Raw genomic sequence first — 113,135 nt, forward strand, 5'->3', positions numbered from 1 at the left:
AGCAGGACGAGTTGGAAGGGGCGGCGGCAGCGGCGCAGCAGCCCCCACAGCGGGGTCTCGTAGTGGCGGGCGTCGGCGCGGCGCAGCAGGAGGTCCAGCAGCCACCCGGCGAGCAGGGTGAGCACGACCGAGCCGCCGATCACGGTCAACGGGCGCAGCACGTTCTCCATGTCCCGACCGTAGCCGACCGCCGCGCACCGGAGCTGGCACGATGGACACATGAACATCGTGCTCTTCCACTCGACGTACGGACTGCGGCCCGCGGTCCACGCCGCGGCCGACCGGCTGCGTGCGGCCGGCCACGAGGTCCACGTGCCCGACCTCTTCGAGGGCCGGGTCTTCGACACCGCCGAGGAGGGCATGGCGTTCCGCGACGAGACCGGCCGGGACGAGCTGCTCAAGCGGGCCGTCCTGGCGGTCGCCCCCCACTCGGACAAGGGCCTGGTGTACGCGGGCTTCTCCTTCGGCGGCTCCGTGGCCCAGCAACTGGCCCTGGCCGACGAGAAGGCGCGCGGGCTGCTGCTCCTGCACGGCACTGCGGACATCGCGGACGACGCCGCGGTGGACGACCTGCCGGTGCAGCTGCACATCGCCGACCCCGACCCGTTCGAGACGGCGGACTGGCTGAACGCCTGGTACCTGCGGATGCGGCGGGCCGGCGCGGACGTGGAGGTCCACGGCTACCCCGGCGCGGGGCACCTGTTCACCGACCCCGGGCTGCCGGACTACGACGCGGAGGCCGCGGAGCGCATGTGGGGGACGGTGCTGGCGTTCCTGGAGAGCATCTAGCCCCGGACTTCGCGGGTCGTTGATTCGTTCGGTGTGACCGGTTCGGTGGTGTCCCGGCCCTCCGCGACCGCCGGAACTGACGGAGCGGCGCACCCCACGGGCCGGTGCTCCGGCGGTTGTAGCGTGGCCCGGTGAGAAGCGACGTATACCGGGATGTGGGCGAGGCCGCGTGGTCGTGGGTGCTGGACCACGTGCGCGAGGACGAGGGCCCGTGGCTGGTGCAGGCCGTGGTGGAGGGCGGTCCTGAGGCCACGTCACCTGCCCAGGACCGCGACTCGCTGTACGCGGGGATCGCCGGCCTGGCCCCGGTGCTGGCCGAGATCGCGCAGTACCGGGAGCTGGGCGTGCGGGAAACGGCGCTGGCGACCGGCATCGTGAGCAGACTGTCGGCACAGGCCGGGCAGCGAACGGAACCCTCGCTGTACGACGGCCTCGCGGGCGACGCGACGGCGCTCAGACTGCTCGCCCCGGGCGAGGAAGCGGTGGCGCTGCGGCGGCTGGCCGCCCTGGCGACCGGCGACGGCTGGAAGACAACGCTCGACTTCGAGCCGGGCTCCGACGCGCCCCTCACCGACGTCATCATGGGCACCGCGGGCGTGGTGATGACGGCGGTCTGGGCGAAGAGCGAGTTCACAGACGCCATCGCGACGACGGGAGGCGAGGCCCTGCTGCGGGCGGCGGACCGCACGGAGGCGGGCCTCGACTGGGGCATGACGCCGGGGGCGGCGTCGAGGGCGCCGAACTACTCGCACGGAACCGCTGGGGTCGCGGCCGCCTTGGCGGTCGCGGGCGCCGCCCTGGACCGCGAGGACTTCGTCGAGGCAGCGGTCGCGGGCGCCCGGCACGTCCTCTCGGTGGGGTCCTTGAAGGATGCGGGCTTCGTCGTCCCGCACACGATCCCGCCGTCGCGCCGGGAGGTGGAACCGGTGACGTACACGTGGTGCCACGGGCCGGCGGGCACCTCGCACCTGTTCACCGCGCTGGCGCACGCAGGGGTCACCGAGGTGGCCGGCCACGACGTCGACGAACTGCGGCACCGCTGTATGACCTCGATCCTCACCTCGGGTGTGCCGGAACGCCTCCGTCCCGGCTTCTGGGACAACGACGGCCGCTGCTGCGGAACGGCGGGCGTCGGCGACGTCCTGCTGGACGCGGCCCAGGACTGCCGGGCGCCGGAGAGGAGACGGACCCTGCTGCGGGCCGCGCACAGGATGGGTGACGCGTTGGTCGACCGGGTCATCAGGGATGACGCGGGCGCCCGTTGGCGCTTTCTGGAACACCGCGAGGACCCGCCGCTGCTGCCGCCCGGCACGACGTGGATGCAGGGCGCGGCAGGCATCGCGGCCTACCTGCTGCGCCTCGCCCGGTACGGCGAGACCGGCCCCGACGCTCCGGTCGTCGACCGCCCGGACCAGTGGTGGGCCGTGCCGGCACACCTGCGCACTACACGTACGGGCGAAGTACGGGTCTAGCCGGGGTGCCGGCGGGCCGTTCCTCCCCGGCTCGCCGCCGTCGGCTCAGTCCCGACGGCAGCGGCCGCCCGGGGAACTCGCGGGCGGGATGCACTTGTAGACGGCGTCGGCCGGGTCGGCGCTGAGCCAGCGCCCGATGCAGGCGTTGGCGCTCGTACGGCCGCGCTCGGCGCAGAAGGCGAGTACGGCCCGGCCGTCCTCGAAGGGCCCCGGGGCGTAGACCACCCAGTAACCGGCGCGCAGGGAGGCGTAGTCGGCGCTGAGCAGCAGTTCGGCCTCGGGGACGGCGGCCCGGACGGCCGTCAGGCGGCGGTCGCGGGCGGCGGTGCCCGAGGAGACCGGCTCGGAGTACAGCTGGGCGATCCAGCGGCCAGCCAGGCTGCCGTCGCCGGAGCCCCCGCCGGTGCCGTCCGCGCCGCCGTCGGTGCCGGTGCCCGCGCTGCCGCCGCCGGTCCCGCCGTCGTACGAGTGGTCGCCGCCCGGGGACGTGGCGGGTTCGGTTCCGGGCTCTGTGGCCGGGCTGCTCGCGGGGGTCGTGGGCGGGGCGGTGGAGGGTCCGGTGGTGGTGGCGGGCGCGGACGTGCCCGACCGGGTGCCGCCCTTGGCGTCGCCGCCGGGGTCCCGGCCGCCGCGGTCGGCCAGCGCGTAGGCGCCGAGGCCCAGCAGCGCGAGGGCGACCACGGCTGCGGCCGCGGCCAGCGGGGTGCGCGCCCCGCTCCGGGCCGGGCGGCCGGGCTCCTCGCGCCGGGTGGTGCCGGGGTGGCCCGGACCCAGCGTCAGCTCCTGGCCGGTGTCGACGGCCGGGCCGGGGGTGCCGCCCCCGTGTCCCGGGCGGGCGGCCGGTCCGGGGCCGGGCCGGGGCGCGGGGGTCCGGGGTGCCGGTGGCGGGGGGAGGGGCGCGGCGATCCGGGGGCCGGGCAGCTCGTGTACCGGGACCGGGGTGTCGACCTGGGTCGGCGGCGGTGGTGGCGGAGCAGCGGGCGGACCGCCGGGTCCGGGTGCCGCGACCGCGGCCAGCAGCGCGTCGAGCGCCTCGGCGTCGGGCCGCGCGTCGGGGTCGCGTACGAGCACGGCCGCCAGTACGGGGGCCAGCGCGCCCGCGCGGCGCGGCGCCGGCACCGGCTCGTCCAGGACGGCGGCCAGCGTGGCCAGGGTGGTGGTGCGGCGCATGGGGCTGACGCCCTCGACGCACACGTACAGGGTGATCGCCAGCGACCAGAGGTCGCAGGCCGGCAGGTCGGCGCCCCGGATCCGCTCGGGGGCGAGGTACTCGGGGGTGCCGATGACCTCCCCGGTGACCGTCAGCGACGAGGCGTCCTGGAGGGCGGCGATGCCGAAGTCGGTGAGCACCGCGGAACCGTCCGCGCGCAGCAGGACGTTGGCGGGCTTCACGTCCCGGTGGTGGATGCCGGCCGCGTGCGCGGCGCGGAGCCCGGCCAGCACCTCGCGGCCGGTCCGCGCGGCCTCGGCCGGCGTCAGCGGCCCGCGCTCGGCCCGGCTCTGCAGGGTGTCGCCGGGCAGCAGCTCCATCACCAGCCAGGGGTGCGGTCCCCGGTCCACGATGTGATGGATCGTCACCACGTGGGGGTGGTTGATCCGGGCCAGCGCGCGGGCCTCGCGCAGCACCCGCTCACGCAGCAGCCCGGACCCCTCCTCGGGGCCCGGGCCGTGGACGGGCCGCACCTCCTTGAGGGCGACCTCGCGGTGCAGGGCACGGTCCAGCGCTCGCCAGACCGTACCCATGCCCCCGCTGCCGAGCCGCTCGAGCAGCTCGAACCGTTCGTCGATCACGTCCCCCGGCGCGCTCATGGCGCTCAGGGTAGAGCAGTGACCGGTCAGCCTGCGCGGTAAGCGCTCCAGCTGCTCTGCATGCGGCTCACCTGACCGGCGGTGAACTGGTACATGCACGCGTCGTACGTGTAGTCCATGAAGTTGTGGATCGGGTCCGCGCCGGGCTTGCTGGCGCAGGTGTCACGGCCCGTCGGGCACTGGTACGCGGCGCTCTTCTCGGCGGGGGTGTCGGAGACGTAGTCGCCGTTGCCGTTACAGCCGCCCTGGAAGGTGTGGTACAGGCCCATCCAGTGGCCGACCTCGTGGGTGGCGGTGTCACCCTCGTCGTAGTTGGTGGACGAGCCGCCCGGCAGGGAGGCGTCGAGGACGACGACACCGTCCATCTTCGGGCTGGAGGTGTACGAGCTCGGGAAGGTCGCCCAGCCGAGCAGGCCGCCGCCCAGGTTGGCCGTGTAGAAGTTCAGCGCGCCGGCGCCGCCCTTCCGCAGGGTGTTCTTCATGTCCTTCTCGGCCTGGGAGCCGGAGGTCAGGTTGTACCAGGAGGCGTTGTCGGTGTAGTCCGTGCCCGCCAGGGTGAACTGGAAGCCGGAGTCGACGTTGCCCGTGCCCTGGCCGGCGTACGCGGCGTTCAGGACGGCCATCTGGTTGTTGATCTGCGTCGACGTCAGCTTGCCGGTGGTCCCGGAGTGGATGACGTGGAAGTAGACCGGGATGCTGGCACCGGCGGCGGCCAGCTGCTGCGGGCGCGACTTCGCGATCTTGCTCAGCTTCGCCTTCAGGTCGGCGTCCATGGCCTTGGCCTGGGCGTCGGTCACCGCGTTGGGCTCGGCGGCGTGGCTGTCCTTCGGGCGCGCCACGCGGGCGTTGGCCGAAGTCGCGTCCTCCACACACTTCTCGGCGCCGGTCTTCGGGGCGGCGGCGATGACGGTGGGGGCGGAAAGCGGGGAGAGGGCCAAGGCTCCAGCGAGTACGGCGGTACCCATGATGCGTCGGCGCAGAGTGGGGGATATGCGGGCAGAAGCGCGCACGTGTGCTCCTCGCGAACAAAGTTAACGGAGGGATCTCCTCACGATGGCGTGAAGCTTACGTGTCCATGTCAGTGATCCGTCAAGGATTTCTTGCCGAAACACGCTTGAGAGGCCCGCTTAACGTCAGGACGCCCCTCTGGCCGGAAATGTTCGACGGACCGTCAGCTTCCCTTGAGAGAGGCTCGACGGTCCGTCGGGTTCATCGGCGGGGCGGTCAGCGCACCGGGGTGCTCACCCGCTCGACCTTCTGCGTGCCGTTCAGCGTCCGGTAGGAGCGCGCCCAGGTGGCGGTCGCGTCCTGGCGGGTGCGGTCGGACAGCACGTAGTAGTCCATCTGCGAGCGCTCGGCGGTCACGTCCAGGACCCCGAAGCCGTGGGAGTCCATGTCCACCCACTTCACGTGCCGGTTGGCGGCCTTGATGGCCGTCGCGGCGGCCAGCGAGACCGTCTGCGGGGCGACGTGCAGCATGTCGTCGATGTTGTCCGAGGTCACCGACGTGACGACGAACTCCGTGGCGGCAGACTTCGAGAACGGGTACGTCGCGGCCGTGACCGGCACGTCGTTGGCCCAGGCCATGTGGATGTCACCGGTCAGGAAGACGGTGTTCCGGATGTTCTTCTGGGTCAGGTGCGCCAGCAGCTCCTTCCGGTCGTCCGTGTAGCCGTCCCACTGGTCGACGTTGACGGCCAGGCCGCCCTGCGGCAGTCCCAGCAACTCGGCCAGCGGGCCCAGCAGGTGGGACGGCAGCGAGCCGAAGGCCACCGGCGAGATCATCACCGAGGTGCCCACGAGCTTCCAGGCCGCGGTGGAGGAGGCGAGGCCGGACTTCAGCCAGTCCAGCTGGGCGCGCCCGGTGATGGTGCGCTCCGGGTCGTCGACCGTGCCGCTGCCCGTCTTGGCCTGCTGCGAGCGGAACGAGCGCAGGTCGAGCAGGTGCAGGTCGGCCAGGGAGCCGAAGCGCAGGCGGCGGTAGACCGTGCCGGCGGTGGAGGTGCGTACCGGCATCCACTCGAAGTAGGCCTGCTTGGCGGCCGCGGCGCGGGCCGCCCAGTCGCCCTCGGTGCCGGGGGTGTGGTTCTCGGCGCCGCCGGACCAGGCGTCGTTGGCGATCTCGTGGTCGTCCCATATCGCGACGAGCGGGTGCGCGGCGTGCAGGGCCTGCAGGTCGGGGTCCGTCTTGTACTTGCCGTGCCGGGTCCGGTAGTCGGAGAGCGAGACGATCTCGTGCTTCGGCTCGTGCTGCCGCACCACGTACTTGGGCTCGGGGTAGCCGCCGGAGCCGTACTCGTAGATGTAGTCGCCGAGGTGCAGCACCGCGTCGAGGTCGGTACGGGCGGCCAGGTGGCGGTACGCGGAGAAGTAGCCGGACTCCCAGTTGGCGCAGGACACCACGCCGAACCGGACGCCGGGGGTGGTCGCGTCGTGCGCGGCCGTGGTGCGGGTGCGGCCCACGGCGGAGGTGACGCCGCCGGTCGCGAAGCGGAAGAAGTAGGAGGTCTCCGGGCGGAGTCCGCGGACGTCGGCCTTGACCGTGTGGTCGGCGGCGGCCGTGGCCGTGGTGGTGCCGGAGGCGACGACCCGGGCGAACCCCCGGTCCTCGGCCACCTCCCAGGTCACGTCCGTGTCCGGGCCGAGGCCGGAGCCGGGCACGGCCTCGGGGGAGGGGGTGACGCGGGTCCAGAGCAGGACCCCGTCGGGCAGCGGGTCGCCCGAGGCGACGCCGTGCAGGAAGGCGGCGGTGCCCTCGGCCGCGTACGCGGCCGACGTCCCCAGGGCGGCCTGCGCGGTGATCGGGGCGAGCGCGGCGGTGGCGGCGGCGGCCAGGACGACCGTGCGGCGGCGCGGCGCTGCGGCAGAAGAAGGGAGAAGACTGGTCACGGATGATCATATTACTGACCGGTATCCGTGCCCGTATAGACAACGGACGGGCCAACTCCTAGAGTTCGCCCGCCCGTTGCCGGAGTGTGTTCCGGTGTCAGCCCTTGAGGGCCTTGTCGATCGCCGCGGTGAACGCCTCGGGCGTCTGCGGGGTCTCGATCTTCTTGCCGTCCATCTTCAGCGTCGGGGTGCCCGTGACGCCGCTCTTGTCGAAGGCCTTCGACATCTCCAGGGCCCACTTCCGGAAGGTGCCGGCGTTCACGTCCTTCTTGAACGCCTCGTTGTTCTTCAGGGCCGGCACGCCGTCGGCGACCTTCAGCAGGTAGTCGCTCTTGGCGAACTTGTCCTGCGACTCCGCCGGGTGGTTCGTCGGCGAGTACAGGGCGGCCTTGTACTCCAGGAAGGCCTCGGGGCTGACGTTCAGCGCCGCGCCGAGGGCGGCGAGGGCCTCCTTCGAGCCGCTGCCGTTGTCAGAGTTGTCGATGAAAGTGGCGCCGATGTACTTCAGCTTGTACTTGCCGGCCGCCACGTCCTTCTTCACCTGCTCGCCGACGGCCTGCTCGAAGGTGGCGCAGACGGGGCAGCGGGAGTCCTCGTACAGCTCCAGCGTCTTCTTCGCGTCCTTCTTGCCGATGACGACCGAGGTGCCGTCGGTGCCCTCGGTGTTCTTCGGGGCGGTGAGGGGCGCGTTCTCCGCGTCCTCCCAGACGCCGGGCTTGTTGGCCTGCATGACCGCGAAGCCGATGCCGCCGGCCAGGGCGAGGACCGCGACGACCGAGCCGGCGACGATGACCTGGCGGCGGGCCCTGTCCTTCTTCGCCTGGCGCTCGCGCTCGGCGCGGATCCGCTCGCGGGCCGCGTCCTTGTTGGCCTTGCTGTTGCGGTTGCTCATGGTGGATCTCCGTGGAAGTGAAAGGTGTCGATGGTGGGGTGCTGCCGTGCTCAGGCGCCGAGGAGCGCCGAGCGGGGCGGTCCCCGTCGTCCCACGGAGTGCGCCGGGAAGCGCGTACGGGCCGGGACGCGCGCGAGCGCGGTCCGCACCGCACGCCGGGCCGGGGCGGTGCCGGCGGCCACCACGGCCACCGCGACCAGCAGCGGCCGGAAGGCGGCCGCGGCCACCGCGCCCACCAGCCGGACCAGCGCCCGCTCGCCGCGCCGCAGCCAGGCCGAGGCCAGCAGCCCCACCGAGACGTGCGCCGCCAGCAGGAGCCAGGGCGTCGCGGGGTCGGGCGTGGCGAGCAGCGCGACCGGGTCGGCAGGGTGGCCGGCGACCCCGGCCAGCGGGGCGCCCACCGGCGGGCCGCCGCAGAGCACGTCCAGGCCCATGGCCCGAAGCGGGCCGGAGACCGGCCCGCCGGAGGGTCCGTAACAGACGTCCTGCCCCGCGGTGAAGACGGTGTCGGCGGCCAGTTCGAGCGGCACCATCAGCCCGGCGATGTGCCAGAAGCCACGCTCCCGGCCGGCGAGCGCGAAGGTGAGAACGAACACGGCCGCGTACATCCCGCCCACCAGTGCGGGCGGCAGCGGCACCCGTGACATCAGTACGTGGGTGGCGCTGGAGAGCATGACGACGAGGGCGCTGAACAGCGCCGCCCGCAGTGCCCTGAGCCGTACCCCTGAGATGTCCATCGGGCCGAAGTGTGCCACGAGTCCCTGTGAACCGGGCCTAAAGACCCCCCGGCCGGAGGAGTTCCGGCCGTCTCAGGGATGAGGACCGGCCACCGTCTCGGGCGGCAGGTGGCGGGCCAGCACCTCCAGGGCGCGGGTGACCTCGTCGAGCGGAGCGGGGTCGTCCGTGCCGAGGGCGGCCGCGAGGGCCGACTCGATGCGGGTCTCGCGCACCCGCGCCACCCGCTCGGAGACGCCTTCGGCCGGGCGGACCAGCAGGCGGCGGCCGTCCGCCGGGTCGGGAGAGGTGGTCACCGATCCGGCCCGCTTCAGCCGCGCGACGGCGGTGGAGACCTGGCTCTGCGGCAGCCCGGTGCGGCGGGCGATCTCGCCGACGGCGCTGCCGGGGTGGGCGGCGATGTCGCTGAGCGCGATGAGCACCGCCCGTGCGCCGCCCTGCGCGGCCGCGCCGTCCCCGGTGTCCTCCGGGGCGGGCAGGGCCTCCTCGCCGATCTTCATCAGCGTCCTGCCGAGGAGGAAGAGCCGTACCGCGTTCATCTCGCCGTCCATGGGGCCACGGTACATCGCGATCGATCCATCGATTTTGATGGATCGCTATTGATGTATCGAAAGCGATGGAATACCGTGGAGGCATGACGACGCAGAAGAGCGAGAAGAAGACGTACGGGTCCGGCACGCTGGCCGTGCCCGGGGCGGCGCTCCACTACGAGGTGCGCGGGGACGGGCCCGTCCTGCTCGTCGCGCAGAGCGGGGAGGGGGACGCGGGCCGCAGCGTCGACCTGGTCGACCGGCTCGCCGGCACGTACACGGTGATCACCTACGACCGGCGGGGGCTTTCACGGAGTGCGCTGCCGGCCGGCCGGGGTGTCACGATCGAGGAGCACGCGGACGACGTGCACCGGCTGCTCGCCGAGCTGACGGACGAGCCGGCGCTGATGCTGGGCCTCAGCCTCGGTGCCTCCATAGGGCTGCACCTCGCCGTGCGTCACCCCGGGCAGCTCCGGACGCTCGTCGCCCACGAGCCGGTCTCCCCGCGCCTGCTGCCTGCGGGGGAGCGGCAGCGGCACGAGCGGGAGCTGGTGGAGATACAGCAGACCTACCGCCGGGAGGGGCTGGCGCCCGCGCTGGCAGACGTGGCCCGCGTACTGGGGATCGACCCCGCCACGGCGGACAAGGAGCCCGGGCTCACGCCCCAGCCCTTCGACGGGCGCCGCGTCGCGAACTTCGACTTCTTCCTGGAGCGCGACCTCACCGCGATCGTCACCGACACCCTGGACGTGGCGGCCCTGGCCGCGCTCGGCGATGCGGGGCCCCGGATCGTCCCGGCCGTCGGCCGCACCACACCGCGCACCGTCTTCGACCACGCCTGCGCCGAGCACCTGGCGGCCCTGCTGGGTACGGAGACGGCCGAGTTCCCCGGCGGGCACAACGGCAGCCTCACGCACCCGGCGGGCTACGCCGCGCGGCTGCGTGAGGTGCTGGGGGAGGCGGGTCGCTAGCGGGTGAGGCGACCGTTGCGGAAGAGGTCCACGAAGAGCTGGTGGTCGGCACGCGCCCGGGCGCCGTACGCGTGGGCGAAGTCCACCAGCAGCTCGGCGAAGCCCTCCTCGTCCGCCGCGATCGCCGCGTCGATGGCCCGCTCGGTGGAGAACGGCACCAGCGACTGGCCGCTCTCGTCCTCGTCCGCCGAGGCGTGCATCGTGGCGGTGGCCCGGCCGAGGTCGGCCACGACAGCCGCGATCTCCTCCGGGTCGTCGATGTCCGACCAGTCCAGGTCGACGGCGTACGGGGAGACCTCGGCCACCAGCTGCCCGGAGCCGTCCAGCTCCGTCCAGCCCAGCCACGGGTCCGCGTGCGCCTGGAGGGCGCGCTGGGAGATCACCGTGCGGTGGCCCTCGTGGTGGAAGTAGTCGCGGACCGCCCGGTCCGTGATGTGCCGGGAGACCGCCGGGGTCTGCGCCTGCTTGAGGTAGATCACGACGTCGTTCTCCAGGGCGTCGCTGTGGCCCTCCAGCAGGATGTTGTACGACGGCAGGCCGGCGGAGCCGATCCCGACGCCGCGGCGGCCCACCACGTCCTTGACCCGGTACGAGTCGGGCCGCACCAGGCTGGACTCGGGCAGCGTCTCCAGGTAGCCGTCGAAGGCGGCGAGGACCTTGTAGCGGGTGGCCGCGTCCAGCTCGATCGAACCGCCGCCGGAGGAGAAGCGCCGCTCGTACTCCCGGATCTCGGTCATCGAGTCCAGCAGCGCGAAGCGGGTCCGGGAGCGGGCGTCGCGCAGGGCGCCGAGCAGCGGGCCCTCGGCGGTGTCCAGGGTGAAGGAGGGCACCTCCTCGTGCTTGGCGCCGGTGGCCAGCCGGTGGATCCGCTCGCGGTAGGCGCCCGCGTAGATGCGCACCAGCTCGCTGATCTGCTCGTCGCTGAGCGCCTTGGTGTAGCCGATCAGGGCCACGGAGGCGGCGAAGCGCTTGAGGTCCCAGGTGAAGGGGCCGACGTAGGCCTCGTCGAAGTCGTTCACGTTGAAGACCAGGCGGCCGTGGGCGTCCATGTACGTGCCGAAGTTCTCGGCGTGCAGGTCGCCGTGGATCCACACCCGGCCGGTGCGCTCGTCGAGGTACGGGCCCCCGTGCCGCTCCCGCTCCAGGTCCGCGTAGAACAGGCAGGCCGTGCCCCGGTAGAAGGCGAAGGCCGAGGCCGCCATCTTGCGGAACTTCACCTCGAAGGCCGTGGGGTCGGCGGCGAGGAGCTCGCCGAAGGCGGTGTCGAAGACGTCGAGGATCTGCTCGGCGCGCTGCTCGGTCGTCGTCTCGGGGGCCACCATGGGGTTCCTCCTGGTGCACGGGGTGTTACAGGCTCGGTCCGCCAGACGCTCGGACACGTGTTCCTGGTTCTGCAACGCCCGACCGTACCGGCGAGTGCCCGGGTTGTGTCACCCGCTCGACGTAGACTTCAACGCTGTCCCCCCATCCCGTCGGCGAACGTTCTCCGGAGGTCCAGCGCCGTGGCCAAGACGCCGTTCACGCACCTGCACGTACACACTCAGTACTCGCTGCTGGACGGTGCCGCGCGGCTCAAGGACATGTTCGCCGCCTGCAAGGACATGGGCATGACGCACATCGCCATGTCCGACCACGGCAACCTCCACGGCGCCTACGACTTCTTCCACACCGCCCAGAAGGCCGAGATCACGCCGATCATCGGCATCGAGGCGTACGTCGCCCCCGAGTCCCGGCGCAACAAGCGCAGGATCCAGTGGGGCCAGCCGCACCAGAAGCGGGACGACGTCTCCGGTTCCGGCGGTTACACGCACAAGACGATCTGGGCGGCGAACGCCACCGGCCTGCACAACCTCTTCCGGCTGTCCTCCGACGCGTACGCCGAGGGCTGGCTGACCAAGTGGCCGCGCATGGACAAGGAGACCATCAGCCAGTGGTCGGAGGGCCTGATCGCCTCGACCGGCTGCCCCTCGGGCGAGCTGCAGACCAGGCTCCGCCTCGGCCAGTTCGACGAGGCCCTGAAGTCGGCCTCCGAGTACCAGGACATCTTCGGCAAGGACCGGTACTTCCTGGAGCTGATGGACCACGGCATCGAGATCGAGCGCCGGGTCCGCGACGGCCTGCTGGAGATCGGCAAGAAGCTCGGCATCCCGCCGCTGGTGACGAACGACTCGCACTACACCTACGCCAGCGAGGCGACCGCCCACGACGCCCTGCTCTGCATCCAGACCGGCAAGAACCTCTCGGACCCGGACCGCTTCCGCTTCGACGGCTCCGGCTACTACCTGAAGTCCACGGAGGAGATGTACGCCATCGACTCCTCGGACGCCTGGCAGGAGGGGTGTGCCAACACCCGGCTGGTCGCGGACCAGATCGACACCGAGGGCATGTTCAAGTTCCGGAACCTGATGCCGAAGTTCGACATCCCGGACGGCTACACCGAGGTCACCTGGTTCCGCGAGGAGACCATGCGGGGCATGCACCGCCGGTTCCCCGGCGGCATCCCCGAGGACCGCATGAAGCAGGTCGAGTACGAGATGGACACGATCATCTCGATGGGCTTCCCGGGCTACTTCCTCGTGGTCGCCGACTTCATCATGTGGGCCAAGAACCAGGGCATCGCGGTGGGCCCCGGCCGAGGCTCCGCGGCCGGCTCGATCGTCGCGTACGCCATGGGCATCACCGACCTCGACCCCATCCCGCACGGCCTGATCTTCGAGCGCTTCCTCAACCCCGAGCGCATCTCGATGCCCGATGTCGACATCGACTTCGACGAGCGCAGGCGCGTCGAGGTGATCAGGTACGTGACGGAGAAGTACGGCGCCGACAAGGTCGCCATGATCGGCACGTACGGCACCATCAAGGCCAAGAACGCGATCAAGGACTCCGCGCGCGTCCTCGGCTACCCGTACGCCATGGGCGACCGCCTCACCAAGGCCATGCCCGCCGACGTCCTCGGCAAGGGCATCCCGCTCTCCGGCATCCTCGACCCCAAGCACCCGCGGTACGGCGAGGCCGGCGAGATCCGCGGGATGTACGAGAACGAGCCGGACGTGAAGAAGGTCATCGACACCGCCATGGGCGTCGAGGGCCTGGTCCGCCAGATGGGCGTGCACGCGGCCGGCGTGATCATGTCCAGCGAGACGATCACCGACCACGTACCCGTCTGGGTGCGGCACACGGACGGCGTCACCATCACCCAGTGGGACTACCCGAGCTGCGAGTCGCTCGGCCTGCTGAAGATGGACTTCCTCGGCCTGCGCAACCTCACGATCATGGACGACGCCGTCAAGATGGTGAAGGCCAACAAGGGGATCGACATCGACCTCCTGGCCCTGCCGCTCGACGACCCCAAGACCTTCGAGCTGCTCCAGCGCGGTGACACCCTCGGCGTCTTCCAGTTCGACGGCGGGCCCATGCGGTCCCTGCTGCGGCTGATGAAGCCCGACAACTTCGAAGACATCTCCGCCGTGTCCGCCCTGTACCGGCCGGGCCCGATGGGCATGAACTCGCACACGAACTACGCGCTGCGCAAGAACAAGCAGCAGGAGATCACCCCGATCCACCCCGAGCTGGAGAAGCCGCTCGAAGAGGTGCTCGCGGTCACCTACGGCCTGATCGTCTACCAGGAGCAGGTGCAGAAGGCCGCCCAGATCATCGCCGGGTACTCCCTCGGCGAGGCCGACATCCTCCGCCGCGTCATGGGCAAGAAGAAGCCCGAGGAGCTGGCGAAGAACTTCACGATCTTCCAGGCCGGCGCCCGGAAGAACGGCTACAGCGACGAGGCCATCCAGGCCCTCTGGGACGTGCTGGTCCCCTTCGCCGGCTACGCGTTCAACAAGGCCCACTCGGCCGCGTACGGACTGGTCTCCTACTGGACCGCGTACCTCAAGGCCAACCACCCGGCCGAGTACATGGCCGGTCTGCTCACCTCGGTCAAGGACGACAAGGACAAGTCCGCGATCTACCTGAACGAGTGCCGCCGCATGGGCATCAAGGTGCTCCCGCCGAACGTGAACGAGTCGGAGTCGAACTTCGCCGCCCAGGGCGACGACGTGATCCTCTTCGGTCTCACGGCCGTCCGGAACGTCGGCCAGAACGTCGTGGACTCGATCATCAAGACCCGCAAGTCCAAGGGGAAGTACGTCTCCTTCCCGGACTTCCTCGACAAGGTCGAGGCCGTGGTCTGCAACAAGCGCACCGTCGAGTCGCTGATCAAGGCCGGCGCCTTCGACGAGATGGGCCACACCCGCAAGGGCCTGGTCGCCCACCACGAGCCGATGATCGACAACGTGGTGGCGGTCAAGCGCAAGGAGGCCGAGGGGCAGTTCGACCTCTTCGGCGGCATGGGCGACGAGGACAGCAGCGAGCCGGGCTTCGGCCTGGACGTCGAGTTCTCGGACGTGGAGTGGGAGAAGTCGTACCTGCTCGCCCAGGAGCGCGAGATGCTCGGCCTGTACGTCTCCGACCACCCGCTCTTCGGCCTGGAGCACGTCCTCTCCGACAAGACGGACGCCGGCATCTCCCAGCTCACCGGCGGCGAGCACGCGGACGGCGCGGTCGTCACCATCGGCGGCATCATCTCCGGCCTCCAGCGCAAGATGACCAAGCAGGGCAACGCCTGGGCCATCGCCACCGTCGAGGACCTGGCCGGCTCCATCGAGTGCATGTTCTTCCCGGCCACCTACCAGCTGGTGTCCACCCAGCTGGTCGAGGACGCCGTGGTCTTCGTCAAGGGCCGCCTCGACAAGCGCGAGGACGTGCCCCGGCTGGTCGCCATGGAGCTGATGGTCCCGGACCTCTCGTCCGCCGGCACCAACGCGCCCGTGGTCCTGACCATCCCGGCGCTCAAGGTCACCCCGCCGATGGTGACCCGCCTGGGCGAGATCCTCCGCCACCACAAGGGCAACACCGAGGTGCGGATCAAGCTCCAGGGCCCCCGCACGACCACGGTGCTCCGGCTCGACCGGCACCGGGTCCAGCCCGACCCCGCCCTCTTCGGCGACCTGAAGGTCCTCCTCGGCCCGTCCTGCCTGGCCGGCTAGCCGGCCGTCCCGGCCCCCGCCGGCGGGGGCCGGGACGCTCAGATCCCGTCCACCGGCGCGACCAGCTCCTGCCCGGTCCCGGCGACGACCGGGACCGCCTCGGTGTTGATCAGATCGCCGGGTTCGAGGAGGCCGGTGCCCGAGAGGTCCACGTGGACCCGAAGCCCGTAGGAGGCCGCGGGGTCCAGAGCCGCGACCTCGACGCCGAAGGCGATGCGGCCGCCCGGCGACAGCGGGACGTCCGTCTGGACCTGGGCGCCGACCACCGTGGAGGGCGCGTCGGCCAGGGAGACGTCCCGCACCTCCACCAGCACCCGGGCCGCCACCACCGAGGGCGCGTCCGGCGGGAGGGCCACGAAGCCCCGTACGGTCTCGCTCATGCCGTACGCCCCGCCATCGGCCGGGCGGCCCCCGCCGGCTCGCCCCGGTCGTCGAGCCGGGACAGCAGGGACGCCACCTCGGCCGTGATGGGCAGGCCCGTCCGCTCCTCCACGAACAGCCACTGCCCCGCCGGGTTCACCTCGAAGAACATGTACTGCCCGTCGGGGCGCCGGCGCAGGTCCACGGCGCCGTACACGAGGCCGAGGGCCCGCATCAGGCGCAGCAGCGCACGGGTGACGGAGGCGGGCAGCGCCACCGGCTTCACCGTGGCCTCGCCGACCACCATCCGCATGTCGACGGGGTAGCTGGTGGCCGAGGCGTCGATCTCCGCGGCGAAGACGCGGTCGCCGACCACGGTCACCCGCAGGTCGGCCCCGGGCACGAACTCCTGGAAGATCACCGGAGCGAAGCGCACGGAGTCCAGCCGGTCCAGGTACTCCGCCTTCACCAGCCGGGTCTCCCGCCAGGCGTCCTCGGTGGCGGCGACGAAGGCCTTGAAGACGGTCCGTCCCACGCCCACCTCCCCGATGAACCGGCGCGCCCGCTCCGGCTCGTTGGTGACCAGGGTGCGGGGCAGCGTCAGCCCGACCCGGCGGGCCACCGCCCACTGGTACGGCTTGTGGTGCGCCATGGAGTCCAGCGCGGGCGGGTTGACCCAGGTGCAGTCCAGCGAGTGCAGCAGGCCGTGCAGCGCCTGGCCCGTCTCGCCCGCCGCGAACAGCTGGTCCCGCGGCGCCCCCACCGCCCCGTCGACGGTGAACGGTCGTACCCGGCGCCACCACGCGACCCGGCACCGGTCGAGCCGGACGTGTCCGGTGGGCGGCGTCAGCAGGTGGGCGGGCTCCCCGCCCGCGGCGTAGTCGATGGTGATCGCGCCGCGGGCGGGGAAGTCGGCCAGGTCGATGCGGACCACCTCGCGGCCGGCCGACTCCAGCCGGCGGACGACCCCGAGGGCGTGGTCCTCGTCGTAGGCGACGACCAGGATCATCGGGCCGGTCCGGCGCCGGCCAGCAGCGAGCCCAGCTGCGACGCGAGGGCCTGCTGGCTGTTCACCGCGGTCGCCAGGTTCTGCTGCAGCAGCGCCACGACCTGGGCGAGCTGGCGGACCTGCTCCGCCAGCCCGTCGCCCTGCCCGCCGTTCACGGTGGGTGCCTGGTGCGGGGTGGCGAGGACGAAGGGGACGCCGAGCCCGGCCAGGCCCTCCAGGACGGGGATCTTGACGTCGTGCACCGGGTCCTTGATCGGGTCCTTGCCGGAGCCCTTCAGGTCCACGATGGGGTCCTTGTAGAGGGACTTGCCGGTCGGGAGGGCCGGCCCGGCGGGGTCCGCCAGGGGAGTCTTGACGGCGTTGGCAGGCTCCGGGTACATCGCGTGGACCCCGTCGATGTCGCCCTGCGACAGGCCGTTGCGCTGGCCCATGACCACGCCGAGGGGCAGCGGCTGCCTGGCGATGATGGTCGGCTTGGACTCGTCGATCGCGAAGGCCGTGGGCCGGTAGTGCATGATCGAGCCGTAGTCGTAGGGCCCCAGGTCGTCGCCGTCGGAGATCTGCTTCAGGAAGTTGAACTGCATCGCCGGGTCGATGTTCGAGAACACGATCCTGACGAACTGGTCGCGGTCCTCGCGGCTCTGCTCGTGCCAGAGGCCCACCGCGTGGCCGATCTCGTGGATGGCGTTGCCCGTGCTGCAGCCGCTGCCCAGGGTGATGTGCTGCCTGCCGCCCTGGCGGCCCACGTTCGACGTACAGCCGTCGCCCGGGACGAAGCGTACGTAGTCCTGGTGGGCCGGCGTCCGCGGGACGAACCGGATCCGGGTGTGGTTCTCCCAGTGCGCGATGGCGTCGGTGACGCGCTGGGGGTTCGGGAGGGTGCGGTCGATCTCGTACGGGACGGTGGCGTCGGGCCATCGGAACCGTTCACCGGTGATGCCCAGGGAGTGGAGCACCATCCCGGTGTCAGAGGAGGCCGGGTTCTCCAGCTCCTGCACGGTGCCGAGGACGATGTCGCCCTCGAACACCGCCATCCCGTCGACATCGGCGTACGGGACGCCCTTGTCCTCGAAGGTCCGGCCGGAGACCAGTGCGATGCCGGCCACCGGTCCCGACCGGTACTCGCCGGACCCGACGACCCCGTTGGCCGCGGAGGCGGACCTGCGGCGCGGGGCGGGCTTGGCCCCCGTCCTGGCGGAGGTCTTCGCGGGGGTCTTCGGGGAGGTCTTCGCGGTGTCGTCCGCGCTCTTGGCCGCGGCGACCTTCTTGGTGCGACGGGCGGGACCGGTGGGGGTGGTGGGGGTCATCGTTCACCTCGGTGGGGGAGGGGGGAGGGGCCGCGACGTGCGGCCCGCCGCCATCCGTTCCACGCACCGGCGGTCCGTTAGTCATCCGGTACGACCATTCGGCGGGCGTGTACACGCCGATTTCGCGCACGCCGGGCGCACACGCCGAAGGGCGCGGCCGGGTCCTCCGGGCGCGCCCTTCGTGTCACTACAGCGGGGGGCGTCAGTTGTGGCCGAACCGCTTCTGCTTGCCCTTCCGGGCCATGTCCATCGGGCTCGGGGCCGAGGACGCGGGCTCGGAGACGGACTCCTGGGCGCCCCTGCTCTGGTCCTGCTGGGACGACCGGGCCTGCTGCTTGGAGGGCTGCTGGCGGTTCTTGTTCTTGGCCATGGTGAAGCCTCCTGTGGGGGTCTAGGGGCCAGGGCCGCCTTCACACTCACACACCCCCATAACCCACGCATTTTGGATCTTTACTGTGCGTAGTCGGTGGAACCGTGGGATCCGCCACGCCGATGATCGAGTTCCGGCCGTCAACCCCCTTGCTCTCGGGCAGACTCGGGGAAAACTCCGGGAAGCAGTGCTCTCATGGAAGAGGGTGGAACGCGTGGACCGCTGCGTCGTCCTGGTGGACGCCGGCTACCTGCTGGGCGCCGCCGCGAGTCTCCTCGCAGGGGAGCCCTCGCGCTCCCGGATCACGGTCGACCACGCCGCCCTGATCCAGGGCCTCCGGGAGCGGGCCGAGGCCGACACCGAACGCCCCCTGCTCCGCATCTACTGGTTCGACGGCGCGCCCGACCGGGTGCCGCAGCCCGAGCACCGGCGACTGCGCGTGATGCCCCGGGTCACCGTGCGGCTGGGCGCCCTGACCCGCAGTGACGGCCGCTGGGCCCAGAAGGGCGTCGACGCCGCCATGCACGCCGAGCTCACCGAGCTGGCCAGAAACCGCGCCTGCTCGGACGTGGTGCTGGTGACCGGGGACGGCGATCTGCTGCCCGGCCTGATGTCCGCGAAGGAACACGGCGTGGCCGTCCACCTCTGGGCCGTCCAGGCGGCCGACGGCGACTACAACCAGTCGGAGGACCTGGTCGCCGAGGCCGACGAGCGGCGCGTGCTGGACCGCGCGTGGATCACCGGGGCCGTCCGGGCCAAGGAGACCACCGGCATCTGCGCCCCCGCCCCGGCGCCGGGCCCCGAGATCGCCGCCATCCTCTCCGCCCCGCTCCCGGAGGCGGCCCTCGCCGAAGCCGCCAGGAACGCGGTGGCCGTCGGCCGCCCGGAGACCGGTCTGGGCGGCGCCCCGGTCCTCACGGGCGCCCCCGGCCTCCCCAACCCGGGCCTCGGCTCCGGCCTGCCGGGTACGGGCCTGCCGGCCACGGGCGTCCCGCCGGCCGGCCTGTCCGGACCGGGCGTCCCCGGCCCCGGCGTCCCCGGCCTGTCCGGTACGGGGGTTCCCGGCCCCGGAGTGCCGGGAGCCGGAGCCCCCGCCGACGGCGGCCACGACGGCGCGGGGGCACCCGTACCCGCGCCGGCCGGCGGGCGGCCCGTACCCACGCCCAAGGACCTCGCCGGCCTCCGGGCGCCGGGCCCGGCCCCGGCCCCGGGTCCCGGCGGGCAGCAGCAGCCCGCGCCCGCCGGCGGCACGGCCACCCTGCGCTGGTCCTCCGACAAGGGGTGGATCGAGCGCGGCGGCCCCCTCGGCGAGCCCGCCGAGACCGCCTCCCTGCCCACCCTCGCCCAGCTCACCTCCGCCGAGCAGCGGTGGGCCGACCGGGAGGAGGACATCACCACGGTCGGCGGCGACCCCTTCGAGGTGGGCCAGGTCTTCGCCCGCCGCTGGATGGAACGCCTCCCGGAGAGCGTCCACCTCCAGAAGCTCGCGGCCCTGTACCCGCGCATCCCGCACCGCATCGACGGCGAGCTGCTGCGCTACGCCGCCCGCTTCGGCCTCCTCGCCCACAAGGACGACCAGATCGACGAGCACGACCGCTACGCGATCAGGGCCGGCTTCTGGCGCGAGATCGACGTACGCGCGGCCGCGGAACACCTCACGGCCACGGCCCCGCCGGCCCCGGTCGCGGAGTAACCCACCCGCCACGATCTGCCGCGTTCCGCCACCCCTGGGGCCGTTGCCGCGCGCCCCCGGGCGCTGCCAGCATCCGGAACCGAGCCGGCCGCACGGCTCCCTGAGGAGGCGTGGATGGCTGAGGCACCGGACCGTACGCAGCCGGCGGAGCCGCCCGCGCCGCCACCGCCCACCGCCTGGTCGACGTACCTGGACAACGCCGCGCCCGGCGTGCGCGAGCTGCCCCGGCGCCAGCGCTGGCGGTACCTCGTGGTCACGGTCGTGGCGGCCTTCGCAGGGGCCCTCGGCGCGTACCTCGTCTCCCTCGCGCTCGACGCGGCCACCGCGGAGACCGTCATCAAGGTGACGAAGGACGCGGAGGACCGGATCGACCGGGCGGAGAAGCCCTTCACCGCGCAGGTGACCCACCCGGACCGCACGACCGCGGACGCCGACTTCCCCGGCGTCTGGATGATCGTCCTGGACCACCGGCTCACGGCGGCCGAACAGGAGCGCCTGGCCGCCATCCGCATGCGCACCAGCAGCGACTCCAAGGGCTTCGGCAGGAGGGTCTGGGCGCTGCTGCAGCCGCTGGGGGGACGGCTCGTCGAGTTCGCGCCGATGATCCCGAACGCGACCTCCGCCCACGCCCAGCGGTTCCGGCTGACCCTCTTCAGCGACCGCCAGGCCGGTCTCTCGGTCAAGGACATGCGGGCCAGGGTCGATTCCTGCGTGCCCTCGTCGGCCCAGACGCTCGTCGTCAACGTCCCGGCGGGCAACAGTTCCGTCGCCGGCATCGCCTGGGACGTGGGGGAGCGCTCCGAGGTGGCGCTCGTCGCGGACGAGGGGGAGGCGCAGGGCAGGCCGTTCTTCGAGGAGTTCCAGATCGACCTGGGCAACGGCCAGGCGCCGGGCGGCCTCCAGGTGACGGCCCTCATCGGGGCCGGCCAGACCTGCCGGTGGCACATCGACGCGTACTACGAGGACACCGAGGGCCGGCACCCCGCGGTGCGGATCGAGGACGGCGGCAGGCCGCTGGTCACGGAGGGGCCTCCGGTCCGGCCCCGGCTGCTCTTCCAGATGGATCCCAAGCCGGCGGGCGGGCCGTGGGGCTGCCTCGGCGAGGTCGAGACGGGTGCCTGCGTGCCCGAGCCGCAGCCGATGGCGCGCCCCGACGGCGTGGGGAGCGGGGCAACCCCGTAGGCTGCTCCCTCGTGAGCACGGGCACGGCACAGGCGGAACAGGGCGATCGGACCCCCTCCACGGGGACACCGGGGGGCTCGGGGACCGTCTGCGTGGTGCGCGACCTGGTCAAGACGTACCCCGCACTGCGCGGCGGGCGGGGCACGCCCGCCATGCCCGAGGTACGGGCCACCGACGGCATCTCGTTGGAGGTGCGCGGCGGCGAGGTCTTCGGGCTGCTGGGCCCCAACGGCGCCGGCAAGTCCACCCTCGTACGCCAGCTGACCGGCCTGCTGCGCCCCGATTCCGGCAGTGTCGAACTGCTGGGCCACGACCTCGTGCGCCATCCCGAGCGGGCCTCCCGGCTGCTGGCCTACCTGGGCCAGGAGTCCACGGCCCTGGACGAGCTGACCGTGTCGCTGGCGGTGGAGACCACCGCCCGGCTGCGCGGGCTCGGTGCCCGCGAGGCGCGGGCCGAGCGGGACGCCGTCCTCACCGAACTGGCCCTGACCGAGATCGCCGGCCGGCCCCTCAAGAAGCTGTCCGGCGGGCAGCGGCGGCTGGCCTGCTTCGCGACCGCCCTCGTCGGGGAGCGGCCGGTGCTGGTGCTGGACGAGCCCACGACCGGCATGGACCCGGTGGCCCGGCGGGCCGTGTGGTCCGCCGTCGACCGGCGGCGTGCCGAGCGCGGCACGACGGTCCTGCTGGTCACCCACAACGTGATCGAGGCCGAGACCGTCCTGGACCGGGTCGCCGTCGTCGACCGGGGCCGGGTCATCGCCTGCGACACCCCCGCCGGCCTCAAGGCGCGCGTCGCGGACGAGGTGCGGCTGGAGCTGGTGTGGCGCTCGGTGCCGCCGCTGGACGTGCCGGAGGTCGCCGCGCTGCGCCCGCTGGCCTCCGAGGCGGGGCGCAAGTGGGTGCTGCGGATGGGCCCGGACGAGGCACGCGCGGCCGTCGCCGCCGTGACCGGCGGGCCGGCCTTCGCGGCCCTGGACGATTTCACCCTCGCCACGCCGAGCCTGGAGGACGTGTACCTCGCGCTCGGCGGGCGGACGAAGGGGCTGGTGAAGGGATGACCGAGGCCGCTCTCGACGCGAGGGGCACCGGCGCTGCCGAACCGGCACCCACGGGTGCCGCCGGGCCCCTGCCCGGCGGTGCCGCCGAGCCGGCGCCCACGGGCGCGGCCGGGCCGTCGCCCGCCGGCACGACCGGACCCGCACCGCTGGCCCCGCGCGCCCGGCTGCTGCCCGCCCTCGCCGCCGTGTACCGGGCGCAGCTCTCCCGCGCCCGGGTGGCGCGGATCCCGCTGCTGTTCGTCGCGACCTTCCAGTCCGTCGGGATCATGATCCTGATGCGGGGCGTGGTGGACGGCGGCTCGGAGGCCCGCGCCGTGGTGGCCGGCTCCTCGGTGCTGGTCGTGGCCTTCGTCGCCCTGAACCTGCTGGCCCAGTACTTCGGCCAGCTGCGGGCCGGCGGCGGGCTCGACCACTACGCCACGCTGCCGGTTCCGCCGGCCTCCGTGGTGCTGGGCGCCGCCGCCGCGTACGCCTCCTTCACCGTGCCGGGGACGCTGGTGACGGCCGTGTTCGGCTGTCTGCTGTTCGGGCTGCCGATGGGCGGGCTGTGGGTACTGGCGGCCGTCGTGCCGCTGGCCGGCGCCGCGCTCGCGGGGCTCGGCGCCGCCCTCGGACTGCTGGCCCCGCGCCAGGAGCTGGCGACGCTGGCCGGTCAGCTCGGCATGTCCGCCGCGCTGCTGCTGGGCGTGCTGCCGCCGGAGCGGATGCCCGCCGTGATCGTGTGGGCACGGGACCTGCTGCCCTCCACGTACGGGGTGGAGGCCTTCGCCCGTACCTTCGCGCCGCACCCGGACTGGCCCGTGGTCCTGCTGGACCTGGCCGTGTGCGGGGCCGTGGGGGTCGTGTCCCTGGCCCTCGCCACCTGGGCGTACCGGCGGGCAGCGGTCCGCTGACGCGGGGACGGCGGTCACCTGGCACGATGTCGGGGTGACCGAAGCGAACACCGTGCCCGCCCATCCGGCCGAACCGGAGCCGGACCAGCCCACCTCGCCCTCCCTGGCCCAGTCCCTCAAGGACGGCGCGGCGGTCACGCTGGCCGTCTTCGTCGCCGGAGCGCTGCTGGCGCTGCTGTGGGCGTGGCTGGCCCCCCGGGTGCAGTACGTCTCCAACGGCGAGGCCGTCTTCCTCGCCGACACCGAGAACGAGGGCCGGATCGGCGCCGACGGCACCTTCTTCCTGCTCTCCCTCGGCTTCGGGCTGCTCAGCGGCCTGCTCGCCTTCCTGCTGCTCAAGCGCGGCGGGGTGGCCGTCGTGGTGGGCCTGGCGGTCGGGTCCGTGCTGGCCGCGCTGCTGGGCTGGCGCCTGGGCATCCAGCTCGGCCCGTCGCGGGACCTGGTCGCCGCCGCGAAGGCCGCCGGCAAGGGCGTGCCGTTCGACGCGCCGCTCCAGCTGCTGGCGCACGGGGTGCTGCTGGTCTGGCCGATGACGGCGGTGGCCGTGCACCTGGGGTGCGTGGCGATGTGGGGTCCGCGCGACCCCGCCCCGGAGCTCACCTGGCCGGGCGAGTACCCGCCGCCCCACGTGCACGCCCCGCGGGACACGCCGCGCGACACCACCGCCTCGTCGTAGCCGGGCCGGCCGTACGGCCGTACGGGTGAGCCCCCGACCGGAGTGCCGGCCGGGGGCTCACCCGTACGCAGGGGAGGGGGCCCGTGCTACCCGCGGCCGATCGGCGCCAGCACCGCGCCGGTGAGCGCCGCCAGGTCGGCCGGGGCGAGCTCGACCTCCAGGCCGCGCCGTCCCGCCGACACGCAGATGGTGGGGTGCCCCGAGGCGGACGAGTCCAGCACCGTGGGCAGCTTCCGGCGCTGGCCCAGCGGCGAGATGCCCCCGCGCACGTAGCCCGAGGACCGCTCGGCGGCGGCGGGGTCCGCCATCACGGCCTTCTTCGCGCCCAGCGCCGAGGCCAGGGCCTTCAGGTCCAGGGAGCCCGCCACCGGCACGACCGCCACCGCGAGCGCGCCGTCGACCTCGGCGATCAGGGTCTTGAACACCCGGTCGGGGGAGACGCCCATCGCGGCCGCGGCCTCGTCGCCGTACGAGGCCACCGAGGGGTCGTGCTCGTACGCGTGCACGGTGAACTCCGTGCCGGCGGCCGCCAGCGCCACCGTGGCCGGGGTGCCGGCCGCCTGCTTCGTCTTCTTCGCCACGACCGTCCCCGCTCAGTTCGGGCTCGTCGGCGCCCGCGTCAGGTCCACCGCCGGCAGCGACGGCAGGTGGCGGATCACGGCCGTCTCCGACCGGAGCAGCTTCAGCTCCTCCGCCAGCCGGGTCGCCGTGTCCGGCGCCTGGAGCAGCCGCTGCTTCGCCGGGATGTCGAGCACGGCGGCCGCCGCGACCAGGTACGACACCACCGAGGGCTCGTCCGGCAGCTCCGCCGCCGTGGTCAGGGACCGCTCCCGGGCCCCCGCCAGCCGCTTCTGGTACGTACGGAAGGCGCGCAGCACACCCTCCGCGAGCGCGCCCGCCCCGTCACCCGGGTCCTCCGGCAGCTCCTCCAGCTCGGCGACCAGGTACGCGCCGCTCGCGTCGACGGACACCAGCCGCACCCTGGTCGTGCCGGTGGCCAGCACCTCGAAGCTGCCGTCCTCGCGCTCGCGGATGGTGGCCGCGTCCGCGATGCAGCCCACCCGGTGGAAGGCCTGGAGCGGGTCGGCGCCGAAGCCGGCCGCCGGGCCCTTCTCCGGGAGCGTGGTCTGGTCGGGCAGGCCGGGGGCCGTCGGCGCCACCTCGCGGCCGTCGCGGATCGCGACGACGGCGAACCGGCGCGGCTCGTCGTCACCGGACTTCAGCAGGTCCCGCATCATGGCGCGATAGCGCTCCTCGAACACGTTCAGGGGCAGGACGAGCCCCGGGAACAGCACCGAGTTCAGGGGGAAGAGCGGCAGGCGAACGGTGGTCACGACCGTCAGGGTAATGGCCCGGACGGCCCACGCGTCACCCCCGCCTGAGCAGCCGTGAGGCCCCGGCCGCCACGGTGGTCGCCAGGATCCACCCCAGCAGCACCAGCGCGGCCGCCACCCACTGCCAGGTCCCGGCCAGCCGCCAGTACCCGTCCTGCCCGAGGTTGATCACCGGCAGCAGGAGGTCCAGGGCGTAGAGCACCGGGTTCCACTCCGGGTGCTCGTCGGGCTTGATGGCGGGCGGATCATGGCGCGAAAACGCCAGTGCGCCCGCCGCCCACAGCACCGCCATCCACAGCGCCGCGCGGCCCGGCCGGTAGCCGTAGGCCACCGTCCAGTCCTGCACGAGCCCCCACAGCTTGCCCGCCAGCGGCAGCGTCTCGCGCCGCCTGCGCTGCTTGGCCAGCAGCACTTCCCGGGCGTCCGCGTCCTCCCCGCTGTTGCGCAGCACCGCCGCCAGCCGCTCGTACGGCTCCGGCGAGTACTCCGGCGTCGCCGCCTCCACCCACTCCAGCCGCCGCACCAGCGGGAAGTGCCCGCGGGGCGCCAGGTGCTCGTACGAGAAGCCGTCCATCGCGAAGCCGCCCGGGCCGGGCCAGCTCAGCGAGGTGTCCACCAGCTTCACCACCTTGGCCCCCGACAGCACCACCCGCCCGTGCTCCGGCCGCTCCCCGACGAACCGCAGCTCCGGCGTCTGGATCCGGCGCAGCGACACCTCCTGGTCGGAGGCCAGCAGGAAGCGCGCCCCGTAGAAGTCCACCGCGTCGCCGAACCGGCCGTCGTCCAGCCGCAGCCCGCCCCGGCAGTCGAAGCGCTGCACCCGCGCCCCGCGCACCGGCGTGTTGCTGATGCCGTACGGGGGAGTGGAGCCGGACTCCGAGTCCACCGCCACCGACGTGAGGTACAGGGTCCGCTCCACGGTCAGCTGCGGGGCGTTCAGCGCGCGCCTGCCGTACGGGTTGCGCAGCTTCGCCCCGCGCAGGCTCATCGACACGCCGACCTTCGCGCCGCGCAGGCTGATCTCCCCGTACGCCTCCAGCATCTCGGCCTGGAAGTCCTGCGCCACCGACATGCCGTCCGCGGCGATCGCCCGGCCGCGCCGGTCCCGCTGCACCACCAGCTGGCTGATCAGCAGGTCCGTGCCGATCTGCGCGTCCGTGAGCCGGATCCCGCGCGCCACCCGGCAGCGCGGCAGGTGCAGGTCGCCCTCGGTGTGCAGCCGGGCCGCCTCAATCCGGGGTATCGCGCAGCGCACCAGCCGCAGCGTGGTGAACTTCGCCTCCGGCAGCAGCAGCTCGTTGTCGAACCGGCAGGACTGCAGCTCCACGTACGGCTCCACCGAGCCGCCCGACAGGTCCAGCCTCCCCATGATCCGCGCGCCGCGCAGCTTGAGCGAATGAACCCGGCCCGGCACCGGCGGCGGCCCGCTGAGCAGCAGCAGCGCCACGACCTCGGCACGCACGCTCCGCCCGGGTCCCCACACGCGGTCGGCGAAGGGGTCGTCCAGGTCCTCGGCGTGCGCCGAGAGGTCGCACACGCTGCCCGTCCGGAACGCCCGCCACATCCGCAGCTCCGGCTCGGTCAGATCCTCCGGCGCCCCCTCGGCGCGGGTCTCGTCCACCACGGCCCCCCGTTCCCCGTCGGCCCAGTCCACCGCAAGGTAACCGCCGGGTGTGACATCCGGGGCGTGTATCAGCCAGTGATACGGACGACCGGTGCCGGTGGACGGTCTGAGAGAATCGGAGGGTGATCTCTCGTATCGACCTGCGCGGCGACGCCCTCCCCGAGGGTGGAGCCCTGCGCGATCTGCTGCCCCGTGCCGAGTTCGACGTGGAAGCCGCCCTGGACAAGGTGCGGCCCATCTGCGAGGACGTGCATCATCGCGGCACCGCGGCGCTGATCGAGTACGCGCAGAAGTTCGACGGGGTCACCCTGGAGCGCATCCGGGTGCCCGCCGAGGCCCTCGCCGAGGCACTGGCCGGGCTCGACCCCGCCGTACGCGCCGCCCTGGAGGAGTCCATCCGGCGCGCCCGCATCGTCCACGCCAACCAGCGCCGCACCGAGCACACCACCCAGGTCGTCCCCGGCGGCACCGTCACCGAGAAGTGGGTGCCCGTCGAGCGGGTGGGCCTCTACGCGCCCGGCGGCCGTTCGGTGTACCCGTCGTCCGTCGTGATGAACGTGGTCCCGGCCCAGGAGGCGGGCGTCGAGTCCATCGCGCTCGCGTCCCCGCCGCAGGCCGAGTTCGACGGCCTGCCGCACCCGACGATCCTGGCCGCCTGCGCGCTGCTCGGCGTCGACGAGGTGTACGCCGCCGGCGGCGCCCAGGCCGTCGCGATGTTCGCGTACGGCACGGACGAGTGCGCCCCCGCGAACATGGTCACCGGCCCCGGCAACATCTGGGTCGCGGCCGCCAAGCGTTACTTCACCGGCCGCATCGGCATCGACACCGAGGCCGGCCCGACCGAGATCGCGATCCTCGCCGACGCGACGGCCGACCCGGTGCACGTCGCCGCCGACCTGATCAGCCAGGCCGAGCACGACCCGCTGGCCGCCGCCGTGCTCGTCACGGACTCCGAGGAGCTCGCGGCCGCCGTCGAGAAGGAGCTGGAGCCGCAGGTCGCGGCCACCCGGCACGTCGAGGACCGGATCAGGCCCGCCCTGGCCGGCAGGCAGTCCGCCATCGTGCTGGTCCGCGACCTGGAGGACGGCCTCAAGGTCGTCGACGCGTACGGCGCCGAGCACCTGGAGGTCCAGACCGCCGACGCCGCCGCCCGGGCCGCCCGGGTCCGCAACGCCGGTGCGATCTTCGTCGGCCCCTGGGCCCCGGTCTCCCTGGGCGACTACTGCGCGGGCTCCAACCACGTGCTGCCCACCGGCGGCTGCGCCTGCCACTCCTCCGGTCTGTCCGTGCAGTCCTTCCTGCGCGGCATCCACATCGTCGACTACACGCGCGACGCCCTCGCCGAGGTCACCCACCACGTGGTGACGCTGGCCGAGGCCGAGGACCTCCCCGCGCACGGCGCCGCCCTCAAGGCGCGCTTCGGCTGGAAGGTGCCCGGCCAGTGACCTCGTACGACGGCGTCGGCATCGACGACCTCCCCATCAGGGACGAACTGCGCGGCAAGTCCCCGTACGGCGCCCCGCAGCTCGACGTGCCCGTCCAGCTGAACACCAACGAGAACCCCTACGAGCTGCCCGAGCCGCTCGTACGCCGGATCGCCGAGCGCGTCGCCGAGGCGGCCCGCACCCTCAACCGCTACCCCGACCGGGACGCGGTCGAGCTGCGCACCGAGCTGGCGAAGTACCTCACCCGCACGGGGAAGCACCCGGTCGCCAAGGAGAACGTCTGGGCCGCCAACGGCTCCAACGAGGTGATCCAGCAGCTGCTGCAGACCTTCGGCGGCCCCGGCCGCACCGCGATCGGCTTCGAGCCCTCGTACTCGATGCACGGCCTGATCGCCCGCGGCACCGGCACCGGCTGGATCTCCGGCCCCCGCCGCGAGGACTTCACCATCGACGTCGACGCGGCCGCGGCGGCCATCGCCGAGCACGCCCCCGACGTCGTCTTCATCACCTCGCCCAACAACCCCACCGGCACGGCGGTCGGGGCGGAGACGGTCCTCGCCCTCTACGAGGCGGCCCAGGCGGCCAAGCCCTCCCTGGTGGTCGTGGACGAGGCGTACGTGGAGTTCAGCCACCGGGACTCGCTGCTGCCCCTCATCGAGGGCCGGCCGAACCTGGTGGTCTCCCGGACCATGTCCAAGGCATTCGGCGCGGCCGGGCTGCGCCTGGGCTATCTCGCCGCGCACCCGGCCGTGGTCGATGCGGTCCAGCTGGTGAGACTGCCGTACCACCTGTCGGCCGTCACCCAGGCCACGGCCCTGGCCGCCCTGGAGCACACCGACACCCTGCTCGGCTACGTCGAGCAGCTCAAGGCCGAGCGGGACCGGCTGGTCGCCGAACTGCGCGCGATCGGCTGGGAGGTCACCGAGTCCGACGCGAACTTCGTGCAGTTCGGCAGGTTCGAGGACTCCCACACCGCCTGGCAGCGGATCCTCGACCGGGGCGTCCTGGTCCGGGACAACGGAGTACCCGGGTGGCTGCGGGTGACCGCGGGCACCCCGGCGGAGAACGACGCGTTCCTGGAAGCGGTTCGCGCACTGAAGAAGGAGCAGCAGGCATGAGCCGCATCGGACGGGTCGAACGGACCACCAAGGAAACCTCGGTCCTCGTCGAGATAGACCTCGACGGCACCGGCAAGGTCGACGTCTCCACCGGCGTGGGCTTCTACGACCACATGCTCGACCAGCTCGGCCGCCACGGCCTCTTCGACCTCACGGTCAAGACCGACGGCGACCTGCACATCGACTCGCACCACACCATCGAGGACACCGCCCTCGCGCTCGGCGCCGCCTTCAAGCAGGCCCTGGGCGACAAGGTCGGCATCTACCGCTTCGGCAACTGCACCGTGCCGCTGGACGAGTCTCTCGCCCAGGTCACCGTCGACCTCTCCGGCCGCCCGTACCTCGTGCACACCGAGCCCGAGAACATGGCGCCGATGATCGGCGAGTACGACACCACGATGACGCGGCACATCCTGGAGTCCTTCGTGGCCCAGGCGCAGATCGCCCTGCACGTGCACGTCCCGTACGGCCGCAACGCCCACCACATCGTGGAGTGCCAGTTCAAGGCGCTGGCCCGGGCCCTGCGCTACGCGTCCGAGCGCGACCCGCGCGCCGCCGGCATCCTGCCCTCCACGAAGGGCGCCCTCTGACCGTGACCGGCCTGTCCACCATCCTGATCGTCGTCGGCCTCTTCCTGGCCGGCGGCGTCTACTCCTTCCAGAAGCAGCAGATGCCCAAGGGCATCGTCGTGCTGCTGGCCATCGGCTCCGCGATGTGTCTGCTCGCCGGAGTCCTGCGGATCCAAGGAATCTGGGAATGAGCGCGAAGAGCGGCAAGAAGGTCGTGGTCTTCGACTACGGCTTCGGCAACGTCAGGTCCGCCGAGCGGGCCCTGGCCCACGTCGGCGCCGACGTGGAGATCACCCGCGACTACGACAAGGCGATGGACGCCGACGGACTCCTGGTCCCCGGCGTCGGCGCCTTCTCCGCCTGCATGCAGGGCCTCAAGGACGCCCGCGGCGACTGGATCGTCGGCCGCCGGCTGTCCGGCGGCCGCCCCGTGATGGGCATCTGCGTCGGCATGCAGATCCTCTTCGAGCGGGGCATCGAGCACGGCGTGGAGACCGAGGGCCTCGACGAGTGGCCCGGCACGGTCGAGCCCCTCAAGGCCCCCGTCGTCCCGCACATGGGCTGGAACACCGTCGACGCGCCCGCGGACAGCCAGTTGTTCGCCGGCCTCGACGCCGACGCCCGCTTCTACTTCGTGCACTCCTACGCGGTGCGCGAGTGGACGCTGGAGGTCACCAACCCGCGGATCACCGCCCCCAAGGTCACCTGGGCCACCCACGGCGAGCCCTTCGTCGCCGCCGTGGAGAACGGCGCCCTGTGGGCCACGCAGTTCCACCCCGAGAAGTCGGGCGACGCCGGAGCACAGCTCCTCACCAACTGGATTGGCACCCTCTGATGGCCGAGAAGAAGCTCGAACTCCTCCCCGCCGTCGACGTGCGCGACGGCCAGGCCGTCCGCCTCGTCCACGGCGAGTCCGGCACGGAGACCTCGTACGGCTCCCCGCTCCAGGCGGCCCTCGCCTGGCAGGCCGCGGGCGCCGAGTGGCTCCACCTGGTCGACCTCGACGCCGCCTTCGGCACCGGCGACAACCGCGACCTGGTCGCGGAGATCACCCGCGCCATGGACATCAAGGTCGAGCTGTCCGGCGGCATCCGCGACGACGCCTCGCTCGCCAAGGCCCTGGCCACCGGCTGCACCCGCGTCAACCTCGGCACCGCGGCCCTGGAGACCCCTGAGTGGGCCGCCAAGGCCATCGCCGAGCACGGCGACAAGATCGCCATCGGCCTCGACGTGCGCGGCACCACCCTCAAGGGCCGCGGCTGGACCAGCGACGGCGGCGACCTGTACGAGACGCTCGCCCGCCTCGACTCCGAGGGCTGCGCTCGCTACGTCGTCACCGACATCGCCAAGGACGGCACGCTCACCGGCCCCAACCTGGAGCTGCTGAAGAACGTCTGCGCCGCCACCGACCGGCCCGTCGTCGCCTCCGGCGGCGTCTCCTCGCTGGCCGACCTGCGCGCCATCGCCGAGCTGGTGCCGCTGGGCGTCGAGGGCTCCATCGTCGGCAAGGCCCTGTACGCCAAGGCGTTCACCCTGGAAGAGGCCCTGGAGGCGGTGTCCCGGTGACCGAGGTCAAGCGCATCTCCTCCGGCGGCCCCTGGGAGGACGTGATCGCGTACTCCCGCGCGGTCGAGCTCCCCAACGGCATGGTGCTGGTGTCCGGCTGCACCTCGGTGGTCGACGGTGCGGCCAGCTACGGCAACCCGTACGAGCAGACGGTCAACTCCTTCAACGTGGCCCTGAAGGCCCTGGCCCAGGTCGGGCTGGGCGCCGAGCACGTGGTCAGGACGCGCATGTACCTGACCCACGCCCGGGACGTCGACGAGGTGGGCCGCGCCCACAAGGAGCTCTTCGACGCCGCCCGCCCCGCCAGCACGATGGTGATCGTCGCCGGTCTCGTCGACCCCAACCTGGTCGTCGAGGTCGAGGTCGAGGCCTACCGGGGAGGTGCGGCATGACCCTCGCCGTGCGCGTCATCCCCTGCCTGGACGTCGACAACGGCCGGGTCGTCAAGGGCGTCAACTTCCAGAACCTGCGCGACGCGGGCGACCCCGTCGAGATGGCCAAGCTCTACGACGCCGAAGGCGCCGACGAGCTGACCTTCCTCGACATCACCGCCTCCTCCGGCAACCGCGAGACCACCTACGACGTGGTGCGCCGCACCGCCGAGCAGGTCTTCATCCCGCTCACCGTGGGCGGCGGCGTGCGCACCGCGGAGGACGTGGACAAGCTGCTGCGGGCCGGCGCGGACAAGGTGGGCGTCAACACGGCGGCCATCGCCCGGCCGGAGCTGATCCAGGAGATCGCCGAGCGCTTCGGACGGCAGGTGCTCGTCCTGTCGGTCGACGCCCGCCGCACCCCCTCCGGGTCCTTCGAGGTCACCACCCACGGCGGCCGCCGGGGCACCGGCATCGACGCGGTCGAGTGGGCCCACCGGGCGGCCGAGCTGGGCGCGGGCGAGATCCTGCTCAACTCGATGGACGCCGACGGCACCAAGGACGGCTACGACATCGAGATGATCGCGGCCGTGCGCAAGCACGTGACCGTCCCGGTGATCGCCTCCGGTGGCGCCGGCCGGCTGGCGGACTTCCCGCCGGCGATCGAGGCGGGCGCCGACGCGGTGCTGGCCGCCTCGGTGTTCCACTTCGGCGACCTGCGGATCTCGCAGGTCAAGGACAGCCTCCGCGAGGCGGGCCACCCGGTCCGCTGACCGGCCGCCCCGCGCCGCGGCAATTCGCTTGCCGGGCCCGCCCGCACCACCCCACCACCCCTAATATGGTCCAGACCAACTGGGGGGTGAGGTCGGGTGGGCCCGAAGGCCGCGTACCGCGACGGGAACGTACTGCGCTGGCTGTTCGCTTACGCCGCATCGCTGATCGGCGACGGGGTGTACTTCCTCGCGCTGGGCTGGGCGGCGGCCCGCGCGGCCGGCCCCGCCGAGGCCGGTGTGGTGATGGCCGCCGGAGCCGTGCCGAGGGCCCTGCTGATGCTCGGCGGGGGAGTGGTCGCCGACCGCTTCGGACCCCGCCTGGTCGTGGTCTCCTCCGACGCCGTGCGCTGCGCGGTCGTCCTGGCGGTGGCCGCGGCCGTCTGGACGAGCACCCCGGGCCTGTGGGCCCTCACCCTGGTCGCCCTGCTCTTCGGCGCCGTCGACGCGCTCTTCATGCCCGCGGTCGGCGCACTCCCGCCCCGGATCGCCGGCCCCGGCCAGCTCGTCCGCGTCCAGGGCATGCGCAACCTCGTGGAACGCGTCGGCCACACCGCGGGGCCGCCCCTGGCGGGCCTGGCCATGGGCGTGGCCGGACCGGGCGCGGCCTTCGCCGTGGCGGGCGCGCTGTTCGCCGTCTCGCTGGTCCTGCTGCTGGCCGTACGCATCACCCCGGTGCCGGACCTGGCGCCGGGCGGCGGCTCCGCTGGGCCGGCTGCGGTTGGGCCGGCTGCGGTTGGTGGGGGTGCGGTTGGTGGGGGTGCGGTTGGTGGGGGTGCGGGCGGTGGGGGTGCGGTTGCTGGGGGTGCGGGCGGTGGGTGCTCGGCGGACGGGACCGCCGGCCCGCCGGACCGCGGGACCGCGTCGGCCGAGTCCCCCTGGCAGCAGCTGCGCCGGGGCCTGGCCTACATCAGGCGGCACCCGGTGATAGGCCCGCTCGTCGTCTCCGGGGCGCTCAGCCAGCTCGGCATCTCCGCGCCCCTCACCCTCGGCCTGATCCTGCTCGCCGGGGAACGCCACTGGGGCCCCTCCGGCGTCGGCTGGATCGTCGGCGCCTTCGGCGTGGGCGCGGCCTCCAGCGCCCTGGTCCTCACGCTCGTCCCCCGGGTGCCGAAGGCCGGGGCCGTGCAGAACGCCACCCTGATCGTCGGCTCGGCCGGCATAGGCGCCCTCGCGCTGACCCCCAGCCTGCCCGCCGCCGTGGTGCTGGCCCTGGTCACCGGGCAGGTCTGCGGGGTGTGCGGCGGCCTGGCCGTCGCCCTGATCCAGAGCGCGACCGACGCCCGCTACCTGGGCCGGGTCAGCTCCGTCATGGCCTTCACCGCCGTGGGCATGGCCCCGATGACCTACCCGGTCTTCGGCTTTGCGGCCGGCCTCTTCGGCACCGTGCCGGTCTTCGTCGCGGGCGGGCTGCTCAGCATGGCCGGGGCGATCGTCGGCACCTCGGCCCCCGCCGTCCGGCGGGCGGAGCTGGCCTTCGGCTGAGGGCTGGTTTGCCGGTGATTCGCTCGGTTCGCCGGCGGTTTGCTGTCGGTTCGCCGGCGGTTCGCTGTCCGTTGGTCCGCCGTCCGTTGGTCCGCTGTCCGTCCGCCGGCCCGTGGTGTGTGGGTCCCCTCGGTGCTTGACGCGTCGTGGCCTGCAGGCCCTGCGGCAGGCCCACCCCTGGGGCAAGGGGGCTTCGCCCCTGGCCTTCGGCCACCCCAGGCCCGGGCCTGCCTCCGGACCAGCCTGCCACGACGCGTCAAGCACCTCCCCCACACACCACGGGCCGGCTCCCAGCAGCTTCGAGGAGGGGGAGCCCCGGTTCGGGGAGGTGGACCGGCGGCGGATCGAAAGCCGACCGGCATCGGTGCCGGCGGCGGCCGCGTACCGGCTGCTCGCGACGGGACCGCGTACCCGCCCCGGATCAGATGCCGAGCTTCGCCGTGGTCAGCTGGGCCACCGCCGTCTTCTCGCCGTCCAGCTCGATGCGGGCCGCGTCCTGGCGGCCGAAGCAGAACAGCGTCAGCTCGCCCGGCTCGCCGGTCACCGTCACCACCGGCGTGCCCTTGTGCGCCACCGCCGTCCGGCCGTCCGGCCGCCGCAGCACCAGGCCCACGGGCGACTTCCGGCCGGTCAGCCGGGCCAGCTTCTCCAGCCTGGCCCACAGCGAGTCCGCGAACACCGGGTCCAGCTCCCGCGGGCTCCAGTCCGGCTGCGCCCGCCGCACGTCCTCCGCGTGCACGAAGAACTCGACCGCGTTCGCCGCCTCGTCGATCTGCTTCAGCGCGTAGACCGACATCTTCGGCGGACCCGTCCTGATCAGCCGGATGAGCTCCTCGTACGGCTTGGCCGTGTACTCCGCCATCGCCTGGTCCAGCCGCGTCTTGAGCACGTTCAGCAGCAGACCGCCCGCCGCGTCGGGCCGCCGCTCCCGCACGACCACGTGCGCGGCCAGCTCCCGTGTCCGCCAGCCCTCGCACAGGGTCGGCGCGTCCGGCCCCGCCTGCTCCAACAGATCGGCCAGCAGCAGTCGTTCACGCTTCGCATGGGTAGACATGCCGCCAGCCTACGGCCAAAGCCTCACGCGGGGCCTGCGACGCGGCACTCACTGCTGCCCAGCAGGCGGACAGTATGGAAGTCGGCGAGGTCGCAGGCGGCACAATGGCCCCATGAGCGCAACCCCCCGGTCCAGCAGCCTCGACCCGGCCATCGCCGCCCGCCTGAAGCGGTCCCCCGACGGCCTGGTCCCCGCCATCGCCCAGCAGTACGACACCGGAGAGGTGCTCATGCTCGGCTGGATGGACGACGAGGCCCTGCACCGCACCCTCACCACCGGCCGGTGCACGTACTGGTCCCGCAGCCGCAGCGAGTACTGGGTCAAGGGCGACACCTCCGGCCACTTCCAGCACGTGAAGTCCGTCGCCCTGGACTGCGACGCCGACACCGTCCTGGTGAAGGTCGACCAGGTCGGCGCCGCCTGCCACACCGGGGCCCGCACGTGTTTCGACGCCGACGTGCTGCCGCTGGCCGAGTCCGGCACCCCCGCCGAGTAGATAGGGTCTGCCGCCATGGATCTTGAGACGTTCCGCAAGCTGGCGGGCGACCGCCGTGTCCTGCCCGTCACCCGCAAGCTGCTCGTCGACGGCGACACCCCCGTCGCGCTCTACCGCAAGCTCGCCGCCGAACGCACCGGCACCTTCCTCCTGGAGTCCGCCGAGAACGGCCGCTCCTGGTCCCGGTACTCCTTCATCGGCGTCCGCAGCTCCGCGACCCTCACCGCCCGCGACGGCCAGGCCCACTGGACCGGCACCGCCCCCGTCGGCGTCCCCACCTCGGGCGACCCGCTGGAAGCCCTGCGCAAGACCATCGAGACCCTGCACACCCCCCGCGACCTCGCGCAGGGGCTGCCGCCCTTCACCGGCGGCATGGTCGGGTACCTCGGCTACGACATCGTCCGGCGCCTGGAGCGCATCGGCGACCACGGACAGGACGACCTCCGGCTGCCCGAGCTCACCATGCTGCTCACCTCCGACCTCGCGGTCCTCGACCACTGGGACGGCACCGTCCTGCTGATCGCCAACGCGATCAACCACAACGACCTCGACACCGGCGTCGACGAGGCCTACGCCGACGCCGTAGCCCGCCTCGACGCCATGGAGGCGGACCTCGCCCGCCCCGCCCCGTACACCCCGGCCGCCCTCCCGGAGTCCCAGCTGCCGCCCTTCGACGCCCTCTGGGGCGGCGAGGCCTACCAGGACGCCGTCGAGGACATCAAGGAGCGCATCCGGGCCGGCGAGGCCTTCCAGGTGGTGCCCTCCCAGCGGTTCGAGACCCCCTGCCACGCCTCCGCGCTCGACGTCTACCGCGTGCTGCGGGCCACGAACCCGTCCCCGTACATGTACCTCTTCCGGTTCGACGGCTTCGACGTCGTCGGCTCCAGCCCCGAGGCGCTGGTCAAGGTCGAGGACGGCCAGGCGATGGTGCACCCCATCGCCGGCACCCGGCACCGCGGCGCCACCCCGCAGGAGGACCAGGCCCTCGCCGAGGAGCTGCTCGCCGACCCCAAGGAGCGCGCCGAGCACCTGATGCTCGTCGACCTCGGCCGCAACGACCTGGGCCGGGTCTGCGAGCCGGGCTCCGTCGAGGTGGTCGACTTCATGTCGATCGAGCGCTACTCGCACGTGATGCACATCGTCTCGACCGTCACCGGCCGGGTCGCCGCCGACAGGACCGCCTTCGACGTGCTCACCGCCTGCTTCCCGGCCGGCACCCTCTCCGGGGCGCCCAAGCCCCGGGCCATGCAGATCATCGAGGAGCTGGAGCCCAGCCGCCGCGGGCTGTACGGCGGCTGCGTCGGCTACCTCGACTTCGCCGGCGACTCCGACACCGCCATCGCCATCCGCACCGCCCTGCTGCGCGACGGCACCGCGTACGTCCAGGCGGGCGCCGGCGTGGTGGCCGACTCGAACCCGGTCGCCGAGGACACCGAGTGCCGCAACAAGGCCGCCGCCGTGCTGCGCGCGGTCGGCGCCGCCAACCGCCTCTACCTGGAATAGGCCGCGCCCGCGGCCCGTACCGGAGCCGCGCCGGTGGCAAAGTGTGCCGCACGTCGCGAGAGCCGGTAGGGATGCTCCGGGGGCGGTAGGGGATAGTGGAGTACGTGAGTGCCGTACCCCACCCCCGAACCGCCCCCCGCAGTGCCGCCCCGGCCGGCCGTCGCAGCGTCGCCGCGGCCCTGCTGCTCGGCGCGCTCGGCGCGACCGTCGTCCTCCTCGCCTCCGGCAGGACCTGGGCGCGTGGCACCGCCGCCATCGGAGGAGGAACGCTTCCTCTGACGGCGGACGGCCGCGCGGTCACCGGCGTCCCCGCGGCCCTCGCCATCGTCGGCCTCGCCGCCCTCGTCGCCGTGTTCGCGGTACGGGGCGCCGGCCGGGCCCTGGTGGCGGGCCTCCTCGCGCTGTCCGGCGCCGGTGCCGCCGTCGCGGCCGTGCTCGGCGCCTCCGACCGCGCGGCGCTGGACGACCAGGCCGCCCGTACCACCGCCGACACCGCGGCCACCGTCGCCGGGCTGACCCACACCGCCTGGCCCTACGTCACCGCCGCGGGCGCCGCCCTCATCCTCGTCGCCGGGCTGCTGGCCCTGCGGTACGGGAAGAGCTGGCCCGCCATGTCCGGCCGGTACGAGCGCGACGGCTCGCCCCGGCCGCGCAAGGCGCCGGCCGCGGTGGACCCGGACCGGCCGGAGGACCTGTGGAAGGCCCTGGACCGTGGCGAGGACCCCACCGGCGGCAACTGACCCGCCGGTCAACCCCGCGATCCCCCCGGCCACCCCGGCGCAAGGACGCCCGGGCCGTACGGGACAATGACATCCGAGCGTTCGACTCAGCACGTTCGACAGAGCAACGAGGAGCAACTCATGGCGGGCAGCAGCCACGGACACACCCCGGCCGCCTGGACCGGTGTCACCATCGCCTTCATCGGTTTCTGCATCGCGGGAGCCTTCATGGTGCTGGCCAACCCGGTCGGGTTCTGGGCCGGCATGGCCGTCGTCGTGCTCGGCGGTGTCGTCGGCATGGCGATGAAGGCCGCGGGCATGGGCATGAAGAAGCCCGCCGCGTCCCTCGCGCAGGCCCGCTCCGAGGTCTGAGCGGGCCCGGGGACCCGCCCGTCCGGGCGGCCCTCCCCGGCACACTCCGGCACTTCCTGAAGGCGCGGCCCCCCTCGGGCTGCGCCTTCCGGCGTGAGGGGCGAGAATCACCGGGTGGACGCCTCTCGCACCCCGCCCCTGCCCGCCGCCGACGCCGCGGCCCCGGCCCCGCCCGCCGACCGGCAGGACCTGCGGGGGGACGCCCGGACCGCCGTAGGGGACTCCCGCACCCGCCGGCTGGCGGCACCCCTCGTCACCCTCGCGGGGGTCGTCGGCGCCTTCGCGTACGTCGGCTCCGTCGACCCGAACGAACCCGGCCACTACCCACTCTGCCCCCTGCTGCGGCTCACCGGCGTGCTGTGCCCCGGGTGCGGCGGACTGCGCAGCGCCCACGCGTTCGCTCACGGCGATCTGGTGACCGCATTCGGGGCGAACGCCATGGCCGTCCTCGGCTACCTGGCCTTCGCGGCCTTCACGGCCGCGTGGCTGGTTCGCGCCGGTCAGGGCCGGCCGGCCCCGCGGATCGCCCTGAAACCGGCCTGGTGGTGGCTGCTGGGGGCCGCGGCCCTGGCCTTCTCGGTTGTCCGGAACCTGCCCGTCGGATCCGCGCTCGCCCCATGAACCCTTGCTTCCGCATGTCCAGGTGGTGGGACTGGCCGGACGGCGTGCGGAGGTGTGGGCCCCGGCGGGCTAGCATGGCATTGCTGACCTTGAACAGACCGACCATCGATCGTCACCGACCCGGAAGGGGGCCGCTCGCGTGAGTGTGCTCGACGAGATCATCGAAGGGGTCCGCGAAGACCTTGCCGAACGGCAGGCCCGCGTGAGCCTCGACGAGCTCAAGGAGCGTGCCGCCAAGGCGCCCCAGGCCAAGGACGGCGTCGCGGCCCTGCGGGGCGAAGGCGTCAAGGTGATCTGCGAGGTCAAGCGGTCCAGCCCGTCCAAGGGCGCGCTGGCCGCGATCGCCGACCCGGCGGGCCTGGCGGCCGACTACGAGGCGGGCGGCGCGGCCGTCATCTCCGTGCTCACCGAGCAGCGGCGCTTCGGCGGCTCCCTGGCCGACCTGGAGGCCGTCCGCGCTCGCGTGGACATCCCGATCCTCCGCAAGGACTTCATCGTCACGGCGTACCAGCTGTGGGAGGCCCGCGCCTACGGCGCCGACCTGGCCCTGCTGATCGTCGCGGCGCTGGAGCAGGAGGCCCTCGTCTCCCTCATCGAGCGTGCCGAGTCCATCGGGCTCACCCCGCTCGTCGAGGTCCACGACGAGGAGGAGGTCGAGCGCGCGGTGGCCGCCGGCGCCAAGATCATCGGCGTCAACGCGCGCAACCTGAAGACCCTGGAGGTCGACCGCTCCACCTTCGAGCGCGTCGTGCCCGAGATCCCCGCCGGCATCGTGAAGGTGGCCGAGTCGGGCATCCGCGGCCCCCACGACCTCATCGCGTACGCCAACGAGGGCGCCGACGCCGTGCTCGTGGGCGAGTCCCTCGTCACCGGACGCGACCCCCGTGCCGCGGTCGCCGACCTCGTCGCGGCGGGCGCGCACCCCGCCCTGCGGCACGGCCGGAGCTGACGGCCCCGCCATGACCACCGCCCGCCGCGCCCCGCGCCCGCGCCCCAGCCGTCTCGGCTCGGGGCTGGCGGGGCTGCGCGCGGAGGGCGTGGCGCGTGACCCGCACGCGCCGCTGGCCCGCGGCTGCAAGCCGCGCGGCTGCCGGGCACCGGCCCGCCGAGTGCTCGGCCGCCGGGTCCGCTACATCCTCGGTTCGGAGCCCGGGCAGGTCAACGGCATGCGATGGCGTGCCGGAGCCGCGCTGTAGCCACAGAGGAAGGCACCGGGCAGCGTCCCACGGCCCCTGCCGGGCCGGCTGACGCCGCACTCCGCCGCCGGGACCGCCCACCACCGTGGGCGTCCCCGTCCGGCGGCGTTCCGGTGCGCCGGGAGGCGTCCGCCGCCCGGTCCGTGCCCCGAGGGCTGGTGCCGGCGTCCCGGAACCCGGCGGTCCGTTCCCGCGGTCCGTACCGGCGTCCCGGAACCGGCGTACCGGCCCCCGGCCCGGAACCGGCCTACGTGCCCCCGGCCCGGAACCGGTGTACGTGCCCCCCGGCCCGGAGCCGGCGGAGTGCCCGCCACCCGGACGGCCCCCGGGCCACCGCCCGCTTCCTCGCGGCACCGCCGCCCCGCGGCGTACGGCGCATACGGTGACAGACACCCGTTGCTCCCGAGAGGTACTGGCATGTCCAGCGAGTTCTTCATCCCCGACCACCAGGGTCAAGTCCCCAACTCCGAGGGCTACTTCGGAGACTTCGGCGGCAAGTTCATCCCCGAGGCGCTGGTCGCCGCCGTCGACGAGGTCGCGGTCGAGTACGAGAAGGCCAAGAACGACCCCGCCTTCGCCGCCGAACTCAACGACCTGATGGTCAACTACACCGGCCGCCCGAGCGCCCTCACCGAGGTGCCCCGGTTCGCCGAGCACGCGGGCGGCGCCCGCATCTTCCTCAAGCGCGAGGACCTCAACCACACCGGCTCGCACAAGATCAACAACGTGCTGGGCCAGGCCCTCCTCACCAAGCGCATGGGCAAGACCCGCGTCATCGCGGAGACCGGCGCCGGCCAGCACGGCGTCGCCACCGCCACCGCCTGCGCCCTCTTCGGCCTCGAGTGCGTCATCTACATGGGCGAGATCGACACCCAGCGCCAGGCGCTGAACGTCGCCCGCATGCGCATGCTCGGTGCCGAGGTCATCGCCGTGAAGTCCGGCTCGCGCACCCTCAAGGACGCGATCAACGAGGCGTTCCGCGACTGGGTCGCCAACGTCGACCGCACCCACTACCTCTTCGGCACGGTCGCCGGCCCGCACCCCTTCCCCGCCATGGTCCGCGACTTCCACCGGGTCATCGGCGTCGAGGCCCGCCGCCAGATCCTGGAGCGCGCCGGACGCCTGCCCGACGCCGTCGCGGCCTGCGTCGGCGGCGGCTCCAACGCCATCGGCCTGTTCCACGCCTTCGTCCCGGACGCGGACGTCCGGCTGGTCGGCTTCGAGCCCGCCGGCCACGGCGTCGAGACCGGCGAGCACGCGGCCACCCTCACCGCCGGCGAGCCCGGCATCCTGCACGGCTCCCGCTCGTACGTGCTCCAGGACGAGGAGGGCCAGATCACCGAGCCCTACTCGATCTCCGCCGGCCTGGACTACCCCGGCATCGGCCCCGAGCACGCCTACCTCAAGGACATCGGCCGCGGCGAGTACCGCGCCGTCACCGACGACGCCGCCATGCAGGCCCTGCGCCTGCTGTCGCGCACCGAGGGCATCATCCCGGCCATCGAGAGCGCGCACGCCCTCGCCGGAGCCCTGGAGCTGGGCAAGGAGCTGGGCAAGGACGGCCTGATCGTGGTCAACCTGTCCGGCCGCGGTGACAAGGACATGGACACGGCCGCCCGCTACTTCGGCCTGTACGACGACGCGAACGCCGAGGGGGAGACCAAGTGAGCGCCACCGAGAAGGCCGGGCGTATCGAGCTGCTGAGCGACACGCTCGCCAAGGCCAAGTCCGAGAACCGGGCCGCCCTCATCGCCTACCTCCCGGCCGGCTTCCCGACCGTGGACGGCGGCATCGAGGCCGTCAAGGCCGCGATCGCGGGCGGCGCGGACGTCGTCGAGGTCGGCCTGCCCCACTCCGACCCGGTCCTCGACGGCCCGGTCATCCAGACCGCCGACGACATCGCGCTGCGCGGCGGCGTGAAGATCGCCGACGTGTTCCGGACGGTCAAGGAGGCCCACGACGCCACCGGGGCGCCCGTCCTGGTCATGACGTACTGGAACCCCATCGACCGCTACGGCGTGGAGCGCTTCACCGCCGAGCTGGCCGCCGCGGGCGGCGCCGGCTGCATCCTGCCCGACCTGCCGGTCCAGGAGTCCGCCCTGTGGCGCGAGCACGCGGAGAAGCACGGTCTCGCGACCGTCTTCGTCGTCGCGCCGAGCAGCAAGGACGAGCGCCTCGCCACCATCACGGCCGCCGGCACCGGCTTCGTGTACGCCGCCTCGCTGATGGGCGTCACCGGCACCCGCGAGTCCGTCGGCGCCGAGGCCCAGGACCTGGTGCGCCGCACCCGCGCGACCACGGACACCCCGGTCTGCGTGGGCCTGGGCGTCTCCAACGCCGCGCAGGCCAAGGAGGTCGCGGCCTTCGCGGACGGCGTGATCGTCGGCTCCGCCTTCGTGCAGCGGCTGCTCGACGCCCCCGACCTGGCCGCGGGCCTGGCGTCGGTGCGCGCGCTGGCCGGCGAGCTGGCCGAGGGCGTACGCCGGGGCTAGTCCGCGGCAGGGACCCGGCGCCCGCGGGGTGCTGTAGTCCGTACGGGTGGAATCCGGACCGGGGAGGCACGCGAGTGCCTCCCCGGTTCGTTTCGCTGGGCGTGAGCGAGAACTCGGAAGCGAAACGATCTGCCAGGGAGCGACTGGCGCAGGAGCGCGAGCGGCAGAAGGCGAAGGACAAGCGCAGGCGCACCCTCCTGGTGGCCGGCGCCGTCCTCGGCGTGCTCGGCCTGGCGGCGGTGGTCGGCGTGATCGCCGCCAACGCCGGCAAGGACGGCGGCAAGGACACCGCGGGCCCGGTGGTCGCCCCCTCGGGCGCCGTCGGCAAGGACGCACTGGCCATCCAGACCGGCAAGGACGGCGCCAAGTCCACCCTCGTCGTGTGGGAGGACTTCCGCTGCCCCGCGTGCAAGTCCTTCGAGGACAACTACCGCGCGACCATCCACGAGCTGGAGGCCAAGGGCCAGCTCAAGGTCGAGTACCACCTGGTGACGCTGATCGACTCCAACATGGGGGGCAGCGGTTCGCTCAAGGCGGCCAACGCGGCGGCCTGCGCGCAGGACGCGGGCAAGTTCTCCCCGTACCACGACGTGCTCTTCGTGAACCAGCCGCCGGAGCCGGACGACGCGTACGGCAAGGACGAGAAGCTGCTGGAGCTGGCGGCGAAGGTGCCGGGACTGGACACGCCGGAGTTCCGGCAGTGCGTGGCGGACGGCTCCCACAACAGCTGGGTCGACAAGTCCTACGCGGCCTTCAAGGCCGGGAACTTCCGCGGCACCCCCACGGTCCAGCTGAACGGCAAGGACATCTTCGCCGACCAGTCCAACCCGCTGACCCCGCAGAAGCTCAAGCAAGCGGTCGAGGCGGCGGCCCAGGGCTGATCCCGCCCGGTTTGGGCGGCGAGTGTGTGACGGTTTTGCGTCTGACCCTGCCGGGCGGTTGCCTTGGGTACCGCCCGGCAAGGTAGCGTCGGACCTGCCATGACTCTTGCCTTCATCCCCAGCCCGTCGACCGGCGTGATCCATCTCGGACCGGTTCCGCTGCGCGGCTACGCGTTCTGCATCATCCTCGGCGTCTTCGTCGCCGTCTGGCTCGGCAACAGGCGCTGGATCGCGCGCGGCGGCAAGCCGGGCACGGTCGCGGACATCGCCGTCTGGGCCGTGCCGTTCGGCCTGGTCGGCGGACGTCTGTACCACGTGATCACCGACTACCAGCTGTACTTCGGCGAGGGTGAGAACTGGGTCGACGCCTTCAAGATCTGGGAGGGCGGTCTCGGCATCTGGGGCGCCATCGCGCTCGGCGCGGTCGGTGCCTGGATCGGCTGCCGCCGCCGCGGCATCCCGCTGCCGGCCTGGGCGGACGCCCTGGCGCCCGGCATCGCGCTGGCGCAGGCCATCGGCCGCTGGGGCAACTGGTTCAACCAGGAGCTGTACGGCCGGGCCACCGATCTGCCCTGGGCGCTGGAGATCAGCGAGGGCCCCAACCGCGTCGCGGGCACCTACCACCCGACCTTCCTGTACGAGTCGCTGTGGTGCGTCGGCGTCGCGCTCCTGGTGATCTGGGCCGACCGGCGCTTCAGGCTGGGCCACGGCCGGGCCTTCGCCCTGTACGTCGCCGCCTACTGCGCGGGCCGCGGCTGGATCGAGTACATGCGCGTCGACGAGGCGCACCACGTGCTGGGCCTGCGCCTGAACGTGTGGACCGCGATCGTCGTGGGCCTGCTGGCCGTCGTCTACTTCGTGGTCTCGGCGCGGCTGCGTCCGGGGCGCGAGGAGGTCGTGGAGCCGGAGGTCCGCCCGGGCAGGGCCCGCAAGGCGGCGGCTGCCGCGGAGGCCGGTGCGGACGGTGACGGTGCCGGCGGGGCCGGCGACGGCAAGGACGCTGCCGGCGAGGCCGGGGACGGCGTCGCCGCGGAGGCCGCTCCGGACGACGGGGACGGGGACTCGTCCCCGAAGGCGGACGCCGACGCCGACGGCCCGGCGGACACCACCCCGGCGGACATCACCCCGGAGGACTCGGCGGCCGATGCCGATGCCGACGCCGATGCCGATTCCGACGCGGTGGACGACGGGAAGACCCCGGCCGGGGCGACCGTCCCGGACACCAAGAAGCTCTGAGCCCTCCGGCTCACCCCGCAGGCCCGCCCCCGTGGCGGGCCTGCGGCGTTCCGGGCCGGATCAGGCCTCCGGGCTCTGCGGGGTCTCCGTGCAGTCCGGGGCGGCCGGCGGGTCGGGGACGAAGACGCTCAGGGCGTAGGTCGTGGGGTGTTGCAGGCGGCCGCAGAACATGTCGAAGCGGAGCAGGGCGGGGTCGGCCAGCTCGGGGCGCTCCCCGGCCAGCCGGATCGCGTACTCCCGGCACTCGGCGTAGCTGGGGGCGTGGAACACCCGCTCCCACCGGCCGGGGGTACGGGCCGCCTCCGCCCGCCGGAGCTCCCGCTCGCGGGAGCGTTTTCGCTTGCGCTGTCCTGGCATCCGACCAGCGTGCCACCGGGGCCGGGGGCCGGGCATCCGAATTGCGGGCGCGCGGGCGGGGGGTACGGGCGGCGGCGGGCGGCCGGCCCGTCGCTCAGGCTGCCCGGTGCCGGTCCTGTGACCGGGTCCGGGGGCCTGTGCTCGGGTCCTGTGGCCGGGTCCCGGGTCCCGGCCGGTGGCCTGGACCCGGGGCCGGCGGGCGCCTCCGCTGCCGGGTCCCGAGGCCGGTCCTGTGGCGGCAGGCGCCTACGCTGCCCGGCTGCCCGGTGCAGTGCGGTGCCCGGGCGTTCGGTGCCCGGCCGGGGGGCCGGCCCCCAGCTGGCCCCGAGGTCCGTCAGCCCGGGGTACGGTCCGCCAGGGCCAGGACGCGGCGGGCTCCCGCCACCACCGCCGGGTCGACGAAACGGCCGTCCGGGAGGGCGGTCGCCCCCGGGGCCGTGTCCGCCGCGCCGATCACGGCGCGGGCCGCGTCGACCTCCTCCGGGGTCGGCAGGTAGGCCCGGACGATCACCGGCAGCTGGCGCGGGTGGATGGCCGTACGTCCCAGGAAGCCCAGGGCGCGACCCCGGGCGCAGGACGCGGCCAGGCCGTCGAGGTCCCGCACGTCCGGGTACACCGACTGCGGTGGCGGGGGCAGGCCGGCCGCGCGGGAGGCCACGACCACGCGGGAGCGCGGCCAGTCGAGGCCCTCCTCCGCGGTGACGTTCAGGTCGGCCCGCAGGTCCGCCTCGCCCAGCGCGAGCCCGCGCAGGGCCGGGTGCGCGCGGGCGATCGCGTACGCCTGCTCGACCCCCAGCGCCGACTCCAGCAGCGCGTACATCGCCGTGCCCCCGGTGCGCTCCGCCACCGCGGTGACCTGGGCCGGGTCGGTGATCTTGGGGAGGCGGAGCGCGGACAGGCCCCGGACCTGCGCCAGCGCGCGCAGGTCCGCGTCGAGCCAGGGTGAGCCGAGGACGTTCACGCGGACGTGCACGGGGACGGGCGGGCGGCCGGCCAGCAGGTCTGCGGTCGCGTCGCGGGCGTACTGCTTGCGGTCGGGGGCCACCGCGTCCTCCAGGTCCACGATCACCACGTCCGCCCCGGAGACCAGCGCCTTCCCGACCACCTCGGGCCGGTCGCCGGGTACGTAGAGCCAGGTCAGCGGCAGGGTCACAGCGCCCCCGCCGCCCGCAGCCGGGCGATCTCCGCCGCCGGCAGGCCGAGGTCCGCCAGCACCTCGTCGGTGTCGGCGCCGTGCGGGCGGCCGGCCCAGCGGATGCCGCCGGGGGTCTCGGAGAGCCGGAACAGCACGTTCTGCATCCGGATCGGGCCGAGTTCCGGGTCCTCGACCTCGGTGACGGTGTCGAGGGCGGCGTACTGGGGGTCGGCCATCACGTCCCGTACGTCGTACACGGGCGCCACCGCCGCCTGGGCCTCCTCGAAGGCGGCGACCACCTCGTCCGCCTTGTGGCGGGAGATCCAGCCGCCCACCGCCTCGTCGAGCTCGTCGGCGTGCCGGGCCCGGCCGGTGCCGGTGGCGAACCAGGGCATGGCGATCAGGTCGGGGCGGCCCACGAGGCGCATCACGCGCTCGGCGATGGACTGGGCCGAGGTGGAGACCGCGAGCCAGCGGCCGTCGGCGGTGCGGTAGGTGTTGCGCGGTGCGTTGTTGGTGGAGCGGTTGCCGGTGCGGGGCTGGACGTAGCCGAGCTGGTCGTACCAGAGCGGGTGCGGGCCGAGGACGGTCAGGATCGGCTCGATGATCGCGAGGTCGACCACCTGGCCGCGCCCGGTGCCGGCCCGGGCGGCGAGCGCGGTCATGACGGCGTACGCGGTGGTCAGCGCGGCGATGGAGTCGGCGAGCCCGAAGGGCGGCAGGGTCGGCGGGCCGTCGGGCTCGCCGGTGATGGCGGCGAAGCCGCTCATCGCCTCGGCGAGGGTGCCGAAGCCGGGGCGGTGGGCGTACGGGCCGGACTGGCCGAAGCCGGTGACCCGGGCCAGCACCAGGCGGGGGTTGGCGGCGCTCAGTTCCGGCCAGCCCAGGCCCCACTTCTCCAGGGTGCCGGGGCGGAAGTTCTCGATCAGGACGTCGGAGCCGGCGGCGAGGCGGAGCAGCACCTCCCGGCCGCCGGGGGTGGAGAGGTCGAGGGTCATGGTGCGCTTGTTGCGGCCCAGCAGTTTCCACCAGAGGCCGATGCCGTCCTTGGCCGGGCCGTGGCCGCGGGAGGGGTCGGGGCGGGTGGGGTGCTCGACCTTGACGACCTCGGCGCCGAAGTCGCCGAGGAGGGTGGCCGCGAGGGGGCCGGCGAAGAGGGTCGCGAGGTCGAGGACGCGGAGGCCGGCGAGGGGGCCGGGGGAGGGGGAGGCGGTGGGGGAACCGGTGGCGGAGGAAGCGGCTGAGGGGGAGTTGGCCGGGGCGGCGTCGGTGAGGGCGGCGTCGGCGGGGGAGCCGGCCGGGGCGGCGTCGTCGGCCTCGTCGGCCGGGGTGGAGGAGTGAGCGGTGCTCTCGGTCATGGGTGATGCTCCGGGGCGTGAGCGGTGGGTGCGGTGGTGCGCGGTGATCAGGTGTGCGGCGGGTGCTCTTCGGCGAGAGCGGTGATCTCGGGGCGGTGGGGCATCGAGGCGGAGGCGCCGGGCCGCTGCACCGAGAGGGCGGCCGCCGCCGAGGCCCAGCCGAGGGCCTCCCGTACCGGCCGCCCCTCGCCCAGCGCCACCGCCAGCGCGCCGACGAAGGTGTCGCCGGCCGCCGTGGTGTCCACGGCCCGCACCCGCGGCGCCGGCACCGCGTACGGTTCCGCGCCCCGCGCCGCGTACAGGCACCCGGCCGCCCCCAGGGTGACCACCACCTCCGGCACGTCGTGCAGCAGCGCCTCCGCCGCCTGCCGGGGGTCGGTGAGCCCGGTGAGTGCCGCCGCCTCGTGCTCGTTCGGCACCAACAGGTCGGTGGCGGCGAGGAGTTCCGGTGACAGCGGCTGGGCGGGTGCGGGCGTGAGCACGGTACGGACGCCGTGCGCCCGGGCGGCGCGGGCGCCCGCCACGACCCCGGACATCGGCAGTTCCAGCTGGAGCAGCAGGGCGCCCGCGCCCGCGATCCGGGCCTCGTCGCCCGGTTCCAGGCCGGTGACCGTGCCGTTGGCGCCGGGGACCACGACGATGGCGTTGCCGCCCTCGTCGTCCACCGTGATGTGCGCGGTGCCGCTGGGACCCTCCACCGTGCGCAGCCCCGCCGTGTCGATGCCGGCCTCGGCCAGGGTGGCCCGCAGCCGCACGCCGAACCCGTCGGCGCCGACCGCCCCGACCATCGTCACGGCGCCGCCGGCCCGCGCCGCGGCCACGGCCTGGTTGGCGCCCTTGCCGCCGGGGACGGTGCGGAACTCGCGGCCGGTCACCGTCTCCCCGAGGCGGGGGGCCTTGGCGACGTAGGCGACCAGGTCCATGTTCGTACTGCCGAGCACGGCGATGCGGGGGCGCGGCGGGGAGGTGGGGTTCACGGGCGGTTCGCCTCCTGGGCGGTGAGGGCGGCGAGGGCGTCGAAGCCGATGCCGTCGAAACCGGTGACGCTGGTCGCGAGCCGGTTCTTCAAGGGTGCGGTCCAGTGGCCGGGGATGCGGTCGGGGGCGCCGGCCAGCAGTCCGGCCAGCGAACCCGCGGTGGCGCCGGTCGAGTCCGTGTCCCAGCCGCCGGACACCGCACGGCACACGGCGCCGGAGAACTCGCCGTCGGAGTGGGTGAGGGCGGCGGCGAGCAGCGCGGTGTTCGGGATGGCGTGCACCCAGTGGTAGTGCCCGAACCGGCGGTGCAGCACGTCCACCACGTCGTCGAACGCGTCGTGCCGTTCCGCGGTGTCGATCCCCAGGCGGACGGCCCCGGCGAGCCGGGAGCGGGGCGGCACGTGGGCGAGCCCGGTGCGCAGCGCGGTGTGCGCGGTCGCGGTGCCGGAGGCCGCGTCGGCGAGCGCGGCGGCGGCGAACACCGCCGCGTAGACACCGTTCGCGGTGTGCGTGAGGCAGGCGTCCCGGTACGCCTGCGAGGCGGCGCGGGCCGGGTCGCCGGGGTTGGTCCAGCCGTGCACGTCGGCGCGGATGAGGGCGCCGATCCACTCGCGGAACGGGTTGTGGCGGGTGGCGGTGAGCGGCGGTTCCAGGCCGAGGAGGAGGTTGCGGTACGCGACGCGCTCGGCGGTGAAGGCCCGGCCGGCGGGCAGCTCGTCCAGCCAGACGCGGGCCACGTCGGCGGTGCGGAAGTCCTTGCCGTGGCGCCGGAGGAGCAGCAGGTTGAGGAGCGGGTAGTTGAGGTCGTCGTCCTCGGGCATGCCGTCGATGTTCTCGGCGAGGGACGTGCCGGCGGACCGGCGGTTCCACGGGTGCGCGGCGAGCAGCTCCCGGGGCACGCCGACGGCGGTGAACCAGCCGCGCAGCGGCCAGTTGCCGGCGGCGCGGGCGAGGGCGCGGATGCCGTCGAGCGGCAGCTTCTCGACGGGCTTCCCGAGCAGACACCCGACGGCCCGCCCCAACCAGGCTGCTTCCAGACGGTCTTGGAGCGGGGTCCGCCCGGCGGGGGGTGCCCCCGCGGGAGTTGTTCCGGGGGGAGTTGCCCCGGCAGGGGTTGCCCCGGCCGCCGCCGGCTCGGCCGCCCCGGGGGGTTCGTGCGGGTCGCGGGGGTGGTCGTACGGGGTTGGTGCCCGGAGCCCGTGCTGCCCGGTGGTGGATGGTCCGGTTGGCGTCGGGTTGGCCGCCCCGGGGCGCTCGTGCGGGACGCGGGGGCGGTCGTACGGGCCTGATGCCCGCAGCTCGTGACGTCCGGCGGTGGACGGTCCGGCCGCCGCCCGCTCGGCCGCCCCGAGGCGCTCGTGCTCGCCCCGGCGCCCGTTGTACGGGCTTCCGGTGCCCGGAGCGGGGTGCTGCCGCGGCGAGAGGGCGGCGGGGCGGTCCTGGCGGGGCGTCGCTCCGGCGGAGCCGTCGGCGGGCCGGGGGCTGCCGGGTGGGGTCGGTCCCGCGGGGTGGGTGTCCGCAGGCGGGTGGCCGTGGGTGGCTTCGGCGTGGGGGCTCGTGAGCGGCGTGACGGCGTCCGGTGCCGGCCGAGTCGTGGCTCCGCCCGGAGCGGTCCAGGTCATGCCTCGGTGGTCGTGGTCGTCGTCGTACCGGTACGGGGTGGGCCCCGTCGGCGTTCCGGCGTTGAGGGGCGCCCCCGGCGGTGCCGGTGCCCGGGTGCCGGACGCCGGCCCGTGGGGTGCGGAGGCATGGGCGCCGGGAGCGGCGCTGCCGGCGTCGGCCGGTGGTGCGGGTGCCCGGGTGCCGGACGCGGGCCCGGGCGGCGCAGGAGACGGGGACTCGGGGGCGGTGTTCCGGACGCCGGAAGGCGGCGCGGAGGCCTGGCAGGGGGAGGGCCCGGGCGGTGTGGCGTGGTGCCGGTGCCGGGCGGCCGGGTGCCGGGCGGCCGCGGCCCAGGGAGGGGCGGAGGGGAGGGCCGGAGTGCCGGCGGCCGCGGGGCCGTGGTCGGGGGCGGGCCAGTCCCACACCGCCGGTTCGTGCGCGGCCAGCGGGGAGGGGAGGGCGGCCAGCTCGTCCAGCAGCCGGACGGCGAGGTCCCGCAGGTGTGCGGGGGCCGGTACGGGCGAGGCGCCGGCCCGCTCCGCTGCCAGGTGCCCGCCCGCCGCGAGCCACGCGGCCCGGACCGCGGCCGCGTCCCGCCCGTCCTCCTCCGCCAGCCGCAGCTCGTGCCCGACCAGGTCCTCGGGCTGCGCCCACGTGAGCCGCAGCAACGCCCCGGAGTCAGGACCGGCCCCGGGGCCGGTGGAACGTACGGGCGCATCCTGCGCCGCAGCGCGAGCCGCGCCGTCGGAGCGAGGGGGGCCGCCCGCCCCCGGGCCGTGGGCCGGGGGCGTCCGTGCCGGAGCCGCCGGAAGGTCCTCGCGGCCGGGCCCGCGCACCCGTGCGGCCGGACCCGCTCCGGCCGCCGAGGCCGGGTTGTCGGCCGGGGGTGTCTGCGGGGCTGTGGTGTGCGGTGGCGCGGCCGGGCCGGCACCGGCCCTGGGGCCGTGCCCGGCGGCCGAGGCCGAGGCCGCGGTACGCCGCACCGGCGGCTCCGGCGCTGCCGGGTGGCTCGGTGCGCACGGCGGTCCGGGCGGCGTTTTTGCGTGGGGAGTGGTGGGGCGGGCGGTGGCCGGCGGGTCGGTCCGTGCGTGCGGAGCCGGGCGCGCCGCCCCGACTACCGGTGCGGCCGGGCCGACTCCGGCATCCGGGGCCGGTGCCGTGGACCGCACCGGCGGATCCGGTGGTGCCGGGCGGGAGGAGCCGTGCGGTGGTGTGGCCGCGGCCGCGCCTGCGTCCGGGGCGAGGCCCGTGGCCGGGTGCGTGGCGGTCCGGGCCGGCGGATCCGGTGGCGTCGGGCGGCCCTCCGGGGCGCCCCCCGTGCCCGGGCCGGGTCCGGGACGCGGGTCGGCCGTTGTGGTCGCTGGCGTGGTGGTCCTGGTCGGGGGGTTCGCGGGTGTCGGACGCGCCGGCCGGTGCGGTGGTGTGGGCTGGGTGTCCCGTGGGGCAGGGGCGGTGCCGGGTGGTGCCGTCCTGGTGCGCCCCTTGCCCGGGGCGGCTCCGGGACGTGGGTCGGCCGTTGTGGTCGCTGGTGTGGTGGTCCTGGTCGGGGGGTTCGCGGGTGTCGGACGCGCCGGCCGGTGCGGTGGTGCGGGCCGGGTGTCCCCTGGGGCCGGGGCTGTGCCTGTTGGTGTGGGCAGGGTGTCCCCTGGGGCCGGGGCGGTGTCCGGGGGTGCCGTCCTGGTGCCCCCTGCGGCCGGGGCGGCTCCGGCGGCAGGGCCGGGGGCGGTGGGGCGTGCCGGTGGTTCCGGGCGTACCGGACGGGATGGTGCGGCGGCGACGCGCCCCGCGTCCGGTGCGGCTCCGGCGTCCACGGTGGCCAGCGGTGCGGCGGCGACGCGCCCCGCGTCCGGTGCGGCTCCGGCGTCCACGGTGGCCGGCCGTGCCGGGGGTTCCCGGTGGGGCGGGGTGTGCCGGGAGGCGGGTGGCGGCGGGGTGGGGCCCGTCATGCGGGGGCCGTCAGGGTCGCGAAGGCGGACTCGTGGGCGCGGCGGCGCGCACGGTCGCGGGCGAAGACCTCCCGCGTCACGGCCGCCATGACCGCAGCCGGCCCGTGCAGGTCGAGCCGGCTGGCCTCGGCCACCCGCTTCGCCCACGCCTCCGGCACCCCCGCCTCCCCGTGCAGCGCCCCCGCCAGGGCGCCCGCCATCGTCGCGATCGAGTCGCAGTCCCGGCCGTAGTTGACCGCCCCCAGCACCGCCGGCTCGTACGCGCCGTCCGCCACCACCAGCATCCCCAGCGCCACCGGCAGTTCCTCGATCGCGTGCAGCCGCGAGGGCCGCCGCGCCGCGAGGGAGGGGGAGCGGTAGTCGGGGCCCACCGAGTCGTACGGCGCCACCGCCGCCCGCAGCGGAGCGAGCGCCGACTCGAAGTCCCGGTACCGGCCCGCGACTTCGGCCACCGCCTCGATCGCGGCCCGCGTCCCGTCCTTCGCGAGGCCGAGGGCCGCGCCGACCACCGAGTCCACCGTCGCACCCGGCACGAACGCCGCCGCGACCGCGGCCGCGAACACCCCGGCCGCCTCCCGCCCGTACGAGGACTGGTGCGCGCCCGCGATGTCCAGGGCCTCCGCGTACGCCCCGGCCGGGTTCCCGGCGTTGACCACGCCGACCGGCGCCATGTACATCGCCGCACCGCAGTTGACGATGTTCCCGCTGCCGGCCTCCCGCGGGTCCACGTGCCCGTAGTGCAGCCGCGCGACCAGCCACTTCTCTGCGAGGAAGATCCGCTGGAGCGGCAGCGCCTCCGCCTCCAGCTCCGGGATCCAGCGGGGCGTCGAGACGAGGTCCGGGACGAGGTGGTCGGCCACCGCGTACGCGTCCAGGTGGTCGCGCACCGTCCCGTAGACCCGTACCAGCGCGTGGGTCATCAGGGTGTCGTCGGTGACGTGCCCGTCGCCCTTGTGGTACGGCGCGATGGGGCGGGCCGTGCGCCAGTCCTCGTACCAGGGGCCGACGATGCCGTGGATCCGGCCGCCGTGCCGTTCGCTGATCTGCTCGGGGGTCCAGCCCTCCACCGGGCCGCCGAGCGCGTCGCCGACGGCGGCCCCGACGAGACACCCCGCTGCTCGGTCTTCCAAAGTGAGCGTCATGTCCCGAATCATCCCTTGGGTGAGGTCAGTTCCGTGCGACTGAGCAGCCCGGCGAGTTCCACCAGGTCGGTGCCGGCGAGCCGGGGCAGGGCGCAGCCGGACAGCGTCCGGCAGGCCTCCCGCCAGGGGCCGGGCAGGCTCGCGCCGCCGCCGAGTGCGCCGGTCAGGGCGCCCGCGAGGGCGGGGGCGGAGTCGGCCACGCGGGAGAGGCAGGCGGCGGCCGGTACCGCCTCCGCCACCCGGCCGCGGGCCGCGGTGGCGAGGGCGAGGGCGACGGGCACGGTCTCGGCCGCGGCGATTCCGTAGCTGTAGACGTGGTCGACGATCTCGTGTTCCAGGGTCGGGACCAGCCCGAAGGCCCCGCTGCCGGCCTCGGCGGCACGGGCCAGCTTGACGGCGTGACGGGCGTTGCGGCCGATCTCGGTGGCCTCGGGGAGTTGCGCGAGCGCGGCGTCGACGGCCGCGTCGACGTCCTCGCCCGCGAGGGCGGTGGCGATGGCGGCGGCCATCGCGCGGGCGCCGTGCACGCCGTCGCCGTCCTGGGTGTACCGGGCGTCGAACTCGGCGAGGTCGGCGGCCGCTTCGGGGTCGCCGGGGTGGACGACGGCCAGCACGGCGGCCCGTACGCAGGCGGCGTCGTCGAAGTAGTGCGGGTTGTCGTGGCCGGTGGCGGGGGGCCGCAGGCCGGTGGCGAGGTTGCCGAGGCCGGCCCGTACGGAGATCCGCGCGCGCAGCGGGAGCACGGCGGACTCCACCTCGGGTGCGCGTTCCGCCGCGGCGGCGACCTCGGAGGCGAGGGCGTTCCAGGCGAGGTCGATGGCGGCGCGCATCCGGCGCGACCGGCTGAGGTCACTGAGCAGCACGCCGGCCGCGGTGAGCACCGACTCGGCGGCGAACGCGGCCCATTCGGCGTCGTCGGAGGGGCCGAGGCGGAGCGGCTCGGGGGGCTGGTTGAGCGCGATGGGGACGGGGAGGGTGGTCGTGGCGTTCTGCTCGGCGAAGGTGTCGAGCTCGCGGGTGAGGCGGCGGGTCCACTCGGGCATCCGGCTGGCCCGGTGCCGGGCCGCGGGCCACCCGGCGGCGTCTCCGGCGGCGAGCCCGAGCAGCAGCCCCTCGATCCGCCCGCCGGCTCCGCCGGGTACGCGGGCGTCGGGGTCGGTGCGGGTGCCCCTGCCGGCAGGGGCTGTACGGGGCTCCGTCCGGGCAGGGGTTCCGGCGGAACGGCCGGTACGGGCCGTAGCGGCCTCCGACCGGAGGCGCGCTTCGACAGGGGCACCGGTCCGGGCCGTACCGGGCTCCGTCCGGGCGGGCGTTTCGGTGGGGGTGCCGGCCCGGGGCGTGCCGGGCTCGCTCCTGGCGGGCGCTTCGGCGGGTGCGGTACGGGGTGTGTGGGCCTCCGTCCTGCGGGGCGCTTCGGCGGGGGCGCCGGCGCGGGGCGTGCCCGGCTCCGCCCGGGCGGGTGCGCCCGTCAGGGCCGTACCGACTTCCGCGCCGGGACGGTGGGGGGCCGGCGCGGCCGGGTGGGCCCGGGCAGTGCCGGCCCGCGTACCGGGGCCGCCCGCCGGAGCCGTGTCGGCGTCCGCACCCTCCGCCCTCTCGGGCGCCTCGCTGCCGGGATGGGGCGCCGAACCGGGGCGAAGGGCGCCCGGTGTGGCCGGCGTGCCGAGGAGAACACCGGCCGCCGACCCGAACGCGCGGATCCGCACGGCGGAGCGGAGCCGGCCGGCCGCCCCACCCGAAGGCGCCGCCCCGCCAGGGCGGTCGGGGGCCCCAGCCTGCCCCCCGAGCCCGCTCGTCCTTGTGTCGGACGCGGCTGCCGGACCGGTACCGGGAGGGCTCCCGGGACACGCGACCGTGCGGGTGCCGGTACCGGTGCCGGCGTCGGCCGTGGTGAGGATTCCCCCGCCGGTGGTTCCGGGGTGCGTGGTCGTGTCCGTGCCGGCATCTCTGTGGCCCCGGGCCGTGCCCCTGTCCGCCCAGGTGTCTCGGTCGCCCTCGCGCGGAGCGTCCGGACCGCTACCCGTCCCGGCCGCCGTGCGCGTGCCGGCATGTGCGCCGTCGGAGGGTGCGGTGTCCGCTGCCGTGCCGGTCTTGCCCGCCGTGACGGTGCCGGCAACTGCGCCGCCGGCAAGCGGGGCGTCCGCGCGCGAACCGGCCCGGGCCCTACCGGTGCCTCCCGGCCTCCCGGTGTCCAGGCCGTCGGCCGTGGCGTCGGGCCGCGAGTGACCGGTCGACGTGTTCGCAGTCCGGGTGACGGGCCCTTCGGGCTCGTCGTGCGGTGAGCGTGCGTCCGTGGCGGGCGCAGCCACCTGCGCAGGGCGCCCGGGGCGCGCGTCCGGGGTGGTGCCGGAGGCGCGTCCGGGCCCCTCGCCCGGGGCGCGGGTCGGCGCGGCCGGGTCGACGCAGGGCCGGAGCGTCGCGTCCGCGGCCGGGCCGGCCGACTCCGCCCGGCCCGGGGCACCCGGTTCCCGGCCGGAGAGACCGGCCGCCGCTCCGGGTGCGTGGCCGGACAGCGGCGGGCCGGCCGAGCGCTGCGCGCCCGCCCGTACCTGGTGCATCGGCCGCCCGGCGCTGCCCCCGGACCCGGTCCCCGCTCCGCCCCGTGCCGGGCCGGAGGTCCCCCGCCCCGCGCTCGGGTCCGCACCGTCGGCGTGGGTGCCCGAGGGCGGTGGTTCCGGCTGGAACCGGGCGGCAGTCAGGGCGGGCGCGGGCTCGGCACCCCCGGTCCGGGCGCGGCCGCCGTCGCGGGGACCGTGCCCGGCGTCCGCTGCGGCGCTTCCGGACCTGTCGCTTCCCCGGGGCCCTTGGATGGCGCCCGTGCCGTGGTCCGTGCCGTGCCCGCAATCCGTCGGCCCACCGTGTTGCCCGGCCCGGAGGCTGCTGTCGTCGGCTGAGCCGGGGCCGGGGCCGGGGCCGGGGCCGGTCTCCGGTGTTCCGGAACCGGGCCGATCGCTCGCCCGGGGGTGCTGTCCGATGCGGGCTTCCGCGTCGTGGTCCGCTCCCGGCGCGTCGGAGGTCCGCTCGTGCCGCTGCCCGGCGCCGCCCTCCGGTCCGTCGTCGGTGTTTCGTACCGCCTTGCCGGGCCCGTCGCTCCGTACGGGCCGCTGGGCGTCGGCCCTCCGGCCGCGAGCCGGCCCGTCGGCCGCGCGGAGCGGCGTACCCGGGGCCGGGGCGTCGTCCGGCAGGGCGGGGGCGGGGTCCTGGGGGTCGGGGGAGTACGGCGGGGTCATCGGGGGGGCTCGCATTCGGGGGTGAGGAGGTCCGCGATGTCCAGGACGTGGTAGCCCCGCATCGAGGGGAGGCAGCTGCCGCGTACGGGGCCGATGGCCGAAGACCAGGCCTCGGGGATGGCTCCGACGCCCGACAGGGCACCCGCGAGCGCGCCCGCCACCGCGGCCGTGGTGTCGGCGTCCCGGCCCATGTTCACTGCGGTCAGCACCGACCCCGTGAAGTCCCCCGAGGCCGCGGCGAAGGCCCCGAACGCCAGCCCCACCGCCTCCGGCGCCAGGTCGGTCCAGGGGTAGCCGCCGATCACCACGGCCGACCGCACCGCCCGCTCCCCGCGCGGTGCGGCCGTCACGGCCCGGCGCAGCGAGCGGGCCGTCCAGGAGTCGGACGGGATCACCGACAGCGCGGCCGACACGATCGAGCCCGGGCTGCCGCCGGCCATGGCCGCCGCGACCCCCGCGGCCACTGCCTGGCCGCCGTAGATGCCCTCCCCGTCGTGGCTGACGGTGCCGTCGATGGCCACCAGCCGCGCCGCCTCGGCGGGCCGGCCGGCCGCGAACACCCCGAAGGGCGCCGCCCGCATCGCCAGCCCGTCCGACCACGCGTGCCGGTGCTGCGCCGAGATCGGCGCGGCCAGCCCCCTGCGGAGGTTCTCCAGCGTGCCGCGCTCCGAGAAGCCCGCCCCCCGGAACGGCCCCTCGTCCAGGTCCGCGATCCAGTGGTGCCAGGCGCGTTCGACGTGCGAGACGGTCAGCGCGGACCCGTGCCGGGCGAGCAACAGCCCCGAGAAGATGGCGTACTCGGTGTCGTCCGTGCCCGCCGGGTCGTCCGAGACGAAGCCCTCGATCCGGCCCCAACGCGCCCGGATCTCCGACGGCTTCATGTTCTCCGCGGGGGCGCCGAGGGCGTCGCCGACCGCCAGGCCCATCAGAGCGCCCCTGGCCCGTTCCAGGAGGACCTGCGGATTGCATGCAATCTGCGTCATGGCGCGCCTCTCCACTTGGTGGGGCACGGTGATGTGCCCTTGGGGGATTTGTGCCATGCCGGGGGGTTCGCCGAGCGTCGCGAAACACCACCGTCACCCGGTCGCCGACCCCCTGCCCGAAGGCGGGCAGAGGCCCAAAACCCCTGGTAAGTACGGCCTTCCTTGCTGGCGGGCGCCAAAAATCGTGCGTAGTTTCGAGGGTGTTCAGGGGAAGCGGAGTGCCTGCGGGCCTTCGCTTGTACGTCATGCACGCATGCCCGGCACGCGTGCCGCGCACGAGGGGATTTCTGGGGACATGTCCATCATCGACATCGAGGCACCGCTCCACACGGCCCACCGCGACAACCACACGCACCGCGATGTGAACGGTGGCTGGCTGCGTCCCGCGGTCTTCGGAGCGATGGACGGCCTGGTCTCCAACATCGCCCTGATGACCGGTGTGGCCGGCGGCGCGGTCGCCCCGGGCACCATCGTCATCACCGGCCTGGCCGGCCTTGCCGCCGGCGCGTTCTCGATGGCCGCCGGAGAGTACACCTCGGTCGCCTCGCAGCGCGAGCTGGTCCAGGCGGAACTGGACGTCGAGCGCCGCGAGTTGCGCAAGAACCCCATCGACGAGATGGAGGAGCTGGCCGCGCTGTACGTCTCGCGCGGCGTCGAGCCCGCCCTTGCCCGCGAGGTCGCGATGCAGCTCTCCAAGGACCCGGAGCAGGCGCTGGAGATCCACGCCCGCGAGGAACTGGGCATCGACCCGGGCGACCTGCCCTCGCCGCTGGTCGCCGCGGTGTCGTCCTTCGGGTCGTTCGCGCTGGGCGCGCTGGTCCCCGTACTGCCCTACCTGCTCGGCGCGACCGCGCTGTGGCCCGCGGTGATGCTGGCGCTGCTCGGCCTGTTCGTCTGCGGCGCCGTAGTCTCCCGGGTCACCGCCCGCTCGTGGTGGTACAGCGGACTGCGGCAGCTGGTGCTGGGCGGCGCGGCCGCGGGCGTCACCTTCCTGCTCGGCTCCTGGATCGGCGGCGCGGTCGGCTAGGCCGTTTCCTTTGGATCATCTCGCTGACCAGATGAAGATGGCGGCGAGGTGGAGTCCGGCGAGGTAGATGGTGGCGGTCTTGTCGTAGCGAGTGGCCAGGCCGCGCCATTGCTTGAGCTTGTTGATGCAGCGTTTGACGGTGTTCCGCTGCTTGTAGGCCTCGCGGTCGAAGGCCGGCGGACGTCCTCCGCGACTGCCGAGCCGCTTGCGATTCGCGGCCTGGTCGGCGGGTTGAGGGATCACCGCCCGGATTCCCCGCCGCCGCAGATGACGGCGGATCGCCCGGGACGAGTAGGCCTTGTCGGCCAGGATCACCTCCGGGGTGACTCTGGGGCGGCCGATCCGGCGGGGCACCCGTAACCGTGCCATGACCTGGGCAAATGCGGGGGCGTCACCCGCCTGGCCAGGCGTGATGACGAACGCCAACGGCCTGCAGTGGCCGTCGGCAGCGAGGTGGATCTTGGTGGCCAGTCCGCCGCGGGAGCGTCCGAGGGCATGGTCGTCCGGCTCGCCGGCCGGGGCCCCTTTTGGCGGGCCCCGGCGGCGTGCTGATGCGCGCGGACGATCGTGGAGTCGACCGCGACGACCCAGTCCAGGTCGCCTTCTGCGTCGGCCTGGGCGAGCAGGGCGGTGAAGACTTTCTCCCAGGTGCCGTCGGCCGCCCACATCCGCAGCCGGTTGTGGGCGCCCTTCCACGACCCGAAACGCTCGGGCAGGTCCATCCACGGTGTCCCGGTGCGGTACTTGAACGCGATCGCGTCGATCACCTGCCGATGCTCACGCCACCGCCCACCCCGCTTCGGAGTCCGGTCCGGCAACAACGGCTCGATCCGCGCCCGCTGGGCATCAGTCAACGACACACATCAACCAACGATCAGATGATCCGAGAGAAACGGCCTAGCCGGGCCCGTTCCGCCCGCCTTCCGCCTCCCGCCTCCCGCCGCTCCCGCGCCGCGCGGTGCCCCCCTGGGCGCGCCGCGCGGCGCTCGCACGGGGAAAATCGGGGCAAAGGCCCCCGTACCGCTGTGGCCGACAGCGGGAAACGGAGGCACAGTGTGACGCACGCCCCGCCCGGGCGGCCCCGGCCGCTCTAGGTTCCCCGGCACGGAAGTGAGACACTATGCGGTACGCAACATAAGTAGTCTCTCGTGTTTGTTTATCGGCGGTTTCATCGGTGTGACCGCCGGGCATGAGACGAAGGCGCGCGGGCAAGGGTGCCCGCCTCGCGTCCCCAGGACCTCGTCGCCGGGCCTTTGAACCCTCAATCCGTCCGCGGAGGTCCCTCCTTTCTGCCTCGCGCAGTGTCCGCATGCTGGAATGCGATATCCGGTTCGCGGGATTGCAGTCATCATGTAACCTGCACGAAATTTCGCAGAGGGCCAACGTCGTCCCTCGGCACGTTCCAATGCCACGACGACGACGGGAGAGCCGATGCGTTCCGCATCCACGCACTCCGCGACCGGCCCCAGCAGCACCGCCTGGTCGCCGATGGACGGTCGCCCCGCCCCCCAGGGCATGTACGACCCGCGCAACGAGAAGGACGCCTGTGGCGTCGGTTTCGTGGCGAACCTCACCGGAGAGGCCAGCCACACCCTCGTCGAGCAGGCCCTGACCGTCCTGCGGAACCTCGAGCACCGTGGCGCCACCGGCTCCGAGCCGGACTCCGGTGACGGCGCGGGCATCCTGTCCCAGGTGCCGGACGCCTTCCTGCGTGAGGTCGCCGGATTCGAGCTCCCCGAGGCCGGCGCCTACGCCGTCGGCATCGCCTTCCTCCCCGCCGACGGCACCGCACAGGCCGTCGCCGTGGAGCAGATCGAGGCCATCGCCGCCGAGGAGGGCCTGACGGTCCTCGGCTGGCGCGAGGTCCCGGTCACCCCCGACCTGCTGGGCAACGGCGCGCGCGCCACCATGCCGGCGTTCTCGCAGCTCTTCGTCACCGACGGGGAGTCCGCCGGCCTGGAGCTGGACCGCAAGGCGTTCGTGCTGCGCAAGCGCGCCGAGCGCGAGGCGGCCACGTACTTCCCGTCGCTCTCCGCCCGCACCATCGTCTACAAGGGCATGCTGACCACCGGCCAGCTGGAGCCCTTCTTCCCGGACCTCTCGGACCGCCGCTTCGCCTCCGCGATCGCCCTGGTGCACTCGCGGTTCTCGACGAACACCTTCCCGAGCTGGCCGCTCGCCCACCCGTACCGCTTCGTCGCCCACAACGGCGAGATCAACACGGTCAAGGGCAACCGCAACTGGATGCGCGCCCGCGAGTCCCAGCTGGCCTCGGACCTCTTCGGCTCCGCGAACCTGGAGCGGATCTTCCCGGTCTGCACCCCGGACGCCTCCGACTCGGCCTCCTTCGACGAGGTGCTGGAGCTGCTCCACCTCGGCGGCCGCTCGCTGCCCCACGCGGTGCTGATGATGATCCCCGAGGCGTGGGAGAACCACACCTCGATGGACCCGGCCCGCAAGGCCTTCTACCAGTACCACTCCACGATGATGGAGCCCTGGGACGGCCCCGCCTGCGTCACCTTCACCGACGGCACCCAGGTCGGCGCGGTCCTCGACCGCAACGGCCTGCGCCCCGGCCGCTACTGGGTCACCGACGACGACTTCGTCGTGCTCTCCTCCGAGGTCGGCGTCCTCGACATCGACCCGGCCAAGGTCGTCCGCAAGGGCCGCCTGCAGCCCGGCAGGATGTTCCTCGTCGACACCGCCGCCAAGCGGATCATCGAGGACGACGAGATCAAGTCCGCGCTCGCGGCCGAGGCCCCGTACGCCGAGTGGCTGGAGGCCGGCGAGATCGAGCTTGAGGACCTCCCCGAGCGCGAGCACATCGTCCACACCCACGCCTCGGTCACCCGCCGCCAGCAGACCTTCGGCTACACCGAGGAGGAGCTCCGCGTCCTCCTCGCGCCGATGGCCCGCACCGGCGCCGAGCCGATCGGCTCCATGGGCACGGACTCCCCGATCGCGGCCCTCTCCGAGCGCCCGCGCCTGCTCTTCGACTACTTCACCCAGCTCTTCGCGCAGGTCACCAACCCGCCGCTGGACGCCATCCGCGAGGAGCTCGTCACCTCGCTGCGCTCCCACATCGGCCCGCAGTCCAACCTGCTGGAGCCGACCGCGGCGACCTGCCGGAACGTGCTCCTGCCGTTCCCGGTGATCGACAACGACGAGCTGGCCAAGCTCATCCACATCAACGCCGACGGCGACCTGCCGGGCCTGAAGGCCGTCACGCTCTCCGGCCTGTACCGGGTCGGCGGCGGCGGCGACGCCCTGGCCGCCCGCCTGGAGGCCATCTGCGCCGAGGCCGACGCGGCCATCGAGGGCGGCGCCCGCCTGATCGTCCTCTCCGACCGCCACTCGGACGCCGAGCACGCGCCGATCCCGTCGCTGCTGCTCACCTCCGCGGTGCACCACCACCTCATCCGCACCAAGCAGCGCACCCAGGTGGGCCTGCTGATCGAGGCCGGCGACGTCCGCGAGGTGCACCACGTCGCGCTGCTCATCGGCTACGGCGCCGCCGCGGTCAACCCGTACCTGGCCATGGAGTCGGTCGAGGACCTGCTGCGCGCCGGCACCTTCATCGAGGGCATCGAGCCCGAGCAGGCCATCAAGAACCTGATCTACGCCCTCGGCAAGGGCGTCCTGAAGGTCATGTCCAAGATGGGCATCTCGACCGTCGCCTCCTACCGCGGCGCCCAGGTCTTCGAGGCCGTCGGCCTGGACGAGGCCTTCGTCGAGCAGTACTTCAACGGCACCGCCACCAAGATCGGCGGCGCGGGCCTGGAGGTCGTCGCCAAGGAGGTGGCCGCCCGCCACGCCAAGGCGTACCCGGCCTCCGGCATCGCCCCGGCGCACCGCGCGCTGGAGATCGGCGGCGAGTACCAGTGGCGCCGCGAGGGCGAGCCGCACCTGTTCGACCCGGAGACGGTCTTCCGCCTCCAGCACGCCACCCGCAACCGCCGGTACGACATCTTCAAGAAGTACACGGACCGGGTGAACGAGCAGTCCGAGCGCCTGATGACGCTCCGCGGCCTGTTCGGCTTCAAGTCCGACCGTCCGTCGATCTCCGTCGACGAGGTCGAGCCGGTCTCCGAGATCGTCAAGCGCTTCTCCACCGGCGCCATGTCGTACGGCTCCATCTCCAAGGAGGCGCACGAGACCCTCGCCATCGCCATGAACCAGCTGGGCGGCAAGTCCAACACCGGTGAGGGCGGCGAGGACCCGGAGCGCCTGTACGACCCGGCGCGCCGCTCGTCGATCAAGCAGGTCGCCTCCGGCCGCTTCGGCGTCACCAGCGAGTACCTGGTGAACGCGGACGACATCCAGATCAAGATGGCGCAGGGCGCCAAGCCCGGCGAGGGCGGCCAGCTGCCCGGCCACAAGGTCTACCCGTGGGTGGCCAAGACCCGGCACTCGACCCCGGGCGTCGGCCTGATCTCCCCGCCGCCGCACCACGACATCTACTCCATCGAGGACCTGGCCCAGCTGATCCACGACCTCAAGAACGCCAACCCGGTCGCGCGCATCCACGTGAAGCTCGTCTCCGAGGTCGGCGTCGGCACGGTCGCCGCGGGCGTCTCCAAGGCGCACGCGGACGTGGTCCTGATCTCCGGCCACGACGGCGGTACGGGCGCCTCCCCGCTGACCTCGCTGAAGCACGCGGGCGGCCCCTGGGAGCTCGGCCTCGCCGAGACCCAGCAGACCCTGCTGCTCAACGGCCTGCGCGACCGGATCGTCGTCCAGACCGACGGCCAGCTCAAGACCGGCCGCGACGTCGTCATCGCCGCGCTGCTCGGCGCCGAGGAGTTCGGTTTCGCGACCGCGCCGCTCGTCGTCTCCGGCTGCGTCATGATGCGCGTCTGCCACCTGGACACCTGCCCGGTCGGCATCGCCACGCAGAACCCGGTGCTGCGCGACCGCTTCTCCGGCAAGGCCGAGTTCGTCGTGAACTTCTTCGAGTTCATCGCCGAGGAGGTCCGGGAGCTGCTCGCCGAGCTCGGCTTCCGCACGCTGGAGGAGGCCGTCGGCCACGCCGAGCTGCTGGACACCTCGCGCGCCGTGCACCACTGGAAGGCGCAGGGCCTCGACCTCGAGCCGCTCTTCCACGTGCCCGAGCTGCCCGAGGGCGCCGTGCGCCACGCCCTGGTCGAGCAGGACCACGGCCTGGAGAAGGCCCTCGACAACGAGCTGATCAGGCTCGCGGCCGACGCCCTGAACGCGGCGAACGCCGAGGAGGCCCAGCCGGTCCGCGCCCAGGTCGCGATCCGCAACATCAACCGCACCGTCGGCACGATGCTCGGCCACGAGGTCACCAAGAAGTTCGGCGGCGCGGGTCTGCCCGAGGACACCATCGACCTGACCTTCACGGGTTCGGCCGGCCAGTCCTTCGGCGCCTTCCTGCCGAGCGGCATCACCCTCCGCCTGGAGGGCGACGCCAACGACTACGTCGGCAAGGGCCTCTCCGGCGGTCGCGTGGTGGTCCGCCCGGACCGCGGCGCCGACCACCTGGCCGAGTACAGCGTCATCGCCGGCAACACCATCGGCTACGGCGCGACCGGCGGCGAGATGTTCCTGCGCGGCCGCACCGGTGAGCGCTTCTGCGTCCGCAACTCCGGTGCGCTGGTGGTCTCCGAGGGCGTGGGCGACCACGGCTGCGAGTACATGACCGGTGGCCGCGCGGTGGTCCTCGGCGAGACGGGCCGCAACTTCGCGGCCGGCATGTCCGGCGGCGTCGCGTACGTCATCGACCTGGACCGCAACAACGTCAACGTCGGCAACCTGGAGGCCGTCGAGGCCCTCGGCGACGACGACAGGCAGTGGCTGCACGACGTGGTGCGCCGCCACCACGAGGAGACCGGCTCGACCGTGGCCGCCAAGCTCCTCGACGAGTGGTCCGTCGCGGTGGACCGCTTCAGCAAGATCATCCCGACCACGTACAAGGCAGTGCTCGCCGCCAAGGACGCCGCTGAGCGGGCCGGACTCTCCGAGTCCGAGACCACCGAGAAGATGATGGAGGCGGCGACCCATGGCTGACCCGAAGGGCTTCCTCACCACCACGCGCCAGACCGCCTGCTCCCGCCCGGTCGAGGAGCGGCTCAAGGACTGGAACGAGGTCTACGTCCCCGGTTCCCTGCTGCCGATCATCAGCAAGCAGGCCGGCCGCTGCATGGACTGCGGCATCCCGTTCTGCCACAACGGCTGTCCGCTGGGGAACCTGATCCCCGAGTGGAACGACTTCGCCTACCGCGAGGACTGGTCGGCGGCGTCGGAGCGGCTGCACGCGACGAACAACTTCCCGGAGTTCACGGGCCGCCTGTGCCCGGCCCCGTGTGAGTCGGCGTGCGTGCTCGGCATCAACCAGCCGGCCGTGACCATCAAGAACGTCGAGGTCTCGATCATCGACAAGGCGTGGGACAACGGGGACGTCACCCCGCAGGCCCCCGAGCGCCTGTCGGGCAAGACCGTCGCCGTCATCGGCTCGGGCCCGGCCGGTCTGGCCGCCGCCCAGCAGCTGACCCGGGCCGGCCACACCGTGGTCGTGTACGAGCGCGCGGACCGCATCGGCGGCCTGCTCCGCTACGGCATCCCCGAGTTCAAGATGGAGAAGGTGCACATCAACCGCCGCATCGAGCAGATGCGCGCGGAGGGCACCAAGTTCCGCACCGGCATCGAGGTCGGCCGCGACATCACCGCCACCGACCTGCGCAACCGCTTCGACAGCGTGGTCATCGCCGCCGGCGCCACGGTCTCCCGCGACCTGCCGGTCCCGGGCCGTGAGCTGAACGGCGTGCACTTCGCGATGGAGTACCTGCCGCTGGCCAACAAGGTGCAGGAGGGCGACTTCGTCGCCCCGCCCATCACGGCCGAGGGCAAGCACGTGGTCGTGATCGGCGGCGGCGACACCGGTGCCGACTGCGTGGGCACCGCCCACCGCCAGGGTGCCCTCTCGGTCACCCAGCTGGAGATCATGCCGCGCCCCAACGAGGAGCGGAACGCGGTCTCCCAGCCCTGGCCGACCTTCCCGATGCTGTACAAGGTCACCTCGGCCCACGAGGAGGGCGGCGAGCGGATCTACTCCGTCTCCACCACCCACTTCGAGGGCGACGAGGACGGCAACGTCCAGGCCCTGCACCTGGTCGAGGTCGACTTCGTGGACGGCAAGCTGGTCCAGCGCGAGGGCACCGAGCGCCGGATCCCGGCCCAGCTCGTCACCCTGGCCATGGGCTTCACCGGCACGGACCAGGCCAACGGTCTGGTGCAGCAGTTCGGCCTGGAGCTGGACGAGCGGGGCAACGTGGCCCGCGACGCCGCGTACGCCACCAACGTCGACGGTGTCTTCGTCGCCGGCGACGCCGGGCGCGGCCAGTCCCTGATCGTGTGGGCCATCGCCGAGGGCCGCTCCGCCGCCCGCGGGGTGGACCGCTACCTGACCGGCTCCAGCACCCTGCCGTACCCGGTCAAGCCCACGGACCGCTCCCTGGTGGTCTGAGCACCCGGCAGTACCCGCCCCCTCCCGGGGCGACCCCTCATGCGGTCCGTACGACGAGGTACGGCACACCGACACGGCGCCCGCCCGTCCCCGACCGGACTCGCGGGCGCCGTGGCGTTCCCGGCCGGAACACGGGCGCGGAGGCCGCCGGCGGGTCAGGACAGTTCGTAGTCGAACCACACGCGGTGGGTGCCGTCCTCCTCTACGGTCATGCCGCCGCCCCCGGTGATGCCCGTCAGGGCGGCCGTGCCGCTGCCGGGGACGATGGTGAAGAACTCCGCCTCGCGGCCGCCGCCGCGGGTGCTGGCCGAGTGGGCGAAGTTGAACGTGCCCGCGCGGCCCTGGAGTTCGCCCTCGAAGGACTCCAGGGCGACGTACGTGCCGGTGCCCGACGCTTGGTCGTACGCGGCGGTGAACAGCGTGGCCGACCGCCCCTCGACCTCGCCCTCGAAGTGCTTCTCCATCCTCGACACCCCGACGGACAGGGCGGTTTCGACCGCCGGTTCCGGTGTGGTGTCCGTGGGGACGAAGCTGACGACCTTGAACGTTCCGGAGGCTCTCATGCCGCCAACGTAGCGAGGGGGTCCGACAGCGGCGCGGCCGACCGGTCCGTAAATCCTTTTGGTGTTGCCCTGTCGTTCGCATAGGGTCGTGATCAAGGCGGGGTCGTAGCACAGAGGTAGTGCGCGTACACAGCATGGACGAGGACGCCGGTTCGAATCCGGCCGCCCCGCCCCCTTTTCACCTCATCGCGGAGGACCGTTCGGTGCACCTCGTCGGAATGCCGTACGGCGGCCGGCTGCGGGAGCGGCTCGGCGAGGCCCGCGAGGTCCGGCGGATGGACAGCAGTCCCCGGTCCCGCGTGTGGCGGGCCGAGATCGGCGGCCGCACCGCGATCGTCAAGCAGGCAGCCGGCGGGGCGGACCCCGAGGGCCGGTACCACCGCGAGCTGACCGCCCTGGAGATCGCCGCGCGCCGCGGGGTCGGGCCCGCCGTGCTCGGCACCGACCCGGCCGAACGGGTCATCGTCCTGGAGTTCCTGGAGCACCGCCCGCCCGCGCCGGACTGGATCGTCGGCTACGCGGAGGCCCTGGCCCGCCTGCACGCCAGCGCCCGCGCGTCGGACGCGGGCTCCCTGCCCCGCTGGGAGGGGCCGGGCGAGCAGGACGTGGAGGCCTTCCTGCGGCTGGGCGGGCGGCTCGGCGTACCGGCCGGCCCAGGGGTGCGCGACGAGTTGACGCGGCTGGTGCGGCGGCTGGCCGAGGCGCCGGCCGGGGCGCTGCTGCACGGCGACCCCTGTCCGGGCAACGACCTGCACACCGCGGACGGGGTGCGGTTCGTCGACTTCGAGCAGGCCTGCCTCGGCAGCGGCGCCGTGGAACTGGCGTACCTGCGGATCGGCTTCCCCACCTGCTGGTGCGTGACCGCGCCGGCGCCGGACCTGGTGGCCCGCGCCGAGGCGGCGTACCGGCGGATCACCCCGCTGGACGGCGACCTCACCGACGCGTGCGCCGGCTGGCTGATCCGCGGTGACGCGCTGGTCGAGCGGGCCCGGCGGAACGGCCCCGACCACCTGGCCCGGCTGCGGAACCGGGACTGGACCTGGGGGACCGCGAGTGCCCGGCAGCGGCTGGCCCACCGGCTGGCGGTGGTCGGGGAACAGGCCGAGGGGCGGGCGGACCTGCGGGAGTTCCGTGCCTTCTGCGCGTCCCTGCGCGCCGCCGTCGCCGCCCGCTGGCCGTCGGTCCGGCCGGTGCCGGCGGAACGGCCTGCCGACAGCTGAGGCCGTGGGGCGGGTTGCCCGGTGTGCCGCGCCCCCGTGACCCGGCACACTCGGACGCATGACCCCCGGGATCCCCGCCCGAGAGCGGGCACTCGCCTTCAGCCGGGCCGCCGCCGCGTACGCCGCGCACCGGCCCTCGTACCCGCCGGAGCTGTTCGGGACGGTCGAGGAGGCCGCCGGGCTCCGGCTGCGCGGCGCCCGGGTCGCGGACGTGGGCGCCGGTACGGGCATCCTCACCCGGCAGCTCTACGAGCGCGGCGCCCGCGTCGTCGGCGTGGAGCCCGGCGCCGGGATGGCCGGGCAGTTCCGCCGGGAGCTGCCCGGTGTCCCGGTGCTCCGCGGCGACGGCAACGCGCTGCCCTTCGCCGACGCCTCGCTCGACCTGGTGACGTACGGGCAGTCCTGGCACTGGACCGATCCGGCGCGCGCCGTCCCCTCCGCGCTGCGGGTGCTGCGCCCCGGCGGTGCCCTCGTGCTCTGCTGGAACGACCCGGACCCGGACGTGCCGTGGGTGGCCGAGCAGGGGGCCCGCATCGAGGAGCGGTTCGGCCCCGGCTACTTCATCTCCGACTGCACCCCGCCGCCCGGCCTCGGCTGGACCACCCGCGTCCTGCGCTGGTCGCGCCGGGTGACCGTCGACTTCCACCTGGCGAAGCTGGCCACCCACTCCGCCTTCATCCTGCTCGACGAGGCCGGCGGGGCGGAGTTCCTCGCCGCGGAGCGCGCGCACCTGGCCGGACGGTTCCCCGGCGGGGAGCTGGACGAGCCGTACGTGACCACCGTCGCGGTGGCCGTCCGTCTCCCCGCCGGGGGCGTGCCCTAGGGAGCGCGCTACGGGCAGCCGATGCGGGTGTCGCCCGTGTCGGTGGTGCAGGTGTCGGTGCCAGGGCCGCCGTTGGCCGTGTCGTTGCCGGCGACGCCGTCGGTGGTGGTGAGGCGGTCGTTGCCGTAGTAGCCGGTCAGGACGTCGCCGCCGGTGCCGCCGTTGAGGGTGTCGTCGCCGAAGCCGCCGTCGATGTTGTCGTTGCCGGGGCCGCCGTACGCGGTGTCGTTGCCGTAGCTCGCGCGGATCGTGTCGTTGCCGCTGAGCCCGCAGATCACGTCGGTGTAGTAGCCGCCGTTGAGGGTGTCGTTGCCGCTGGTGCCGATGATGGTGCAGCCGCGGCTGTTGTTCACCGTGGTGGTGGCGGTCGCAGTGTTGTTGGAGGTGCTGGGGTCGCTCTCGGTGGCGCTGACCGTGGCGGTGTCGGTCAGGGTGCCGGTCCGCGAGGGCTCGACGGTGATCGTCACGATGGCGGTGGCACCGGCGGCCAGCGTGCCGACCGGGCAGGTGACGCGGCCGGGGGTGACCGTGCACGTGCCGCGGGTGGAGGTGGCCGAGAGGATGGTGGCCGTCCCGGTCAGGGTGTCGGTCAGCTGGACGTTGGTCGCCGGGGCCGAGGTGCTGTTGTTCCGCACGGTGACGGTGTACGCGGCCGTGTCGCCGATGCTGACGGTGGCGGGCGTACCGGTCTTGGTCACCGACACGTCCACGCCGGGCGGCGTCACGACGCCCCCGCCGCCCAGGTACCGGGCCAGGCCCATGTGGGACGAGTAGCTGTACGCCTCGCCCGCGAGCCCGCCGGCCAGGATCTTGCCGTCGGGCTGCACGAGCACTTCGTGGGCCTGGTCGTCCGGGCCGCCGAAGTCGGTGGTCACCCGGCCGTCGGAGTGGAAGCCGGGGTCGAGGGCGCCGTCCGTGTTGTACCGGGCCAGCGCGAAGTCACCGCCGTACTGGCCGGCCGCGACGATCCGGCCGTCGGACTGGAGCGCCACCTCGTGGGCGGCGCCGTCCGAGGGGCCGAAGGAGGTGGTGACCCGGCCGTCGCCGTCGAAGGCCGGGTCCAGGGCGCCGGTGGAGGTGACCCGTGCGAGCCCGAACGCATTGCCGTCCTTGCCGGCCAGCACGATCTTCCCGTCGGGCTGCAGCGCCACCCCGAGGAGCCCGGAGCCGAAGCCGGTGGTCACGCGCCCGTCGCCGTCGAAGGACGGGTCCAGGTCGCCGGAGGCGGTGTACCGGGCCAGCGTGAAGCCGTTGGTGCTGTAGCCGCCCGCGACGATCCGCCCGTCCGGCTGGAGTACCAGGTCGGTGACCCCCTGGCAGCAGCCGCCCCCGAAGTCGGTGACGAGAATCCCGTCGCCGCTGAACGTCGGGTCCAGGGCGCCGCCGGAGGTCAGCCGTGCCAGCGGCCACACCCCGAGGCTCTCACCGCCCAGGACGATCTTCCCGTCGGGCTGCACCGCCACCGCCATCGCGGTCTCGATCGCGTTGACGTCGACCTCCAGGGTCGCCCTGCCGTCGCCGTCGAACCCGGTGTCCATGCTGCCGTCGGAGTTGAAGCGCGCCACCGCCCAGGCGCCGTTGCCGCCCCAGTCGGTGCTCCCCCCGGCCACGACGATCTTCCCGTCGGGCTGCAGCGCCAGCGCCCTGGCCTCCTCGTTGGCCTGGTCGAAGTCGGTGGAGGCGATGCCGTCGCCGCCGCCGAAGGTGGTGTCCAGGCTGCCGTCGGGGTTGTGGCGCACCACGGTGAAGTCGCCGGACGTCTCGGACGTCCAGGCGTAGCCGACCGAGACGATCTTCCCGTCGGGCTGGACGGCCATGCCGTCGACGCCGGAGTAGCCGCCCACGTCGGTGACGACCTTGCCGTCGCCGTCGAACGCGGGGTCGAGGTCGCCGGGCGCGGCCGCCGCCACGCCGGGCAGGGAGAGTACGAGCGCCAGCGCCGCGGCGCCCACCACGCCGCCGCGGCCGGCCCGGCGCCAGGGGGAATTCAGGGACATCCGAGACCACTCCGTCTGTCGGTTCCTCGGGACCCCCACAGCTTTCTGCGGCCCCCGCCGCCCCCGGCCCCCCGCCGGGCCGCCGTGCGCCCACTGGCCCCCGGGGTTCCACCCCCAGGGGTGACCCCTCGCTCACCCGGACGAACGCGCCACGTGTCCTAGCCCGCAGTCTGGCCGCCGTCCACCGTGAACTCGGCGCCCGTGACGTACGACGAGGCGTCCGAGACCAGGAACAGGACCAGGTCCGCGACCTCGGCCGGGCGGCCCATCCGTCCGAGCGGCACGTGTGACCAGTCCTTCTCCGCCACCGCCGCCACCATCGGGGTGTCGATGGCGCCCGGGTGCACGGAGTTGACGCGGATCCCGTACGGGGCCAGGTCCAGGGCGCCGGAGCGGGTCAGGCCGCGCAGGGCGAACTTGGTCGAGCCGTAGGCCGCGTGGCCGGGGATCCCGGTGAGTCCGGCCGTCGAAGAGATGTTCACGATCGAGCCGCCGCCCGCCTCCCGCAGCGCGGGCAGCACGGCCTGGATGCCCAGGAACGGCCCGATCAGGTTGACCCGCAGCAGCTGCTCGAAGTTCTCCCGGGTTTCGCGCTCGACGTGCGCGGTGCGCCACAGGGCCGCGTTGTTCACCAGGGCGTCGATCCGCCCGAACGCCTCCAGAGCCAGGCCGACGACCTCCGCCCACCCCTCGGCCGAGGTGACGTCGTGGCGCACGAACAGCCCCCGCCCGGCGCCCAGTCCCGCGGTCACCGCCAAGCCCTCGTCCTCCCGCAGGTCGGTGAGCACCACCCGGGCGCCCGCCGCCGCACAGCGGGCGGCCTCGGCGGCGCCCTGGCCGCGGGCCGCGCCGGTGATGACGACCACCTTGCCCTCCAGCGTGTCTGTGTCCACGCACCCTCCACCCCTCGTCGGATATGACGAATAGTCATATCGCGTTGTCCGTAGACTGGGAACATGGCGGACAACGGCGAAGGCAGCGCGATCAGCCTGCGCAAGGTGGCGGAGACCGCACCGGCCCTGGTGCCCCTCTACGAGAGCGCCGGGGTCTCGCTGCGCAAGCACGGGCTCTCCGGGCAGCGCGCGGCGGTCTACCTCGTCCTGGACTACTCCGGCTCGATGCGCCCGTACTACGCCGACGGCAGCGTGCAGGCCCTCGCCGACCGGGTGCTGGGGCTGTCCGCGCACCTCGACGACGACGGCCGGGTGCCCGTGGTGTTCTTCTCCACGGACGTCGACGCGGTCGAGGAGATCGGCCTCGGCGACCACGCGGGACGGGTGGACCGGATCGTCGCCGGGCTCGGCCACATGGGCAAGACCAGCTACCACCTGGCCATGGACGCCGTGATCGACCACTACCTCGACAGCGGTACGACGCAGCCGGCGCTGGTGGTCTTCCAGACGGACGGCGGCCCGATCAACAAGCTCGCCGCCGAGCGGTACCTCTGCAAGGCCGCCAGGATGCCGCTCTTCTGGCAGTTCATCGGCTTCGGCAACACCCGCAGCAGCCAGTTCGACTTCCTGCGCCGGCTCGACGAGCTGCCCGTGCCGGCCAAGCGGTGCGTGGACAACGCCGGGTACTTCCACGCCGGCCCCGACCCGCGGACCGTGCCGGACGGCCAGCTCTACGACCGCCTGGTGGGCGAGTTCCCGGCCTGGCTCGCCGCCGCGCGACGCGCGGGGATCGTCCGCGGCTGACGGCCCCGGTCGGCGCCGCGCGGTTACATGGGGCCATGACGAACAACTGGGCAGTGTTCGAGAAGGAAGAACCCGTGTTCGCGGCGGCCGTGCGGGCCCGCTACGCGCAGTACCCGCACCACGTGCTCGCCACCCTGCGCGCGGACGGCTCCCCGCGGGTGGCCGGGCTGAACGTCGAGATCCGCGGCGGTGAGCTGTGGCTGGGCATGATGCCGGGCTCCCGCAAGGCCCTGGACCTGCAGCGCGACCCCCGGTTCGCGCTGCACAGCAACCCGGGCCCGGACGACACGATGCCGGACGGCGACGTACGCATCTCCGGCCGCGCCGTCGAGATCACCGACCCGCCCGAGCTGCACCGGTACGCGGAGGAGACGGGCGAGCCGCACCCGTTCCACCTGTTCCGGGCGGACCTCACGGAGGTGGTGCACATCGCGGTGGACGCCGACGCCGACGAACTGGTGATCACCACCTGGCACCCGGGCACCGGCCGCCACGTCCTCCGCCGCGGCAACGACGACGAACCGCCCCGGGAAGCCTGACCCGCAAGGGCGCCGGGCACCCCTCCCGCCCGGCGCCCCGCCCTACGCCAGCACCCGCGCCCGGCACTCCCCGGGCCCGCCCCACGCGTCGCGCAGCGGGCGCGCCTTGCGCAGCCAGAGCGAGAGGTCGAGCTCGTCGGTGTACCCCACGGCGCCGTGCAGCTGGAGGGCGGTGCGGGCGGCCCGGTACGCCGCCTCGCCGGCCGCCAGCTTCGCGCCCGCGACATCCCGCGGGGACAGCGTCACGGCCGCCCCGAACACCAGCGGCCGGGCGAACTCCAGGGCCAGCAGCGTGTCGGCCAGCCGGTGCTTGACCGCCTGGAAGCCGCCCACCGGTGCCCCGAACTGGCTGCGCTGCTTCACGTACTCCACCGTGCGGGCCAGCAGTGCCTCACCCACGCCCAGCGCCTGCGCAGCGGTCAGCAGCGCGGGCCAGAGCCACACCGGCCCCTCGGCGGCACCCAGCTCCTCGCCCCCCGCCGAGGGCTCCGCCAGCCTCCGCACCGGATCAGCCGACACCCGCACCGGCCCGTGCCCCGGCGCCGCCCGCAGCCCCCCGCCGTCCCCGGCCACCAGCACCAGGTCCGCCGCCTCCGCGTCCAGGGCGTACGGCGAACCGGGCCCGGCCAGTGTCACCACGCACTCGCCCGCCGCCACCCCCGGCAGCCACCGCTTCGCCGCACCCCCGCCGGCACCGCCCAGCAGCACCCCGGCCGCCGCCGTCTCCACCACCGGACCCGGCACCCCGTACCGCCCCAGCTCCACGAAGGCCACGGCCAGCTCCACCGGCAGCGGTCCCAGGCCCTCGTACGCCTCCGGCACGGCCAGCGCGAACACGCCCAACTCCGCGAGCCGGGCCCACAGCGCCCGCCCCGGTCCCCGCTCCCCGGACGCCCAGGCGCGGGCCGCGGCCGGCACGTCCGCACCCGCCAGCATCGTGCCCAGCGAACGCGCGAAGTCGGACTGCTCCTCGGTCGGCAGGAAACGCATCAGCGGCGGCCCTTCGGGAGGCCGAGCAGCCGCTCGGCGATGATGTCGCGCTGGATCTCGTTCGTGCCCGCGTACACCGGTCCCGCGAGCGAGAACACGTACCCCTCGGCCCACTCGGTGTCGGCCAGCTCCCCGTCCGCGCCCAGCAGGTCCAGTGCCGTCTCGTGCAGGGCGATGTCGTACTCGGACCAGAAGACCTTGTTCAGGCTCGACTCCGCGCCGATGGCCGAACCGGCCGCGAACCGCGAGGCGTTGGCCCAGGTGAACAGCTGGTAGGCGCGGGCCCCCACCACGGCGTCCGCCACCCGGTCCCGCAGCGCCGTGTCGGCGGGATCCGCCGAGGCCCGCCACCGATCCGCCAGCCGGTCCGCCGCGGCGAGGAACCGGCCCGGCGAACGCAGCGTCAGCCCGCGCTCGTTGCCCGTGGCCGACATCGCGATCCGCCAGCCCTGCCCCGGCTCGCCGATCACGTCCTCGTCCGGCACGAACACCCCGTCCAGGAACAGCTCCGCGAAGGCCGGCTTGCCGTCCAGCCGCCCGATCGGCCGCACCGTGACCCCCGGGTTCGACAGGCCGAACATCAGATAGGTCAGGCCCTGGTGGGGCCGGGGCGCGTCCGGGTCGGTGCGGAAGATGCCGAAGGCGCGGTCCGCGAAGGCCGCCCGCGAGGACCAGGTCTTCTGCCCGTACAGCAGCCAGCCGCCCTCGGTGCGCACCGCCCGGGACCGCAGCGCCGCCAGGTCCGAGCCGGCCTCCGGCTCGGACCACGCCTGTGCCCAGACCACCTCGCCGGTGGCCATGGGCGGCAGGATGCGGGCCCGCTGCTCGGGGGTGCCGTGGTCGAAGAGGGTGGGGGCCAGGAGGTTGATGCCGTTCTGCGAGACCCGGCCGGGCGCCCCCGCCGCGTAGTACTCCTCCTCGAAGAGCAGCCAGTGGACGATGTCCACGCCCCGCCCGCCGAACTCCTCCGGCCAGGACACCACCGACCAGCGGCCGGCGGCCAGCTCCGCCTCCCACTCCCGGTGCGCGGCGAAGCCCTCCGCCGTCTCCAGCGAGGGCAGCGGCCGGTCCGGGACGTGGCCGGCCAGCCAGGCGCGGGCCTCGGCCCGGAAGGCCTCCTCCCCGGCCGTGTGCGCGAGGTCCATCAGCGGCTCCCCTTCCCCTGCCGTGACCGCGGCGCCGACCGCCGCACGGACGCCCCTCAGGCGCTTCCCTAACAAGCGTTTGGCAGGTTAACGTACCGCCATGAGCAGCGTCGAGTACGTACGGGGCCACGGCCTCCTCGACGGCCGGACCGCCGTCATCACCGCCGCCGCCGGAGCCGGCATCGGCGGGGCCACCGCGCGCCGCTTCCTGGAGGAGGGCGCCGCCGTCGTCGTCAGCGACGCGCACGCACGCCGCCTCAAGGAGTCCGCGGCCGCCCTCGCCGACGAGTTCGGGCCGGACCGGGTCGCCGCCCTGCCCTGCGACGTCACCGACGAGACCCAGGTGCAGGCCCTGTTCTCGTACGCCGGGGAGCGCCACGGCGGCCTCGACCTCGTCGTGAACAACGCCGGACTCGGCGGCACCGCCGACCTGGTCGACATGACCGACGAACAGTGGTCCCGCGTCCTCGACGTCACCCTGAACGGCACCTTCCGCTGCACCCGCGCCGCCCTGCGCGCCTTCCGGGCCGCCGGCCGCGGCGGAGTGGTCGTCAACAACGCCTCCGTGGTGGGCTGGCGCGCGCAGACCGGCCAGGCCCACTACGCCGCCGCCAAGGCCGGCGTGATGGCCCTGACCCGCTGCGCCGCCCTGGAGGCCGCGGAGTTCGGCGTACGCGTCAACGCCGTGGCCCCCAGCCTGGCCATGCACCCGCACCTGGTGAAGGTGACCACCCCGGAGCTGCTGGCGGAACTCACCGCCCGCGAGGCCTTCGGCCGGTACGCCGAACCCTGGGAGGTCGCCAACGTGATCGTCTTCCTGGCCAGCGGCTACTCGTCGTACATGACCGGCGAGACCGTCTCCGTCAGCAGCCAGCGGGCCTAGGCCGTGGCTCTCGGACCAGGCGGGGCCCGCGGCGACACGACCCGGGCCGTGGTCGCGGACCGGGCCGGGCCGGCGGCGTCCGGCCCGGTGACCACCGGGGCCAGAATGGTGGCGTGCCCACGAAGAAGTCCCAGATGACGCCCTCGCCCGAGCGCCGGGCCGAACTCCTCGCCATCGCCGCCGAGGTGTTCGCCGCGCAGGGCTACAACGCCACCACCGTGCGGAAGATCGCGGACGAGGCCGGCATGCTCGCCGGCAGCCTCTACTACCACTTCGATTCCAAGGAATCGATGCTGGACGAGATCCTCTCCGCCTTCCTGACCGAGCTCTGGGAGGGCTACGACGCCGTGCTCGCCGCCGGCCTCGGCCCCCGCGAGACCATCGAGGCCCTCGTCACCGAGTCCTTCCGCGAGATCGACCGGCACCGCGCCGCCGTCGCGATCTACCAGAAGGAATCCCGTCACCTCGCCGTCCAGCCCCGCTTCGGCTACCTCACGGAGTCGCAGGTCAAGTTCGAGAAGGCCTGGCTCGGGACGCTGGAGCGCGGGGTGGCCGCCCGGGTCTTCCGCGCCGACCTCGACATCCGGCTCACCTACCGGTTCGTCCGCGACACCGTCTGGGTCGCCGCCTCCTGGTACCGGCCCGGCGGACAGCACAGCCCCGAGGAGATCGCCCGCCAGTACCTGTCGATGGTGCTGGACGGGATCGCCGTACGCACGTAAGCCGTCCCGCGCACACCGAGAAGGAGCCCCCGCCATGCCCGAGGCCTACATCGTCGAAGCGGTCCGCACCCCCGTCGGCCGCCGCAGGGGAGGGCTGGCCGGCGTGCACCCGGCCGATCTCGGCGCGCACGTGCTCAAGGCCCTGGTGGAGCGCTCCGGAGTGGACCCGGCCGCCGTCGAGGACGTGGTCTTCGGCTGCCTGGACACCGTGGGACCGCAGGCCGGGGACATCGCACGGACCGCCTGGCTGGCCGCCGGGCTCCCCGAGGAGGTGCCGGGCGTGACCATCGACCGGCAGTGCGGCTCCTCGCAGCAGGCGGTGCACTTCGCCGCGCAGGGCGTGCTGTCCGGCACCCAGGACCTGGTCGTCGCCGGCGGCACCCAGAACATGTCGATGATCCCCATCGCGTTCGCCTCCCGGCAGGCGGCCGACCCGCTCGGGCTCACCGAGGGCCCGTACCTGGGCAGCGCGGGCTGGCGGGCCCGGTACGGCGACGCGCCCGTCAACCAGTTCCACGGCGCCCAGCTGATCGCGGAGAAGTGGGGCATCTCCCGCCGCGACATGGAGGAGTTCGCCCTCCGCTCGCACCAGCGGGCGGTGCGCGCGATCGACGAGGGCCGCTTCGCGCGCGAGGTGGTCCCGTACGGCGACGTGACCACGGACGAGGGCCCCCGCCGCGACACCAGCCTGGAGAAGATGGCCGGGCTCCGGCCGGTGCTGGAGGGCGGCACCATCACGGCGGCCTGCTCCTCTCAGGTCTCCGACGGCGCGGCGGCGATGCTCATCGCCTCCGAGCGGGCCGTCGCCGAGCACGGCCTCACGCCCCGGGCCCGGATCCACCACCTCTCGGTGCGCGGCGAGGACCCGATCCGGATGCTGTCCGCGCCCATACCCGCCACCGCTTACGCGCTGAAGAAGACCGGCATGTCCATCGGCGACATGGACCTGGTGGAGATCAACGAGGCCTTCGCGCCGGTGGTGCTGGCCTGGCTGAAGGAGACCGGCGCCGACCCGGAGAAGGTCAACGTCAACGGCGGCGCGATCGCGCTGGGCCACCCACTGGGCGCCACCGGCGTGAAGCTGATGACCACCCTGCTGCACGAACTGGAGCGCACCGGCGGCCGCTACGGCCTGCAGACCATGTGCGAGGGCGGCGGCCAGGCCAACGTCACCATCGTCGAACGCCTCTGACCGGGCTCCGGCGGCCGCCGCCGGAGCGCGCGGCGGCCGGCGGCCGCCCCGCCGGGTCTCCCGAGGGGCGGTCGCCCGGGCTCGGGGCGGCAACACCCGGCCGGCGTGTGTTACCGTAGAGGTGTTGCAGTTGTGGTACCCATGAACTTTATGTGCGCCTGACGGGAAATGATCCGCAGGCGCTTTATTGTTTTTCCGGCAACTCCGGATGGGTCCCCGTCACCTATCAGGAGAGCATTATGGCTTCCGGCACCGTGAAGTGGTTCAACTCGGAAAAGGGCTTCGGCTTCATCGAGCAGGACGGCGGCGGCCCCGACGTCTTCGCCCACTACTCGAACATCGCCACCCAGGGCTTCCGTGAGCTCCAGGAGGGCCAGCGCGTGAACTTCGACGTCACGCAGGGCCAGAAGGGCCCGCAGGCGGAGAACATCGTCCCCGCCTGATCTCAGTGACGCGCCCACCGCGCGTTCTTTGAGCGAGAGCCGGGGCCCGCACCGCCAGGTGCGGGCCCCGGCTTGTGCTGTAATTCCAGGCTCAGGAGGCCTTCCCCCGCATGACCAGCTCCAGCTCCGAACGTTCCGCCCGCCGTCCCGCCCGCCGGCGCCCCGCGTCGTCGTCGAAGAACGGCCCGGCCGCGCCGAAGAAGCCGGACGCGAAGAAGGGTCAGGACAAGGGCCGCCGGCCCGCCGCCCGCCCGCAGGAATTCACCATGCCCGAGACGCTGACCCCGGCCCTGCCGCCGGTCGCGTCCTTCGCTGACCTGGACATGCCGGCCGCGCTCCTGAAGACGCTGGCCGCGCAGGGCGTCACCGAGCCGTTCCCCATTCAGGGCGCCACCCTGCCGAACTCCCTCGCGGGCCGCGACCTGCTCGGCCGGGGCCGCACCGGCTCCGGCAAGACCCTGGCCTTCGGACTGGCCCTGCTGGCCCGTACGGCCGGCCGCCGCGCCGCCGCCAGGGCGCCGCTCGCGCTGGTCCTCGTACCGACCCGCGAGCTCGCGCAGCAGGTCACCGACGCCCTCTCCCCGTACGCCACCTCGCTGAGCCTGCGGATCGCCACCGTCGTCGGCGGCATGTCGATCAACCGGCAGGCGAGCGCCCTCGCGCGTGGCGCCGAGGTGCTCGTCGCCACCCCGGGCCGCCTGAAGGACCTCATCGACCGGGGCGACTGCACCCTCGCGCAGGTGTCGATCACCGTGCTGGACGAGGCCGACCAGATGACCGACATGGGCTTCCTGCCCCAGGTCACCGCCCTGCTCAAGCAGGTCGAGGAGGGCGGCCAGCGGATGCTGTTCTCCGCGACCCTCGACAAGAACGTCGACAAGCTGGTCCGGCAGTTCCTGGTGGACCCGGTCACGCACTCCGTCGACCCCTCCGCGGGCGCTGTCGTGACCATGGAGCACCACGTGCTCCACGTCCTGGACGAGACCGACAAGAAGGCCGTCACCACCCGCATCGCGGCCCGCGACGGCCGCGTGATCATGTTCCTGGACACCAAGCGCTCCGTGGACCGGCTGGTCAAGCGGCTCCTCGCGAGCGGTGTGCGGGCCTCCGGCCTGCACGGCGGCCGCTCCCAGCCGCAGCGCAACCGCACCCTGGAGTGGTTCAAGAACGGGCAGATCACCGCGCTCGTCGCCACCAACGTGGCCGCCCGCGGCATCCACATCGACGACCTCGACCTGGTCGTGAACGTCGACCCGCCGACCGACCACAAGGACTACCTGCACCGCGGCGGCCGCACCGCCCGCGCCGGCGAGTCCGGCAGCGTGGTCACGCTCGTCCTGCCGGACCAGAAGCGGGACGTGTCCCGCCTGATGTCCGACGCCGGCATCTCCCCGAAGACGGCGCAGATCAAGTCGTCCGACGCGGCGCTGACCGAGCTGACCGGCGCCCGCGAGCCCTCCGGCGTCCCGGTCACCATCGAGGTCCCGGCCCCGCAGGCCCCGGCCGCCCCGAAGAAGCCCCGCCGCTCGCGCGGCTCCGCCGGGTCCGCCGCCCAGGGCACCGCGGCCACGGGCGGCTCCCGCCCCCGCCGCGCCCGGAACGGCTCCGCCGCGGCGGGCGAGGCCAAGGCCTCCGCCTCCGCCGCCGGCACCCGTACCCGCCGCGGCGGCTCGGGCGGCGGCGGTGGCCAGACCCCGGCCCGCCAGGGCGGCGGCGCCACCCGCGCCACCGCTTCCGGTGGCGGCCGGACGGCGGGCGCCTCCGGTGCCGGCCGCACCGCGAGCGCCTCCGGCGGCGCTGCCGCCGCCTCCGCCCGCAGCCGGATCGGCACCCAGGGCCGGCGCCGCAGCGGCGCCTGACCCGCCCGCCGCACGAAGCGGCGGATGCCGGTGCCGGGGCGGTCGCCCCGGCACCGGCATCCCGCACCCCTGCCCGCGGTCAGCGGACCATCTTGTTCTGGAGCTTCGCCAGCGTGCGCAGGTCCAGCCCCAGCCCCCTCGTGAGGTAGCCGTAGAAGTCGCCGTAGTCGGCGGCCAGCTGCGCCGTCGCCGCGTCGAGGTAGTCCTGCCGCACCTCCTGCAGCGGGATCAGCAGGTCCGGGTTCTGCATCCGGCCCGACAGCTTCAGGCCCTCCCGCACCTTGGCGTCGTACGCGCCGCGGAAGGTGTTCGACGCCAGGTAGTCCCGCGCGGCCGAGGACTCCGGCACCCCCAGCGCCCGCAGCAGCACGTAGCTCATCCAGCCCGTCCGGTCCTTCCCGGACGTGCAGTGGTACAGCAGCGGCCCCTGCGCGCCGTCGGCGATCTCCCGCAGCGTCGTCGCGAACTGCGCCCGGTTCTCGGGGTTCGTGACGAACGTGCGGTAGATGTCGCGCATGTACGCCTCGGCCCGCCCGCCGCCGAGGATCTGCTCCTGCTTCACGGGGTCGCCACTGCCGATCGCACCGATCAGCGTCCCGAACAGGCCGAGGTCGCTCACCGGGCGCGAGGTCACCGCGAGCCCGGGCGGCAGCCGGTCGGTGCCGTCGTACTGGACCTCCATCGGGATGCGGAAGTCCACGGCCCTGGTCAGGCCCAGACCGGCGACGGTGGTCGTGTCCGCCGGGGTCAGTCTGCTCAGGGCGTCGGCCCGGTACACCAGTCCCTGGCGCACCCGGCCGCCGGTGTACGTCCAGTAACCGCCCAGGTCGCGGACGTTCACCGCGCCCTGGAGGGGTACCTGCCGGATCGGTTCGTCGGCCCACGCCCGGGGGCGCGGGTGGGCGGCCGGCCCCGGCGCGGCGGCCGCCGTTACGGGGAGTGGCCCGATGGCGAGCGCGGAGAGCAGCACTCCGGTCGTCACCAGGCGGATTCTTCGAGCACGGCTCATGTGTCACTCCTTGGCAGCTGGTCCATCACCTGCTGTGCCTCGGCCATGACCCGGCTGACGAGTTCCGCGCACGAAGGCAGATCCTCGATCACGCCCGCGACCTGGCCTGATGCCATGACTCCGAGGTCCGTACGGCCCTCGACCATGGACGCCTTGAGGAGCATCGGGGTGTTCGCGGCGAGCAGGACCTGGCTCCAGGACAGGTCCCTGCCGTGTTTCATCGCCAGCCCGTCGCGCACCATCCGCGACCAGGTCAGCCCGGAGATCCGCCGGAACCCGGCCGCGTGCCGGACCGCCCGGGCCAGCCGCCGGGCGCGGCCCGCCCGCTCCAGCGACTCGACCAGCTCGGTACGGAGCATCCGGTGCGGCAGCCCGTCGACCGCGGTGGTGACGGTCACGTCCTTCACGGCCGCCGCCAGGTAGCGGGCCTTGACCGCGTCCGGCACGGTCGAGTCCGAGGTCAGCAGGAACCGGGTGCCCATCGCGATGCCCGCCGCCCCGTACGCCAGGGCCGCCACCAGCCCCCGCCCGTCGTGGAAGCCGCCCGCCGCGACCACCGGGATGTCCACCGCGTCCACGACCTGCGGCAGGAGCACGGTCGTGGCCACCTCCCCGGTGTGCCCGCCGCCCTCGCCGCCCTGCACGATCACCGCGTCGGCGCCCCAGGCCGCGACCTTCTCGGCGTGCCGGCGCGCCCCGACGGACGGCACGACCACGACGCCCGCGTCCTTCAGCCGCAGGATCAGCTCACGGGACGGCGCGAGTGCGAAGGAGGCGACCTTCACGCCCTCGGCGATGATCAGCTCGGCCCGCTCGGCGGCGTCCCCGGCGTCCGCCCGCAGGTTGACCCCGAAGGGCTCCTCCGTACGGGACTTGACCTCCCGCACCGCCGACCGCAGCTGGTCCGGCGTCATCGTCGCGGAGGCCAGGATGCCCAGGGCCCCGGCGTTCGCCGCTGCCGACACCAGCCGGGGGCCGGCCACCCAGCCCATCCCGGTCTGCACGACCGGGTGCCGCACCCCGACGAGCTTGGTCAGTGCCGTCTCCATCAGGCGGGCACCTCCCGTTCGCGGGCGCCGCGCGGGTCCAGCTCCTCGCGGATCAGCCGGAGTTCGGCCGTCGTGGGCTCCCGCGTGTACGGCACGTCCTCCGGCACCGCGAGGGCGAACCCGGTCGCCGCCTCGACCTCGGCGACCTCCACCCCGGGGTGCAGGGCGGCCAGCCGCATGGACCGGTCCGGGGTCGCGAAGTCGAACACGCCGAGGTTGGTCACCACCCGCGGGATGCGGTGGAAGCGGGACGCCGAGGGGCCCGCCGCGGCGGCCCGGTCGTGGCCGACGCCCGAGACCATGTCGACGCGCTCGACGAACACCCGCGGCGAGTGCTTCGGGATCCAGTAGCTGACCGGGTTGTTCAGCGTGTTCACCGGTGCCCCGCGGACGCCGAGCAGCTGTCGTGCGGGCCGGGCCCAGTCGCCGATGCAGGAGATGTTCTGGTTTCCGTACCGGTCGATCTGCGAGGCGCCCATCATCACGTGCCGCCGGCCGCCGGTGACCATGGTGAGGTGGCGCCGGTACGGCAGCCAGCCCTCGACCGTCCCGTCGTCGCGGACCAGCATCGCCTCGCCGTCGGTCAGCAGCAGGTCGGGGGAGAAGGTGCGGCGGGCCAGCTTCGCCCCGATCGAGGGGATCAGGCCCATCGGGCTGGCCAGCACCTCGCCGTTGTCGCGCCAGGCCTCAGCACAGGCGATCACGCAGTACTCGGCCCTGGTCACGGTCGTCGCCGTCATCGCTGCTCCTCGCGCCAGGCCGCCACGGCCCGCTGGTAGTCGTCCTCGCCCGCGCCGGACAGGAAGCGCCCGGCGAACTCCGGCCAGGGCGTGGTCGCGTACAGCTTCTGGAAGGCCTCGTCGCGCCCGTAGTCGGGGGCGCAGGAGGTGAAGTGGGCGCCGTTCGGGGTCTCCACGACGCCGGTGACGCTGTGCCGGCCGACCAGCAGCGACTGCGGCGGCGCCTCCTTGGTGAGCTCGGCCGTCTCCACCAGCTGCTCGCAGGAGACGTACGCGTCGTCGGCGGCTTCGCAGAACAGGTCGTCGAAGTAGGGGTCGGGGCCCAGGTACTGGCCGTTGCCCAGGCGGTCGGCCCGGTTGAGGTGCACCAGCGCCGCGTCCATCCGCAGCGCGGGCACGGCGACGAACTCCTCGCCGTCCTCGTACGGGGAGACCACCGTCCGCAGGCCCGGGTTGACCTCCATCACCCCCGAGCCGAGGCCGGCCCGGACCGGCAGGAAGGGCAGCCGGTTGGCGGCCGCGTGCAGCCCCCACATGAACATCGCCTCGTCCAGCTCCGTCAGCTCGAAGGCGCCGGACTCGCGCGCCGCCCGGAAGTGCGGCTCCAGGGGGATCGAGTCGAGGGTCGCGAAGGGCGCGACCAGCCGGCGGATCCGGCCGGCCGCCGCCAGCAGGCCCACGTCGGGGCCGCCGTACGAGATCACCGTGAGGTCGGTGACGGAGGTCCGCAGCAGGGCCCTGACCAGGGCCATCGGCTTGCGCCGCGAGCCCCAGCCGCCGATCCCGAGCGTCATCCCGCTGCACAGCCGCCCGGCGACCTCGTCCGGGGTCATGGTCTTGTCGCTCACGAGCTCTCCTTGCCGCCGAAGGTGTTCCGGACCCGGTCGGCCACCCCGCTGAGGTTGGCCTCGAAGGTGAAGCCCTGCTCGAAGCGGTAGCTGCGCCGCACGTCCACCGGGTCGATCCCGTTGATGGCCGCCTTCGCCAGGCGGATCAGGGATCCGTCCTTGCGGGCGATCTCCCCGGCCAGCTCCAGCGCGGCCGCCCGCAGCTCCGCCCGCGGCACCACCCGCCAGACCGAGCCGTGGGCGTGCAGCTCGGCCGCGGTGGCCGTGCGGGAGGTGTAGTACAGCGCGCGCATCAGGTGCTGGGGGACCAGCCGGGCCAGGTGGGTGGCGGCGCCGAGCGCGCCGCGGTCCAGCTCCGGCAGGCCGAACGTGGCGTCCTCGCTCGCCACGATGGCGTCGGCGTTGCCGGCCAGGCCGATGCCGCCCCCGAGGCAGAAGCCGGCCACCTCGGCCACGACCGGGACCTCGCACTCGTAGACCGCCGCGAAGGCCTCGTAGCAGCCCCGGTTGGCGCCGATCAGGGCCTGGTGCCCGGTGTCGCGCTGCATCTCCTTGATGTCGACCCCGGCGTTGAAGCCCCGGCCCTCGGCGGCCAGGACCACGCAGCGGACCTCGGGGTCGCGCCCGGCGGCCCGTACCGCGTCGGCCAGGTCGTACCAGCCGCTGACGGGGAGCGCGTTAACGGGCGGGAAGTCGACGGTGACGACGGCGATGCCCTTGTCCGGGCTGGAGGTGGAGACACCCATGAGCGGATCAGCTACCTTTCCACCAAACATTTGTTAGGCGTGGAAGGTAGCAGCCTATGGAGCTCGACGGGAGGGTCACCGTCGTCACCGGCGGAACCCGGGGCGTCGGCGCGGGCATCGCCCGCGCCTTCCTCGACGCGGGCGCGAAGGTCGTCGTGTGCGCCCGCAGACCGCCCGACCGGCCGGTCGCAACCGACGCCGGGAAGGCCGAGTACGTTCCCCTGGACCTGCGCGACCCGGCCGCCGCCGACGCGTTCTTCGCCGAGACCGTACGCCGCCACGGCCGCCTGGACTGCCTGGTCAACAACGCGGGCGGCACCCCCCACCGGCCACTGGCCGAGGGCGGCGCGGCGCGGCACGCCCGGGTGCTGGAACTCAACCTGACGGCCCCGCTCACCGCCTCCCTCGCGGCGTACGAGCACCTGCGCGCGGCCCGCGGCTCCGTCGTGATGATCGGCAGCGTCAGCGGCACCCGCCCCTCGCCGGGCACGGCGGCCTACGGCGCGGCCAAGGCCGGCCTGGAGAACCTGGCCCGCTCGATGGCCGTGGAATGGGCCCCCGAGGTGCGGGTGAACTCCCTGGTCCTGGGCATGGTGCGGACCGAACTGGCCCACCTGCACTACGGCGACGAGCAGGGCGTCGCCGCCGTCGGTGCGACCGTGCCGCTCGGCCGGCTCGCCGACCCGTACGAGGTGGGCGAGGCGGCGGTCTTCCTGGCCTCGGACCGGGCGGCCTACGTCAGCGGGGCGAGCCTGCTGGTGCACGGGGGCGGCGAGCGCCCCGCTTTCCTGGATGCGGCAACCGTCAACAAGGAGCGGTGACATGGGGATCTGTGAAGGCCGGGTCGTGATCGTGACGGGCGCGGGGCGTGGCCTGGGCCGCGCGCACGCGCTCGCGTTCGCCGCCGAGGGCGCCCGCGTGGTGGTCAACGACCTCGGGGTGGGCCTGGACGGACGGCCGGACCCCGAGAGTCCCGCCGCCCGGGTGGTGGAAGAGATCGAGGCCGCGGGCGGCCGGGCCGTCGCGCACGGCGGCGACATCGCCACGGATGCCGGGGCGGCCTCCCTGGTCGCGGCGGCGCTGGAGTCCTTCGGGCGGCTGGACACGCTGGTGAACAACGCGGGCTTCCTGCGCGACCGGATGCTGGTCAACCTCGGCGAGGACGACTGGGACGCGGTGATGCGGGTCCACCTCAAGGGCCACTTCCTGCCGCTCCGGCACGCCGCCGCGCACTGGCGGGCCGAGGCCAGGGCGGGCCGCGAGCCGGCCGCCCGGGTGGTCAACACCAGCTCGGGGGCGGGCCTGCTCGGCTCCGTCGGCCAGGGCAACTACAGCGCGGCCAAGTCCGGGATCATCGGCCTCACGCTGGTGTCGGCCGCCGAGATGGGCCGGTACGGCGTCCAGGTCAACGCCATCGCCCCGGCCGCCAGGACCCGGATGACCGAGCAGACCTTCGCCGCGACCATGGCGGCGCCGGGGGAGGGGGAGTTCGACGCGATGGCGCCGGAGAACGTCTCGCCGCTGGTGGTCTGGCTGGGCTCGGCCGCCTCCGCGGGGGTGACCGGCCGGGTCTTCGAGGCCGAGGCGGGCCGGATCACCGTGATGGAGGGCTGGCGGCCGGGCCCCACCGCGGACAAGGGCGCCCGCTGGACCCCGGCCGAGGCGGGGGAGGCGGCGGCGAAGCTGCTGGCCGCGGCGGAGCCGCCGCAGCCGGTGTACGGGGCGCGCTGACCGGCGTACCGCCCGGCCCGGGCGCCTGTCCGCGTCCCGGGCCCCGGACGGCCCGGGACGCGAACCGGGCCCGGCCCCCTGGCGGGGAGGTCGGGCCCGGCTCTTGGCTCACGCGACACCTTCTCCTTACCCAGCCGCCGCCCGTCCTGAACCCCGAGGGGCGGACGGATCGTCAGAACGGGCGGCCGCGGGGGAGGGTGGCAGCCGCGGGGCGGCCCGGCTCAGGCGCGCGGACGGACCTCGACGTTCTCCAGCACGCCGACCGCGTCGGGCACGAGGATGGCGGCGGAGTAGTAGGCGGTGACCAGGTAGGAGATGATCGCCCGCTCGTCGATGCCCATGAAGCGGACGTTCAGGCTGGGCTCGACCTCGTCCGGCAGGCCGGTCTGGTAGAGGCCGATCACGCCCTCGTTGTCCTCGCCGGTGCGCACGGCGATGATCGAGGACGCGTGCTGGTCGGAGATCGGGATCTTCCCGCAGGGGAGGATGGGGATGCCGCGCCAGGCCGGGATGTGGTGGCCGTCCACGTCGACGTTCCCGAGGTTCAGGCCGCGCTTGTTGCACTCCTTGCCGAAGGCCGCGATCGCCTTGGGGTGGGCGAACAGGTACTGCGTGCCGCGCCGCATGCTGATCAGGTCGTCGAGGTCGTCCGGGGTGGGCGGGCCCGAGTGGGTCTGGATGCGCTGGTCGAAGTCGGCGTTGTTGAGCAGCCCGAACTCCGGGTTGTTCACCAGCTCGTACTCCTGGAGCTCGCGGAGCTCCTGGATGGTCAGGCGCAGCTGCTGCTGGGTCTGGTTCATCGGCTGGTTGTAGAGGTCGGCGACCCGGCTGTGCACCTTGAGGACCGTCTGGGCCACGCTCAGCTCGTACTCGCGGGGCGTGAGCTCGTAGTCCGCGAAGGCGCCCGGCAGCGTCGCCTCGCCGACGTGGCCGGCGCTCAGCTCGATGGCCTTCTCGCCGGCCTTGTTGGTCTTGTAGCCGTTCGAGCCGCTGGTGTTCCGCTGCTCCGTGACGTGTGCGCGCAGGCCCTCGTACTGGTCGGCGACCGCCTGGTACGCGGCCTGGGGGAGCGCGAGCAGGGTCACGGCGGTGGCGGCGCGGGCGGTGTAGTCCCAGACGACGCCGTCGGAGTCGGCCAGGGTGTGGCCGCCGAAGGTGTCGCCGTCGCCGAAGCGGCCGAGCACGGCCTCCTCGCCGTACGGGCCGCGGCCGACCTTCTCGATCTTGCCGTGCGCGACGAGGTAGACGTGGTCGGCGGGGGCGCCGGCCTGGACGATGAGCTGGCCCGGCTCGAACTCCCGCTGGACGAACTTCTCGGCCAGCGCGCCGAGCGCGGTGGGGTCGTCGAAGCCGCGCAGCAGCGGGAGTTCGGCGAGTTCGGCCGGGATCACCTGGACCTGGGAGCCGCTCTTGACGAAGGTGACGCGGCCGTCGCCGACGACGTACGACAGGCGGCGGTTGACGCGGTAGACGCCGCCCGGGGTGTGCACCCAGGGCAGCTTCCGCAGCAGCCAGCGCGAGCTGATGCCCTGCATCTGGGGTTCGGACTTGGTCGTGGTCGCCAGGTTCCGGGCGGCCGCGGTGCTGAGGCTGAGCTGGATCTGGTGGGCGGTCACCGAGGGGGTCGCCGCCCCCGCGTCTACAGACATTCCGACTACTCCTTGAGGTGGATCTCTCACTCTCCGTATCCAGGAGTAGCGCATTCGGCCGCAGGCCCGACACCGCTCCGCGCGGCTTCCGGCAGCACGCCGCAGGTGGCACGCGCCCTCACGCGCCTCATGCGCCCCGGAAGGATCAACGTCCGTGGAGCGCCGTCACCAGATCGGGGGAACCCGTTTCGCGCGCCGGCCGAACTCCCGTACGGCACCGGGCGGATTCACGTGTCGCAGTCGAGCGGACTGCGGCACAGCCCGCAGCGGACCCGCACGGGGCCGCGTACCGGGACGCGCACCCGCTGGTGGCAGACCGGGCAGGGGAAGGTCACCCGGGGTGCGCCCGCGGGGCCCTCGAAGCGGTACGGGAGCCCGGCCGGGGCGTGGGGTGACCCCGGGCGGGCGAGCGCGTGGCGGCGCTCGCGCGCGTACCGGCGCCGCTCGCTCCAGGGCGCGGCGGCGAGGGGGGCCCGGCGGGCGTCCTGCCGGGCGAGTTCGCGGCCGCGCAGGTACGCGGGCCAGGCCTGCGGGCTGGTGAAGGCGGGGGAGGGGTCCTCGCCCAGCAGGTCGGCCCGTTTCGCCAGCACGTACCCGAACTCCTCGGGCGTGAGGTAGCCGAGCTTCTGGTGGGTGAGGGCGTCCTCGCGGTAGGCGTCGAGCAGCAGCCAGCCGGCGCCGAGGTAGGCCGTGGCGGTGTCGGTGAGGATCTCGTTCGCGCGGGTGCCGGGGAAGCCCAGGTCCAGGCGGTGCAGGAAGACGTGGGCGATCTCGTGGGCGAGGGCGGCGGCGACGTCCCGGCGGTGCTCGCGGAAGCGGTCGTTGAGCTCGACGAAGTACTCCGGGCCCGCGGCCAGTTCGACGCTCGCGGCCTCCTCCATCCGCCGGAAGGACACGACCACGCGGGCGTCGGGCAGCCTGAAGTGCCGGACCAGGGCGGAGGCCACCCGCTGCGCGCCGAGGTGGAGGTCGTCCCCGCGGGGGAACGCCGCGTCGGCGGGGGCGAAGGCGGGCGCGTACGAGCGGATCCCGTCCGCGGACAGGCGCCGGTGCAGGGCGGTGACCGCCGCGCGCACGGTCTCCAGGTGGGGGAAGCCGTGCTCGATCGCGCTGGTCCGGTTCACCCGGTCCGCCTCCGTCCGTGATTGGCCGAAAACCCCTTCTTGCCGCCTCCTCGCGCAGGGATGTGACATGGACGCGTCATGTCCGGCCGGTCCGCGCGGACTGGCCACGCACGGCCCCACCCCCCACGAAAGGCAGTGTGTTGAACTCCATACGGAACCGGAAGAGCTCCCTCGCCCGCCGGCTCGTCAGGCGCACCCTCGCCGCGGCCGCCGTCGCACTCGCCGCCTTCAGCCTCCAGCCCGCCACCGCCACGGCCGCGCCCCAGCCCGTCGTCGGCGGCGTCCGCGCCGCCCAGGGCGAATTCCCCTGGATGGTCCGCCTCTCCATGGGCTGCGGCGGCGCCCTCTACACCCAGCAGATCGTCCTCACCGCCGCCCACTGCGTCAGCGGCTCCGGCAACAACACCTCCATCACCGCCACCGCCGGCGTCGTCGACCTGCGCAGCTCCAGCGCCATCAAGGTCCGCTCCACCAAGGTCCTCCAGGCCCCCGGCTACAACGGAAACGGCAAGGACTGGGCCCTGATCAAACTCGCCCAGCCCATCAACCTGCCCACCCTCAAGATCGCCGAGACCACCCAGTACAACACCGGCACCTTCACCGTGGCCGGCTGGGGAGCGGCCCGCGAAGGCGGCTCCCAGCAGCGCTACCTCCTCAAGGCCGACGTCCCCTTCGTGTCCGACACCGACTGCGCCGCCGCGTACGGCTCCTCCCTGATCAAGGGCGAGGAGATCTGCGCCGGCTTCCCGCAGGGCGGCGTCGACACCTGCCAGGGCGACTCCGGCGGCCCCATGTTCCGCCGCGACGCCGCCGGCGCCTGGATCCAGGTCGGCATCACCAGCTGGGGCGAGGGCTGCGCCCGCGCCGGCTACCCAGGCGTCTACACCGAGGTCTCCACCTTCGCCGCGGCCATCAAGAGCGCGGCCGCGGGCCTCTGACCCCGCCGGACCCGCGGATCCCGGGGAGCCCACGGACCCCGTGACTCCCCGGCACCCCCCGGATCCCGCAGTACGCGGGGACCCCGCGGTCCCCGCCCCGGGCGGCCGGGCTCCCGTCCCCGGCCCGGCCGCCCGCCACCCCCGGACCCGCCGGCACCCACGCACCGGACCCCCCGCGGGGCACCCACCCCCGTCCTTCCGGCCGGCCGAGAACCGGCCGGAAGGACGAGGCACCCCGCCCCGCCCCCACCTACCCTCGAACCCGGCACCGCGGAGCCGGCACCGCCCCGTCCCGGCCCCGTACGCCCCTCCCCACGGCCCCCGCTGCGGTTGCGGGCCGTCCGGCCCCCCGGTCCCATGGGAAGGACTGGCTGACGACGGGCGACACAGGGGCAGGCAACCCATGGCGATCACGGTGGTCATCGCGGACGACCAGGACATGGTCCGGACCGGATTCCGCATGATCCTGGAGAGCCAGCCCGACATCGAGGTCCTCGACGACGTCGTCGACGGAGAGGCCGCCCTCACCGCCGTCGAACGCCACCAGCCGGACGTCCTGCTCCTCGACATCCGCATGCCACGGCTCGACGGACTCGAGGTCACCCGGCGGCTCGCCGGCCGCACCACCCCGCGCATCGTCATCGTCACCACCTTCGACCTGGACGAATACGTCCACGCCGCCCTGCACGGCGGCGCCTCCGGCTTCCTCCTCAAGGACGCGAGCCCGGCCATGCTGGTTGAGGCCGTCCGCGCCGCCGCCGTCGGCGACTCCCTCGTCTCACCCGCCATCACCGTCCGCCTGCTCCGCGAGATGGCCCCCCGCACCCCCGCCGCAGAGGCCGCCCGCCGCCCCGCCGAACCCCTCACCGAACGCGAACGGGAAGTCGTCCGCTGCCTGGCCCGCGGCCGCACCAACGCCGAGATCGCCGCCGAGCTCTACGTGTCCCTCTCCACCGTCAAGACCCACCTGGCCAACGTCCAGACCAAACTCGACGCCCGCAACCGCGTCGAGATCGCCGCCTGGGCCTGGGAGAGCGGACTGGCCGCGGGCACCCCGTGAGCCCCGTCGCCCGCTGGGCCCGGCGTCACCCCCGCGCCGCCGACGGCGCCCGCCTCGCCCTCACCCTCGTCCTGCTCGCCCTCGTCACCCTCGAAGGCCTCGTCCTCGCCGGCCAGCCCACCGTCCCCCACGCCGTCGTCTGGGGCGCCGGACTCCTCGTCTGCCTCAGCGCCGCACCCTGGCCCGGCCTGCCCCTCCTCGGCCGCGCCTGGTTCGCCGCGACCGTCACCTGGACCGCCACGATCACCCTGATCACCCTCCACCGCCCCCTCACCGTCTGGGGCATCGGCGAGGCCGTCGCCCTCCTCGTCCTCCTCTCCCAGGTCCTGCTCCGCGCCCCCGCCCGCACCGCCGCCGTCCTCGGCCCCCTCCTCGGCGCCGGCTGCACGGCCGTCCCCGTCCGCGACCTCGACCCCGGCCGCTTCACCCTGCTCTTCTCCGTCCTCACCGTCGTCGTCGCCGCCTACTCCCTGCTGCTGCGCCTCCAAGCCGTCCAGCGCGTCCGCGAACTGCGCGCCGTACGCACCGCCGAGCGCCTCGAACTCGCCCGCGAACTCCACGACCTCGTCGCCCACCACGTCACCGGCATCGTCGTCGAAGCCCGCGCCGCCCGGTTCACCGGAGCCGACGCCGAGCAGGCCGCCCGTACCCTCGACCGCATCCAGAGCGCCGGCGAGGAGGCACTCGGCGCCATGCGCCGCCTCGTCCGCATCCTCCGCGAGGACGACGCCCCCGGCCCCGGCACCGCCCCCGTCGCCGGCCTCGCACAGATCAGGGAACTCGCCGAGCGCTTCTCGGCCACCGGCCCGCCCGTCGCCCTCCACGTCGAACCGGGCCTCGACGGCCGCGTCCCCGGCGACGTCGCCGCCACCGCCCACCGCATCGTCCTCGAAGCCCTCACCAACATCACCAAGCACGCCGCCGGCGCCACCGCCGTACGCATCGGCGTACGCACCGTCCCCACCGGACTCGAAGTGCGCGTCGCCGACGACGGCGGCCACCCCGCCCGCCTCGCCGACAAGGCCCGCGGCGGCGGCTTCGGCCTCGCCGGCATGACCGAACGCGCCGAGGCCATGGGCGGCTCCCTCACGGCCGGACCCACCCCCGAAGGGGGCTGGCTGGTCACCGCCCTGCTGCCCCTCTGAGCAGCCCTGGCCGGTACCCGTCTCACGGACCGACTGGCCGATGATCTGATCCCCGCCCGCCGGTAGGCTCAGGCCCCATGAACACCAGCGACATCGACGAGAACGTCCGTGAGGAACTGTCCCGACTGCGGGACAGCATCGACAACATCGACGCGGCCGTGGTCCACATGCTCGCCGAGCGCTTCAAATGCACCCAGCAGGTCGGCCACCTCAAGGCCAAGCACCACCTGCCCCCCGCCGACCCCGGCCGCGAGGCCAGCCAGATCGCCCGCCTCCGCCAGCTCGCCGAGAACGCCAAGCTCGACCCCGCGTTCGCCGAGAAGCTCCTGAATTTCATCATCGCCGAGGTCATCCGCCACCACGAGACCATCGCCGCCGACCAGGACGACTAGGCGCAGGCCAGCCCCGCCGGCCCGCACGCCGGGACCGCGGGCCCACACGCCCGGACCACCCGCCCGCACGCCGGGACCGCCGGCCCGCACGCCGGGGGGACCACCCGGGCCCGCACGCCGGAACCACCCGGCCCGCCGAGACCCGGACCCACCCCGGGGCCCCTGCCGTCAAGGGGGCCCTTTCGGGCAGCATGGGGGCCATGTCCGTACTGACGCGCGACGAAGCGCAGACCCGAGCCCGGTTCCTCGACGTACAGCGGTACTCCATCGCACTCGACCTCACCACCGGCGACGACACCTTCGACTCCACCACCGTCATCGCCTTCACCGCGCACACCGCCGGTGACACGTTCGTGGAACTGAAACCGGCCGAACTCCGCTCCGCCACGCTCGACGGACAGCCCCTCGACCCCGCCCTCCTCGACGGCAACCGCCTGCCGCTCACCGCCCTCACCGAGGGCCCCCACGAACTCCGCGTCGACGCCGCCATGCGCTACTCCCGCACCGGCGAGGGCATGCACCGCTTCACCGACCCCACCGACGGCGAGACGTACGTCTACACCCAGCTCTTCCTCGACGACGTCCAGCGCGTCTTCGCGGCCTTCGACCAGCCCGACCTCAAGGCCCGCTTCGACATCGAGGTCACCGCACCCCGCAACTGGACCGTCCTCGCCAACGGCATCACCGAGCGCACCGCCGACCGCGAGGACGGCGCCGGCACCTGGCGCGCCGCCACCACCCCCCTCATCTCCACCTACCTCGCCGCCGTCGCCGCCGGCCCCTGGCACAGCATCCGCACCGAGCACGCCGGCCTGCCCTTCGGCATCCACTGCCGCCGCTCCCTCGCCCCCCACCTCGACGCCGACGCCGACGAGATCCTCGGCATCACCAAGGACTGCTTCGACCGCTACCACGAGAAGTTCACCGAGCCCTACCCCTTCGACTCGTACGACCAGGCCTTCGTCCCCGAGTTCAACGCCGGCGCCATGGAGAACCCTGGACTCGTCACCTTCCGCGACGAGTTCGTCTACCGCTCCGCCGTCACCGACACCGAACGCCAGACCCGCGCCATGGTCATCGCCCACGAGATGGCCCACATGTGGTTCGGCGACCTCGTCACCCTCCGCTGGTGGGACGACATCTGGCTCAACGAGTCCTTCGCCGAGTACATGGGCTACCAGACCCTCACCGAAGCCACCCGCTTCACCGACACCTGGACCGACTTCGGCGTCTCCCGCAAGGCCTGGGGCTACGACGCCGACCAGCGACCCTCCACCCACCCCGTCGCCCCCGACCCCGACGCCGTCCCCGACACCGCCTCCGCCCTCCTCAACTTCGACGGCATCTCCTACGCCAAGGGCGCCTCCGCCCTCCGCCAGCTCGTCGCCTGGCTCGGCGAAGCCGACTTCCTCGCCGGCATCAACACCCACTTCGCCCGCCACAAGTTCGGCAACGCCTCCCTCGCCGACTTCGTCGACTCCCTCGCCGCCTCCACCGACCGCGACGTCCACACCTGGGCCGACACCTGGCTCCGCACCACCGGCGTCGACACCCTCACCCCCCGCGTCGACGAACGCGACGGCGGCTGGACCCTCACCGTCGGCCACCAGGGCTCCCGCCCCCACCACATCACCGTCGGCACCTACGACGACGTACCCGGCGCACCCGGCCGCCTCGAACTCCGCGACCGCCTCGGCGTCGACGTACCCACCGGCGAGGTCATCTCCGCACTCGGCCGCCGCCCCGCCCTCATCGTCCTCAACGACGGCGACCTCAGCTACGCCAAAGTCCGCCTCGACCCCGCCTCCTGGGACACCACCCTGCGCGCCCTCTCCGGCATCCCCGACCCCCTCACCCGGGCCGTGGTCTGGAACGCCGCCCGCGACATGGTCCGCGACGGCGAACTCGCCCCCCTCGCCTACCTCGAAGCCGCCCGCGCGCACCTCCCCGGCGAAACCGACCTCGCCCTCGTCCAGGGCGTCCTCGCCTTCGCCCACACCCACATCGCCGACCGGTACGTCACCCCCGCCGAGCGGCCCGTAGCCCTCGCCACCATCACCGGCATCTGCCGCGACCTGATCCGCCGCACCGAGGACGGCGACAACCCCGGCCTCCGCCTCGCCGCCGTACGCGCCTTCATCGGCGCCGCCACCCAGCCCGACACCATCGCCGCCTGGCTCGCCGACGGCACCGTCCCCGGCGGCCCCGAACTCGACCCCGAGCTGCGCTGGCGCATCCTCGCGCGCCTCTCCGTACTCGGCGCCGTCGGTGAGACCGACATCGCCGCCGAACTCGACCGCGACCCCAGCGCCGCCGGCCAGGAAGGCGCCGCCCGCTGCCGCGCCGCACTCCCCGACCCCGAGGCCAAGGCCGCCGCCTGGCAGCGCATGTTCGCCGACGACTCCCTCTCCAACTACCTCTTCACCGCCACCGCCCAGGGCTTCTGGCAGCCCGAACAGGCCGACCTCACCCGCGACCATGTCACCCGCTACTACGCCGACGCCGTCGCCCTCGCCGACCGCCGCGGCCCCGCCATGGCCGAAGCCGCCGGCCGCCACGCCTTCCCCGTCCACGCCGTCGACACCCAAGCCCTCGAAGCGGGCCGCACCTGCCTGAAGGACACCGACCTCATCCCCGCGCTGCGCCGCAAGCTCGTCGACCAGCTCGACGACCTCGCCCGCGCCCTCCGCATCCGCGAATCCGTCTGACCCCCCGGGGCCCCGGCCCGCAACCCTGGCCGGCCCCCAGCCCGCGCCGCCCCCCACCGGCCCGGCCCCGGCACCGGCCGGGGGCGCGGCCCAACCCCGCCCCTGGGTCCGGCGACCGCCCCGGCGTGTCCGGCCCCGTCCCGGTGGGTCCGGACCCCGGCCCCGCAGGTTCGGGCCCCCGGTGGGTCCCGCCCCGCCCCGATGGGTTCGGACCGCGGCCCCGCAGGTTCGGGCCCCAGCCCGGCGGGTCGGGGCCCGGCCCGGGGGGTGCGGTCCCCGACCCGGGTCCGGGTCCCGGCCCGGTGGGTCCGCTGCGCTGGCCCTGCCGGTTACCAGTCCCGCGCCGGCACGGACACAGGCCGGGTGCGGTCGGTTGGCGCAGCGAGACAGATCCCCTACCCGCCCTTTCTCCGTTTCCCGGGGCTGCCCCCGGCCCCCACCGGGGCTGCGCCCGGGCCCCCACCGGGGCTGCGCCCGGGCCCCCACCGGGGCTGCGCCCCGGGGACACGGCCGCCTCCGTCCCCGGCACGGGCATCCGCGAGCCGTGCGGCCGCTGGGGTACGGCCGCCTCCGTCCCCGGCACCGGCATTCGTAACCGCACCGCCCCCGGGGTACGGCCGCCTCCGTCCCCGGCACGGGCATCCACGAGCCGTACGGCCCCCGGGGCACGGCCGCCCACGCGCCGGCACAGGGGAACAACACCGCCCCGCCCCCGGGGCACGGCCGCACCCCCCACCTACCCCCCGGCACAGGCGGCCGTGCCCGGCATCCGGGACGCCGGGCGGCACCGGTTACCCCGACCGGGGTGCCCTCGTTGGGCTGACCGGAGGAGAGTCCCCGCCCCGGTCCGACCCGGAGGAACCCCCATGCCCGCCCCCCTCGCCGGAGGCCCCGCCGGCCCCGCAGCCCTGCGCCCCCTCCTCGACACCGTCCTCACCGCCCTCGAAGAAGGCGCCCGCGCCCGCCGCGGCCCCCTCCCCGCCGGCGGACCCGACACCGTCGCCCACCGCGTACGGGCCGCCCTGGGCGACGTACTCCCCGACCACGGCACCGGCGACCACGAGGCCCTCACCACCCTCGTCCGCGCCCTCACCGAAGGCGCCGCCGACCCCGCCCACCCCCACTGCCTCGCCCACCTGCACTGCCCCCCGCTCGCCGTCGCCACCGCCGCCGACCTCGCCGCCACCGCCCTCAACCCCTCCCTCGACTCCTGGGACCAGGCCCCCGCCGCCTCCGAGATCGAAACCCTCGTCACCCGCACCCTCGCCCACGAAATCCTCCGCACCCCCACCGCCGACGCCCTCGTCACCACCGGCGGCACCGAAGCCAACCAACTCGCGCTCCTCCTCGCCCGCGAACGCCACACCGCACCCGTGCAGCTCGTCCACGGAGCCAACGCCCACCACTCCCTGCCCCGCGCCACCTGGCTCCTCGGCATGCCCCGCCCCCACACCCTCCCCACCCCCCACGGCACCCTCGACCCCCACACCCTCGACCGCGCCCTCAGAGAAACCCCCGGCCCCCACCTCGTCGCCGCCACCGCCGGCACCACCGACGCCGGCCTCATCGACCCCCTCGACGCGATCGCCGCCGTCTGCGCCCGCCACCACGCCGAACTCCACATCGACGCCGCCTACGGCGGCCTCCTCGCCCTCAGCCCCACCCACCGGCACCGGCTCGCCGGCCTCGAACACGCCACCACCCTCACCCTCGACCTGCACAAACTCGGCTGGCAGCCCGTCGCCGCAGGCCTCCTCGCCGTCCCCGACCCCACCCTCCTCACCCCCCTCGCCTACCAGGCCGACTACCTCAACGCCGACGACGACACCGAAGCCGGCCTCCCCGACCTCCTCGGCCGCTCACTCCGCACCACCCGCCGCCCCGACATCCTCAAGATCGCCACCACCCTCCGCGCCCTCGGCCGCGACGGACTCACCGACCTCATCGACCGCACCTGCGCCACCGCGCACCGCCTCGCCGCACTCCTCGAAGCCCACCCCCGCTTCGAACTCCACGCCCCGCCCACCATCGGCACCGTGCTCTTCCGGCCCGTCGGCGCCACCGACGACGACCTCGCCGCCCTCCGCCGGAGCCTCCTCCACCACGGCCGCGCCGTCCTCGGCCGCGCCACCGCAGACGGCCGCCTCTGGCTCAAGGCCACCCTGCTCAACCCGCACACCACCGAGGGCGACCTCGAAGACCTCCTCACACTCCTGGACCTCCCGGAAGGCAGCACCCACCCATGACCGGCCCGATGACCGCCACCGCCCAGCCCGAAGCCCCCCATGACCTCGTCGGAATCGGCATCGGCCCCGCCAACCTCTCCCTCGCCGCCCTCGCCCACGGACTCCCGCACACCAACGGCACCCGGCCGCTCTCCACCGCCTTCTACGACCAGCGCCGCGACTTCCGCTGGCACCCCGGCCTCCTCATCGACGGCGCCACCCTCCAGGTCCCCTTCCTCGCCGACCTCGTCACCCTCGCCGACCCCGCCAGCCCCTGGTCCTTCCTCCGCTGGCTCCGCCACAAGGAACGCCTCTTCCCCTTCTACTTCGCCGAGAAGTTCCACATCCAGCGCGCCGAATACGACGCCTACTGCCGCTGGGTCGCCGACAGCCTCCCCGGCCTCCACTTCGGCCACCAGGTCGACGCCGTCCGCTGGAACCCCGAACGCGCCCTCTTCGAAGTCGACTTCACCCAGATCGACCCCGACGGCGAAGCCGAAGCCCTCGGCCGCACCTACACCCGCAACCTCGCCCTCGGCATCGGCACCGCCCCCCACGTCCCCGAACCCCTCAAGCCCCTCGCCGACGCACCCACCGTCCCCGTCATCCACTCCGGCGCCTACCTCGACCACCGCACCCGCGTCCTCGGCGCCGACCACATCACCGTCATCGGCTCCGGCCAGTCCGGCGCCGAAATCTTCCTCGACCTCCTCCGCGCCCGCCCCGCCGGCCGCGAACGCCTCACCTGGCTCGCCCGCACCCCCGCCTTCGCCCCCATGGAGTACTCCAAGCTCGGCCTCGAACACTTCACCCCCGACTACACCCGCTACTTCCACGCCCTCCCCGAACACGTCCGCGACCACCTCGTCCCCGCCCAATGGCAACTCCACAAGGGCATCGACTCCGACACCATCGCCGCCATCCACGAAGAGCTCTACCGCCGCACCCTCCACGGCGGCTGGCCCGACGTCGTCCTCACCCCCGGCGTCACCGTCCGCACCGCAGGACGCATCGCCACCACCAAGATCGAACTCCACCTCGAACACACCCAGCAGGGCACCCGCACCCGCCTCACCACCGACGCCGTCATCCTCGCCACCGGCTACCGCGAACGCCCCCTCGCCGGCCTCCTCGCCGGCCTCGACCCCTACCTCCGCAAGGACGCCACCGGCCGCCCCCGCATCGACGCCGACTACCGCATGCTCCTCGACCGCACCATCACCGCCACCGGCTGCCACATCTACGTACAGAACGGCGAACGCCACACCCACGGCGTCGGCGCCCCCGACCTCGGCCTCGCCGCCTGGCGCAGCGCCCGCATCCTCAACACCCTCACCGGAACCGACCCCTACCCCCTCCCCGAACGCACCGCCTTCACCACCTTCGGCCTCCAAACACGAGAGCAGCCCCGCCCGCACACCGCGGGGGAGCTGCTCCCACTCGTCGAACACCCGTGACGGCCGCACCGCCCGGGCCACCGGACCCCTAGAACACCGGCACACCCGCCCGCGTCAGCTTCCAGTCCACCGAAGCGAACTGCGCCGGGTCCACCGTCCCCTTCGCCTTCACCCACGAAATGATCGTGTTCCGGATCTCGTCCGAGTTCGCCCACAGCTGCCGGGCCCCCGGCACGTGCGGGAAGTTCCCGCCGCCCGACGCCCGGTAGTTGTTCACCGCCAGCACGAACTGCGCCGCCGGATCCACCGGCTGCCCCTGGAACGACAGCCCCACGATCCGCGAACCCTTCGGCTGCGCCACGTCGATCTCGTACGACAGCCCGTACACCGCGTCGTAGTTGTAGTCCGGCGTCCCCTCCGCGTTCGTCAGCTTCGCCGGGTCCACCACCTCACCCGGCGCCGTCTGCACGTAGTACTTCGCCGAGTACTCCAGGTAGTCCTTCAGCTGCGCACCCGTCAGCAGCCGCGCCTCCAGCGTGTTCTCGAACGGGTACAGCCCCGCCGCGTCCCGGATCGTCACCTGACCCGCCGGAATCGACGCCGTACGCGAGAAGCACGACGCCTGCGACAGCACCGGCAGCGCGGCGAACTCCGTACCCGCCAGCGCCGCCCGCACCGTGTCCGCCTGCACGTGGTTGATCAGATCGATGATCGGAACGTCCTTCACCGGCCCCTCCGCCGCCGACATCGCCTGCGTCGACGTACCGATCACCTGGTTCACGTACGCCACGACCTTGGCGTGCTCGTCCGACAGCAGCTTCGTGATCTTCGGGTCCTCCGGCACCGTGTTGGAGTTCAGCACCTGCGCCGACACCTTCTCCACCGACCAGCGGCCCCGCTCGAAGACCAGCTCGAAGTCGAACAGCGTCAGCCGCTGCCCCCACTTCAGCGGCTCCGACAGCACGACCTCCTTGCCCGTCTCCTTGTTCCTCACCCGGTACTCCGGGATCTCCGTGTGCGCGTGACCCACCAGGATCGCGTCGATCCCCGGCACCTGCTCCGCCACCAGACCCGCCGCGTTCTCGATGTACGGCAGCTGGTCACCGTACGACGACGTACCGCTCGAACCCGAATGCGCCGACACGATCACCACGTCCGCACCCATCGAACGCAGCCGCGGCACGAACTTCGCCGCCTGCTCCTCCAGACCCGGGAACACCATCTTCCCCTGCACGTTCTGCTTGTCCCAGATCGCGATCCCCGGATTCGTCAGACCCAGCACCGCCACCTTCACGTCCCGCCCGCACGGCGTCCGCAGCCGGTGCATGCTGTACGGCGCGAACGCCGGCCGCAGCGACTTCGCATCCAGCGCGTTCGCCCCCAGCAGCGGGAAATCACACTGCTCCTCGAACTTCCGCAGCACCGGTATGCCGTAGTTGAACTCGTGGTTCCCCAGCGCCGCCGCGTCATAGCCGATCGCATTCATCGCCTGCGCCATCGGGTGCACCGGACCACGCCGCGCCGTGATCGGGTCCACCTTCGCGTAGTAGTACGACAGCTGCGTGCCCTGGATCGTGTCACCCGCATCGATCAGCAGCGTATTGCCCCGCCCCTTCGCCGCCCGGACCTGCTCCACCAGCGTCGAGATCTTCGCCAGGCCCACGTCGTTGTGCGCCTTGTCGTCGAACTCCTTGTCCGTGAAGTAGTCCCAGTTGAAGACATTCCCGTGCAGATCGGTCGTCCCCATCACCGTGAACGCGTACCGCTTCACCGGACGGCCCGCCGGCACCTGCTCGGCGGCGGAAGCGGAAACGGCCGGACCGGCCAGGGCCACCGCCGCGCCCGTGGCGGCCGAAGTGCCCAGGAACGTCCTGCGATCGAACGGCATGTCTTCTCCCTCGTGAGGCAACGCAATGCGCGTAGATAACGCGCGTAGATTCTGGCCCACGCCAACCGCACGCAACACCCCCGCCAGGTTGCGATCCGATGACCACCCCACACACCCGCCCTCCCACCCCCGACGGTGCGACAGTGGACCGCATGACCGACCAGGACGCCACGCCCCAGCCCTACGGAACCCCCCAAGTCCCGCGCGTCGCCGTCCGCGGCGAAGCCCAACTCGAAGTCGACCCCGAAATCGCCCGCATCGGCATCAGCGTCAGCGCCCGCGGCACCGACCGCCGCAGCGCCCTCGACGACCTCACCCGCCGCAACACCGCCGTACTCGACCTCGTCAAGAGCTACGGCGACGCCGTCGAAAAACTCGAAACCGGCGCCTTCTCCATCACCCCCGAACTCACCCGCCACGGCCGCGGCGAACGCATCCGCGCCTACCACGGCCGCGTCCACACCACCGCCGAACTCGCCGACTTCACCGCACTCGGCGAACTCACCACCCGCCTCGCCGACCTCGAACTCACCCACGTCGACGGACCCTGGTGGGCCCTCCGCCCCGACTCCCCGGCCCACGGACAAGCCCGCAAACAAGCCGTACTCGAAGCCGTCCAACGCGCCCGCGAATACGCCAACGCCCTCGGCGCCCAACTCGCCGCCCTCGTCGAACTCGCCGACCTCGGCGCCGACGACGCCCGCCCCGTCGCCATGGCCGCCGCCCCCGCCGGCCGCTTCCGCACCATGGCCTTCGGCGCCGCCGAAGCAGAACCCCCGCCCGCCCTCGACCTCGAACCCCAGCGCCAGACCGTCTACGCCTCCGTCAACGCACGCTTCACCATGACCCCGCCGGCACTCTGACGGCCCGGCCCACAGGCCCGCGGGGGTGCTCATCAGAGCACCCCCGCGCCCATTCAACAATTGTCAACAGCCTTTCACTCAAAGGTTGTTGAGCAGACATCAGGACCCCCCTTCCTACCGCCCGGTAGGGCATACGCTCGACCCATGCGCCGAGCGAAAATCGTCTGCACCCTGGGCCCCGCAACCGACTCGTACGAGCAGATCAAAGCCCTCGTAGAAGCCGGAATGGACATCGCCCGCCTCAACCTCAGCCACGGCACCTACGCCGAACACGAGGAGCGCTACCAACGCGTCCGCAAGGCCTCCGACGAAACCGGCCGCAGCGTCGGAATCCTCGCCGACCTTCAAGGCCCGAAGATCCGCCTCGGCCGCTTCACCGAAGGCCCCGTACTCCTTGAACGCGGCGACGAATTCACCATCACCACCGCCGACGTCCCCGGCGACCGCCACACCTGCGGCACCACCTACAAAGGCCTCGCCACCGACGTCACCCCCGGCGAACGCATCCTCGTCGACGACGGCCGCGTCAGCCTCGAAGTCACCACCGTCGACGGCCCCCGCGTCCACACCCGCGTCATCGAAGGCGGCATGGTCAGCGACCACAAGGGACTCAACCTCCCCGGCGTCGCCGTCTCCGTCCCCGCCCTCTCCGAAAAAGACATCGACGACCTGCGCTGGGCGCTGCGCACCGGAGCCGACGTCATCGCCCTCTCCTTCGTCCGCACCGGACGCGACATCGACGACGTCCACCGCATCATGGACGAAGAAGGCCGACGCCTCCCCGTCATCGCAAAGATCGAAAAGCCCCAGGCCGTCGAAAACATCGACGACATCGTCGCCGCCTTCGACGGCATCATGGTCGCCCGCGGCGACCTCGGCGTCGAAATGCCCCTCGAACAAGTCCCCATCGTCCAGAAGCGCGCCGTCAAACTCGCCAAGCGCAACGCCAAACCCGTCATCGTCGCCACCCAGATGCTCGACTCGATGATCGACAACAGCCGCCCCACCCGCGCAGAAGCCTCCGACGTCGCCAACGCCGTCCTCGACGGCACCGACGCCGTCATGCTCTCCGGCGAAACCAGCGTCGGCAAATACCCCGTCGACACCGTCCGCACCATGGCCAAAATCGTCGAAGCCGCAGAAGAAGACGTACTCGCCAAGGGCCTCCCCCCACTCACCGAACGCAGCAAACCCCGCACCCAAGGCGGCGCCGTCGCCCGCGCAGCAGCCGAAATCGGCGACTTCCTCAACGCCAAATTCCTCGTCGCCTTCACCCAGAGCGGCGACACCGTCCGCCGCCTCTCCCGCTACCGCTCACCCATCCCCCTCCTCGCCTTCACCCCCGACCCCGCCACCCGCTCCCAGCTCAACCTCACCTGGGGCGTCGAAACCTTCCTCGGCCCCCACGTCGACTCCACCGACGCCATGGTCGCCCAAGTAGACGAAGAACTCCTCCGCATCGGCCGCTGCGCACCCGGAGACACCGTCGTCATCACCGCCGGCTCCCCGCCCGGCGTCCCCGGCTCCACCAACCTCGTCCGCGTCCACCACATCGGCGACCCCGTCTGACGCCACACCGCGCACCGCCCCACACCACCACGGCCCGGCCGAGCACCCCTCGGACCGGGCCGCACCGTTTCCCCCCGGTAGGCCCCACAGGCCACCAACACCCAATTGGCCCACCCCCACCCGCCCCACAGCCCACTAACCTCCCGCCATGCGTTTCCACCTCGTCAACGCCTTCACCGACCGCCCCTTCAGCGGCAACCCCGCCGGCGTCCTCCTCCTCCCACCCGGCACCTGGCCCCAGGACGCCTGGATGCAGAACATCGCCGCCGAAATCAACCACCCCGAAACCGCCTTCGCCCTCCCCACCCACAGCCCCACCGACTGGGCCATCCGCTGGTTCACCCCCACCGTCGAAGCCACCCTCTGCGGCCACGCCACCCTCGCCACCGCCCACACACTCCGCACCACCCACCACCTCGACGGCACCGTCCGCTTCACCAGCAACCACCACGGCACCCTCACCACCCACGCCGACGCCGACGGCACCATCACCCTCGACTTCCCCGCTGCCCCCACCACCCAGACCCCCGCGCCCGACGGACTGGACGCGGCCCTCCGCACCATCCCCGGCCCCACCTACCGCACCGGCCCCCTCGGCGACCTCCTCGTCCACCTCACCGACGAAAAAGCCGTACGCCACCTCACCCCCGACCTCGACGCCATCGCCGCCCTCACCACCCGCGAAGGCATCCGCGGCATCATCGTCACCGCCCTCGCCCAGGACCCCACCCGCGGCTACGACTTCGTCTCCCGCTTCTTCGCCCCCGCCAACGGCATCCCCGAAGACCCGGTCACCGGCAGCGCCCACACCGCCCTCGCCCCCCACTGGGCCGCCCGCCTCGACCGCACCACCCTCACCGGCCTCCAGGCCTCCCCCCGCACCGGCCTCGTCCACACCGCCGTACGCCGCGACCGCGTCGAACTCACCGGCCGCGCCGTGACGATCCTCGAAGGCACCCTGCACGCCTAGTACTTCGGCCCGATGTGCGCATCCATGAGCGCCACCGACGCCTTCCGGGCCACGGACACGTTGAACGGATCGCTGCCGCGCGCCAGCACCGTCCACTCCACCCCGACCTTGGTCAGCGTGTCGGTGCAGAGCTTCCGGATGTCGTCCGACTTGTTCGTGAAGAAGTACCGCGGGTACTCGTAGCGCTTGCGCTCGCCGCCGACCATGCGGGTGGTCCAGTTGGTGATCCGGCAGCCGTCCGAGTGGATGAGCCCGCGGATGAACTCCCACGGGTACTCGTCCACGATGTCCTGCTGCCAGGGTTCGAGCGCGATCCGGCGCTCATGCTTCTTGCCGGGCCCGTGCTGAGGGAACATGCAGGGCAGATGCTTGAAGTAGACCTTGATGTTCTTGGCGCCGGGAGTCGCCACCCGGCAGGTCGCGTTGTGCGGAAACACCGCGCGCAGTGCGTTCTCCGCCGCGTCCTGGATGCCAGGCCAGGAGTTGTCGAGCGTAATCATGAGACTGGGCACCTTGTGCTTCACGTAGTGGCTGATGTGCCCATCGCCCAGGTAGAGGCCCAGCACGTAGGCATAGGCCGAAAGGTCAAGGCCCCGCTCGTCGCAACGGGGGCATAGCAGTGAGGGGCGTATCGCCACGGGCTCGCCGCGCTTCGCACGGTCCACGTGCTTCCAGTAGCTGATGGTCCCCAGGGGGACACCGAGGTGGCGGGCGACGTCGGCGTTCTTCGTGCCGGCACGGAGCAGAGAGATGGCTGTTTGGCGTACCTCAAGGCTGTGAAACTCCATGGCGCCACTCTGCGTGATGAGATCTCACTGAGTGCAGCAAAAAGCGGACGTTCATGCGAAGGTGAACGTCCGCTTTGCTGAGAGGTGCCGGGTATGGGATTCGAACCCACACGTCCTCACGGACAGAGGTGTTTGAGACCTCCGCGTCAGCCAGTTGCGCCAACCCGGCAAGGTTGCTGGTCGGAGTGTACCCGGTGACCGAGTACACCATCAGCTAGGTAGGCTCATTCCAGCAGCACTGCCCCGCAACGAGGAGCCTCCGTGACCGCCGAGAACGAGCCGTCGACCACCCCCGTCGACGCCGACCAGTCGCATGTTCCGCCGCTGACGACCCGTGTCGTCATCGCCGAGGACGAGGCGCTGATCCGGCTCGACCTCAAAGAGATGCTGGAGGAGGAGGGGTACTCCGTCGTCGGCGAGGCCGGGGACGGGCAGACGGCCGTGGAGCTCGCGCGCGAGCACCGGCCGGACCTCGTGATCCTCGATGTGAAGATGCCGGTCCTGGACGGGATCTCCGCCGCGGAGAAGATCGCCGGGGAGTCCATCGCGCCCGTGCTGATGCTGACCGCGTTCTCGCAGCGCGACCTCGTCGAGCGGGCCCGGGACGCCGGTGCGATGGCGTACCTGGTGAAGCCGTTCAGCAAGAGCGACGTGGTGCCGGCCATCGAGATGGCGGTGTCGCGGTTCGCGGAGCTGAAGGCGCTGGAGAAGGAGGTCGCGGACCTCTCGCAGCGGCTGGAGACGCGGAAGCTGGTGGACCGGGCGAAGAGCGTGCTGCAGACGCAGTACGGGCTGTCCGAGCCGGCGGCGTTCCGGTGGATCCAGAAGACGTCGATGGACCGGCGCATGTCGATGCAGCAGGTCGCGGAGGCGGTCATCGAGGACGCCGAGGAGAAGAAGGCCGCGAAGGGCCAGTAGGGCCGTTCGTACGCACGCGAAGGCCGCCGCGGAGATCGTTCCGGGGCGGCCTTCGGCGTGCGCGGGAGCACAGACGCCCGAAGGCCCGCCTCCCCCCGAGGGGAGGCGGGCCTTCGGAGTGCCGGGGCCGGGTCAGTCCTCGCCGAGGTACGCCTTGCGGACGTCCTCGTTGACCAGCAGGTCGCGGCCGGGGCCGGAGAGGACGATCTTGCCGATCTCCATGACGTGGCCCTGGTCGGCCAGGGACAGCGCGGCCTGGGCGTTCTGCTCGACCAGGAGGATGGTCGTGCCGGCGGCCTTGAGCTCGGAGATGGTGGCCATGATCTTCTGCATCATGATCGGGGAGAGGCCCATGGAGGGCTCGTCGAGCATGAGGAGCTTGGGCTGCGACATGAGGGCGCGGCCCATGGCGAGCATCTGCTGCTCGCCGCCGGAGAGGGTGCCGGCGGCCTGCTTGCGGCGCTCTCCCAGGATCGGGAAGAGGTCGTAGGCGCGCTGGACGTCCTTCTGGATGCCGTCCTTGTCCTTGCGGAGGAAGGCGCCGAGGAGGAGGTTGTCCTCGATCGACATGCGCGGGAAGATGTGCCGCCCCTCGGGGGAGTGGGCGAGTCCGAGCGAGACGATGTCGTGGGCGGGGACCTTCTTGAGGCTCTTGCCGTTGAACTTGATCTGGCCGCCCTTGGGCTTGATGAGCCCGGAGAGGGTGCGCAGGGTGGTCGTCTTGCCGGCGCCGTTGGTGCCGATGAGGGTGACGATCTGGCCGGCCTCGACGCTGAAGGAGATGCCCTTCACGGCCTCGATCTTGCCGTAGGCGACCCTGAGGTCTTCGACCTCGAGCAGTGCGGTCACTTGGCGTCTCCGTCCGTGCTGGTGGTGCTCTCCTCGGTGGCCTCGGCCTGGGGGGCGTCGGTCTCCGGGGCGTCGGCGGTGTCGGCCTCGGGGGCTTCGTCCGCGGTGGTGTCGGCTTCCGTGGTGTCGGCTGCCGCGGTTTCCTCGGTGGGGGCCTCGAAGGGCTCGCCGAGGTAGGCGGCGATGACGCGCTCGTCGCTCTGGACCTCGGTGGCGGTGCCTTCGATGAGCTTCTGGCCCTGGACGAGGCAGGCGACGCGGTCGCAGAGGTTGAAGATGAAGCGCATGTCGTGCTCGATCACGAGGATCGCGATGCCCTTGTCCCGGATGGCGAAGATGAGTTCTTCGGCCGCGCGGGTCTCCTGCGGGTTCATGCCGGCGGTGGGCTCGTCGAGGAGCAGGAGGCCGGGCTCGCTGGCGAGGGCGCGGGCGATTTCGAGCTTGCGCTGTTCGCCGTAGGGGAGGTTGCGGGCGAGGTGGTCGGCCTTGTGGGCGAGTCCGATGAACTCGAGGAGTTCGAGGGCCTTCTCGCGGCTGGCGGCTTCTTCCTTGTGGAAGCCGGGCAGGCGGAGGAGGGCGGACCAGAGGCCTTCCTTGGTGCGGGTGTGGCGTCCGACGAGGACGTTTTCCAGGACCGTCATATTGTTGAAGAGACGGATGTTCTGGAAGGTGCGGGCGATGCCGGCCGCGGTGACCTTGAAGGACTTGGGCGGCAGGACCGTGCCCTTGTACCGGACCTGGCCTTCGGTGGGGATGTAGAGGCCGGTGAGGCAGTTGAAGAAGGTGGTCTTGCCGGCGCCGTTGGGGCCGATGAGTCCGACGATCTCGCCGCTCTTGACGGTGAGGTCCACGTTGTTGACGGCGGTGAGGCCGCCGAACCGCATGGTGACTCCGCTGGCGTCGAGGACGGTCTCGCCGGTGGCGGCGGCGGGGGTCTCGGTGGTCGTCGTCATGGTCAGGCCCCTGCCTTGCTGAGGTCTGCGGACTTCTCGTCGAGCTCGTTCTCGTGGAATTCGAGCTGGCGGCGCCGGTTGGGGATGAGGCCTTCGGGGCGGAAGCGCATCAGGAGGATGAGCGCGAGGCCGAAGGCGAAGAGCTGGTACTCACCCATGAACTGGAGCTTGTTCGGGATGAGGAAGAGCAGGGCTCCGCCGACGAGGGGTCCGCTGATGGTTCCCATGCCGCCGAGGACGACGGCCGCGAGGAGGAAGGCCGAGTTCGGCGGGACGGCGTTGGCGAAGGTGTACTGCTCGGGGGTGACGGTGTAGGTCACGTGGGCCTGGACGGCTCCGGCGAGGCCGGCGAGGGCGGCGCCGAGGGCGAAGGCGATGAGCTTGACGCGGAAGCCGTTGATGCCCATGGCTTCGGCGGCGGTCTCGTCCTCGCGGATGGCGACCCAGGAGCGGCCGATGCGGGACTCGGCGCTGCGCCGGAAGACCAGCACGACGACGAGGGTCACGATCAGCATGAGGAAGAAGTAGTTGGCGAAGCGGCCGATCGTGAAGCCGGCGATGGTGTGCTCGGCGCCGAAGTCGAATCCGAGGATGTCGAGGTTCGGGATCGAGGAGATGCCGTTGGAGCCGTTGGTGATGTCGGGGCCGGAGGTGCCGTCGGTGTTGTTGACGGCGATGCGGAAGATCTCTCCGAAGCCGAGGGTCACGATGGCGAGGTAGTCGCCGCGGAGCCGCAGGGTCGGGGCGCCGATGAGGACGCCGAAGATCATGGATGCGGCGGCGCCGATGAGGATGGCCTGCCAGAAGGGGAGGTGGACTCCGAAGGGGGACGACGGGGAGCCGGAGACCATGGCGGCGGCGTAGGCGCCGACGCCGAGGAAGGCGACGTATCCGAGGTCGAGGAGGCCGACCAGGCCGACGACGATGTTGAGGCCCAGGGCGACGGTGGCGAAGATCAGGATGTTGACGCCGATGGTCGCGTACTGGTCGTCGGTCTGGGTGAAGGGGAAGGCGGCGGCGGCGGCGAAGCCGCCGACCATGGCGACGTTGCGGTGGGTCGCGGCGATGGCGGAGACGCGGCCGATGAGGCCGGCCTTGTTGATCGCTGCGAAGCCGAGGCACGCGGTGATGAGGAAGCCGATGAAGAGTTCGTCGTACTCGGTGCCGATGCCGTAGGTGAAGACGGCGAGGCCGAGGGCGAGTACGCCGGTGAGGATGAGGATCTCGGCGTAGGCCGGGAGCCGCTTCATGGCGGGGGCGGTGCCGGTGGCGAAGCCGGCCTTGACGACGGTCCAGCGGTTGCCGAGGTCGTGCTTGAACTTGTCGAAGCCGCTGTCGTCGGGGTCGGCCGCGTCGGTCTCGGGGTGCTCGAAGGGGAGCGCGAGGGCGCCGACGAGGGCGATGAGGGTGGCGCCGAGGGCGATGAAGCCGCCGGGCTCGAGGTTGACGAGGCCGCCGAGGGTGTTGCTGATGGCGAAGGCGGTGTACCAGGCGGTGGCGAAGGCGGCGAGGGCGGCGAGCTTGATGGCTGCGTCTGCTCCGGCCGGGGTGAGCCAGCGGAGGCCCTTGACTCCGTAGGAGGAGAGGGAGAAGAGCAGGGTGAGCAGGCCGCCGACGAGGACGAGCCACTGGAGGCCGCCGGGGTAGCCGTAGACGGTGAGGTCGCCGGGGAAGGCGTCGGTCCAGGTCCAGGCGAGGAAGGCGGAGACGGTGGTGAGGGCGCCGCCGGCGGTGGCGAGGAGACGGGCGGTCTTCTCGTTGATGCCGATGAGGCCGCGGTGTCCGCCGTCGGACGGGGCGGTGACGACGTCGATGGTCTCAGTGGTCATTGGTGATCACGCCCTGTCCGCCACGCGCTCGCCCAGCAGGCCCTGGGGCCGGAAGAGGAGCACGAGGATGAGGAGTACGAACGCCCAGACGTCGGCCCAGGCCTGGCCGCCGAGCTGCTGCATGCCGGGGATGTGGGCGATGTAGGCGGTGGCCATGGTCTCGGCGAGGCCCAGGACGAGGCCGCCGATCATGGCGCCGTAGATGTTGCCGATGCCGCCGAGGACGGCGGCGGTGAAGGCCTTGAGGCCGAGCAGGAAGCCCATCTTGAAGTTGACTTCGCCGTACTTGAGGCCGTAGGCGACGGCGCCGACGGCGGCGAAGGCCGCGCCGAGGGCGAACGCGACCACGATGATGCGGTCGGTGTTGATGCCCATGAGCTTGGCGGTGTCCGGGTCCTGCGCGGTGGCCTGCATGCCGCGTCCGGTGCGGGTCTTCATGACGAACCAGCCGAGGACGACCATGCAGACGGGGGCGGCGATCAGCAGGAAGACGTCACCGGTCTGGATGGTGATGCTGCCGATGTGGAAGGGGCCGCCGGGGATTTCGGGGAAGACTCGGGAGGACTTCGCCTCGGGGTACCAGGCCCAGACCGCCTGCTGGAGGGCGAGGGAGAGGCCGATGGCGGTGATGAGCGGGGCGAGTCGGGGTGCGTTGCGCAGGGGGCGGTAGGCGAACCGTTCCGCCGCTACGGCGATGGTGGTGGCGACGGCGATCGCGCCTATGAGCATGAGGGGCAGGGCGACCCACATGGTGGTGCCCGAGGGGAGCATCAGCCAGACCGTGAGGGCTCCGAACCCGCCGGTCATGAAGATCTCGCCGTGGGCGAAGTTGATGAGCTGGACGATGCCGTAGACCATTGTGTAGCCAATGGCGACGAGCCCGTACATGGATCCCAGTAGCAGGCCGTTGACCAGCTGTTGCGGCAGTTCGTGCACCGCAGGTCCTCCGAGTCTTTCGACGGATGTGACACCGCGCGGGGCGCTAGGTGTGCGCGCCCCGCGCGGCAGGTGTGGTGATCGGAGAGGGTCAGCCGGCGAAGGTGCCGGACTCGACGGCCTTCCAGGCGTCGCCCTCGTACTTGTAGACGGTGAGCTGCTTGTTGGTCGCGTCACCGAACTCGTCGAACGAGACCTTGCCGGTCACGCCGTCGAAGGAGACCTTGCCGGTGGCCTCGAGGACCTTGGCGCGGGCGTCCTGCGGGAGCTTGCCGTTGTTGGCGTCGACGACGGCCTTGACGGCCTCGATGATCGCCCAGGCGGAGTCGTAGGAGTAGCCGCCGTAGGCCTCGTAGGCCTCCTTGAAGCCGGCCTTCTTGTAGTTCTCGACGAACTCCTTGGCCGAGGGCAGGGTCTCGACCGGGGCGCCGACGGAGGTGGCGAGGTCGCCCTGGCCCTCCTTGCCGGAGAGCTTGATGAAGTCGCCGGAGTAGATGCCGTCGCCGCCGACCAGCGGGATGGCCGCGCCGGCCTTCTTGATCTGCTTGGAGAGCGGGCCGGCCGCGGGGTACTCGCCGCCGTAGTAGACGACGTCGGCGCCGGAGCTCTTGACCTGGGTGGCGACCGCGGAGAAGTCCTTGGTGTCGGGGTTCACGTGGGCCTCGCCGGCGACCTGGCCGCCGAGCTTGGTGAACTCCTGCTTGAAGGTGGCGGCCAGGCCGGCGCCGTAGGTCTTCTTGTCGTCGATCAGGAAGACCTTCTTCTTGCCCGCCTTGTTGAAGAGGTACTGCGCGGCGAACGGGCCCTGGATGGCGTCCGTGGTCGCGGTGCGGAAGTACGACTTGTAGGGGCGGAGCTTCTCGCCGGTGTTCCACTTCGGTCCCTGGGTCAGGGCCGGGTTGGTGTTGGCGGGCGAGATCTGGACGAGCTTGGCGTCGTCGAAGACCTTCTGCATGGACTCCGAGACGGAGGAGTTCAGCGGGCCGACGACACCGAGGACGTCCTTGTTGGCGACGAGCTTGGTGGCGTTCTGCTGGCCGGAGGACGGCTGCGCCTGGTCGTCGTAGGCCTCGATCTTGAAGGTGACGCCCTTGACGTACTTCTTGGCGTTGGCCTGCTGGACGGCCAGGTCGACCGAGTTGCGGATGCCGAGGCCGAGGGCCGACAGGTCGCCGGTGGTCGGGGAGTCGACACCGATGACGACCGTGGTGCCGCCGGAGCCGGCGTCGCCGCTGCCGCCCTTGTCATCGCGCGAGCCACAGGCGGTGAGCGTGAGGGCACCCGCGGCGAGTGCGGCCGTCACGGCAATGAGAGAACGCTGACGCACGATCAGTCCTTTCCAGGCACGGCGTCCCCCACGGGACGCGCCGAGTCGAAACGCGGAACCGAACTGGGTGGAATCCGGTGGTCGCGGTGACTGGCCGTGACTCTAGGCGGCTGATCGGGAGATATGGAGGGCTCGGGCCAAGGCTGTGACGCTCTTGTTATGCCACGGCGTAATACATAGCGGAACTTGGCGGGTGGAACGGGGGAATTCCGGCCGGTTCGTCTTGTCCGCATGCTGAGAAGGGGCAGGACTGTCATGCGGTTTGGGTCCTGACAGTGCAGGACTGTAGCGAGTTTTGGTCATGACGTCTCCGGGGTGCCCTTGTCTCGATCTTCGGGACATGTGCCGATCAGTGACCTGGAGAGTTCTCGTGCATATCGGTCACCGAGGATGTAACTGTGCTGCTCATTCGGCCCGCCATTACTGAGGGTTACCTCAAGAAAAGGGAGCCCTGCATTCCGTGCTACATGCACGCAATCCCTGACCCGAATCAGCACAACAACCTCACGGACCTCACCCTTGACCACGGTGATCGGTGAGGCGGGGGCGGTCGTCACGCTGAGTGCTGCCGACGGCTGTCCGATCCGGTGGACGGTCACCGGCGGGCCGGCCGTCGTGCGGAGGGTGACGGTGAAGGCGAAGTCCGCCGCGGGGCCGGCCGGCCGCACCGGGGCCCCGTACCGCACGGAGAACACCTGTGAGGGGTGCGGGGGCGGCGCGGGGGGCTCCGGATCTGGCCTGATCGCGTACAGATAGGCGCCGGATCCGGCCAGGGCGAGGACGCCGGTCAGGGCCAGGGCGGCCCGCCGCCGGCGGCCCAGGGGGCCGCGGGTGCGCGCGGGCGGGCGGCGGGCCGGGGACGCGTCCCAGGTGTCCTCGCCGGGTTCCAGGGGGCCGATGCCGCTCATTGCCAGGGGCCGCCGCTGGGGGTGCCGTGCCGGTACCGGTCGGCGCAGCCGCGCCGGGCCTGCTCGCCGGCGGCCAGGTGGGCCGCCGCGGTGTCCCCGGGCGGGCGGACGGCCCGGGCGGCGGCGAGGGCGGCGCGCAGGATCTCGTACTGGCCGCCGGAGAGGCCCATCTCCTGGTAGTCGAAGTGCGCGTGCGGGCCGCCGTCGAGGATGCGGGCGGCCCAGTACGAGACCAGGTGGACGCACAGCTCCCGCGGGGTGGTCGGGGCGGGGGCCGGAGCGGCGGCGGAGCGGGCGGCGGGGCCCGTCGGGGAGCCCGGGCCCGCGGGGGAGCCCGGGGTGGTGCAGGAGGCGAGGACGGCGGCACACAGCGCCAGGGCGGCGGAGGCCCGTGCGGTGCGCTTCGTGGGTGCGCCCCGTGGCGCCCGTACCACTCCCATGCGGGGAAGGTAGTGGGGCGCCCCGGGGTGGGACAACGCCCTGTCTCAGCCCGGCTGTTGCGAGTTCGTGTCGCGGAGCAGGCAGGTGAGGCGGGCGGTGCAGACCCGCTTGTCCTGCTCGTCCGTGATGACGATTTCGTACGTGGCGGTGGAGCGGCCGCGGTGGACGGGGGTGGCGACGCCGGTGACCAGGCCGGACCGGGCGCCGCGGTGGTGCGTGCAGTTGAGGTCCACGCCGACGGCGATCTTGTTGATGCCGCCGTGCAGCATGGAGCCGACGGAGCCGAGGGT

The 113,135-nt window shown here is 73.3% G+C and carries 101 protein-coding genes and 2 tRNA genes (2 of these 103 running past the window's edge); 55 read left to right on the plus strand and 48 right to left on the minus strand.

Annotation, left to right across the window (positions count from 1 at the left end; translation table 11 throughout):
• Positions 1 to 170 carry the 5' end (the start) of a mechanosensitive ion channel family protein gene (locus ACIQUQ_RS07610; RefSeq protein ID WP_403972378.1) on the minus strand. It extends 934 nt beyond the left edge of the window, so the window shows 170 of its 1,104 coding nt (coding positions 1-170); its start codon is at positions 168 to 170; its stop codon lies off the left edge, out of view.
• Positions 171 to 219: 49 nt separating this feature from the next.
• Between ACIQUQ_RS07610 and ACIQUQ_RS07615 the strand changes: the two genes are divergently transcribed.
• Both ACIQUQ_RS07615 and ACIQUQ_RS07620 read left to right on the plus strand, forming a co-directional pair.
• A complete protein-coding gene (locus ACIQUQ_RS07615) occupies positions 220 to 789 on the plus strand; it encodes a dienelactone hydrolase family protein (protein ID WP_403972380.1) in 570 nt (189 codons plus the stop codon).
• A 131-nt stretch (positions 790 to 920) separates the two neighbouring features.
• Entirely contained in the window at positions 921 to 2,261 is a 1,341-nt protein-coding gene (locus ACIQUQ_RS07620) for a lanthionine synthetase LanC family protein (RefSeq protein ID WP_403972382.1), read from the plus strand.
• Positions 2,262 to 2,306: 45 nt separating this feature from the next.
• On the opposite strand, the gene ACIQUQ_RS07625 is transcribed toward ACIQUQ_RS07620, so the two are convergent.
• The 6 genes from ACIQUQ_RS07625 to ACIQUQ_RS07650 all read right to left on the minus strand — a co-directional run bounded on the left by ACIQUQ_RS07625 (position 2,307) and on the right by ACIQUQ_RS07650 (position 9,137).
• A complete protein-coding gene (locus tag ACIQUQ_RS07625; protein ID WP_403972384.1) occupies positions 2,307 to 4,070 on the minus strand; it encodes a serine/threonine-protein kinase in 1,764 nt (587 codons plus the stop codon).
• Between the two features lie 26 nt (positions 4,071 to 4,096).
• The gene (locus ACIQUQ_RS07630) at positions 4,097 to 5,035 is read right to left on the minus strand and encodes a zinc metalloprotease (protein ID WP_403972386.1); all 939 of its coding nucleotides are present in this window, start codon (positions 5,033 to 5,035) and stop codon (positions 4,097 to 4,099) included.
• A gap of 259 nt (positions 5,036 to 5,294) precedes the next feature.
• The gene (locus tag ACIQUQ_RS07635; protein WP_403972388.1) at positions 5,295 to 6,959 is read right to left on the minus strand and encodes an alkaline phosphatase D family protein; all 1,665 of its coding nucleotides are present in this window, start codon (positions 6,957 to 6,959) and stop codon (positions 5,295 to 5,297) included.
• Between the two features lie 97 nt (positions 6,960 to 7,056).
• Complete coding sequence (locus ACIQUQ_RS07640; protein WP_403972390.1) at positions 7,057 to 7,851, minus strand: thioredoxin domain-containing protein; 795 nt, start codon at positions 7,849 to 7,851, stop codon at positions 7,057 to 7,059.
• Between the two features lie 50 nt (positions 7,852 to 7,901).
• The gene (locus ACIQUQ_RS07645; RefSeq protein WP_403972392.1) at positions 7,902 to 8,588 is read right to left on the minus strand and encodes a hypothetical protein; all 687 of its coding nucleotides are present in this window, start codon (positions 8,586 to 8,588) and stop codon (positions 7,902 to 7,904) included.
• Between the two features lie 72 nt (positions 8,589 to 8,660).
• On the minus strand, positions 8,661 to 9,137 hold the full coding sequence (locus tag ACIQUQ_RS07650) for a MarR family transcriptional regulator (protein WP_403972394.1): 477 nt from the start codon (positions 9,135 to 9,137) through the stop codon (positions 8,661 to 8,663).
• 83 nt (positions 9,138 to 9,220) lie between these two features.
• Here ACIQUQ_RS07650 and ACIQUQ_RS07655 point away from each other — a divergent pair, with 83 nt between their 5' ends.
• On the plus strand, positions 9,221 to 10,087 hold the full coding sequence (locus tag ACIQUQ_RS07655; protein WP_403972396.1) for an alpha/beta fold hydrolase: 867 nt from the start codon (positions 9,221 to 9,223) through the stop codon (positions 10,085 to 10,087).
• Here the strand turns inward: ACIQUQ_RS07655 and ACIQUQ_RS07660 are convergent.
• Positions 10,084 to 11,409 (minus strand): DUF2252 domain-containing protein, encoded by a 1,326-nt coding sequence (locus ACIQUQ_RS07660; protein WP_403972398.1) that lies wholly within the window; start codon positions 11,407 to 11,409, stop codon positions 10,084 to 10,086. The two genes, ACIQUQ_RS07655 and ACIQUQ_RS07660, sit on opposite strands and share 4 nt — an antisense overlap.
• 180 nt (positions 11,410 to 11,589) lie before the next feature.
• Here ACIQUQ_RS07660 and dnaE point away from each other — a divergent pair, with 180 nt between their 5' ends.
• Positions 11,590 to 15,129, plus strand: a complete 3,540-nt coding sequence (gene dnaE / locus ACIQUQ_RS07665) for a DNA polymerase III subunit alpha (protein ID WP_403972400.1) — start codon at positions 11,590 to 11,592, stop codon at positions 15,127 to 15,129.
• 38 nt (positions 15,130 to 15,167) lie between these two features.
• Here the strand turns inward: dnaE and ACIQUQ_RS07670 are convergent, their stop codons facing one another.
• The 4 genes from ACIQUQ_RS07670 to ACIQUQ_RS07685 form a co-directional block, all read right to left on the minus strand.
• Positions 15,168 to 15,509: a YbaY family lipoprotein gene (locus ACIQUQ_RS07670; protein ID WP_403972402.1), complete on the minus strand. Its 342-nt coding sequence runs from the start codon at positions 15,507 to 15,509 to the stop codon at positions 15,168 to 15,170.
• A complete protein-coding gene (locus tag ACIQUQ_RS07675) occupies positions 15,506 to 16,498 on the minus strand; it encodes an MvdC/MvdD family ATP grasp protein (protein WP_403972404.1) in 993 nt (330 codons plus the stop codon). Before ACIQUQ_RS07675 ends, ACIQUQ_RS07670 begins: the two co-directional genes overlap by 4 nt.
• Positions 16,495 to 17,805 (minus strand): M12 family metallopeptidase, encoded by a 1,311-nt coding sequence (locus ACIQUQ_RS07680; protein ID WP_403972406.1) that lies wholly within the window; start codon positions 17,803 to 17,805, stop codon positions 16,495 to 16,497. Before ACIQUQ_RS07680 ends, ACIQUQ_RS07675 begins: the two co-directional genes overlap by 4 nt.
• Positions 17,806 to 18,007: 202 nt before the next feature.
• Positions 18,008 to 18,175 (minus strand): hypothetical protein, encoded by a 168-nt coding sequence (locus ACIQUQ_RS07685; protein WP_403972408.1) that lies wholly within the window; start codon positions 18,173 to 18,175, stop codon positions 18,008 to 18,010.
• Between the two features lie 205 nt (positions 18,176 to 18,380).
• Here ACIQUQ_RS07685 and ACIQUQ_RS07690 point away from each other — a divergent pair, with 205 nt between their 5' ends.
• From ACIQUQ_RS07690 to ACIQUQ_RS07710, 5 genes are all read left to right on the plus strand, one after another.
• Positions 18,381 to 19,868, plus strand: coding sequence for an NYN domain-containing protein (locus ACIQUQ_RS07690; RefSeq protein WP_403972410.1), 1,488 nt, complete (start codon positions 18,381 to 18,383; stop codon positions 19,866 to 19,868).
• A 114-nt stretch (positions 19,869 to 19,982) separates the two neighbouring features.
• Complete coding sequence (locus tag ACIQUQ_RS07695; protein ID WP_403972412.1) at positions 19,983 to 21,050, plus strand: hypothetical protein; 1,068 nt, start codon at positions 19,983 to 19,985, stop codon at positions 21,048 to 21,050.
• Positions 21,051 to 21,061: 11 nt separating this feature from the next.
• Positions 21,062 to 22,108, plus strand: coding sequence for an ABC transporter ATP-binding protein (locus ACIQUQ_RS07700; protein ID WP_403972414.1), 1,047 nt, complete (start codon positions 21,062 to 21,064; stop codon positions 22,106 to 22,108).
• Positions 22,105 to 23,001 carry an ABC transporter permease gene (locus tag ACIQUQ_RS07705; protein ID WP_403972417.1) on the plus strand — a complete coding sequence of 299 codons (897 nt, stop codon included), beginning with the start codon at positions 22,105 to 22,107 and terminating at the stop codon, positions 22,999 to 23,001. Before ACIQUQ_RS07700 ends, ACIQUQ_RS07705 begins: the two co-directional genes overlap by 4 nt.
• Positions 23,002 to 23,035: 34 nt before the next feature.
• Complete coding sequence (locus ACIQUQ_RS07710) at positions 23,036 to 23,677, plus strand: hypothetical protein (protein WP_403972419.1); 642 nt, start codon at positions 23,036 to 23,038, stop codon at positions 23,675 to 23,677.
• 86 nt (positions 23,678 to 23,763) lie between these two features.
• Here the strand turns inward: ACIQUQ_RS07710 and ybaK are convergent, their stop codons facing one another.
• The 3 genes from ybaK to ACIQUQ_RS07725 are packed head-to-tail and all read right to left on the minus strand — an operon-like array spanning position 23,764 to position 26,575.
• Entirely contained in the window at positions 23,764 to 24,258 is a 495-nt protein-coding gene (gene ybaK, locus ACIQUQ_RS07715) for a Cys-tRNA(Pro) deacylase (protein ID WP_403972422.1), read from the minus strand.
• Between the two features lie 12 nt (positions 24,259 to 24,270).
• Positions 24,271 to 25,011: an LON peptidase substrate-binding domain-containing protein gene (locus ACIQUQ_RS07720; protein ID WP_403972424.1), complete on the minus strand. Its 741-nt coding sequence runs from the start codon at positions 25,009 to 25,011 to the stop codon at positions 24,271 to 24,273.
• A gap of 34 nt (positions 25,012 to 25,045) precedes the next feature.
• Positions 25,046 to 26,575 (minus strand): oxidoreductase, encoded by a 1,530-nt coding sequence (locus tag ACIQUQ_RS07725; protein WP_403972894.1) that lies wholly within the window; start codon positions 26,573 to 26,575, stop codon positions 25,046 to 25,048.
• A gap of 182 nt (positions 26,576 to 26,757) precedes the next feature.
• Between ACIQUQ_RS07725 and hisD the strand changes: the two genes are divergently transcribed.
• From hisD to ACIQUQ_RS07770, 9 genes are all read left to right on the plus strand, one after another.
• Positions 26,758 to 28,080: a histidinol dehydrogenase gene (hisD, locus tag ACIQUQ_RS07730; protein ID WP_403972427.1), complete on the plus strand. Its 1,323-nt coding sequence runs from the start codon at positions 26,758 to 26,760 to the stop codon at positions 28,078 to 28,080.
• Positions 28,077 to 29,198 (plus strand): histidinol-phosphate transaminase, encoded by a 1,122-nt coding sequence (locus ACIQUQ_RS07735; protein ID WP_403972429.1) that lies wholly within the window; start codon positions 28,077 to 28,079, stop codon positions 29,196 to 29,198. The genes hisD and ACIQUQ_RS07735 overlap by 4 nt, the downstream gene beginning before the upstream one ends.
• The gene (hisB, locus tag ACIQUQ_RS07740; protein WP_125645881.1) at positions 29,195 to 29,788 is read left to right on the plus strand and encodes an imidazoleglycerol-phosphate dehydratase HisB; all 594 of its coding nucleotides are present in this window, start codon (positions 29,195 to 29,197) and stop codon (positions 29,786 to 29,788) included. The genes ACIQUQ_RS07735 and hisB overlap by 4 nt, the downstream gene beginning before the upstream one ends.
• A gap of 2 nt (positions 29,789 to 29,790) precedes the next feature.
• The gene (locus ACIQUQ_RS07745) at positions 29,791 to 29,958 is read left to right on the plus strand and encodes a hypothetical protein (RefSeq protein WP_403660748.1); all 168 of its coding nucleotides are present in this window, start codon (positions 29,791 to 29,793) and stop codon (positions 29,956 to 29,958) included.
• Entirely contained in the window at positions 29,955 to 30,602 is a 648-nt protein-coding gene (gene hisH, locus ACIQUQ_RS07750) for an imidazole glycerol phosphate synthase subunit HisH (protein ID WP_403972432.1), read from the plus strand. The genes ACIQUQ_RS07745 and hisH overlap by 4 nt, the downstream gene beginning before the upstream one ends.
• Complete coding sequence (gene priA / locus ACIQUQ_RS07755; protein ID WP_403972435.1) at positions 30,602 to 31,333, plus strand: bifunctional 1-(5-phosphoribosyl)-5-((5-phosphoribosylamino)methylideneamino)imidazole-4-carboxamide isomerase/phosphoribosylanthranilate isomerase PriA; 732 nt, start codon at positions 30,602 to 30,604, stop codon at positions 31,331 to 31,333. Before hisH ends, priA begins: the two co-directional genes overlap by 1 nt.
• A complete protein-coding gene (locus ACIQUQ_RS07760) occupies positions 31,330 to 31,725 on the plus strand; it encodes a RidA family protein (RefSeq protein ID WP_399939898.1) in 396 nt (131 codons plus the stop codon). The genes priA and ACIQUQ_RS07760 overlap by 4 nt, the downstream gene beginning before the upstream one ends.
• Entirely contained in the window at positions 31,722 to 32,477 is a 756-nt protein-coding gene (gene hisF, locus ACIQUQ_RS07765) for an imidazole glycerol phosphate synthase subunit HisF (protein ID WP_403972438.1), read from the plus strand. The genes ACIQUQ_RS07760 and hisF overlap by 4 nt, the downstream gene beginning before the upstream one ends.
• A 96-nt stretch (positions 32,478 to 32,573) precedes the next feature.
• A complete protein-coding gene (locus ACIQUQ_RS07770; protein WP_403972441.1) occupies positions 32,574 to 33,959 on the plus strand; it encodes an MFS transporter in 1,386 nt (461 codons plus the stop codon).
• Positions 33,960 to 34,380: 421 nt separating this feature from the next.
• Here the strand turns inward: ACIQUQ_RS07770 and ACIQUQ_RS07775 are convergent, their stop codons facing one another.
• Complete coding sequence (locus ACIQUQ_RS07775) at positions 34,381 to 35,013, minus strand: TIGR03085 family metal-binding protein (protein ID WP_403972443.1); 633 nt, start codon at positions 35,011 to 35,013, stop codon at positions 34,381 to 34,383.
• A gap of 112 nt (positions 35,014 to 35,125) precedes the next feature.
• On the opposite strand from ACIQUQ_RS07775, the gene hisI reads away from it, so the two are divergent.
• The 11 genes from hisI to lgt all read left to right on the plus strand — a co-directional run bounded on the left by hisI (position 35,126) and on the right by lgt (position 44,529).
• Complete coding sequence (gene hisI / locus ACIQUQ_RS07780) at positions 35,126 to 35,509, plus strand: phosphoribosyl-AMP cyclohydrolase (protein ID WP_399939908.1); 384 nt, start codon at positions 35,126 to 35,128, stop codon at positions 35,507 to 35,509.
• Positions 35,510 to 35,524: 15 nt separating this feature from the next.
• Positions 35,525 to 37,012, plus strand: coding sequence for an anthranilate synthase component I (locus ACIQUQ_RS07785; RefSeq protein ID WP_403972445.1), 1,488 nt, complete (start codon positions 35,525 to 35,527; stop codon positions 37,010 to 37,012).
• Between the two features lie 95 nt (positions 37,013 to 37,107).
• Complete coding sequence (locus tag ACIQUQ_RS07790; protein ID WP_403972447.1) at positions 37,108 to 37,752, plus strand: TIGR02234 family membrane protein; 645 nt, start codon at positions 37,108 to 37,110, stop codon at positions 37,750 to 37,752.
• A 120-nt stretch (positions 37,753 to 37,872) separates the two neighbouring features.
• Entirely contained in the window at positions 37,873 to 38,103 is a 231-nt protein-coding gene (locus ACIQUQ_RS07795; protein WP_399939917.1) for an HGxxPAAW family protein, read from the plus strand.
• A 114-nt stretch (positions 38,104 to 38,217) separates the two neighbouring features.
• On the plus strand, positions 38,218 to 38,724 hold the full coding sequence (locus ACIQUQ_RS07800) for a DUF2752 domain-containing protein (RefSeq protein WP_403972449.1): 507 nt from the start codon (positions 38,218 to 38,220) through the stop codon (positions 38,722 to 38,724).
• A 139-nt stretch (positions 38,725 to 38,863) separates the two neighbouring features.
• Positions 38,864 to 39,673 carry an indole-3-glycerol phosphate synthase TrpC gene (trpC, locus tag ACIQUQ_RS07805; RefSeq protein ID WP_399939923.1) on the plus strand — a complete coding sequence of 270 codons (810 nt, stop codon included), beginning with the start codon at positions 38,864 to 38,866 and terminating at the stop codon, positions 39,671 to 39,673.
• A 10-nt stretch (positions 39,674 to 39,683) separates the two neighbouring features.
• Positions 39,684 to 39,920, plus strand: coding sequence for a tryptophan biosynthesis modulator TrpM (trpM, locus tag ACIQUQ_RS07810; protein WP_399939925.1), 237 nt, complete (start codon positions 39,684 to 39,686; stop codon positions 39,918 to 39,920).
• 417 nt (positions 39,921 to 40,337) lie between these two features.
• Positions 40,338 to 41,588, plus strand: coding sequence for a tryptophan synthase subunit beta (gene trpB / locus ACIQUQ_RS07815; protein WP_403972452.1), 1,251 nt, complete (start codon positions 40,338 to 40,340; stop codon positions 41,586 to 41,588).
• Positions 41,585 to 42,412 (plus strand): tryptophan synthase subunit alpha, encoded by an 828-nt coding sequence (gene trpA, locus ACIQUQ_RS07820; RefSeq protein WP_403972454.1) that lies wholly within the window; start codon positions 41,585 to 41,587, stop codon positions 42,410 to 42,412. The genes trpB and trpA overlap by 4 nt, the downstream gene beginning before the upstream one ends.
• Positions 42,413 to 42,513: 101 nt before the next feature.
• Positions 42,514 to 43,293, plus strand: a complete 780-nt coding sequence (locus ACIQUQ_RS07825) for a DsbA family protein (protein WP_403972456.1) — start codon at positions 42,514 to 42,516, stop codon at positions 43,291 to 43,293.
• Positions 43,294 to 43,392: 99 nt separating this feature from the next.
• Positions 43,393 to 44,529, plus strand: coding sequence for a prolipoprotein diacylglyceryl transferase (gene lgt / locus ACIQUQ_RS07830; protein WP_403972459.1), 1,137 nt, complete (start codon positions 43,393 to 43,395; stop codon positions 44,527 to 44,529).
• A 60-nt stretch (positions 44,530 to 44,589) separates the two neighbouring features.
• On the opposite strand, the gene ACIQUQ_RS07835 is transcribed toward lgt, so the two are convergent.
• From ACIQUQ_RS07835 to ACIQUQ_RS07870, 8 genes are all read right to left on the minus strand, one after another.
• Positions 44,590 to 44,886: a hypothetical protein gene (locus ACIQUQ_RS07835; RefSeq protein WP_403972461.1), complete on the minus strand. Its 297-nt coding sequence runs from the start codon at positions 44,884 to 44,886 to the stop codon at positions 44,590 to 44,592.
• Positions 44,887 to 45,220: 334 nt separating this feature from the next.
• Entirely contained in the window at positions 45,221 to 46,039 is an 819-nt protein-coding gene (locus ACIQUQ_RS07840) for an HpcH/HpaI aldolase/citrate lyase family protein (protein WP_403972464.1), read from the minus strand.
• Positions 46,036 to 47,379, minus strand: coding sequence for a CaiB/BaiF CoA transferase family protein (locus tag ACIQUQ_RS07845; RefSeq protein WP_403972466.1), 1,344 nt, complete (start codon positions 47,377 to 47,379; stop codon positions 46,036 to 46,038). The genes ACIQUQ_RS07840 and ACIQUQ_RS07845 overlap by 4 nt, the downstream gene beginning before the upstream one ends.
• 47 nt (positions 47,380 to 47,426) lie before the next feature.
• Positions 47,427 to 48,356 carry a ribokinase gene (rbsK, locus tag ACIQUQ_RS07850; protein WP_403972469.1) on the minus strand — a complete coding sequence of 310 codons (930 nt, stop codon included), beginning with the start codon at positions 48,354 to 48,356 and terminating at the stop codon, positions 47,427 to 47,429.
• On the minus strand, positions 48,353 to 49,654 hold the full coding sequence (locus tag ACIQUQ_RS07855) for an ADP-ribosylglycohydrolase family protein (protein WP_403972896.1): 1,302 nt from the start codon (positions 49,652 to 49,654) through the stop codon (positions 48,353 to 48,355). Before ACIQUQ_RS07855 ends, rbsK begins: the two co-directional genes overlap by 4 nt.
• Positions 49,655 to 51,900: 2,246 nt before the next feature.
• Positions 51,901 to 53,046 carry an ADP-ribosylglycohydrolase family protein gene (locus ACIQUQ_RS07860; RefSeq protein ID WP_403972471.1) on the minus strand — a complete coding sequence of 382 codons (1,146 nt, stop codon included), beginning with the start codon at positions 53,044 to 53,046 and terminating at the stop codon, positions 51,901 to 51,903.
• A gap of 8 nt (positions 53,047 to 53,054) precedes the next feature.
• Positions 53,055 to 54,518 (minus strand): ADP-ribosylglycohydrolase family protein, encoded by a 1,464-nt coding sequence (locus ACIQUQ_RS07865; protein WP_403972898.1) that lies wholly within the window; start codon positions 54,516 to 54,518, stop codon positions 53,055 to 53,057.
• Positions 54,519 to 56,272: 1,754 nt separating this feature from the next.
• On the minus strand, positions 56,273 to 57,259 hold the full coding sequence (locus tag ACIQUQ_RS07870; RefSeq protein ID WP_403660812.1) for an ADP-ribosylglycohydrolase family protein: 987 nt from the start codon (positions 57,257 to 57,259) through the stop codon (positions 56,273 to 56,275).
• Between the two features lie 295 nt (positions 57,260 to 57,554).
• On the opposite strand from ACIQUQ_RS07870, the gene ACIQUQ_RS07875 reads away from it, so the two are divergent.
• Positions 57,555 to 58,286: a VIT1/CCC1 transporter family protein gene (locus ACIQUQ_RS07875; protein ID WP_403972474.1), complete on the plus strand. Its 732-nt coding sequence runs from the start codon at positions 57,555 to 57,557 to the stop codon at positions 58,284 to 58,286.
• A 15-nt stretch (positions 58,287 to 58,301) separates the two neighbouring features.
• Here the strand turns inward: ACIQUQ_RS07875 and ACIQUQ_RS07880 are convergent.
• Positions 58,302 to 59,146 (minus strand): IS5 family transposase gene (locus ACIQUQ_RS07880; protein ID WP_403972476.1). Its coding sequence is split into 2 segments (ribosomal slippage): positions 58,302 to 58,816 and positions 58,816 to 59,146, totalling 846 coding nucleotides; the frame shifts between segments, so codons are not numbered across the junction.
• A 628-nt stretch (positions 59,147 to 59,774) separates the two neighbouring features.
• Here ACIQUQ_RS07880 and gltB point away from each other — a divergent pair.
• Together gltB and ACIQUQ_RS07890 are read left to right on the plus strand one after the other, a co-directional pair.
• Positions 59,775 to 64,316, plus strand: a complete 4,542-nt coding sequence (gene gltB, locus ACIQUQ_RS07885) for a glutamate synthase large subunit (protein WP_403972901.1) — start codon at positions 59,775 to 59,777, stop codon at positions 64,314 to 64,316.
• Positions 64,309 to 65,772 carry a glutamate synthase subunit beta gene (locus tag ACIQUQ_RS07890; protein WP_403972478.1) on the plus strand — a complete coding sequence of 488 codons (1,464 nt, stop codon included), beginning with the start codon at positions 64,309 to 64,311 and terminating at the stop codon, positions 65,770 to 65,772. The genes gltB and ACIQUQ_RS07890 overlap by 8 nt, the downstream gene beginning before the upstream one ends.
• 155 nt (positions 65,773 to 65,927) lie before the next feature.
• Here ACIQUQ_RS07890 and ACIQUQ_RS07895 read toward each other — a convergent pair whose 3' ends face one another.
• On the minus strand, positions 65,928 to 66,335 hold the full coding sequence (locus tag ACIQUQ_RS07895; protein ID WP_403972480.1) for a DUF3224 domain-containing protein: 408 nt from the start codon (positions 66,333 to 66,335) through the stop codon (positions 65,928 to 65,930).
• A 97-nt stretch (positions 66,336 to 66,432) separates the two neighbouring features.
• Between ACIQUQ_RS07895 and ACIQUQ_RS07900 the strand changes: the two genes are divergently transcribed.
• From ACIQUQ_RS07900 to ACIQUQ_RS07910, 3 genes are all read left to right on the plus strand, one after another.
• A tRNA-Ala gene (locus tag ACIQUQ_RS07900) sits at positions 66,433 to 66,507 on the plus strand.
• Between the two features lie 46 nt (positions 66,508 to 66,553).
• Positions 66,554 to 67,555 (plus strand): phosphotransferase, encoded by a 1,002-nt coding sequence (locus ACIQUQ_RS07905; protein WP_403972903.1) that lies wholly within the window; start codon positions 66,554 to 66,556, stop codon positions 67,553 to 67,555.
• Positions 67,556 to 67,613: 58 nt separating this feature from the next.
• Positions 67,614 to 68,378, plus strand: a complete 765-nt coding sequence (locus tag ACIQUQ_RS07910) for a class I SAM-dependent methyltransferase (protein WP_403972482.1) — start codon at positions 67,614 to 67,616, stop codon at positions 68,376 to 68,378.
• A gap of 8 nt (positions 68,379 to 68,386) precedes the next feature.
• Here the strand turns inward: ACIQUQ_RS07910 and ACIQUQ_RS07915 are convergent, their stop codons facing one another.
• A complete protein-coding gene (locus ACIQUQ_RS07915; protein ID WP_403972484.1) occupies positions 68,387 to 70,375 on the minus strand; it encodes a calcium-binding protein in 1,989 nt (662 codons plus the stop codon).
• Between the two features lie 158 nt (positions 70,376 to 70,533).
• Positions 70,534 to 71,268: a glucose 1-dehydrogenase gene (locus ACIQUQ_RS07920; protein WP_403972486.1), complete on the minus strand. Its 735-nt coding sequence runs from the start codon at positions 71,266 to 71,268 to the stop codon at positions 70,534 to 70,536.
• Between the two features lie 63 nt (positions 71,269 to 71,331).
• Here ACIQUQ_RS07920 and ACIQUQ_RS07925 point away from each other — a divergent pair, with 63 nt between their 5' ends.
• Together ACIQUQ_RS07925 and ACIQUQ_RS07930 are read left to right on the plus strand one after the other, a co-directional pair.
• The gene (locus ACIQUQ_RS07925; RefSeq protein ID WP_403972488.1) at positions 71,332 to 72,072 is read left to right on the plus strand and encodes a vWA domain-containing protein; all 741 of its coding nucleotides are present in this window, start codon (positions 71,332 to 71,334) and stop codon (positions 72,070 to 72,072) included.
• Between the two features lie 35 nt (positions 72,073 to 72,107).
• Positions 72,108 to 72,611, plus strand: a complete 504-nt coding sequence (locus tag ACIQUQ_RS07930; protein WP_403972490.1) for a pyridoxamine 5'-phosphate oxidase family protein — start codon at positions 72,108 to 72,110, stop codon at positions 72,609 to 72,611.
• A gap of 42 nt (positions 72,612 to 72,653) precedes the next feature.
• Here the strand turns inward: ACIQUQ_RS07930 and ACIQUQ_RS07935 are convergent, their stop codons facing one another.
• A complete protein-coding gene (locus ACIQUQ_RS07935; protein WP_403972492.1) occupies positions 72,654 to 73,601 on the minus strand; it encodes an acyl-CoA dehydrogenase family protein in 948 nt (315 codons plus the stop codon).
• Positions 73,601 to 74,746 (minus strand): acyl-CoA dehydrogenase family protein, encoded by a 1,146-nt coding sequence (locus ACIQUQ_RS07940; protein WP_403972494.1) that lies wholly within the window; start codon positions 74,744 to 74,746, stop codon positions 73,601 to 73,603. Before ACIQUQ_RS07940 ends, ACIQUQ_RS07935 begins: the two co-directional genes overlap by 1 nt.
• Positions 74,747 to 74,846: 100 nt before the next feature.
• Here ACIQUQ_RS07940 and ACIQUQ_RS07945 point away from each other — a divergent pair, with 100 nt between their 5' ends.
• The 5 genes from ACIQUQ_RS07945 (at position 74,847) to ACIQUQ_RS07965 (ending at position 79,845) form a co-directional block, all read left to right on the plus strand.
• Positions 74,847 to 75,629 (plus strand): SDR family oxidoreductase, encoded by a 783-nt coding sequence (locus ACIQUQ_RS07945; protein ID WP_403972496.1) that lies wholly within the window; start codon positions 74,847 to 74,849, stop codon positions 75,627 to 75,629.
• A 134-nt stretch (positions 75,630 to 75,763) separates the two neighbouring features.
• Positions 75,764 to 76,351, plus strand: coding sequence for a TetR/AcrR family transcriptional regulator (locus ACIQUQ_RS07950; protein ID WP_403972906.1), 588 nt, complete (start codon positions 75,764 to 75,766; stop codon positions 76,349 to 76,351).
• 34 nt (positions 76,352 to 76,385) lie between these two features.
• Positions 76,386 to 77,543, plus strand: coding sequence for an acetyl-CoA C-acetyltransferase (locus ACIQUQ_RS07955; RefSeq protein WP_403972498.1), 1,158 nt, complete (start codon positions 76,386 to 76,388; stop codon positions 77,541 to 77,543).
• 239 nt (positions 77,544 to 77,782) lie between these two features.
• Positions 77,783 to 77,986, plus strand: a complete 204-nt coding sequence (locus ACIQUQ_RS07960) for a cold-shock protein (protein ID WP_399939986.1) — start codon at positions 77,783 to 77,785, stop codon at positions 77,984 to 77,986.
• Positions 77,987 to 78,096: 110 nt separating this feature from the next.
• A complete protein-coding gene (locus ACIQUQ_RS07965) occupies positions 78,097 to 79,845 on the plus strand; it encodes a DEAD/DEAH box helicase (protein ID WP_403972500.1) in 1,749 nt (582 codons plus the stop codon).
• A gap of 79 nt (positions 79,846 to 79,924) precedes the next feature.
• On the opposite strand, the gene ACIQUQ_RS07970 is transcribed toward ACIQUQ_RS07965, so the two are convergent.
• The 5 genes from ACIQUQ_RS07970 to ACIQUQ_RS07990 are packed head-to-tail and all read right to left on the minus strand — an operon-like array spanning position 79,925 to position 84,237.
• A complete protein-coding gene (locus tag ACIQUQ_RS07970) occupies positions 79,925 to 80,854 on the minus strand; it encodes a tyrosine-protein phosphatase (protein ID WP_403972502.1) in 930 nt (309 codons plus the stop codon).
• Positions 80,851 to 81,903, minus strand: coding sequence for an NAD(P)H-dependent flavin oxidoreductase (locus ACIQUQ_RS07975; protein WP_403972504.1), 1,053 nt, complete (start codon positions 81,901 to 81,903; stop codon positions 80,851 to 80,853). Before ACIQUQ_RS07975 ends, ACIQUQ_RS07970 begins: the two co-directional genes overlap by 4 nt.
• Positions 81,903 to 82,643, minus strand: coding sequence for a CoA-transferase subunit beta (locus ACIQUQ_RS07980; protein WP_403972507.1), 741 nt, complete (start codon positions 82,641 to 82,643; stop codon positions 81,903 to 81,905). Before ACIQUQ_RS07980 ends, ACIQUQ_RS07975 begins: the two co-directional genes overlap by 1 nt.
• Complete coding sequence (locus tag ACIQUQ_RS07985; protein ID WP_403972510.1) at positions 82,640 to 83,491, minus strand: CoA transferase subunit A; 852 nt, start codon at positions 83,489 to 83,491, stop codon at positions 82,640 to 82,642. The genes ACIQUQ_RS07980 and ACIQUQ_RS07985 overlap by 4 nt, the downstream gene beginning before the upstream one ends.
• Positions 83,488 to 84,237, minus strand: coding sequence for an enoyl-CoA hydratase family protein (locus tag ACIQUQ_RS07990; protein ID WP_403972513.1), 750 nt, complete (start codon positions 84,235 to 84,237; stop codon positions 83,488 to 83,490). Before ACIQUQ_RS07990 ends, ACIQUQ_RS07985 begins: the two co-directional genes overlap by 4 nt.
• Before the next feature lie 56 nt (positions 84,238 to 84,293).
• Here ACIQUQ_RS07990 and ACIQUQ_RS07995 point away from each other — a divergent pair, with 56 nt between their 5' ends.
• On the plus strand, positions 84,294 to 85,058 hold the full coding sequence (locus ACIQUQ_RS07995; RefSeq protein WP_403972515.1) for an SDR family oxidoreductase: 765 nt from the start codon (positions 84,294 to 84,296) through the stop codon (positions 85,056 to 85,058).
• A gap of 1 nt (position 85,059) precedes the next feature.
• Complete coding sequence (locus tag ACIQUQ_RS08000) at positions 85,060 to 85,968, plus strand: SDR family oxidoreductase (RefSeq protein WP_403972518.1); 909 nt, start codon at positions 85,060 to 85,062, stop codon at positions 85,966 to 85,968.
• 221 nt (positions 85,969 to 86,189) lie between these two features.
• Here ACIQUQ_RS08000 and ACIQUQ_RS08005 read toward each other — a convergent pair whose 3' ends face one another.
• Together ACIQUQ_RS08005 and ACIQUQ_RS08010 are read right to left on the minus strand one after the other, a co-directional pair.
• Positions 86,190 to 87,617: a family 2B encapsulin nanocompartment shell protein gene (locus ACIQUQ_RS08005; RefSeq protein ID WP_403972520.1), complete on the minus strand. Its 1,428-nt coding sequence runs from the start codon at positions 87,615 to 87,617 to the stop codon at positions 86,190 to 86,192.
• Between the two features lie 227 nt (positions 87,618 to 87,844).
• Positions 87,845 to 88,741 (minus strand): hypothetical protein, encoded by an 897-nt coding sequence (locus ACIQUQ_RS08010; RefSeq protein WP_403972522.1) that lies wholly within the window; start codon positions 88,739 to 88,741, stop codon positions 87,845 to 87,847.
• Between the two features lie 140 nt (positions 88,742 to 88,881).
• Between ACIQUQ_RS08010 and ACIQUQ_RS08015 the strand changes: the two genes are divergently transcribed.
• From ACIQUQ_RS08015 to ACIQUQ_RS08045, 7 genes are all read left to right on the plus strand, one after another.
• Positions 88,882 to 89,679 carry a S1 family peptidase gene (locus tag ACIQUQ_RS08015; RefSeq protein ID WP_403972525.1) on the plus strand — a complete coding sequence of 266 codons (798 nt, stop codon included), beginning with the start codon at positions 88,882 to 88,884 and terminating at the stop codon, positions 89,677 to 89,679.
• A gap of 403 nt (positions 89,680 to 90,082) precedes the next feature.
• Positions 90,083 to 90,739 (plus strand): response regulator, encoded by a 657-nt coding sequence (locus ACIQUQ_RS08020; protein WP_403972528.1) that lies wholly within the window; start codon positions 90,083 to 90,085, stop codon positions 90,737 to 90,739.
• Entirely contained in the window at positions 90,736 to 91,884 is a 1,149-nt protein-coding gene (locus ACIQUQ_RS08025; RefSeq protein WP_403972530.1) for a sensor histidine kinase, read from the plus strand. The genes ACIQUQ_RS08020 and ACIQUQ_RS08025 overlap by 4 nt, the downstream gene beginning before the upstream one ends.
• A gap of 77 nt (positions 91,885 to 91,961) precedes the next feature.
• A complete protein-coding gene (locus ACIQUQ_RS08030; RefSeq protein ID WP_399940021.1) occupies positions 91,962 to 92,276 on the plus strand; it encodes a chorismate mutase in 315 nt (104 codons plus the stop codon).
• Positions 92,277 to 92,476: 200 nt separating this feature from the next.
• On the plus strand, positions 92,477 to 94,984 hold the full coding sequence (pepN, locus tag ACIQUQ_RS08035) for an aminopeptidase N (RefSeq protein ID WP_403972532.1): 2,508 nt from the start codon (positions 92,477 to 92,479) through the stop codon (positions 94,982 to 94,984).
• An 866-nt stretch (positions 94,985 to 95,850) separates the two neighbouring features.
• Entirely contained in the window at positions 95,851 to 97,230 is a 1,380-nt protein-coding gene (locus tag ACIQUQ_RS08040; protein ID WP_403972535.1) for a pyridoxal phosphate-dependent decarboxylase family protein, read from the plus strand.
• 8 nt (positions 97,231 to 97,238) lie between these two features.
• A complete protein-coding gene (locus tag ACIQUQ_RS08045) occupies positions 97,239 to 98,666 on the plus strand; it encodes a lysine N(6)-hydroxylase/L-ornithine N(5)-oxygenase family protein (protein ID WP_403972908.1) in 1,428 nt (475 codons plus the stop codon).
• Between the two features lie 28 nt (positions 98,667 to 98,694).
• Here the strand turns inward: ACIQUQ_RS08045 and ACIQUQ_RS08050 are convergent, their stop codons facing one another.
• Entirely contained in the window at positions 98,695 to 100,494 is a 1,800-nt protein-coding gene (locus ACIQUQ_RS08050) for a bifunctional metallophosphatase/5'-nucleotidase (RefSeq protein WP_403972537.1), read from the minus strand.
• Positions 100,495 to 100,646: 152 nt separating this feature from the next.
• Between ACIQUQ_RS08050 and ACIQUQ_RS08055 the strand changes: the two genes are divergently transcribed.
• The 3 genes from ACIQUQ_RS08055 (at position 100,647) to ACIQUQ_RS08065 (ending at position 103,896) form a co-directional block, all read left to right on the plus strand.
• Positions 100,647 to 101,357 (plus strand): SIMPL domain-containing protein, encoded by a 711-nt coding sequence (locus ACIQUQ_RS08055; protein WP_403972540.1) that lies wholly within the window; start codon positions 100,647 to 100,649, stop codon positions 101,355 to 101,357.
• Positions 101,358 to 101,501: 144 nt separating this feature from the next.
• Complete coding sequence (pyk, locus tag ACIQUQ_RS08060) at positions 101,502 to 102,926, plus strand: pyruvate kinase (protein WP_403972543.1); 1,425 nt, start codon at positions 101,502 to 101,504, stop codon at positions 102,924 to 102,926.
• 148 nt (positions 102,927 to 103,074) lie between these two features.
• Positions 103,075 to 103,896, plus strand: a complete 822-nt coding sequence (locus ACIQUQ_RS08065; RefSeq protein ID WP_403972545.1) for a PhzF family phenazine biosynthesis protein — start codon at positions 103,075 to 103,077, stop codon at positions 103,894 to 103,896.
• On the opposite strand, the gene ACIQUQ_RS08070 is transcribed toward ACIQUQ_RS08065, so the two are convergent.
• Entirely contained in the window at positions 103,893 to 104,684 is a 792-nt protein-coding gene (locus ACIQUQ_RS08070; protein ID WP_403972547.1) for a helix-turn-helix domain-containing protein, read from the minus strand. The two genes, ACIQUQ_RS08065 and ACIQUQ_RS08070, sit on opposite strands and share 4 nt — an antisense overlap.
• A gap of 85 nt (positions 104,685 to 104,769) precedes the next feature.
• Positions 104,770 to 104,853 (minus strand) — tRNA-Leu (locus ACIQUQ_RS08075).
• Between the two features lie 92 nt (positions 104,854 to 104,945).
• On the opposite strand from ACIQUQ_RS08075, the gene ACIQUQ_RS08080 reads away from it, so the two are divergent.
• Positions 104,946 to 105,602, plus strand: coding sequence for an ANTAR domain-containing response regulator (locus ACIQUQ_RS08080; protein ID WP_403660920.1), 657 nt, complete (start codon positions 104,946 to 104,948; stop codon positions 105,600 to 105,602).
• 132 nt (positions 105,603 to 105,734) lie between these two features.
• Here the strand turns inward: ACIQUQ_RS08080 and ACIQUQ_RS08085 are convergent, their stop codons facing one another.
• From ACIQUQ_RS08085 to ACIQUQ_RS08120, 8 genes are all read right to left on the minus strand, one after another.
• A complete protein-coding gene (locus tag ACIQUQ_RS08085; protein ID WP_403972549.1) occupies positions 105,735 to 106,451 on the minus strand; it encodes an ABC transporter ATP-binding protein in 717 nt (238 codons plus the stop codon).
• Positions 106,448 to 107,404, minus strand: a complete 957-nt coding sequence (locus ACIQUQ_RS08090; RefSeq protein WP_403972551.1) for an ATP-binding cassette domain-containing protein — start codon at positions 107,402 to 107,404, stop codon at positions 106,448 to 106,450. The genes ACIQUQ_RS08085 and ACIQUQ_RS08090 overlap by 4 nt, the downstream gene beginning before the upstream one ends.
• Positions 107,405 to 107,406: 2 nt before the next feature.
• Complete coding sequence (locus tag ACIQUQ_RS08095) at positions 107,407 to 109,233, minus strand: branched-chain amino acid ABC transporter permease (protein WP_403972554.1); 1,827 nt, start codon at positions 109,231 to 109,233, stop codon at positions 107,407 to 107,409.
• Positions 109,234 to 109,239: 6 nt separating this feature from the next.
• Complete coding sequence (locus ACIQUQ_RS08100) at positions 109,240 to 110,169, minus strand: branched-chain amino acid ABC transporter permease (RefSeq protein WP_403972556.1); 930 nt, start codon at positions 110,167 to 110,169, stop codon at positions 109,240 to 109,242.
• A gap of 91 nt (positions 110,170 to 110,260) precedes the next feature.
• Complete coding sequence (locus ACIQUQ_RS08105) at positions 110,261 to 111,496, minus strand: branched-chain amino acid ABC transporter substrate-binding protein (protein WP_403972559.1); 1,236 nt, start codon at positions 111,494 to 111,496, stop codon at positions 110,261 to 110,263.
• 299 nt (positions 111,497 to 111,795) lie between these two features.
• Positions 111,796 to 112,404, minus strand: a complete 609-nt coding sequence (locus ACIQUQ_RS08110) for a Tat pathway signal sequence domain protein (protein ID WP_403972561.1) — start codon at positions 112,402 to 112,404, stop codon at positions 111,796 to 111,798.
• Positions 112,401 to 112,844 carry a hypothetical protein gene (locus ACIQUQ_RS08115; RefSeq protein ID WP_403972564.1) on the minus strand — a complete coding sequence of 148 codons (444 nt, stop codon included), beginning with the start codon at positions 112,842 to 112,844 and terminating at the stop codon, positions 112,401 to 112,403. The genes ACIQUQ_RS08110 and ACIQUQ_RS08115 overlap by 4 nt, the downstream gene beginning before the upstream one ends.
• A 45-nt stretch (positions 112,845 to 112,889) precedes the next feature.
• Positions 112,890 to 113,135, minus strand: the 3' portion of a protein-coding gene (locus ACIQUQ_RS08120; protein ID WP_403972567.1) for a PaaI family thioesterase. 225 nt of this gene lie beyond the right edge of the window; only the last 246 of its 471 coding nucleotides appear in the window; the start codon falls outside the window, past its right edge; its stop codon occupies positions 112,890 to 112,892.

Source organism: Streptomyces sp. NPDC101118, assembly GCF_044759445.1.
Taxonomy (GTDB): domain Bacteria; phylum Actinomycetota; class Actinomycetes; order Streptomycetales; family Streptomycetaceae; genus Streptomyces.

Bases quoted from the DNA above. Each gene is read 5' to 3' on its own strand.
- ACIQUQ_RS07875 (WP_403972474.1), top strand. From the start codon at position 57,555: ATGTCCATCATCGACATCGAGGCACCGCTCCACACGGCCCACCGCGAC.
- trpM (WP_399939925.1), top strand. From the start codon at position 39,684: ATGACCACCGCCCGCCGCGCCCCGCGCCCGCGCCCCAGCCGTCTCGGC.
- pepN (WP_403972532.1), top strand. From the start codon at position 92,477: ATGTCCGTACTGACGCGCGACGAAGCGCAGACCCGAGCCCGGTTCCTC.
- ACIQUQ_RS07955 (WP_403972498.1), top strand. From the start codon at position 76,386: ATGCCCGAGGCCTACATCGTCGAAGCGGTCCGCACCCCCGTCGGCCGC.
- ACIQUQ_RS08050 (WP_403972537.1), bottom strand. From the start codon at position 100,494: ATGCCGTTCGATCGCAGGACGTTCCTGGGCACTTCGGCCGCCACGGGC.
- ACIQUQ_RS07725 (WP_403972894.1), bottom strand. From the start codon at position 26,575: ATGTGGCGGGCGTTCCGGACGGGCAGCGTGTGCGACCTCTCGGCGCAC.
- ACIQUQ_RS07975 (WP_403972504.1), bottom strand. From the start codon at position 81,903: ATGGAGACGGCACTGACCAAGCTCGTCGGGGTGCGGCACCCGGTCGTG.
- ACIQUQ_RS07895 (WP_403972480.1), bottom strand. From the start codon at position 66,335: ATGAGAGCCTCCGGAACGTTCAAGGTCGTCAGCTTCGTCCCCACGGAC.
- ACIQUQ_RS08045 (WP_403972908.1), top strand. From the start codon at position 97,239: ATGACCGCCACCGCCCAGCCCGAAGCCCCCCATGACCTCGTCGGAATC.
- ACIQUQ_RS08030 (WP_399940021.1), top strand. From the start codon at position 91,962: ATGAACACCAGCGACATCGACGAGAACGTCCGTGAGGAACTGTCCCGA.
- ACIQUQ_RS07925 (WP_403972488.1), top strand. From the start codon at position 71,332: ATGGCGGACAACGGCGAAGGCAGCGCGATCAGCCTGCGCAAGGTGGCG.
- ACIQUQ_RS07655 (WP_403972396.1), top strand. From the start codon at position 9,221: ATGACGACGCAGAAGAGCGAGAAGAAGACGTACGGGTCCGGCACGCTG.
- ACIQUQ_RS07785 (WP_403972445.1), top strand. From the start codon at position 35,525: ATGGATCTTGAGACGTTCCGCAAGCTGGCGGGCGACCGCCGTGTCCTG.
- ACIQUQ_RS07685 (WP_403972408.1), bottom strand. From the start codon at position 18,175: ATGGCCAAGAACAAGAACCGCCAGCAGCCCTCCAAGCAGCAGGCCCGG.
- ACIQUQ_RS07660 (WP_403972398.1), bottom strand. From the start codon at position 11,409: ATGGTGGCCCCCGAGACGACGACCGAGCAGCGCGCCGAGCAGATCCTC.
- ACIQUQ_RS07695 (WP_403972412.1), top strand. From the start codon at position 19,983: ATGGCTGAGGCACCGGACCGTACGCAGCCGGCGGAGCCGCCCGCGCCG.
- ACIQUQ_RS08020 (WP_403972528.1), top strand. From the start codon at position 90,083: ATGGCGATCACGGTGGTCATCGCGGACGACCAGGACATGGTCCGGACC.
- ACIQUQ_RS07795 (WP_399939917.1), top strand. From the start codon at position 37,873: ATGGCGGGCAGCAGCCACGGACACACCCCGGCCGCCTGGACCGGTGTC.
- ACIQUQ_RS07935 (WP_403972492.1), bottom strand. From the start codon at position 73,601: ATGCGTTTCCTGCCGACCGAGGAGCAGTCCGACTTCGCGCGTTCGCTG.
- ACIQUQ_RS07645 (WP_403972392.1), bottom strand. From the start codon at position 8,588: ATGGACATCTCAGGGGTACGGCTCAGGGCACTGCGGGCGGCGCTGTTC.
- ACIQUQ_RS08040 (WP_403972535.1), top strand. From the start codon at position 95,851: ATGCCCGCCCCCCTCGCCGGAGGCCCCGCCGGCCCCGCAGCCCTGCGC.
- ACIQUQ_RS07990 (WP_403972513.1), bottom strand. From the start codon at position 84,237: ATGGGTGTCTCCACCTCCAGCCCGGACAAGGGCATCGCCGTCGTCACC.
- lgt (WP_403972459.1), top strand. From the start codon at position 43,393: ATGACTCTTGCCTTCATCCCCAGCCCGTCGACCGGCGTGATCCATCTC.
- ACIQUQ_RS07670 (WP_403972402.1), bottom strand. From the start codon at position 15,509: ATGAGCGAGACCGTACGGGGCTTCGTGGCCCTCCCGCCGGACGCGCCC.
- ACIQUQ_RS08110 (WP_403972561.1), bottom strand. From the start codon at position 112,404: ATGAGCGGCATCGGCCCCCTGGAACCCGGCGAGGACACCTGGGACGCG.
- ACIQUQ_RS07995 (WP_403972515.1), top strand. From the start codon at position 84,294: ATGGAGCTCGACGGGAGGGTCACCGTCGTCACCGGCGGAACCCGGGGC.
- ACIQUQ_RS07970 (WP_403972502.1), bottom strand. From the start codon at position 80,854: ATGAGCCGTGCTCGAAGAATCCGCCTGGTGACGACCGGAGTGCTGCTC.
- ACIQUQ_RS07930 (WP_403972490.1), top strand. From the start codon at position 72,108: ATGACGAACAACTGGGCAGTGTTCGAGAAGGAAGAACCCGTGTTCGCG.
- ACIQUQ_RS07680 (WP_403972406.1), bottom strand. From the start codon at position 17,805: ATGACCCCCACCACCCCCACCGGTCCCGCCCGTCGCACCAAGAAGGTC.
- pyk (WP_403972543.1), top strand. From the start codon at position 101,502: ATGCGCCGAGCGAAAATCGTCTGCACCCTGGGCCCCGCAACCGACTCG.
- ACIQUQ_RS08070 (WP_403972547.1), bottom strand. From the start codon at position 104,684: ATGGAGTTTCACAGCCTTGAGGTACGCCAAACAGCCATCTCTCTGCTC.
- ACIQUQ_RS08000 (WP_403972518.1), top strand. From the start codon at position 85,060: ATGGGGATCTGTGAAGGCCGGGTCGTGATCGTGACGGGCGCGGGGCGT.
- ACIQUQ_RS08065 (WP_403972545.1), top strand. From the start codon at position 103,075: ATGCGTTTCCACCTCGTCAACGCCTTCACCGACCGCCCCTTCAGCGGC.
- priA (WP_403972435.1), top strand. From the start codon at position 30,602: ATGGCCGAGAAGAAGCTCGAACTCCTCCCCGCCGTCGACGTGCGCGAC.
- ACIQUQ_RS07625 (WP_403972384.1), bottom strand. From the start codon at position 4,070: ATGAGCGCGCCGGGGGACGTGATCGACGAACGGTTCGAGCTGCTCGAG.
- ACIQUQ_RS07775 (WP_403972443.1), bottom strand. From the start codon at position 35,013: ATGTCTACCCATGCGAAGCGTGAACGACTGCTGCTGGCCGATCTGTTG.
- ACIQUQ_RS08055 (WP_403972540.1), top strand. From the start codon at position 100,647: ATGACCGACCAGGACGCCACGCCCCAGCCCTACGGAACCCCCCAAGTC.
- ACIQUQ_RS07835 (WP_403972461.1), bottom strand. From the start codon at position 44,886: ATGCCAGGACAGCGCAAGCGAAAACGCTCCCGCGAGCGGGAGCTCCGG.
- hisF (WP_403972438.1), top strand. From the start codon at position 31,722: ATGACCCTCGCCGTGCGCGTCATCCCCTGCCTGGACGTCGACAACGGC.
- hisB (WP_125645881.1), top strand. From the start codon at position 29,195: ATGAGCCGCATCGGACGGGTCGAACGGACCACCAAGGAAACCTCGGTC.
- ACIQUQ_RS07945 (WP_403972496.1), top strand. From the start codon at position 74,847: ATGAGCAGCGTCGAGTACGTACGGGGCCACGGCCTCCTCGACGGCCGG.
- hisH (WP_403972432.1), top strand. From the start codon at position 29,955: ATGAGCGCGAAGAGCGGCAAGAAGGTCGTGGTCTTCGACTACGGCTTC.
- ACIQUQ_RS07640 (WP_403972390.1), bottom strand. From the start codon at position 7,851: ATGAGCAACCGCAACAGCAAGGCCAACAAGGACGCGGCCCGCGAGCGG.
- ACIQUQ_RS07860 (WP_403972471.1), bottom strand. From the start codon at position 53,046: ATGACGCTCACTTTGGAAGACCGAGCAGCGGGGTGTCTCGTCGGGGCC.
- gltB (WP_403972901.1), top strand. From the start codon at position 59,775: ATGGACGGTCGCCCCGCCCCCCAGGGCATGTACGACCCGCGCAACGAG.
- ACIQUQ_RS07705 (WP_403972417.1), top strand. From the start codon at position 22,105: ATGACCGAGGCCGCTCTCGACGCGAGGGGCACCGGCGCTGCCGAACCG.
- ACIQUQ_RS07845 (WP_403972466.1), bottom strand. From the start codon at position 47,379: ATGACCGAGAGCACCGCTCACTCCTCCACCCCGGCCGACGAGGCCGAC.
- hisI (WP_399939908.1), top strand. From the start codon at position 35,126: ATGAGCGCAACCCCCCGGTCCAGCAGCCTCGACCCGGCCATCGCCGCC.
- trpB (WP_403972452.1), top strand. From the start codon at position 40,338: ATGTCCAGCGAGTTCTTCATCCCCGACCACCAGGGTCAAGTCCCCAAC.
- ACIQUQ_RS07630 (WP_403972386.1), bottom strand. From the start codon at position 5,035: ATGGGTACCGCCGTACTCGCTGGAGCCTTGGCCCTCTCCCCGCTTTCC.
- ACIQUQ_RS07960 (WP_399939986.1), top strand. From the start codon at position 77,783: ATGGCTTCCGGCACCGTGAAGTGGTTCAACTCGGAAAAGGGCTTCGGC.
- ACIQUQ_RS07940 (WP_403972494.1), bottom strand. From the start codon at position 74,746: ATGGACCTCGCGCACACGGCCGGGGAGGAGGCCTTCCGGGCCGAGGCC.
- ACIQUQ_RS07980 (WP_403972507.1), bottom strand. From the start codon at position 82,643: ATGACGGCGACGACCGTGACCAGGGCCGAGTACTGCGTGATCGCCTGT.
- ACIQUQ_RS07650 (WP_403972394.1), bottom strand. From the start codon at position 9,137: ATGGACGGCGAGATGAACGCGGTACGGCTCTTCCTCCTCGGCAGGACG.
- ACIQUQ_RS07910 (WP_403972482.1), top strand. From the start codon at position 67,614: ATGACCCCCGGGATCCCCGCCCGAGAGCGGGCACTCGCCTTCAGCCGG.
- ACIQUQ_RS07615 (WP_403972380.1), top strand. From the start codon at position 220: ATGAACATCGTGCTCTTCCACTCGACGTACGGACTGCGGCCCGCGGTC.
- ACIQUQ_RS07950 (WP_403972906.1), top strand. From the start codon at position 75,764: ATGACGCCCTCGCCCGAGCGCCGGGCCGAACTCCTCGCCATCGCCGCC.
- ACIQUQ_RS08090 (WP_403972551.1), bottom strand. From the start codon at position 107,404: ATGACGACGACCACCGAGACCCCCGCCGCCGCCACCGGCGAGACCGTC.
- ACIQUQ_RS08115 (WP_403972564.1), bottom strand. From the start codon at position 112,844: ATGGGAGTGGTACGGGCGCCACGGGGCGCACCCACGAAGCGCACCGCA.
- ACIQUQ_RS07965 (WP_403972500.1), top strand. From the start codon at position 78,097: ATGACCAGCTCCAGCTCCGAACGTTCCGCCCGCCGTCCCGCCCGCCGG.
- ACIQUQ_RS08095 (WP_403972554.1), bottom strand. From the start codon at position 109,233: ATGACCACTGAGACCATCGACGTCGTCACCGCCCCGTCCGACGGCGGA.
- ACIQUQ_RS07905 (WP_403972903.1), top strand. From the start codon at position 66,554: ATGCCGTACGGCGGCCGGCTGCGGGAGCGGCTCGGCGAGGCCCGCGAG.
- ACIQUQ_RS07890 (WP_403972478.1), top strand. From the start codon at position 64,309: ATGGCTGACCCGAAGGGCTTCCTCACCACCACGCGCCAGACCGCCTGC.
- ACIQUQ_RS07675 (WP_403972404.1), bottom strand. From the start codon at position 16,498: ATGATCCTGGTCGTCGCCTACGACGAGGACCACGCCCTCGGGGTCGTC.
- ACIQUQ_RS07870 (WP_403660812.1), bottom strand. From the start codon at position 57,259: ATGACGCAGATTGCATGCAATCCGCAGGTCCTCCTGGAACGGGCCAGG.
- ACIQUQ_RS07915 (WP_403972484.1), bottom strand. From the start codon at position 70,375: ATGTCCCTGAATTCCCCCTGGCGCCGGGCCGGCCGCGGCGGCGTGGTG.
- ACIQUQ_RS08005 (WP_403972520.1), bottom strand. From the start codon at position 87,617: ATGTCTGTAGACGCGGGGGCGGCGACCCCCTCGGTGACCGCCCACCAG.